The organism is Nonomuraea sp. B19D2, assembly GCF_040137845.1.
Classification (GTDB): domain Bacteria; phylum Actinomycetota; class Actinomycetes; order Streptosporangiales; family Streptosporangiaceae; genus Nonomuraea.
Map to the genome: position 1 here is coordinate 166,475 of NZ_JBEFAK010000005.1, position 113,707 is coordinate 280,181.

The following is a 113,707-nucleotide window of genomic DNA, read 5'->3' on the forward strand; positions in this document are numbered from 1 at the left end:
CTCCACTTGGGGGACGTGCCTCTAGGCATATCTTCCCCGAACCGGGCGACATTTCGCGCCGATCGCCCAGCGATCTTGACGTCTTGACTAGATAGTCAAACTATCCAATACTGGATGCCGTACGCACAAGGAGGTTCGGAATGTCCCCCCAGTCTCTGAGCACGGCAGGTGTGCTCCTCATCACAGTCCCGGGTGTGGCCTTCGGCGGCGTCACGCTGCTGAAGTTCCTGATGCGGAACGTCCCGGGCTACCTGGACAACCCCGTCCGGCGGGGCCTGTGGCGCGCCGGGCACGCCCATGCGGGCGTGCTGGTGCTGTTCTCGCTGGTGGCGATGCTCTACGTGGACCAGGCGAGCCTGCCGGAGGGCGTGAAGGCTCTGACGCGGGCGTTGATCGTGGCCGCGCCGATTCTCATGCCGCTGGGTTTCTTCCTGTCGGTGGTGCGGCCGAGTGACACGAAGCCGAGCAGGCTGATCTGGTTGACGGTGGCGGGTGGGGTGTGCCTGGCGGTGGGCACGCTGACGCTGGGTGTGGGCCTGTTGTGACGGCCCGCCCCGGGACGGCGGTCAGTCGCCGCCGGTGAGGGCGGCGACGAGGTCGGCGGCGGTGCGGCAGCGGTCGAAGAGTTCGCCGACATGGGCCTTGGTGCCGCGCAGGGGTTCGAGTGTCGGCACTCGTTGCAGGGATTCCCGGCCGGGGATGTCGAAGATGACGGAGTCCCAGGATGCGGCGGCGACGGATTCGCTGTATTGGCTCAGGCAGCGGCCGCGGAAGTAGGCGCGGGTGTCGGTGGGCGGGCTTTCGACGGCGCGCTGGACTTCTTCCTCGGTGACGAGGCGTTGCATGCGTCCGCGGGCGACGAGGCGGTTGTAGAGGCCGCGGTCGGGCCGGATGTCGGAGTATTGCAGGTCGACGAGCTGGAGGCGGGGGTGGGACCAGTTGAGGCCGTCGCGGGAGCGGTAGCCCTCGAGGAGTTCGAGTTTGGCGACCCAGTCGAGTTCGCGGGAGAGCTGCATGGGGTCTTCGGCGAGGCGGGTGAGCACGGACTCCCAGCGGTCGAGGATGTCCTTGTTCATCTCCTCTTGGGCGGTGCCACGCTCTTCGACGTATTTGCGGGCTTGCTCGAGGTATTCCATCTGGAGCTGGACGGCGGTGAGCTTGCGGCCGTCGCGCATGGAGATCTCGTAGCGGCAGGTGGGGTCGTGTGAGACGGCCCTGAGGGCTTGTACGGGGTTGTCGACGGCGAGGTCGCGGGTGAGGAAGCCCTCTTCGATCATGGCGAGGACGAGGGCGGTGGAGCCCAGTTTCAGGTATGTCGATATTTCCGACATGTTGGCGTCGCCGATGATCACGTGGAGTCGCCGGTACTTCTCGGGGTCGGCGTGCGGCTCGTCGCGGGTGTTGATGATGGGCCGCTTCAGCGTGGTCTCGAGACCGACTTCGACCTCGAAGAAGTCGGCGCGCTGGCTGATCTGGAAGCCCTCGCCGCGCGAGTCCTGACCGATGCCGACCTTGCCGGCGCCGACGACGACCTGCCGGGAGACGAAGAAGGGGGTGAGGTGCCTGACGATGTCGGCGAACGGGGTGGCGCGCCGCATGAGGTAGTTCTCGTGGCAGCCGTAGGAGGCGCCCTTGGCGTCGGTGTTGTTCTTGTAGAGCTGGATGGGCGCGTTGGAGGGGATGGCGGAGGCGCGCGTGGCGGCGTCGTACATGACTCGTTCGCCCGCCTTGTCCCAGATGACGGCTGCCCGGGGGTTGGTGCACTCGGGCGAGCTGTACTCGGGGTGGGCGTGGTCGACGTAGAGCCTGGCGCCGTTGGTGAGGATGACGTTGGCGAGGCCGAGGTCCTCGTCGGTGAGCTGGCTGGGGTCGGCGACCTCTCTGGCCAGGTCGAAGCCGCGCGCGTCGCGCAGTGGGTTCTCCTCTTCGAAGTCCCACCGTGCCCTGCGCGCGCGAGCTGCTGAGGCGGCCAGGTAGGCGTTCACTACCTGGGAGGAGGTCACCATCGCGTTGGCGCCTGGCTGGCCGGGTACGGAGATGCCGTACTCGGTCTCGATGCCCATCACCCGACGCACCGTCATGCAACACCCTCTGTTCGTCCGGATCTGCCTATCCGCCGTTTATATGCCCGAGCCTATGCCCTTCACAGTGCCCCAGGGTCACAGAGTTATGGCACCGACGCCTTTTCCACCTGTACGGCGGGAGCTGATGGGGTTTGTGGGCGTCTGCGGGGCTTGAGTAGCCGCTGGATGGGCCGTTCGGCAAAGGAGTACACGAGATACGACACCAGCACGGCCGCCAGCACGGTCACGGTGGCGGTGGCCCAGGGGGGCAGGTGGCCGGTGAGCAGGGGGATGAGGGCCACCGCGAGCACGCTATGGAGGAGGTAAAGCGGGTATGTGGTGCCGCCGAGCGCGGTGAGCGTTCTGGATGGTTTGAGCCTGAGCAGTCCGAGCGCGACGAGCGACATCAGGATGAAGATCAACGTGATGGTGATGACGACGCTGACGTCGGTGACGGGCATGTTCTTGAACCCGGCGCCGTCGATGCGCCGGTGGACGCGGCCGAGCGCGGAGTCGATCGACAGGGCGTACCCGGCGGCGACGTAGATCCAGGGAAGCACGGCGCTGCCGTGCTTGTGTATGAGATACAGGGCCATGCCGGCGGCGAAGTAGGGCGCGTAGTCCGGCATGACGATCTCGCGGACGACCTCGTTGTCGAAGAGCTGGGCCTGCGCCAGCAGCTTGACGGCGAGCGCGGCGGCCAGCCAGATGCCCGTGAACGCGAGCACGCGCCCGTACGTGACCCCGACGATCACGAGGATGGCCATCAGCAGGTAGAACCGGAGCTCTGCCCAGAGCGACCAGTAGACACCGCTGGCGTCGGTGACCTTGAACAACCGCTGGAACATGGTGGCGTTCAGCAGGTATTCGCCTGGTGAAAGTTTTGGGTCGAGCGCCTTGGCGCCGGTGAGCCCGTACAGGGCCGCGACGGCGCCGAGGCTGAGCCAGTACGCGGGGTAGAGGCGGACGAGCCGGGACCGGGCGAACCCGCCGAGCCCGCGCCCCCAGACGGTCATGAGGATGACGAATCCGCTGATGATGAAGAACAACTCGACGCCGAGGATGCCCAGCCCCGCGATGGGCGCCAGCGCCGGGAACAACTCGGCGGGCCGGTCTCCCCAGACGGATGCGTACGCAACCAGGTAGTGGAAGGCGACGACGGCCAGGGCGGCGAGGAAGCGCAGGAGGTCGAGCTCGGCCAACCGGCCGTCCCCCCGAGCATGCTTGGGCCGGTTGGGTGCGTGCACGCCCTTTTGACGTCACATCCATCGCTTTGGTTCCATAAGTCTCTCTGTTCCCACCAGTGACATGCCCGCCTGCACGATCACGCAGGCGGGCTCGCGGGGTGTGGCCCTGGAATCGGCTGTGGCCGCCGGTCGCGCCCGATGAGCCGTTGCGTCTGCCACAGTGCGCATCCGCGGTGATGCGCACTCAGAGACCGCGTGGCGTCCGCGGAGAACGCCCCGCGTCCGAGGACTCAGGGGCGGTCGCGAGCGGCCGCGATGGCGGCCTGGCCCAGACTGATGCCGCCGTCGCCGGGTGGCACCCGGACGTGCCTGAGCACGCGGAAGCCGGCCGCGCGCAGCAGTGTCACCGTGCGTTCGAGCAGCAGCGCGTTCTGGAAGACCCCGCCCGACAGCGCCACGGCCGACAGTCCCGTGGCCTGCCTGAGCGTGTCGCAGGCGCGGGCGACCGCGCCGGCCAGGCCGTTGTGGAAGCGGCCGGCGATCACGCGCGTGTCCGCCCCGGCCGCCAGGTCGGCGGCGGCGGCGCGGACGAGGTCGGCGCCTTCCACGACGAGCAGGTCGCCGCTGCGGACGGCGGCCTCGTACGTGCCGCGCTCGGCCGGTTCGGCGTGCTGTTCGAGCTCGACCGCCGGCTGCCCCTCATACGTGATCTTGTCCCGGACCCCGAGCAGCGCGTAGAGGGCGTCGAAGAGGCGGCCCGCGCTGGAGGTCAGCGGGGAGCCGGGGGCGGGCCGGAGCGCCTCGGCCCAGGGGTTGCGGCGGGCGACGGCCAGAGCGGGGTGCTCGTCGCCGAGGTAGGCGGCGGTCATGCGCCAGGGCTGCCGGGCGGCGGCGGTCCCGCCCGGCATGGGCACCTGGGCGAGGTGGCCGAGGCGTTCGAAGGTGGCGAGGTCGGCGCGGAGGAACTCGCCGCCCCACAGGGTGCCGTCGGGGCCGTGGCCGGGCCCGTCGAGGACGACTCCCAGCACGGGCCCGAGCTCGCCGTTGTCGGCCAGGCAGGAGGCGATGTGGGCGTGGTGGTGCTGGACGGCGACGCGTTCGACGCCGGGGATCGCCATGGCGTGCCTGGTCGACAGGTAGCCGGGGTGCAGGTCGTGCGCCACGATCTCGGGCCGGGCGCCGAACAGCCGGCAGAAGTGCTCGATGCCCTCGGCGAACGACCTGAGCGTCTCGCGGTTCTCCAGGTCGCCGAGGTGCTGGGAGACGAACGCGCGCCGGCCTTCGGCCAGGCAGAAGGTGCTGTCCAGGTCGGCGCCGCAGGCGAGGACGGGCCGGGGCGCGGGCCGGCGGAGGGCGAGCGGCTCTGGCGCGTACCCGCGGGCGCGGCGCAGCACGGTCACCTCGCCCGCCATGGGCCGTACGAGCGAGTCGTCGGCGCGTACGTGGATCGGGCGATCGTGGATGAGGAAGGCGTCGGCGATGCCGCTGAGGCGGGTGAGCGCGTCGGCGTCCTTGTGGGCGGCGGGCTCGTCGGAGACGTTCCCGCCGGCGAGGACCAGGGGCTCGGCGAGCTGAGCGAGCAGGAGGTGGTGGAGGGCCGTGCCGGGCAGCATGAGGCCGAGGCTGCGCTGCCCGGGCGCGGCGGAGGTGGCGACAGGGGCGGCGACGGGGGCGCCGGGCAGGCGGGGCAGCAGTACGACGGGGCGGGCGCGGCTGGTGAGCAGCTCGGCGGCGATCTCGCACAGCCGCCGCGCCTGTGCCAGGTCGGCGACCATGATCGGGAATGGCTTCTCCTCGCGGTGCTTGCGGCTCCGGAGCGCGGCGGTGGCCGGCTCGTCGGCGGCGGGCACGGCGAGGTGGAAGCCGCCGGGGCCCTTGACGGCGACGACGCGCCCGGCGCGCAGCAGGGTGACGGCCCCGGCGATGGGGTCGCCGCACAGCTCGGCGCCGCGGGCGTCGTGCAGCCGCAGCCGGGGCCCGCAGGCGGGGCAGCAGATGGGCTCGGCCTGGAAGCGGCGGTTGCCGGGGTCGTGGTATTCGGCGGCGCAGTCCTGGCACATGCCGAAGCCGGCCATGGTGGTCAGCGTCCGGTCGTACGGCACGCCGCGCACGATCGTGAAGCGGGGGCCGCAGCCGGCGCAGCCGATGAACGGGTGGCCGTGGCGGCGGTCGGCGGGGTCGGCCAGCTCGCGCAGGCAGTCGTCGCAGGTGGCGGTGTCGGCGGAGACGAGGGCGCGGAGCGGGCCTGAGGGGTCGCCGGCGGCGATGGTGAAGCCGCTGCGGCCGGCCGGCTCGCCGCTGACGACGGTGACGTGCTGGATTTCGGACAGTGCCGGCGCGTCGCGTTCGAGGGCGGTGAGGAACTCCTCGACGCCGGCGAGGGCTCCTTCGACTTCGATGTGCACCCCGTTGACGTCGTTGCGCACGCGCCCGGCCAGGCCCAGGCGGCGGGCCAGCGAGCAGACGAAGGGGCGGAAGCCTACGCCGTGGACGATGCCTTCCACGCGCACGTCTACTCGTTTGAGCGTGGTCACGTGCCCAGTGTGCGCCTCATCGGGGTGGCGTGCATGCGTATCCGGCGTGCCACCGCGACTTCCGCGCGTGGATGTGCTTCCCCTCTGGGCCGGGGACCGGGAACCCGTCCCGCCTGGGGTACCGGGACATGCGGACGGGAGGGCCGCCGTGGGCCCTCCCGTCCGTGGTGTTACAGGTACTGGCCGGTGTTGGCGACGGTGTCGATGGACCGGCCGGCTTCGGTGCCCTGCTTGCCGGAGACGAGCGTACGGATGTAGACGATCCGCTCACCCTTCTTGCCGGAGATGCGGGCCCAGTCGTCGGGGTTGGTGGTGTTGGGCAGGTCCTCGTTCTCGGAGAACTCGTCCACGCAGGCCGTGAGCAGGTGCTGCACCCGCAGGCCCTTCTGGCCGGTTTCGAGGAACTGCTTGATGGCCATCTTCTTGCCCCGGTCGACGATGTTCTGGATCATCGCGCCGGAGTTGAAGTCCTTGAAGTAGAGGACTTCCTTGTCGCCGTTGGCGTAGGTCACCTCGAGGAAGCGGTTTTCCTCGCTCTCGGTGTACATCCGCTCGACGACGCTCTGGATCATGCCCTGGATGGTGCCCTCGCGGGAGCCGGAGTGCTCCGTCAGGTCGTCCGGGTGCAGCGGCAGGTCGGCGATGAGGTACTTGGAGAAGATGTCCTTGGCCGCCTCGGCGTCCGGCCGCTCGATCTTGATCTTGACGTCCAGGCGGCCGGGCCGCAGGATCGCCGGGTCGATCATGTCTTCGCGGTTGGAGGCGCCGATGACGATGACGTTCTCCAGGCCCTCGACGCCGTCGATCTCCGACAGCAGCTGAGGGACGATGGTGTTCTCCACGTCGGAGGACACGCCGGAGCCTCGGGTGCGGAAGATCGAGTCCATCTCGTCGAAGAACACGATCACCGGGGTGCCCTCGGAGGCCTTCTCCCGGGCCCGCTGGAAGACCAGGCGGATGTGCCGCTCGGTCTCGCCGACGTACTTGTTGAGCAGCTCGGGGCCCTTGATGTTGAGGAAGAAGCTCTTGCCTGACTGGCCGGTCTTCTCCGCGACCTGCTTGGCCAGGGAGTTGGCGACGGCCTTGGCGATGAGCGTCTTGCCGCAACCGGGCGGGCCGTACAGCAGCACGCCCTTGGGAGGCCGGAGCTTGTGCTCGCGGAACAGGTCGGCGTGCAGGTAGGGCAGCTCGATGGCGTCCCTGATCTGCTCGATCTGCCTGCCGAGGCCGCCGATCTCCTCGTAGGAGATGTCGGGGACCTCCTCCAGCACGAGCTCTTCGACTTCGGACTTGGGTATGCGCTCGTAGACGTAGCCGGATCGGGGCTCGAGCAGGAGCGAGTCGCCGGCCCTGATGGGCTGGCCGACCAGCGACTCGGCCAGTCGCACGACGCGCTCTTCGTCGGCGTGCGAGATGACCAGGGCCCGCTTGCCCTCGTCGAGCAGTTCTTTGAGCATCACGATCTCGCCGACCTCTTCGTAGCCGAGCGCTTCGACCACGTTGAGTGCCTCGTTGAGCATGACCTCCTGGCCACGCCGCAGCGAGTCGATGTCGACGGCAGGGCTGACGTTCACGCGGAGCTTGCGGCCGCCGGTGAACACCTCGATGGTGCCGTCTTCTCTGGCCTCGAGGAAGGTGCCGAAGCCGGATGGCGGCTGCGCCAGCCGGTCGACCTCCTCCTTGAGAGCTATGATTTGGTCCCTGGCCTCCCTGAGTGTGGCCGCCAGGCGCTCGTTCTGGCCGGTCACGGCCGCGAGATGCGCCTGTGCCTCATGGAGACGCTCTTCGAGGACCCTGGCCTGACGGGGTGACTCGGCCAGCTTCCGCCTCAGCGCGGTGATCTCCTCCTGGAGGAAGGAGACCTGTGTTGAAAGATCAGCGACCTCCCGTTCGCGCTGCGCGGCTCGAGCCTCAGCATCATCGCGAGCTGCCACGCCCCGTCACCTCCTTCCCAGTCGAGGGCGACTACTAAGGACCTTACCTATCTCGGGCCCCTCCGTAACCTGGCCGGGCAGTGTTCGTAGAGTGACATTCAGTATTCGGTGAATATTCCTCAATCGTGCGTTTAATACTCCCAGCACATGAACAGGGCAATCTGTTCCCGTGTCACGCACCAACGCACCCTCGTGGCCAAATTGTCATAGTTCTTCGGTGGTCCCCTTCGGTCGTCGGCGTCTCGGCGGGGGCGTCACTCCGTCCGCCATGCGGCGGGCGGTGACGAGGAACCCCGTGTGGCCGATCATCCGATGATCAGGTCTCACCGCGAGTCCTTCGACGTGCCAGTCGCGAACCAGGGTCTCCCACGCATGCGGCTCGGTGAAACACCCGTGATCGCGAATCGTCTCGACCGTTTTGGACATCTGCGTGGTCGTGGCGACGTAACAGCAGATCACGCCGCCGGGCGTGAGCGCCTTGGCGGCGGCGTCGACGCACTCCCACGGGGCCAGCATGTCGAGGATCACCCGGTCGACGTCGATCTCGTCGATGGAGGCGACCAGGTCGCCGACGACCAGGCGCCAGTTGGCCTCCATGGGGTCGCCGTAGAACTTCTCGACGTTCTTGCGCGCCACGTCCGCGAACTCCTGGCGCCGCTCGTACGAGGTGACGTGCCCGTCGGGGCCGACGGCGCGCAGCAGGAAGCACGTCAGCGCGCCGGAGCCGACCCCCGCCTCGATCACCCGCGCGCCCGGGAAGATGTCGGCCATGCCGACGATCATCGAGGCGTCCTTGGGGTAGATGACGGCCGCGCCGCGCGGCATGGCAAGCGTGTAGTCCTGCAGCAGGTGGCGGAAGGCGAGGTACTGGGTGCCTCCCGAGGAGCGCACGACGGAGCCTTCAGGCTGCCCGATCAGGTCGCTGTGCGGGATGGCGCCCTTGTGGGTGTGGAAGACGCCGTCCTCTTTGAGCGTGATCGTGTGGCGCTTGTTCTTGGGGTCGGTGAGCTGCACCTGATCCCCCGCCCGGAAAGGCCCATGCCTGCGGAAACCCATGGCCGCAAGGTTATAGGGCTTTCGGGCGGCTCCGGACGCACGGTATCTATGGGGGATGCTCCCGCGTGATGTGATCTCGACCGGTCCCCTGATTCTGCGGCCTCCCGTGGAGGAGGACGCCGAGGCGATCGTCAAGACGTGCAACGACCCGGTGACGGCCTGGTTCTTCCCGGTGTTGCCGTCGCCGTACTCGTTGCAGGACGCGCACGGCTACTTCTCGATGGCGGCGGCGAAGTGGGAGGGCGGCGGGGCCGAGTTCGTGATCACGGAGAACGGCCAGTACGTCGGCTCGGTCGGGCTCCGGCCGCCGGATCACTGGGGCGTGGCCGCGATCGGCTACATGGTGGCGCCGTGGGCGCGCGGCAAGAACGTGGCGGCGACGGCCGCCAGGGCGGTCACCGACTGGGCGTTCGACCACGGGGTGCGCAGGGTCGAGCTGCAGGCCGCGGTGGAGAACGTGGCGAGCCTGCGGGTGGCGTACAAGGCGGGCTTCCGTGAGGAGGGCCGCCGCCGGGACGCCAAGCGGCTGCGGGACGGGCGGTACGTCGACATGGTCACCTTCGCCCGTCTCGAGGGGGACGCGGCGCCGGCGGCGGAGCCGTACCTGCCGTTCTTCGAGGGCGGGGAGCTGTGCGACGGCGTGGTGCGGCTGGTGCCGATGGCCGTGGAGGACGCGGCCGACTACCACCGGATGCTGGCCGATCCGAGCGTGGCGCAGTACCACCTGGGGCCGCCGCACACGCTGGAGGACGACGAGCGCCGCTGCCGGTACACCGGCTACTGGTGGGTGTCGGGGCAGCGGATCGAGCTGGCGATCAGGGACGCCGTCTCCGGGGCGTTCGCGGGACACCTGCAGCTGATGGAGGTCGTGCAGTCGCTGGGGCAGGCCATGGTGGGGTACTCCCTGGTGCCCGAGTACCGGGGGAAGGGGTTCATGACGCGGGCGGTCAGCATGCTGGTGGACTGGGCGTTCGCGAACACCGGCCTGCACCGCATCGTGGCCGGCACCGAGGCGGGGAACGCGGCCTCGCACAGGGTGCTGGAGCGGGCCGGGTTCAGCAGGGAGGGCGTGCATCGGGGCCTGTTCGTCGGGGCGGACGGGACGCGGGTGGACGACGTGGCGTGGTCGCGCCTGCGGCCGTCGTGACGGCCGCGTGGGGATTCGGTGGCCGCGGCGGAACCTGGGGCGGTTCTGGGTAAAAAATCCAGATTTCCGGTTGAGGGCTAGTCAAGGGGCGCGTCGGGGGCGATAGTCAGGGCACCCGCCCCTTGAGATCGCGCGATCGGGCCGCGCGATCCTCCGCCCCCTCCCCGGAGGGATCACCGCGATGCCATACAACCATGTCAATGTCGCCATGCGTGAACTCATCGCCTCGTGCTCCTGTCTGGAGGCCGCCGACCTGGTCGATCGGCTGGCGAGAGCCGCCGCCGCCGTCACGGGCACGGCCTACGCGGGGTTCGTGCGCGTGGACGCGCTGCGGCTGGAGGCGGAGCCGATCCACATGCACGGGCCCGCAGGCGATCCGCTGGGCGTGCGCCGGTGGCTGGCCGAGTCGGGGGTGCTGAAGGAGCTCGCGAAGTCGCCGGCGGCCATGCGGCTGGCGCACGACGTGACGGTGGGCGAGCCGGGTTTCCTCGCCGCTCCTGTGCCGCTGGCGACGCGCGACCACACGTTGGTGTGGGTCGCCGGGCGGGCGTTCGGAGACGGGGACGAGCACCTGCTGAGCCGCTTCGCCACGGCCGCGGGGCGGGCGCTGGAGGCCGCCAGCGGGCTGGAGGCCGCGGTACGGCTGTTGCGCGGCGTGCGGGCCTTCCGGACGGGCTGACCGGGCGGTAGCCGGTAGCGTGGCGGCCCGTGAGGGTTCTCATCGTGGGCGGCAGCGGGTTCCTCGGCGGCGAGCTCGTACGGCTGTGCGTGGAGGCCGGCCATGAGGTGGGCGCCACGTACGTGACCGCCAGGCCCGGGGAGCGTCCCGGGGTGGAGTGGCTGCCGATGGACGTGCGCTCGCGCGAGGCCGTGGAGGCCACCGTGGCGGCGTTCCGGCCGGAGGCGGCGATCAACGCGGCGTACCGGAAGGCGGACTGGACGAGCACGGCGGACGGCGCCGCGCACGTCGCCCTGGCCCTGTCGCGGACCGGCGGGCGACTGGTGCACGTCTCGAGCGACGCCGTGTTCTCGGGGGCCGCCCCGCGCTATGACGAGGCGTGCGTGCCTGACCCGGTCTCCCCGTACGGGGCCGCCAAGGCGGCGGCCGAGACGGCGGTGCGGGCGGTCCTGCGGGGCGCGGCGATCGTCAGGACGTCGCTGATCGTCGGAAACGGCGGATCGACGCACGAGTCGCTGGCGCGCTCGCTGGCGGCAGGGCACGGTCAGGGTGTGCTGTTCACCGACGACGTGAAGTGTCCCGTTCACGTCGGCGACCTCGCCGCGGCGCTCGTGGAGACGGCCGTCCGCGGGCTCTCAGGGGTGCTGCACGCCGCGGGGAGCGATGCCCTGAACCGGTACGAGCTGGGGGTGCTCATCGCCCGGCGGGACGGCCTGGACGCGGCGCGGCTGCGGCCCGGCCGCCGGTCCGACGCCGGGCTGACCGGCCCGTTCGAGGTCCGGCTGGACTGCACGGCCACCCGGCGGCGGCTGCGGACCCGGCTGCGTGGCGCTCGCGAGTTCCTGGCGGGATGAGGTCGCGCCGGGCTGCGTGGGGCCGCATGACCGCACAGGCAGGCATGAGAAACGCCCGCGTCCCTGGCTCGGGGACGCGGGCGTTCGCCGGGAGCGCTACCCCCGGTGTGGCTCGAAGCGGAGCGTGCGGGACACGCCGACCCGGACCGTCGTCCCTGGGGCGATGGTGACCGGCTCGTTCGGCGGGATGTCGTAGAAGTTGGGGTCACCCGGCGGCTGGATCTGGGTGCCGTTGACCGAGCCCAGGTCGACCAGGTTGACGTCCCAGCCGTCCAGCGCCACCCGCAGGTGGCGGCGTGAGACCGACCCGTCGGGGCTCGTCACCTTGGCGGGCCTGGCGCTGCCGCCGGCCACCTCGGGCGCCCGCTCGGGGTCGCGGCCCAGCAGGTAGTCGCTCTCCAGCGGCAGCGCGGTGCCGTCGTCGAGGATGAGCACGCCGAGCGACGGGCGCGGCCCCTTGTAGGGGACGAGGGTGCGCTGGACCAGCGCGATGCCGCAGACGGCGCAGTAGGGCGAGCGGGGGTCGTTGAAGTGGTCGTTCTTGCAGTCGACGCCGTAGACCAGGGGCCGGTCGCCGTGGTCCTGCTGCTCCTGCGGCGGCGTGGCGGGGGCGTCGAAGTGGTCGGGCGTGCCGAGCACGGGCGGCGCGGCCTGGTCGAAGTGGTCGGGCGGGCCCATGGGCTGGGACACCTGCTGGTCGGGGACGCCGTTGAGTGGCGGCGGCTCGTCGTACGAGGGGAACTGCTGCCCCTCCGGCAGCGGCGGGGGCTGCTCCTGCGGCGGCGGGAAGAAGGGCGACGGCTGCTCCTGCGGCGTCCCGAACGGAGGCTGGTCCTGCGGCGTGCCGAACGGCGGCTGATCCTGCTGCGTGCCGAACGACGGCTGATCCACGGGCGCGGGCTGCGGGCCCGACGGCGTCCCCTGCACGACCGGCGGCTGGTCGGCCAGCGGGTAGGGCGGCCGCTCCACCGGCGCGGGCGGCTGGACCAGGTCGGCCTCGATGTGGATGGCGGTGGCGGGCAGCTCGCTGGTCAGCGACCTGGACGGGGCGGGCGCCGAGGGCTGGTCGGTGAAGTCGCCGACGAGGCCGCCACCGTGCACCACGCCGCCTTCCAGGCGGACCGCGGGATGCGGGCTGCCGGCGCCGGGCAGGCTCAGCTCCACCCGCTCGACCGGACCGGGGATGAGCCGGTCGGCCCAGGTCAGCGAGTCGCTGCCGGCCAGCCGCGTCTCGCCGCCGGAGGTGGCGATCGTGGCCGCGGCCGAGCCGCTGACCAGGACGGCCACTCCCTCGCCCACGGGGCCCGCGACCGCGCACGTCGCCGGGTCGCCCGCCATGTTGGCCGCCAGCACCTGCGCGGCGCGGCGGGCCAGCGCCCTGCCGTCGCCGCCGGACGCGGCCGTCTCGCGCAGCGCGTCGAGCAGGTCGTCGGCGGTGGACTCGCCGGCGTCGCACACCAGCAGCAACCCGCCCACGAAGGCGACCAGCCCGTCCCCAGGAAGCGGACGCACCACTCCGAAGCCTTGGTCGGTCATGCGTCCTCCCTCATGACGACCGCGCTGCGCTCATCGGTGCCCTCGCTGCGCTCGGTCACTCAGATCTCCTCCCCGGAAGCCGGCGATGTTACGGCACCCGCACTGCCGTGCTTGGCCACCAGCCATACGCATACCCAGACGAAGAGGCCGGGTCGCGGCCCCCTCGTCTCGATTCGGTGAACCGGGTGGGCCGCAACAAACCCCTCAACTGTGCAAGTTTGGCCAAACAGAACACTATCGGCCAGTCGTCGCATCGCAGAAATCGCCGGAGTCCGCTCCGGGCCACCCGAAACTGCTGGACACGACCCTAGCCCGGGGTCGCCGCTTAAACGAGTGGGACAAATCAGACGCCGGTGAACACCCGGTTCACATCCGCCGTCGAGAGAACGCCGTAGATCTCCCCGCCGCCCTCCACCAGCAGGTACTCGCTCCCCGGGGCCTCGCGCATGGCGTCGATGAGCGGCTCGCCGGCCAGGTCGGCCTTGAGCACCATGGTGGGGTCCAGGGACTTGGCGACGGAGCCGACGTTCACCCAGGGGCGGCGGTGCTCCGGAGTGGCCTGCACGGCGGCCTCATGGACGATGGCGAGGGGCTGGCCCTCGTGGTCGACCACGACGATGGCGCCCGCCCCGCGCTCGGTGGCCTGGCGCAGCGCCTCGGACAGCGGCGTCTCGGCCGTCACCGGGATCGCCCTGCGGGCCAGGGCACGCGCGTTGACCTGCGGGATCCTGGCCCGGATCTTGGCCACGCGCAACGACTGGGAGGCGCCGAGCCAGATGAAGGCGGCCAGCACGAACGGCCAGAGCAGCCCGGTGAGAGCGACCTCCTGGCCGGTTCCCAGCGTCGTGGCGATCGAGTACACGACGAGCAGCACGGCCAGCGCCCGCCCGCCCCAGGCCGCCACGATGGTGCCGGAAACGGGGCTCCTGGTGAGCTTCCACACCCCTGCGCGCAGCATCCTGCCACCGTCCAGCGGCAGCCCTGGCAGCAGGTTGAACACGCCGACGATGAGGTTGGACACCCACAGCTGCCACACCAGCACCTCGAGGATGCCGCCGCCGTTGACCACGTAGACGTCGGCGGCCCCGCCGAGCCCGGCCAGGCCGAGCGAGAGCGCGGGCCCGGCGGCGGCGACCAGGAACTCCTTGCCCGGCGTCGGCGGCTCCTGCTCGATCTCCGAGACACCGCCGAGCAGGTAGAGGGTGATCCTGCGCACCGGCAGGCCGTACCACTTGGCGAGCACGCTGTGGGCCAGCTCGTGCAGCAGCACCGACACGTACAGGAGCACCGCGAACACCAGCGCCACCGCGTACGCGGCCGTGCTGTCGAGCTCGGGCAGCCTCTCTTGGAACAGCGGGCCGAACGACCAGGCGATGAACACCGCGACGATGAACCACGACCACGAGACGTACACCGGAATGCCGAACGGCTTCCCCATCCGAAGACCGGAGAACTCCTGCCGCGGGCTCTGCTCGCTCACCGCACTCCTTGAACGTCCATTACGTGCTGTTGCTGCCTTGATGCTACGCGCCCGATCGAGCGATCATCGTTTCGCGGGAGCCATTCTGTCGTGGTCTTGACCTAGAGTGCGGTGCATGACGTTGACCGAACCGGTGATCATCGGAGCTCTCTCCCCGTCCCGGGCGGGCGACTTCATGACATGTCCGCTGCTCTACCGCTTCCGGGTGATCGATCAGCTGCCCGAGAAGCCGTCGCAGGCGGCGGTGCGGGGCACGGTGGTGCACGCGGTCCTGGAGCGCCTCTACGACCTTCCGGCGCCGCGGCGTTCGGTCCAGGCGGCGCTGGAGCTGTTAGAGCCACAGTGGCAGCGGCTGCTGGCCGAGGACCCGCAGTACGCGCAGATGTTCGCCGACGAGGCCGAGCAGGCGGAGTGGCTGGCGCAGGCGCGCGGCATGCTGGAGCGCTACTTCACGCTGGAGGACCCGTCGCGGCTCGAGCCCGCCGAGCGCGAGCTCTACGTGGAGGCGGTCCTCGACGGCGGGCTGATGCTGCGGGGCTACGTCGACCGGCTCGACGTGGCGCCGACCGGCGAGGTCCGGGTGGTCGACTACAAGACGGGCAGCGCGCCGGGGCCCGACTTCGAGGCCAAGGCGCTGTTCCAGATGAAGTTCTACGCGCTGGTGCTGTGGCGGCTGCGCGGCCGGGTGCCCCGGCTGCTGCAGCTGGTTTATTTGGGCGGCCAGGGCGAGGTGCTGCGCTACGCGCCGGACGAGGCCGACCTGCTGGCCACCGAGCGCAAGGTGATGGCGTTGTGGGCGGCGATCGAGCGGTCGCTGGAGTCGGGCGAGTGGCGGGCGCGCCGGAGCCGGCTGTGCGACTGGTGCGACCACCAGGCGCTGTGCCCGGAGTTCGGCGGCACCCCGCCCCCGGTCCCCGACCGCCAGCCCGGCGACACGGTGCGCGGCCACCGCCGCTCGGCCACCGACGAACTCTGACCCGCCCCCGGTGGGCTGCGTGCGGGCGGGCGCGTGTGCCGGAACGGGCGACGGCCGGCGGAGGACCGTATGGGTGGTAATCCTCCCGAGGGAGGAGGTTACGGGCTTTCACCTGGCCCTACAGTGAAGCGGTGCGCATAGACCGGACCACGTTCCACGACACGGTGCTCGCCGGGGTGGTGGCCGCGGCGTCGGTGGCGCTGTTCGTGCTCTACAGCCCCGAGCGGCTGCTGTCGCAGGGCCTGCCGGCCGACGGCGTGCAGGCGCCCGGCCCGCTCGGCGGGCTGCTGCTGGTGCTGGCGTGCGTTCCCGTGGCGGTGCGCAGGCGGTGGCCGCTGGCGGCCATGTGCGCGGGGCTGGTCCCGGAGACGTTGCTGACCGTGCTCGGGTACGGGACCGGCGTGTCAGGGCTGGCCAGCCTGGTGCTGCTCTACTCGGTGGCGTCCTACCGCGGGCTGGCGGTCGCGCTGGGCGGGCTGGTGATCTCGCTGGTGACGTACGCGCTCGGCGCTGCGGCGGGCCCGATCAGGGCGGCGAGCTGGAGCGAGCACGTCGTGGTGGCCATGGTGCTGGTGGCGGTGTGGGGGGCGGGCCGGAGCCTGCGGTTGCGCCGGGCGTACCTGGACGAGCTCAAGGACCGGGCGGAACGGCTGGAGCGGGCGCACGCCGCCGACACGAGGGCCGCCAGGGCCGAGGAGCGCTCCCGGATCGCCCGCGAGCTGCACGACGTGGTCGCCCACCACGTCAGCGTGATGACCGTGCAGGCCGCCGCGGCGCGCCGGGTGCTGGCCTCCGATCCCGACCTGGCGCGCGAGGCGCTGTCGGCGATCGAGCACACGGGCCGGATGGCGATGACCGAGATGCGCAACATCGTCGGCGTGCTGCGTACCGACGCCCGGGCCGAGCTGGGCCCGCAGCCCGGCATGCAGGACCTGCCGGCGCTGATCGAGCAGATGCGCGAGGCCGGGCTGCCCACGCAGCTGCTGGTGGAGGGCGAGGCGCGGGCGCTGCCCGCCGGCGTGGACCTAGCCGCCTACCGGCTGGTCCAGGAGGGGCTGACGAACAGCCTGCGGCACGCGGGGCCGGGGGCGAAGGCCGTGGTGACCGTCCACCACGACCTCGATGAGCTGGACGTACGGGTGGAGGACGACGGGCGGGGCGCCGCCGGGCTGTCCTCGCGGCCAGGGCACGGTTTGGTGGGAATTCGCGAACGGGTCGCGCTCTATGGTGGAATCCTGAGCATCGGTCCGCTACCGGGGGGCGGTTTCGAAGTGCGGGCGAGGTTCCCGTTTAAGGACGGTCAATGACGATCAGAGTGCTGCTGGTGGACGACCAGCCGCTGCTGCGCACGGGATTCCGCCTGATTCTGGAGGCCGAGCCCGACATCACGGTGGTGGGCCAGGCCGGCGACGGCAAGGACGCGATGGAGCAGACGCGCGCGCTGCTGCCGGACGTGGTCCTGATGGACATCCGCATGCCGGGGGTCGACGGCATCGAGGCGACCCGCAGAATCGTGCGGGAGGCGGCGCCCACGGCGCATGTGCCCAAGGTGCTGGTGCTGACGACCTTCGACCTGGACGAGTACATCGTGGAGGCGCTGCGCTCGGGCGCGTCCGGGTTCCTGCTGAAGGACGTGCCGCCCGACGAGCTGGTGCAGGCGATCCGGGTGGTGGCGGCCGGAGACGCGATCGTCGCGCCGAGCGTGACGCGGCGGCTGCTCGACAGGTTCGCCACGCGGCTCCCGTCGGCGTACGAGCAGCCCGCCCCCGCGCGGCTCGACCGGCTGACCGAGCGGGAGCTGGAGGTGCTGCGGCTGATCGCCAAGGGCATGTCCAACGCGGAGATCGCGGCCAAGCTCGTGGTGAGTGAGACGACGGTCAAGACGCACGTGGGCAATGTGCTGACCAAGCTGGGGCTGCGGGATCGCGTACAGGCTGTGGTGCTGGCCTACGAGACCGGGCTGATCACCCCGGGCACCTACTCCTGACCAAGAGCGCGGTCCTTGCTCTCCCGGGCCGCCCACGCGCAAAGACCGACACCCCGTGCGGCACGAGGGCCGCACGGGGTGTCGCCAGCGTGGTGCCGAGCCCGGGCAGCTGCGGGCCGGGGCGGGGTCAGGAGGCCTTGGCGGTGGTTTCCTGGACGTTCTCCGGGAAGTGGCAGGCGACGCGGTGCCCGCTGGCCAGCTCCTCCAACGGCGGCTCAACCTTCTTGCAGATCTCCTGCGCCTTCCAGCACCGCGTGTGGAAGCGGCACGCCGGTGGCGGGTTGAGCGGGCTGGGCACATCGCCCGTCAACCGGATGCGCTCGCGTCCCTTGCGCGCCCTCGGGTCGGGCACGGGCACGGCCGACATCAGGGCGTTCGTGTACGGGTGCATCGGCGAGCCGTAAAGCTGCTTACGGTCGGCGATCTCCACGATCTTGCCCAGGTACATGACGGCCACCCGGTCGCTGATGTGCCGCACCACCGACAGGTCGTGGGCGATGACGACGTAGGTGAGGTCCAGCTCGTTCTGCAGGTCCTCGAGCAGGTTGACGACCTGGGCCTGGATGGAGACGTCGAGCGCGGAGACCGGCTCGTCGGCGATGATCAGCTTGGGCTTGAGCGCGAGCGTGCGGGCGATGCCGATGCGCTGCCGCTGGCCGCCGGAGAACTCGTGCGGGTAGCGGTTGTAGTGCTCGGGGTTGAGCCCGACCAGGGCGAGGATGTCCTGGACGGCCCGCTTGATGCCGTGCTCGGTCTGCACGCCCTGGATGCGGAACGGCGCGCCGACGATGGTGCCGACCGTGTGGCGGGGGTTGAGCGACGAGTACGGGTCCTGGAAGATCATCTGCATGTCGCGGCGGAGCGGCCTGAGCTTGCCCTGCCCCATGTGCGTGATGTCCTGACCCTCGAAGATCACCTTGCCGGCGGTGGGCTCGAGCAGGCGGGTGACCAGGCGGCCGGTGGTGGACTTGCCGCAGCCGGACTCCCCCACCAGGCCGAGCGTCTCGCCCTTGAACACGTCGAAGCTGATCCCGTCGACGGCCTTGACGGCGCCGATCTGCCGCTTGAGCAGGCCCTTGGTGACGGGGAAGTGCTTCTCCATGCCCTGTACGGAAAGCAGCGGCTCGCCGCTCGCGGGGCTCTTGTCAGGCTCGGTCACTGAGTCTCCAGCAGTGGCTTGATCTCGTTCTCCCACAGCTCCCGCCGCTCCGTCCTGTCCATGTGGCAGCGCACCAGGTGGCCGCCCGCGGTCTGGAGCAGGTCGGGCACCTCGGTCTTCGCCTTGCCCCCGGTGCGCTCCGCGTACGGGCAGCGGGGTGAGAAGGCGCAGCCCGGCGGCACGTTGATCAGCGACGGCGGGGAGCCCTTGATCGGCAGCAGCCGCTCGGTGGGCTCCCGGTCGAGCCGGGGCATCGATCCCAGTAGACCCCACGTGTAGGGGTGCTCGGGACGGTAGAAGATGTCATCGGCGCTGCCGTACTCGACGCACTTGCCCCCGTACATGACCAGGATGTCGTCGGACAGCTCGGCCACCACGCCCAGGTCGTGGGTGATGATGATCAGCGCGGAGTTGAACTCGCGCTGCAGCTCGACCATGAGGTCGAGGATCTGGGCCTGCACGGTCACGTCGAGCGCGGTGGTCGGCTCGTCGGCGATGAGCAGCTCGGGGTCGCACGACAGAGCCATGGCGATCATGGCGCGCTGGCGCATGCCGCCGGAGAACTCGTGCGGGTAGGAGTCGACGCGCCGCTGCGGCTCGGGGATGCCGACCCGGCCGAGCATGTCGATGGCGTGCTTCTTGGCCACGGCCTTGGTGACCTTGTGGTGGATGCGGTACGCCTCGATGATCTGGTCGCCGACCGTGTAGAAGGGGTGCATCGACGACAGCGGGTCCTGGAAGATCATCGCCATCTTCTTGCCACGCAGCCCGCGCACGTGCTCCTGGGAGGCGCCGACGAGCTCCTCGCCATCGAGCCAGATCTCGCCGGAGATGTTGGCGCCCTTGCCCTTGTGCAGGCCGAGGATGCCCAGGCTGGTGACCGACTTGCCGGAGCCGGACTCGCCGACGATGCCGAGCGTCTTGCCCCGTTCGAGGTCGAACGTCAGCCCGTCGACGGACTTGACAAGGCCGTCGTCGGTCGGAAAGTGGATCTTGAGGTCCTTGACCTCGAGGAAACTGCTCATGCCAGCCTCACCCTCGGGTCCACGACCGCGTAGAGCAGGTCGACGATCAGGTTGGCCACGATGATGAAGGCCGCCGCGACCAGGGTGACACCCATCACCTGGGGCAGGTCGTTGCGTTCGATGGCGTCCCTGGCGTACTTGCCGATGCCGGGCAACGAGAAGGTGCTCTCGGTCAGCACCGCGCCGCCGAGCAGCAGGCCCAGGTCCAGGCCGAACATGGTCAGCACCGGGGTGAGCGTGGCTCTCAGCCCGTGTTTGAGCACCACGGCCCGCTCGGGCAGGCCCTTGGCTCTGGCCGTGCGGATGTAGTCCTCGGACATGGTCTCGAGCATGCCCGCCCTGGTGAGCCGGGCATAACCGGCGGCGTACAGGAAGGCGAGCGTGATCCAGGGCAGCATCAGGTTGTTGGCCCAGGTGAGCGGGTCCTCGGTGAACGGGACCCAGTCGGCGACGTCGCCTACGAGGCCGAGCTGGTCTCGGAAGATCGCCAGCGACACGATGCCGGTGAAGAAGATCGGCAGCGAGACGCCGGCCAGGGCGATGCCCATGGAGAAGCGGTCGAAGAAGCTGCCGCGCCGCAGCGCGGACACCACGCCGGTGGCCACGCCGAAGACCACCCACACCACTGCCGCGCCGAGCGCCAGCGACAGCGTGATCGGTATGCGGTCGAGCAGGTCGGGCAGGACCGGGTTCTGGGTGACGTACGAGTAGCCGAAGCAGGGCGCCGGGCACACCTCGACCCCAGGGCCGTAGTTGCGCTCCACGCCGACGAAGATGCCCTTCACGAACCGCCCGTACTGGACGATGAGCGGATCGTAGAACCCCAGCCGGATCGCCGTGTCGTGGATGACCTGGTCGTTGGCGGCCTTGCCGACGTATCGGGAGGCGAGGTCGTCAGCGGACATCCCAGCGAGCCGAGGCACGAGGAAGAAGATGGCGAACGTCGCGATGCTCACCACGAAGAGCAACATGACGGCCGCTATCAACCGTCTGAGAATGTATGTGAACACTGATCTCGGCCATGGCGGCCGGGCCTCGTGAGCCCGGCCGCCGGAGCCTTCACCTGCTTTCGACGTACGTGTCCGGCGGGGTCGCCTGACCTGTTACTGGGTGCCCAGCGTGAGGTACTCGTACATGCCCCAGTTCTGGCTGACGAAGACGTTCTTCAGCGTCGGCGGCCGGTAGAACAGCCCGTGCGCCCAGACGTAGGGCAGGATGAACGCCGAGTCCATGACCTGCTTGTCGACCTCGGCCCAGATGGCGTTGCGCTTGGTGGCGTCGGTCTCCGCGGCCGCCTGGTCGATGAGCGCGTCGATCTTCGGGTCCTTCACGCTCAGGTTGGTGTTGCCCGCCTCGCGGATGACGCGGCTGTCGACGATCTGCTGGAAGAAGCCGAAGCCCTCGGGGTAGTCGGCGCCCCAGCCGTAGACCATGAGGCCGAGGCCGTTCTTCTTGGCGAAGTCGGGCTTGCCGGCGTACAGCTTGAAGTAGTCGCCCTGCGGGTAGCCCTTGATCTCCAGCTTGATGCCGACGCGGTCGAGCGACTGCTGCAGCGACTCGGCGGTCAGCTTCTCGGCGGCGCGCTCGTTGCGGTAGGAGATGGTGGTGCTGAAGCCGTTGGGCTGGCCGCAGGCCGCCAGCTCCTCCTTGGCCTTCGCGACGTTGCCGGTCGGGCTGGCCTCGACGCCGTACGGGTCGATCTTCTGGTAGCCGGTCATCTTCGCCGGCATGAGGCTGAGCGCGATGTCGCCGCCGGCGTCGGGGCCGCCGTAGGCGCCCTGGATCGCGGAGCGGTCGGCCGCGTACATGACCGCCTTGCGGCAGTGGATGTTGTCGAACGGCTTGACGTCACTGTTGATGTTGGTGAACCAGGTCCGGTCGATCGGGGCCGAGTCGGCGTACTGCTTGACCTTGGGGTCGGTCAGCACCGTCTTGCGGGCGTTGGCCGCGACACCGGTGCTGTTGATCTTGATGTCGATCTTGCCGGACAGCAGACGCTGGTCGAGGTCGTCCTCGTTCTGGCCGAGCAGCACCTCGATGGAGTCGTTGAGCTGCTTGCGGTTGGGATCGGTGGCCGCGTCCCAGTTGGGGTTCTTCACGAGCTCGATGCGCTTGGTGAGCTCGTGCGACTTGAACATGTAGGGACCGGTCGAGACCGGGTGCTCCTTGTACTTCGAGCCGGTGTCCTTCGCAGCGGGCACGGGGGCCGTCTGCGGGAGCATGGCGAAGTAGTCGAAACCGCCGTAAGCCTTCTTCAGGTGGAAGACGACGGTGTGGTCGTCAGGCGTCTCGACGGCCTTGAAGTCGTCGAGCTTGTCCTTCATCTTGTACGGGCCGGTGTAGCCCTGCAGGTCGAGCCAGTCGTTGAAGTAGGTCGGGCCGCTGGGCAGGATGTCCTTGTCCAGCGAGCGGGCCACGGCGTACTTGACGTCCTTCGAGGTGACGGGGGTGCCGTCCTCGAACTTGATGCCCTTGCGCAGCTTGTACGTCCACGTCTTGCCGCCGTCGCTGGGCTTGCCGAGGTCCTCGGCCAGGTCGCCGACGAGCTGCAGGCCCTCCTCGCCCGGCACCGGCTTGAACATGGTCAGCGCGCGCGTGTAGAAGCGCGAGAAGTTCCAGGCGTAGCCGTAGTACTGGTCGCCCGGGTCCACCGAGTCGAAGTCGCCCGGCATGCCCATGTGGAGGGTGCCGCCGGTCTTGTCCGACGGGTTGATGATCTGCGTGACGCCCGCGTTGTACTGGCTGGCGGGCTTGTCGTCACTTCCGCTGCCGCCGGTGCTCTTGCCGCCGCCGCCGCCACACGCGGACACGACCACGGCGAGAGCGGCGGTCATCGCCACTGCCGACGCCTTGGATCTTGTCTTCATCGACCTGACACACCCCTTGTATCTAGGAGTTGAGAACTTTGCGGAAAATCACGAGGTCTATCGGGCCTTCGGGTCGAAGGCATCCCTGAGGCCGTCACCGAGCAGGTTGAACGCCAGCACGGTGACGAAGATCGCGAGACCAGGGAAGATCATGAAGTTGGGCGCCACCTGGTAGTTGTGGACGGCATCCGACAGCATGCCGCCCCAGGTGGGGGTCGGCGGCCGCACGCCCACGCCGAGGAAGGACAGCGCCGCCTCGAACAGGATGTTCGAGGGGATCAGCAGCGTCGAGTAGACCAGGATCGGCGCCAGGAGGTTGGGCAGGATCTCCTTGAACAGGATGGTGTGGCTGCGCGCCCCCAGGCTCCTGGAGGCGTCGACGAACTCCCGTTCGCGCAGCGACAGCGTCTGGCCGCGGATGATCCGCCCGATATAGGGCCAGTTGAAGAAGCCGATGATGAACACCAGCAGGCTGATCCTCAGCGTGTCGCCTGACAGGCCGAACGCCTTGTCGGGGATGACGCCGGCCAGCGCCAGCGCGAACACCAGCAGCGGGAAGGCCAGGAAGATGTCCATGAGCCGGCTGATGACGGTGTCGATCCAGCCGCCGAAGAAGCCGGCGATCATCCCGAGCACCGTGCCGAGCACGACGCACAGCAGGGTCGCGAAGAACGCGATCAGCAGCGAGATGCGGGCTCCGTACAGGATGCGGCTGAACAGGTCGCGCCCCGTGTCCGGCTCCACGCCGAACAGGAAGTCCCCGCTGATGCCGCCGAAGGAGCCCAGCGGAGCTCCGATGGAGGGATCGAGCTTCTCCCGGTGCCACTCAGCCGGCGGGTGCCCGAACCACGACACCAGCAGCGGGGCGAAGATCGCGACGAGGATGAGCAGCAGGATGACGATGCCGCCGATCATCGCGATGCGGTCGCGCCTGAGGCGCATCCAGGCGATCTGCCCCAGGGAACGGCCTCGGATGACTGAAGACTCCGCCCCCTCAAGAACGGTCTCCGGTCCGGCTTCGACGGCCGAGCCCGGAACATCGAGCGGTGCGGTCATGCCAGTAAGCCCCCTGGATTCCAGACGACATCGTCCGTGTCGGCGCGATCCCGGTCAGGGTAGTGCGCCCATTCGAGTGTGAACCGCGTGTCGCGGCCCCAGGAGGCAGAATCTATGGCCTGAGCTGGTGTGACTAGTCCCTCAGTGCTCTATGTGGCTCAACTGTGATTGACCAGAAACTCATTCGTATCGATCTTGAGAAGAATGTCTACGAGCCGTCCCGTTTACGTCTCGGAACTGTGACACAGCCGGTTTCGCCGTGCATTCAGCTGATGCCGCGGCGTTTGAGCAGTTCTTCGATATCGGAGAAGTCGTCAGCGCTCTTCGGCTTTTGCGTGGCGGCCACAGCGGGCTGCTGTGGTTTCGTGGGCGTTTTGTTCGCTGAAGGCTGAATTTCGGGGGCTTCGCCGGACTTCTTCTTTCGTACGGTCGAGAGCTTTCTGCCGCGGATCACGCCCGACACGACGAACAGCACCACGGACAGCCCCGTCACGGCGACGCCCGCCCAGACCAGCGGATTGAGCACCAGCCCGGTGACGAAACCGACGGCGGTCGCGCCGATGGTCCACAAGGCCTGCAGCGCGCCCGTCAGGTAGGCCGCCACCGGCAGCAACGCCCATGCCGCCATCCGCATGCCGGCGGCCGCTCCTCTGCGCCTGAAGGCCAGGAAACTGAGCACCAGGCCCACCGCGGTCACTCCAGCGCACAGCGGCAACCACGCGATCTGTTCGAACATCACGCCGCCCCTCGTATCGACTACATCTCCATCCTGGCACGCGAAACGCCGCCCGCCCCTCCTCCGCGAGGACCACTTGTCCCCTAGGGGTTGTTGATCACCAACCGGCCCGTGGCGGCGCTCCCGCGGCTCGCGCCATCCGCTCCCGGCGCCTGGCGGGACGGCACCGTAGTGCTCGGAGCGCACGTGGAAGGGCGGGACAGCGCCGTAGCCGGAACGCACGTGAAAGGGCGCGTGGCGCTCCGCAGGGCCGTAGCGGGCGGGGGCGAGGCTCAGACCGTGATGAGGGCGCGCAGCTCGGCGACGCCGAGCAGCTCCAGCGACGGGACCACCAGGCGGCCGGGCGCGGGGTCGATGGCCAGCAGGCTCGGGACCGCCACCACCGCGCAGCCCGCCGCAGTGGCGGCCGCGACGCCGTTGGGCGAGTCCTCCAGCACCACGCAACGCACCGGCTCAACCCCCAGCAGCCGCGCGGCCGTCAGGTACGGCTCCGGGTCCGGCTTGGTGCGTTCGACGTCGTCGGCCGTGACCACCACGTCGAACCGGTCGCGCCCCACGCCTTTGAGCACCGCGTCCGCGATCTCCTTCAGCGACGAGGTGACCAGCCCCACCGGCACGTTCTCGGCCCGCAGCGCGTCGAGCAGCTCAGCGGCCCCGGGCATGACATGGACGCCCGCCGACAGCCGCCGCACCATCCCGCCGGTCATCCACTCCCGCACGGACTCGGCGGGCACGTCGGAGCCCGACACGGCCAGCATGTAGTCGACCGTGCGCTCCATCGACCCGCCCACCAGGTGGGCCTGGTGGGCGGGTGTCCACTGGGCGCCGAGCCTGGCCATCACGTCGGTCTCGATCTCCAGCCAGACACGCTCGCTGTCGACCAGCAACCCGTCCATGTCGAAGAAGACCGCTTCCAAACCTGCCCCCGATCGATAGTGCGTGCCCGCCATCGTGCCGCCCGCCGGTGAACGGCGGGCGGCACCACGCGGATCAGACGTTGAAGTATTTCGCCTCGGGGTGGTGGGCGACCAGCGCCGACGTGGCCTGCTCGGGATGGAGCTGGAACTCCTCCGACAGGGTCACCCCGATGCGCTCGGGGTCGAGCAGCTCGAACAGCTGCTTCTGGTCCTCCAGGTTGGGGCAGGCGGGGTAGCCGAACGAGTAGCGGCAGCCCTGGATGTTGACCTTGAGCATGTCGTCGAGCGACTCCTCGCCGCCGATCCCCCACTCCGAGCGCACCCTGGCGTGCCAGTATTCGGCCAGCGCCTCGGTGAGCTGCACCGACAGGCCGTGCAGCTCGAGGTAGTCGCGGTAGGCGTCCTTGGCGAACAGCTCGGCCGTGGCCTCGGAGATCTTCGAGCCCATGGTGGCCACCTGGAAGCCGATCACGTCGACCTCGCCGGAGTCCTTGGCGCGGAAGAAGTCGGACAGGCACAGGTGTCGGTCGCGGCGCTGGCGCGGGAACGTGAAGCGGGTGCGCTCGCCGCCGTTCTCGTCGAGGATGATCAGCGAGTCTCCCTCGGAGACGCACGGGAAGTGGCCGTAGACGACGGCCGCCTCCAGCAGTCCCTCGGTCTGGATGCGCTCGAGCCACATGCGCAGCCGGGGCCGCCCTTCGGTCTCGACCAGCTCCTCGTAGTCAGGCCCGCTGCCGCCTCTGGTGGGCTTGAGGCCCCACTGGCCGAGGAACAGGGCCCGCTCGTCGAGGAAGGCGGCGTACTCGGCCAGCGAGATGCCCTTGACCACGCGGTCGCCGTAGAAGGGCGCCGTGGGGACGGGGTTGTCGGCGGCCACGTCGGAGCGGGCGGGCAGCTCCTCGACGGGGGTGCGCTGCAGCACCGCGCCGGTCTTGACGCGCCGCTCGCGCAGCGGCGGCAGCGTCGCGCCCTGCTCGCCGCGCTTGACGGCCATGAACGCGTCCATCAGCCGCAGCCCCTCGAACGCGTCGCGCGCGTACCGCACCTCGCCCTCGAACAGCTCGGCCAGGTCCTGCTCGACGTAGGCGCGGGTGAGCGCGGCGCCGCCGAGCAGCACGGGGTATCGCTCTGACAGGCCCCTGGAGTTCATCTCCTCCAGGTTCTCCTTCATGATGACCGTCGACTTCACCAGCAGGCCCGACATGCCGATGACGTCGGCCTTCTGGTCGTCGGCGGCCTCCAGGATGGCCGAGACCGGCTGCTTGATGCCGAGGTTGACCACCTGGTAGCCGTTGTTGGACAGGATGATGTCGACGAGGTTCTTGCCGATGTCGTGCACGTCGCCCTTGACGGTGGCCAGCACGATGCGGCCCTTCGTCTCGCCCTCGACGCGGTCCATGTGGGGCTCGAGGTGGGCGACGGCGGCCTTCATCACCTCGGCCGACTGCAGCACGAACGGCAGCTGCATCTGCCCCGACCCGAACAGCTCGCCCACGGTCTTCATGCCGTCGAGCAGCACCTCGTTGATGATCTCAAGGGCCGGGCGCTGCTCAAGACCGGTGTCGAGGTCGGCCTCCAGGCCCTTGCGCTCGCCGTCGATGATGCGCCGCTTGAGCCGCTCCCACAGCGGCAGCGCGGCCAGCTCCTCGGCCTTGCCCGCGCGCATGACGGCCGCGTCGACGCCCTCGAACAGCTCCATGAACCGCTGCAGCGGGTCGTAGCCCTCGCGCCGCCGGTCGTAGACCATGTCGAGCGCGACCTGGCGCTGCTCGTCGGGGATGCGGGCCATCGGCAGGATCTTGGAGGCGTGCACGATGGCGGAGTCGAGCCCGGCGTTGACGCACTCGTTGAGGAAGACCGAGTTGAGCACCATGCGGGCGGCCGGGTTGAGGCCGAAGCTGATGTTGGACAGGCCCAGCGTGGTCTGCACGCCCGGGTAGCGGCGCTTGAGCTCGCGGATGGCCTCGATGGTCTCCAGGCCGTCGCGCCGGGTCTCCTCCTGGCCGGTGGCGATGGGGAAGGTCAGGCAGTCGACGATGATGTCCTCGACCCGCATGCCCCAGTTGGCGGTCAGGTCTTCGATCAGCCGCGTGGCCACGCGTACCTTCCACTCGGCGGTGCGGGCCTGGCCCTCCTCGTCGATGGTCAGCGCGACGACGGCCGAGCCGTGCTCGCGCACGAGGCGCATGATCTTCTGGAAGCGGGAGTCGGGGCCGTCGCCGTCCTCGTAGTTGACGGAGTTGACCGCGGCGCGGCCGCCGAGCATCTCGAGCCCGGCCTGCAGCACCGCGGGCTCGGTCGAGTCGAGCATGATCGGCAGCGTGGACGCCGTGGCGAACCGGAACGCCAGCTCCTTCATGTCGGCCACGCCGTCGCGGCCGACGTAGTCGACGCACAGGTCGAGCAGGTGGGCGCCGTCGCGGGCCTGCTCGCGGGCCGTCTCGACGCAGTCGTCCCAGCGGCCCTCCAGCATGGCCTCGCGGAAGGCCTTGGAGCCGTTGGTGTTGCAGCGCTCGCCGATGGCCAGGTAGGAGGTGTCCTGCCGGAACGGCACCGTCTGGTAGAGCGAGGACGCGCCCGGCTCGGGGTGCGGCCGGCGCGCCACGACCTCCTTGCCGCGGACCCGCTCGACCACCTGGCGCAGGTGCTCGGGCGTGGTGCCGCAGCAGCCGCCGACCAGCGACAGGCCGTAGTCGCGGGTGAACGTGCCGTGCGCGTCGGCCAGCTCCTGCGCGCTCAGCGGATAGTACGCGCCGTCGGCCGTCAGCACCGGCAGGCCGGCGTTGGGCATGCAGGAGAGCTTGAGCCGCGAGTGGCGGGCGAGGTAGCGCAGGTGCTCGCTCATCTCGGCGGGGCCGGTCGCGCAGTTGAGGCCCACGATGTCGACGCCGAGCGGCTCGATCGCGGTCAGCGCGGCGCCGATCTCGGAGCCGAGGAGCATCGCGCCGTTGGTCTCGATGGTCACCTGCGCGATGATCGGGATGTCGCGCCCGGAGTCTTCGATGGCCCGCTTGGCGCCGACGACGGCGGCCTTGACCTGGAGGAGGTCCTGGCAGGTCTCGATGATCAACGCGTCGGCGCCGCCCGCGATCAGGCCCGCCGCGTTGTCGCGGTAGGCGTCGCGCAGGTTCGCGTACGGCAGGTGGCCGAGGGTGGGGAGCTTGGTGCCGGGGCCCATCGAGCCGAGGACGAAGCGCGGCTGGTCGGGCGTGGACCAGTGGTCGGCGGCCTCGCGGGCGATCCTGGCGCCCGCCTCGGAGTATTCGAAGACGCGGTCGGAGATGTCGTACTCGCCGAGCGCGGCGAGGTTGGCGCCGAACGTGTTGGTCTCGACGCAGTCGACGCCGACGGCGAAGTAGGCGTCGTGGACGCCGCGCACGATGTCGGGCCTGGTGACGTTGAGCACCTCGTTGCAGCCCTCGTGACCGTGGAAGTCGTCGAGCGTCGGGTCCTGGGCCTGGAGCATCGTGCCCATCGCCCCGTCGGCCACGATGACGCGCTGGGACAACACTTCTCGGAAGGACGAGGAGATGCTCATGGCGTAGAGCTTATCGGGTGCGCCTCGAGCGCCACTCGCACGCGGCTCGGGGACCCCGGGCGGCGTCGCGCGTGGCCGCCGGCGCTATCGTACTCACCATCAATTGACATCGTGTCCAATTGGGGGCTCCATGGCCTACCGCACCGTCCTCGTCGGCACCGACGGCTCGGCCTCCTCCTTCCGCGCCGTCTCCGCGGCGGCGTCCCTGGCCGCGGCGACCGGCGCCACCCTCGTGCTGGCCTGCGCGTACCTGCCCATGCGAGAGAGCGAGCGCGCCGTGGCCGCCGAACGGCTGGGCGAGCTGGCGTACAAGGTGAGCGGCTCCACGCCCGCCGACGACGCCCTGCGCGCGGCGCGCGGGCACGCCGCGGCGGCGGGCGCCGCCGACATCGTGCTAGCGGCCGAGCAGGGCGACGCCGTGGACGTGCTCGTCTCGCTGGCCGCCAGGCACCGCGCCGACCTGCTCGTGGTGGGCAACCGCGGGCTCAACAGCCTGGCGGGGCGGCTGCTCGGGTCCGTGCCGTCCGCCGTCTCCCACCGCGCCTCGTGCGACGTGCTGATCGTCCACACCACGGACGGCGGCCGCTGACCGCGCCCCCGGGCTTCCCCTCCCCCTGTTGAGGCTCCCCTCCCTCTTTTGTTGAGGCTCCCCTCCCTCTTTTGAGGCGCCCGCGCCCGCGCACGCGCGCGAGGAGGCGCACGGGGTACTCACCCCGCGACGCGGACGCGGGCCGGCCGGCGGGTGTGCCGGGGCCTTCGCCGGGGGACGAAGGCGGCACGGCGAATGCGCGGTTCGCGCGTGCGCCGGCAAGACGAGGCCCGGGTTCACAGGGAGATCGGTGACGCTGACTCCCCCCGACCGCATAGGCTAAGCGGGACGGTGAAGAGAGGAGGCGACACGTGATAGAGCTCGAAGGGCTCCCCGAGCTCGTTGACCCGGTGCTCATAGCCGCGTTCGAGGGGTGGAACGACGCGGGCGAGGCTTCCAGCGGTGTGATCGCCCATCTCGAGTCGGCCTGGAAGGCCGAGCCGCTGATCGCCCTCGACCCCGACGACTACTACGACTTCCAGGTGACCCGGCCCGTGGTGGAGACGGGCGATGGGCTGACGCGGTCCATCGTGTGGCCGACGACGCGGCTGCTGCGCGCCCGCCCGCCGGGGCTGGAGCGCGACGTCGTGCTGCTGCGCGGCATCGAGCCCAACATGCGCTGGCGCTCGTTCTGCGCCGACATCATCGAGATCTGCCGCGAGCTGGGCGTGGAGCTGGCCGTGATGCTGGGCGCGCTGCTCAACGACTCACCGCACACCCGGCCCGTGCCCATCCTCGGGGGTGCGACGGACGCGGCGCTCGCCCGCTCGACGAACCTCGAGCTGAGCCGCTACGAGGGCCCGACGGGGATCGTCGGGGTGCTGCAGCACGCGTTCGGCGAGGCGGGGCTCGACGCCATCTCGCTGTGGGCGTCGGTGCCGCACTACGTCGCCCAGCCGCCCAACCCGAAGGCGACGCTCGCGCTGCTGCGCCGCCTGGAGGACGTGCTGGAGATCCCGATGCCCCTGGGCGACCTCGACGAGGAGGCCCGGGCGTGGGAGCGCGGCGTCGACGAGCTGGCCTCCCAGGACAGCGAGGTGGCCGACTACGTCAAGGAGCTGGAGGAGCGCAAGGACGCCGCCGAGCTGCCCGAGGCCAGCGGCGACGCGATCGCGGCCGAGTTCGAGCGTTACCTGCGGCGCAGGGACCGGGACACTGACAGCTAACCCTCAGAAATAGAAACCGCCATTTTTTCGGGATTTCGAGTAATAATCAGGGCCTACAAGATGCGTCCCAAGTTGGGACTCCTGATTCCGACGAGAAGTCCTGAAAACCTCGGCTTCGCGCCGTGATGCCTGCTCAACCGACCGCGCACGTTAGGCACGCCATGGCGACTTCCCATGTAGACCCGTACCAAAGAAGTCAGGACACCCGGCGCCGCGTTCTCGAGATGGCCGTCTCCCTCCGGGATGACCGGCCCGGCGGTTCCGTGGACTACTTCCTCGCACTGTTGCAGGACCGACTCCCGCTCTGGCTGAGCATTCTCCACGATCTTTCCCACCGCATCGGGAAAGGGTGTGTTGCGGACAATCTTCTCCCCATTGCGCGAGCAGGTATCGAGTACTACATCGACGTACAGAGCGCGGCACTGCCCGCCTTCACCTCGCCCACCGTGACGGTCCGCTTCCGCGAGGCCATCCGGGACACGGGCCTCGGGCCGAGCACCGAGGCGGCCCCGCTGGCCGCGTACCTGGCGGCCGAGAAGGAGCTCGGCCGGGTGGGCCCGGACGTGGACCCGGAGGCGAGCGCGCGACTGCTCATCGCGGGCTGCTTCCACCGGGCCTACATCGAGATGTTCATCGGCGGCGACGCGGGCCCGTCGCTCGACGCCAGCGCCGAGGAGATCGTGCGCGAGCTGCGACTGGAGCCCGTCCCCGCCTGACACCCTGCCCGCGACCCCCGTCGCGAGCCGTCGTTTCCCGAGCACACGCCTGGCTGCGCGCTTGCCAAAGGATTGAACACACGTTTAGCCTCCTAAACATGTGTTCAGCGCATTCGGACCTGACCGCGCAGGCCAAGATCCGCGACGCGGCCATCGCCCACTTCGCCCGCGACGGCTTCCAGAAGACGAACCTGCGGGCCGTCGCCGCCACGGCGGGGGTGAGCGCCGGCCTGGTCATCCACCACTTCGGCAGCAAGGAGAAGCTCCGGAGCGTCTGCGACGACCACGTGCTGGGCGTGCTGGTCCGGCGCTCGCACGAGGCCGGGACGGCCGACCTGCTGCGCGAGTTCATGTCGAACCCGGAGGAGTACCACCTCCACGTGCGGTACATGGTCCGCGCGATCGAGGAGGACACGCCGGCCGCCGGCAGGTTGGTCGACACGCTGGTGGCCGAGTCGGAGTCGATCCTGCGCGCCGGCATGGCGGAGGGCTCCATCCGCCCGTACTCGGACGTGCGGGCGCTGGCCGTGCTCACCGTGCTGACCAGCCTGGCCACGCTGACCATGGCGCCGCCGCTGACCCGCGCGCTCGGGTTCGACGGCTTCGGCCCCGAGGTGCTGCGGCGGCTGGCGCTGCCGACGCTGGAGCTCTACACCCACGGCCTGTACGCGGACGACGCTCCGCTGAAGGCGGCCAGGGCCGCCTTGGAGGCCTCACAAGAGAAAAGGGATGAATGACGATGGCAGTCGCGATTCCGACCCTCACGCCGCTGCAGGAGACCCTGTGGCTGACGCTGTGCGGCAGGGCCCTCGACAACCGCCTGCCCCACCCCATTCTGGGCGACGAGATGGCCGACGAGATCGTGCGGGCGGTCGACTACGACTACGAGAAGCTCCACATCCCCTCGGCCAGCGCCATCTTCATCGCGCACCGGGCCAAGAAGCTGGACGAGATCGCCCAGCGGTTCATCGCCCGCCACCCCGACGCGATCGGCCTCGACCTCGGGGCCGGCCTGGACAGCCGGGCGCTTCGCATCACCCCGCCGCCCACCGCCGACTGGCACGACGTCGACTTCCCCGAGGTCATCACCGCGCGGCAGCGGCTGCTGCCGGAGCGCGCCAGGCCCCACGACATCGGCGCCGACGTCCTCGACCCCGCGTGGCTGGAGGCCCTGCCCACCGACCGGCCCGCGGTGATCGTCGCCGACGGGCTGATCGCGTTCCTCTCAGAAGAAGAAATGAGCTCCCTGGTGGACCGCCTCATCGGCCACTTCCCCAGCGGAGAGATCGCCTTCAACGGCTACAGCAAGTTCGCCGTCTGGGCCCAGAAGCACGCCGCCGTCGGCAAGAACGTCGTGAACGTCGCCAAGTTCCCCGGCCTCGACGACCCCAGGGAGCCCGAACGCTGGAACCCCAGGCTGAAGCTCGTCAAGGAGATCCTGATGACGCGGGAGCCGGAGGTCGCCGAGTTCCCGACGGCCCTGCGCCTGCTGACCCGCCTGTCCGCGCCCAGCGCGGCCTTGTCGCGGAAAGGGAACGTGATTCTCCACTATCGCTTCTAGGGATAGACTGATCGTCAGTATCACTGATGATTTGTGGAGCTGACCATGATTCTGATCACCGGCGGGCTGGGCTTCATCGGCACGCACACCACCCGGGCCCTGCTCGACCTCGGCGAGTCCTGCCTGCTCGTCCAGCGCAGGCCAGCCGTGGTGCCCGAGACGTTCGCCGGCGAGCCCGTCGTCGTCGAGCAGGCCGACCTCACCGACGAGTCGTCGCTCCTGGAGCTCGGCAAGCGCCACGAGATCACCGGCATCGTGCACCTCGCCGGCTCGGTCCCGTGGCCGCCGGGCGCGTACCAGCCGCTGGAGGGCGCGGAGCAGGCCGTGCGCAGCCTGCTGAACGTGTTCCGCGCCGCGCGCGAGTGGCAGGTGGCGCGGGTCGGCGTGGCCAGCACGATCGGCGTGTACGGCGGCGTGCCCGGCGAGGGCGCGCTCAAGGAGGACGTGCCACTGCCGATGACGGCCGGCCATCCGATCCCGGCGTTCAAGAAGATCGGCGAGCTGCTCGGCGACCACCTCGCGGGAGCCATGGGCCTCGACGTGGTCAATTACCGCATCGCCGCCATCTGGGGCCCGCTCGGCCACACCCGGTCGCCGTTCTTCGCCGCGCCCCAGCTCGTGCACGCCGCCGCCCGGGGCGCCGAGCCCGACCTGTCCACACTGCGCGCCGGCGCGCACCTGGGCGACGGCATCGACATGTGTTACGTGAAGGACTGCGGCCGCGCGATCGCGCTGCTCCAGCTCGCCGACCGGCTGGCGCATCGCACGTACAACGTGGCCTCCGGGAGGCTGACGACCAACGGCGAGGTCGTCGCGGCGATCAGGAAGCTGGTCCCCGATGCCCGCGCCGACCTCCCCGAGGGCCGCGACCCCGCGGTGCCCGGCTGCTGGCTCGACACCACCCGGCTGCGCGAGGACACGGGGTACGAGCCCGCGTACGACACCGAGCGGGCGGTCGCCGACTACCTCACCTGGCTGCGCGCGGGTAACGAGCGCTGAGCCAGGCAGTCGCGCGCTGTACAGGACGCACTGCTCGGTGACCTGCCCGGCCAGCAGCACCGTGCGTACGTCCCGCTGTCTCAGCAGGTACTCCAGCGACGTCCCGTAGAACGCGCTGTGGCGCACCTTGCATGTCCATGACGACCATGGCGGTCCGCGGCATGCTCAGACCTGGAGCTGCTCGAGCTGCTCGGCGGTGGCCAGCTCGGCCGCGAACCACTCGATGGTGCGGCGCAGCCCCTCGTCCGCGGGCACCTGCGCCTGCCAGCCGAGCCGATCGGCCGCCAGCGCGGTGTCGGGGCGGCGGACCCGGGGATCGTCGGCCGGGCGGTCGATGAACTCGATCTCCGACGACGACCCGGCCAGGTCCCGGATCCTCGCGGCCAGCTCGAGCATGGTCAGCTCGGCCGGGTTGCCGATGTTGACGGGCCCGGCGAAGTCGCTGCGGGCCATGGCCAGGATCCCGGAGACGGTGTCCTCGACGTAGCAGATGGAGCGCGTCTGCGAGCCGTCGCCGGTGATCGTGATGGACTCGCCTCGCAACGACTGCCTGATGAACGTCGGGATCGCCCGGCCGTCGAACGGGCGCATGCGCGGCCCGTAGGTGTTGAAGATGCGCACGATCCCGGTGTCGGTGCCGCGGGAGTGCCGGTAGGCGGTGGTCAAGGACTCGGCGAAGCGCTTGGCCTCGTCGTAGACGCTGCGCGGGCCGACCGGGTTGACGTTGCCCCAGTACGTCTCGCGCTGCGGATGCTCGAGCGGATCGCCGTACACCTCGCTGGTGGAGGCCAGGATGAACCTGGCACCCTTCTCCCTGGCCAGCCCGAGCGCGTGCAGCGTGCCGACGCTGCCGACCCGCAGGGTCTCGATCGGGTAGCGCAGGTAGTCGGCCGGCGAGGCGGCCGAGGCGAAGTGCAGGACGAGATCCAGCCGGTCCGGCACGTGCACGTACCCGGTCAGGTCGCACTCGATGATCCGGAACTCGGGCCGGTCGATCAGGTGCTCGACGTTGCGCGGGCCGCCGGTGAGGAAGCTGTCCATGCAGATGACCTCCGCACCCTCCTCCAGCAGCCGCTCGCACAGGTAGGAGCCGAGGAACCCGGCGCCCCCGGTGACCAGAGCCCTCATGACGTGACCTCCAAGACAGCGTCGACGACTTCGGAAACCTCGATCTTCAGCAGGCCGGGGTCGGGCCGTTGCCCGTGCGGATCCCCGTTCCTGCCCGCCCACAGCGCCACATGGCGCCAGCCGGGCGGCGGCCCCCACAGAGCGGGTGACACCGGCCCGAACAGCACCACCGACGGCACGCAGAACGCCGTCGCCAGGTGCGCGACGCCGGTGTCCCCGCAGACCACCAGCCGCGCCCTGCTCACCAGGTCGATCAGGTCGGCCAGCCCGGTGCGCCCGGCCAGCATCCGCTCCGGCGGCAGCCCCGCCAGCTCGGCGACCTTCCTGGCCAGCGGCACCTCCTTGGCGTTCCCCGTGACGACCACGTCTTCGAGTGCCACCGCCACCTCGGCGAACCGCTCGGGCGGCCAGCGCCGCGCGGGATAGGCGGCGCCCGGATGCACGATCGCGGGCCCCGTACGGTCGGAGATGCCGAGCGTCAGGTCCGCGGGGTCGGCGGGGATGCCGTGCCACTCCAGCAGCCCGCACCAGCGCCGCACCTCGTGCACGCCCTCCGGATACGGCGGCCCCGTGCCGAAGCTGATCAACCGGCCCGGGTCCGTGCGCCGCAGCGCCTCGATGCTCTGCGGCCCCTTGCCGTGCAGGTTCACCGCGATGTCGGGCCGCTCGAACGGCACGGGTCCCGGGCCCGACACATCGACCTGGTCGTCCACGGCGGCGGTCAGCGGCAGCAGGGCCGCCAGCGCCCGCGGCGCGGCCAGCGTGATCCGGTGCCGGGGAAAGGCCTGGCGCAGCGCCCGCAGCGCGGGCACGGCCGTGAGCAGGTCGCCCAGGCCGAGCCCGCGCAGCGCGAGGAGTTCTAGGGCCATGACGTCTCCGTGGACGGGCAGACGACGAGCTCTCTCACCTCGCATCCGGCCGGCTGCCGCAGCGCGAAGACCACGGTCTGGGCGACGTCGGCCGGATCGTTCAGCCCGGCCTCCGGGCCCGGTTTGTACTGTTCCGGCCGGCCGTCGAAGAAGGCCGTGCGCATGCCACCCGGGACGAGCAGCGTCACGCCGACCTCGCCGCGCAACTCGACGGCGAGGGCCCTGGTGAAGCCGACGACGCCGAACTTCGACGCCGAGTAAGCCGAGGCGTCGCTGAGCGGCCGCAGCCCGAGCGTGGACGCGCAGGTGACGATCTTGCCGCGGGTGTGCTTGAGGTACGGCAGCGCCGCCCGCACGACCGAGGCCGTGCCGAGCAGGTTCACCCGGATGACCCGCTCCCAGTCGTCGGCGGCCACGTCCTCCAGCCGCCCGCAGGCGTCGATGCCCGCGGCCGTCACCACGCCGTCCAGCCCGCCGGCCCGCTCGGCCAGCTCGCGTACCGCCCGCTCGGCCTCCCCTCTGTCGGCCAGGTCGGCTGTGACGTGCTCGAAGTGCTGGCCGGGCGGGCGCTTGTCGACGACCAGCGCCCGCCAGCCCTCCTTCTCCACGGCTTCGGCGGTGGCCAGGCCCAGCCCGGAGGCTCCCCCGGTGATCAATATGTTCATTGGATCTCCCTGATCAGATTCGTTGTCGAACGTCCCGGCAGCGTGCTCAGCACGACGATCTCCGCGCCGAGCGCGGCCAGGACCTTGGACTCGGGCAGCACTTCCCCCTCGTAGTCGCCGCCCTTCACCCACACGTCGGGACGTAGCAGTTCGATGGCGCGCGCCGGGGTGTCCTCGTCGAACACCAGCACCGCGTCCACGCAGCCCAGCGCCCGCAGCACCTCGACCCGGTCGCGCACGTCCACGATCGGCCTGGACGGGCCCTTCAGCCTGCGCACCGACGTGTCGGAGTTGACGCAGACGACGAGCGCGTCGCCGAGCGCCCTGGCCCGCCGCAGCAGGCTCACGTGCCCGGCGTGCAGCAGGTCGAAGCAGCCGCCGGTGGCGATCAGGCGGCCGCCGTACGCGCGGGTGAGCCTGGCCACCTCCACCGCCGTGCGCGGCCGGTCGCCGAGCCGCTGCTCCTGGACCTTCACGCCGGCGGACCCGCCGCGCTCCACGAAGCGCGACGCCTCGCCGACGCCGATGATGACCGCCTCCTGGATGCCGCTGCCGTCGCGCAGCGCGAGCGCGGCGGCGGAGGCGAGCCGGTCGCCGGCGCCGCACGCGTCCCGGTTGCCGGCCAGGACCGGCGGCGGGACCTGGGTGAGCGGGCCGCCCTTGACGGCCAGCGCGGCCCCGCGCTCGCCGGTCGTGACGGCCACCGCCCCGGCCTGCAGCTCCCGCACCAGGCAGCGGGCCGCCTGGTCGGGGCCGTGGTAGCCGGACCGGCACAGCACCTTGGCCTCCGCCTCGCTCGGCGTGAGCAGCGCACACCCGGGCATGGGCTGCGCGCCTTTGGGGTGCGGGTCCCACACCACCGGCACGCCGGTGTCGCGCAGCAGCTCGCGGGCCATCCTGGCCACGCCCCTGCCGTAGTCGGAGACCAGCACCGCGCCCGCCTGCCTGACGGCCCGCACGGCCTCCTCCGTGGGGGCGTACCTGGCCGTGCCGTCGCCGGAGTCCAGGCGGAGGAGGGTCTGGCCGCGTGCCCTGACCCTGGTCTTGCGCACGGTGCCGCCGCGCAGCGGCAGGCGTACCAGGTCGACCTCCTCCGACAGCAGGCCGCACAGGCGGCGGCCGTCGGGGTCGTCGCCGATCGCGGTGATCAGCACGACGTCCGCGCCGTCGCGGGCGGCCAGCAGCGCCGCCAGCCCGGCACCGCCGGGACGGGCCTGCTCGGTGGAGACGTCCACCACCGGGACCGGCGCCTCCGGGCATAGCCGCTCGGCGTCGCCCTCGACGTCCACGTCCAGCAGCGTGTCCCCGATGACGACGAGCGGGCCCGTGGTGGGCGCCGTCACAGTGCCTCCTCGACCGCGTCGCACAGCAGGTGGATCAGGGCGAGGTGCACCTCCTGCACCGTCGCCGTCTCCTCCCCCGGCACGGCGACCGCCTCGTCGCACAGGTCGGCCAGCGGGTTCGGCGCGAGCCCGGTCATGGCCCAGGCGAGGATGCCGCTCTCCTGCGCCGCCCTGGCCGCGGCCAGCACGTTCGGGCTGGTGCCGCTGGTGGACAGGCACAGCAGCACGTCGCCGGGCCTGCCGTGGGCGCGCACCTGGCGGGCGTAGACCTGCTCGGCGCCGAAGTCGTTGGCGATGGCCGTCAGCGACGAGCCGTCGGCGTGCAGCGGGATCGCCGCGTACGGCTGCCTGTCCTCCCTGAACCTGCCGACCAGCTCGGCCGTCAGGTGCTGCGCCTCGGCGGCGGAGCCGCCGTTGCCGCAGGCCAGCAGCCTGCCCCCGGCGGACAGCACGCCGGCCAGTTTCCCGCCCCAGGCCCGGACGGTGACCGCCTGGTCATCGACCTTCTCCAGGGTCGTCCAGAGCTTTTCCAGATGTGCGTCCACGATCAACCCCCCAGAGCGGCCAGGCGGCATACCTTGCCGTCGATCACTTGCGTGTACACGGCCTCGGTCAGTTCGGCCACGCGCGGCCAGCCGTACCTCTCGCGGGCCCTGCGCGCCCCGGCCGCGCCGAGCGCCAGCCGCTTGTCCGGGTCGCCGAGCAGGTCGCGCAGCGCCCTGGCCAGGGCACGCGGGCGGCGCGGCGGCACCAGCACGCCGCAGCCGGCGACCGTGTCCAGGTGCCCGCCGACCGCCGAGGCCACGACCGGCACGCCGCACGCCATCGCCTCCACCGGCACCATGCCGAACGGCTCGTACCACGGCACCGTCACCACGACGTCGGCCGAGCGCATCAGCGCCGGGACGTGCTCGCGCGGCACGCTGCCGATCACGTGCACCCTGCGTTCGAGCCCGTACGCCTGCGCCAGCTCGCGCAGCCTGACCGCCTCGTCGTCGTCCTGGCTGCCGCCCGCGATCACCAGTTCGGCGCCGGAGACCTGGCGCAGCGCCCTGATCACGGTGTCCACGCCCTTGCGCGGCACCATCCTGCCGATGCAGAGGATCAGCCTGCCCGCGCTGCGCGGCGCCACCGGCCCCTCGGGGCAGAACGCCCGCAGGTCCACCCCGCACGGCACGACCGTGATGCGCTGCTCGGGGATGCCCATCGCGCGCAGCTCGTTCACCTCGTCGCCGCAGGTGGCCAGGACGGCGTCGGCGTGCTTGCCGATCTCGCACTCGGTGGGGATCCGGTGCTCGGGGCTGGTGTCCGCGTCGCCCTGCCAGCGCCGCTTGACCGTGCCGAGGGCGTGGAACGTCTGCACCACCGGCACCCCTTCTGCGGCCTGCAGCGCGGCCTGCCCGCTCATCCAGAAGTGCGCGTGCGCGACGTCCGGCGGGCTCGCGGCCCACCGGTCGGCCAGGCGCTCGGTGAACTCCGTCATGTACGGGGGCAGCTCGTCTTTGGGGATAGGGGCCGGGGGGCCTGCCGGGACGTACTCGACCGTGACGCCGGGCGCCATGGTCACCGACTCGGGCTGCCGCTCGGATGAGCGCCGGGTGTGGACGACGATCGTGTGCCCGCGGCCGGCCAGCGCGAGCGCCAGCGCGGCGACGTGGACGTTCTGGCCGCCCGCGTCGACCCCGCCGATCGCCGCCAGCGGATCCGCGTGCTCCGAGATGAGATCGACCTTCACTGAACCAGCTCCCTCACTGCCTTGACCACCTGCTCACTTGTCACGTGGGACAGGCACGGGTGTCCGGGTACCGGGCAGATGCGCGCCCTGCTTCCGCGGCAGGGCGCCTCTTGGTCGCCGAGCAGCACCGCGGGCACCCCGTACGGGGCCCACCGCACTGCGGGAACGACGGGGGCGAACAGGCTCACGACCGGTGTCCCGACCGCCGCGGCCAGGTGCGCGGGGCCGGTGTTGCCCGCCACGAGCACGCCGGCACGCTCGATCACGGCGGCCAGTTGGGCGAAAGTGGTCACGCCGCCGAGGTCGGCCGCGAGGTCGCCGGCCACGTAGGCGGTGAGGTCACGTTCTGTGCCGGTCACGACGACCCGGTGCCCGTCCTCGACCAGCTCCCGCACGGTCTGCCGATGCCGGTCGGCCGGCCAGGTCCGCGCGGGGGCCGATGTCCCGGGGTGCACCACGACATACGCGCCTTTGCCGGCATCGGCGCCGACGCTGAGCAGGTGCCCTATTTCTCGGCCTATATCCGGCAATGGCCGCCGAACAGCGAGTTTGCCGTCATCACCCTTCGGCAGTTCGAAGCCCGCCGCCCTGGCGACCGCCAGCATCCGCTCTGCCTCCGGCACGTCGACGCTCTCGTCCACGACGTGCCGGACGTCCAGGAGCGAGCCGGGGTAGTCGTTGCTGATGGCGGTGATCCTGCGGACGCCCGCCAGCCGGAGCAGGAGCGCCAGCGGGAGCGCCGACTGGTGGAACGAGGTGAGGATCACCGCCTCGTCCACGTCTGTGAGCTTGGCGAGCAGGTCGGCGACCTGTCCTTTGCTGACGGGCGGCGGGGTGTGGTCGATCCACGGGGCCCGCCACTCGATGACCTGGTCCACGCCGGGCAGCAGTTCGGCGGCCTGCCTGCCGTTCGGCCCTGCCAGGAAGACGAGCTCGCGGGCCAGCGTGCGCACGGCCCTGACGGCCGGTCCGGCCAGCAGCACGTCGCCCACGTCGTCCAGCCGCGCCACCAGCACCCGGCCCCGGTCCTGGGCGTCCCGGCGCCGCTCCGGCTGGGCGGACGCCGTCGTGGCGGGCTCGCGCACGGCTTCGGCAGGCCCGCGCGTGGCGGCGCCCACCGTCCTGCACCGCCTCGGACCGCACAGCGTTCCCGGCATGCGACCGCTCATCGCCGCGCCCTCCATTCCCCCCGCAGCCGGTGCGCGCAGGCGACCGGCGGGATCACGACGCTGGTGACGACCATCCGCCACATCTCCCATGGGGTACGCGGCCCCGGCGCGATGCGCCGCCACGCGAACTCGGCGGTCATCGCGGCCCACGCGGCAACCGCCACCGCGGCCGGCACCCGTACCCCCGCCGCGCCGGAGCGCTCGCGGGTGCGGAGGGCGGCGGCCGCGGCCAGGGTCATTGCGGCGAGACCGGCGGCCGTGGTGGCCGTGTGGACGCGCAGGCGGCCGCGCCCGCCGCCGACGGCGGTGCGCCAGCCGGGCCCGTGCAGGCGGCGCATGAGCGCGTCGTCGGCGTTGCCCCGCTGGAAGCGCACGCTCGCCCAGAAGCCGTCCGCGCGCACCGGATGCGTCGTCACCCTGGAGCCCCTGACGAGCCGGTGCCCCGCCCGCGACACGCGCAGCGCCAGGTCGGCGTCCTCCCGGTACGCCCGGGGGAAGCGCTCGTCGAACCCCCCGACCGACTCCAGCACCGCCCGCCGGTAGGCCATGTCCGCGGTCGCCCACAGCGCGCCGGCGAGCCCGGCGGTGTTCCGCTCGGCGTCGGTTGGCCGCCGGTCGGCCGGCCGCGGCACCTCGATGCGCCCCTGGCTGCCGGCCACGTCGTCGGGCAGGTCGACCAGGTCCTTCCAGACCGCCTCGGCCCATCCGGGCGACGGGACCACGTCGTCGTCCAGGAACACGACCCACGACGTCTGCGCGGCCCGCCACCCGGCGTTGCGCGCCGCCGCGGGCCCGCGCCCGCCGGACCGGACGATCTGTACGGGTCCTTGGTGATCGGGCAGGGACAGGTCGGCGGCAGGCGTGTCGTCGACCACGATCACCGGCATGCCGGAGCCGAGGCCCGCCAGCGTGTCGCGCAGCGTGGGCCGTCCGACGGTGGGGATCACCACGGTGATCACGCCGCGAACACCTCCCCGCGCCGCACCAGGTACGGCCCCAGGGCGAGCACGTCCACCGGCGCGGACCCGAAGCACTCCAGCGCGTCACGGGGATCGTCGACCATGGGCCGCCCGGCGGTGTTGAGGCTCGTGTTGACCACCACGGGCAGCCCCGTGCGCGCCTCGAACTCGCTCAGCACCCGCGCCATCAGCGGCTGGGCGCCGGGCGAGACGGTCTGGATGCGCGCGGTCCCGTCCACGTGCACCACCGCCGGGATGCGCGGCGCCCAGTCCGGGTGCACGTCGTGGACGAACAGCATGTACGGCGAGGGCACCGGCCCACGCCCGAAGATCTCGGCGGCCCGCGACTCCAGCACCATCGGCGCGACGGGCCTGAACTGCTCGCGCCCCTTGACGTCGTTCAGCCGCTCGGTGTTGTGCGCGTGCCCGGGATGGGCAAGCAGCGACCGCTGCCCGAGCGCCCGCGGCCCGTACTCCGACCGTCCCTGGAACCAGGCCACGATCTTGTCGGCGGCCAGTTCGGCGGCCACCGCGGCGGCCAGGTCGGCGGGGCGGGTGTGCGGCACGCGGGCCACGTCCAGCCAGGCGCCCAGTTCCTCGTCGGTGAAGCCGCGCCCGAGCGCCGCGCCCGGCATCGGCCCGGCCGGCTCGCCGTGGACCTGCGCGAGATGGAGCGCTCCACCCAGCGCGGTGCCCGAGTCGCCGGCCGCCGGTTGCACCCACACCTCGTCGAACGGCCCCTCGTCCAGGAGCCGCGTGTTGGCCACGCAGTTCAGCGCCACGCCGCCGGCCAGCGCGAGCCGCCGCTCGCCGGTGCGCTCGTGCAGCCAGCGCACCAGCTCCAGCAGCACCTCCTCCAGCCGGACCTGCACGCTGGCGGCCAGGTCGGCATGGTCGGAGGTCCAGGTCGCGCCCTTGCGCAGCGCCTTGGCGTAGCCGTTCCAGTCGACCGGGTGCACGCGGAACCCGCCGTCCCCGGTCGTGTAGATCACCTCGCGCAGCGCCTCCAGGTGCCGCGGGCGGCCGTACGAGGCCATCGCCATGACCTTGTACTCGTCGCTGGAGCGCAGGAAGCCCAGGTGCTCGGTGACGTCCTCGTACATCAGGCCGAGCGAGTGCGGCAGCTCCTGGGTGGCCAGCACCTCCAGCTCGCCGCCCCGGTAGCGGCCCGCCAGGTGCGAGACGTTCTCGCCCCGCCCGTCGCACACCAGCACCGCGCAGTCCCGCCACGGCGAGGCCAGCCCCGCCGACGCGGCGTGCGCCACGTGGTGCGGCACGTACGTGACCTGGCCGGGGTCCAGCCCGGGCAGCGCCGTGGCCAGGAACGCCGGGGCGCGCACGGCGTACTTCGTGCGCAGGTCCTCCCAGGCGCCCTCCGGCCGCTGCACGACCAGCGTCGGGTCGTAGGAGTAGGCGACGGCGTCGATGTCCTCTGGGGAGAGCCCGGCCTCGCGCAGGCACCAGGCGGCGGCCAGCTCGGGCAGCTCCCACGCGGAGAACGCCAGCGGCCGCTTGCCGTGTTTGCGGCGGCTGAAGCGTTCCTCCTCCGCCGCGGCCACGATCCTCCCGTCGGCCACCAGGGCGGCGGCCGGGTCATGGAAGATCGCGTTGATGCCGAGAAACCTCATCTTTCCTCCCCCAGAAGATGTCGAGAACCGCTACCGAGAGAAGCGACGCCCAAACATTCCCCAGGCCCAGGAGGTGCGAAAACAGGCGTAACCGCCTGGGATTCGTCACTCTGAGTAGTTGTTTGCCGGGGCAGGCCCCGGGTAGCTGGCGGACACGCGACGGAGGTGAAAGGTGTTCGAAAAGCGACGTCCCGGCGCCGTGCTCTTCGACCGGGACGGAACCTTGATCAGGGACGTGCCGTACAACGGCGACCCGGACCTCGTCGAGCCCATGCCGGGCGCGATGGAGGCGGTGGCCAGGCTCAGACGCGCCGACGTGCCGGTGGCCGTGGTCACCAACCAGTCGGGCGTGGCCAAGGGCCTGCTGTCGGCGGACCAGATGGACCAGGTGAACGCCAAGGTGGAGGAGCTGCTCGGCCCGTTCGACGCGTGGGCGATCTGCGTGCACGACGACGCCGACGGCTGCACCTGCCGCAAACCCGCGCCCGGGCTGGTGATCAGGGCCGCTGCCATCCTGGACGTCAGCCCCCGCGACTGCGTGGTCGTGGGCGACATCGGCAGGGACATGGAGGCGGCCAGGGCCGCCGGAGCCAGGGGCATCCTGGTGCCGACCCAGCAGACGCGGCGCGAGGAGATCGATCAGGCCGCCGAGGTCGCGGACGACCTGACCGACGTCGTGGACCGCGTGCTGAGCGACGCGGAGGGCCCCGTGCCGGCCGCCTCGGCCCCGTGGGCCCGGGCTCTGGGCTGGAGCCGCTGGTGAGGATCCTCATCTGGCACGTACACGGCTCGTGGACCAGCGCCTTCATCAGGGGCGGACACGAATATGTCCTTCCGCTCGTCCCCGGCCGTGGTCCCGACGGCCGCGGACGAGCCCAGACGTTCGACTGGCCCGGCACCGCCCGCGAGGTGCCCTTCGACCGGCTCCGCCACGAGCCCATAGACGTGGCCGTCTACCAGCGTCCGCACGAGCCCGATCTGGCCCGCCAATGGCTCGGCCGCGATGTGCCCGGTGTGTACGTGGAGCACAACACCCCGGCGGGCGACGTGCCGCGCACCCGGCACCCGTTGGCCGATCAGAACGACATCACGCTGGTGCACGTCACCCACTTCAACGAGCTGTACTGGGACAACGGCCGGGCGCGCACCCGCGTCGTCGAGCACGGCGTCCCCGACCCCGGCCACCTGTACACGGGCGAGCTGCCCAGGGCGGGCGTGGTGGTCAACGAGCCGGTACGCCGCACCAGGGTCGCCGGGACCGATCTGCTGCCGCGCTTCGCCGAGCGGGTGCCGCTGGACGTGTTCGGGATGAAGGTGGACGGGCTGCCGTACGGCACCCATGAGGACCTGCCGCAGCACGTCATGCACGCCGAGCTGGCCCGGCGCCGGGTCTACCTGCACCCCTACCGGTGGACCTCGCTGGGGCTCGCCCTCATCGAGGCCATGACCCTGGGCCTGCCGGTGGTCGCGCTGGCCGCGACCGAGGCGATCGAGGCCGTGCCGCAGGAGGCCGGCGTGCTGTCCACGAAGGTGAACGTGCTGGCCGACGCGCTGCACGCGTTCGTGGCGGACCCGGAGCGCGCCGCGCAGGCGGGCAAGGCCGCGCGGGCGGCGGCGCTGGCCCGCTACGGGCTCGGCAGGTTCCTGTCGGACTGGGATCGGCTCCTGGCCGAGGTATGAGAGCTGATCGGGCGGGTAGGCGCCAAGGTCATGATGATGCTCGACTGGACTCGCAGGGCCGCCTGCCTCGACTTGGACCCGGAATTGTTCTTCCCGATCTCCGTGGAAGGGCCGAGCCAGTCCCAGGTCGAGCAGGCCAAACATGTGTGCGCCGGCTGCCCCGTACGCGAGCCGTGCCTGGAGTACGCGCTGGCCACCAGGCAGGCGTACGGCGTGTGGGGCGGCACCGACCCCGCCCAGCGCAGAGAGCTGAGCCTGACGCCGGCGCACCACAGGTGACTCAGGTCGGCAGGGCCTCGGCGAGGAAGCGTTCGCGCTCGGCCGCCTCGAGGCGGTCGCTGAACAGCACGCCGTCGAGATGGTCGATCTCGTGCTGCAGCACCCGGGCCAGCACCCCCAGGGCGCGCACCGTCACGGGCTTGCCGAACATGTCGCGGCCACGTGCCGTGACCGAGTAGGAACGCTCCAGTGGCCACCACACCCCCGGCGCCGACAGGCACGCCTCGTCGGCGGTGACCCGCCGCTCCGACAGCTCCAGTCGGGGATTGACCAGATGGCCGGACTTGCCGTCGTACGAGTAGACCACCACCCGTACCGGCTCCCCGATCTGCGGCGCCGCCAGGCCCGCCCGGCCCGCGCCCGCGCGCATGGTGGCGGTCAGCGATTTCACCAGCAGCCGCAGCTCGCGGTCGAAGTCATGGACCGGTGCCGCGACCGAGCGGAGCACCGGATCATCGAACATGCGAATAGGCCGGACCGTCACCCGCAACTCCCCGATAGGCGGCGTCGTCACGGTGAACGTTTCCCGCGACCGCCCCTCGCCAATCCCCAAGCCTCTGCCATGTAGCACAGCGGTAACAGAAGAGACCCGTGGGCGAAACCACCCCGAAGCAGTATCGGAGGGTGATCTCACTTGCGTCACACGTGCCTGTGATGCCTGGCCGGGTGCTCGGGGCCCGGCCAGGCATCACCGACTACCTGGAGGTGCCGGCATGAGTGTGCTTGCCCTTGAGGGCGGCTCTTCCCCGGAGACGGCGCCCGATGCCCTGGCGGGCTTCACGGTCGGAGTGACCGCGACGAGGCGCCGCGAGGAGTTCGGCGCGCTGCTTGAGCGGCGCGGCGCTCGCGTGGTCAGCGCCCCCGCGATCCGGCTGGTCCCCCTGGCCGAGGACGCCGACCTGCTCGCCGCGACCCGGGAGAGCCTGGCAGGGCCGCTCGATGACGTGGTGGTCACCACCGGCGTCGGGTTCCGCGGCTGGATGGCCGCCGCGGAGGGCTGGGGGCTGTCGGCCGACCTGGGCGAGCACCTGGCCCAATCGCGGCTGCTGACCCGCGGCCCCAAGGCCAGGGGGGCGGTGCGCGCCGCCGGGCTGAACGACCACTGGACGCCCGCCACGGAGTCGTGCGAGGAGGTCAAGCAGTACCTCCTCGCCCAGGACCTGCGCGGGCGGCGCATCGCGGTGCAGCAGCACGGGGAGCCGCTCAGCGACTTCGTGACCGACCTGCGCCAGGCGGGGGCCGAAGTGATCGAGATCCCGGTCTACCGGTGGCTGCCGTACCGCGACATCTCGCCGCTGCGCCGCCTGATCAGCCAGACCATCTCCGGCTCGGTGGACGCGGTCGCCTTCACCAGCGCGCCCGCCGTCCACGCCATGCTGGGGGCGGCTCGCGCCGAGGGGCTGGAGGAGACGCTGCTGGCGGCGTTCAGCGGGAAGGTCGTGGCTGCCTGCGTGGGGCCTGTCACGGCGGAGCCGCTGACCTCGCGCGGCGTGCCGACCCTGCAGCCGGAGCGCTCGCGCCTCGGCGCGCTGGCCCGCGCGCTGGCCCGGCACCTGCCCGAACACGGCGTCACCCGGCTCGTGGCCGGCGACCACCGGCTGGAGATCCGCGGTCACGCCGTGGTGGTGAACGGGGAGCTGCGCCCGCTGCCCCCGGCCCCGATGGCGGTGCTCAAGCGCCTGGCGGACAAGCCGGGCTACGTGGTGTCCCGCGCCGAGCTGCGTACCGTGCTGCCGGGCAGCGTCGCCCGCGAGTCGGCCGAGCACGCGGTGGAGATGGCGATCACGCGGCTGCGGCGCGCGCTCGGGCCGAGCGGGATCGTGGAGACGGTGGTCAAGCGCGGCTACCGCCTCGCCTGCCTGTACGAGGCGGGCCTGTGACCGAGCGGAGCGAGGGAACCAATAAGCACAGCACCTTGGTCACAGGACCGACGAAGGAGGGCCTGTGACCGAGCGGAGCGAGGGAACCAATAAGCACAGCACCTTGGTCACAGGACCGACGAAGGAGGGCCTGTGACTCACCGCTCGCCCGCCGGATCTGTCCGGCCCGCACTCGTCCTGGCCGCGCACGGCACGCGCAGCGCGGCCGGGGAGCAGACCCTGTCGGCCCTGGCGGAGACGGTCCGCAGAGCCCGTCCCGGGCAGCGCGTCGAGCTGAGCTACCTCGAGATCAGCTCGCCCCTGCTGTCCGACGTGCTGCCTGCGGTCCCCGGCCCGGTGGTCGTGGTGCCGCTGCTGCTCGCGGGCGGCTACCACGCCCACATCGACCTGCCCGAAGTCATCGCCGCGTGCCGTCCCGACGCCGTGGTGGCCCACTGGCTGGGGCCGCACCGGCTGCTGACGTCGGCGCTGGCCCGCAAGCTGGCCAGGGCCGGCCTGCGCGCCACGGACGCCGTGATCCTGGGCGCCGCCGGCTCCTCCGACCCGTCCGCCCTGGCCGACGTCCGCGCCGCCGCCCACCAGCTCGCCGTACGCCTTGCGCGCCCGGTCACGGCGGCCTTCGCCTCGGCCGGGTCGCCGTCGCTCGAGGAGGCCATGGAACGGCTCGGCTCCACGCCGGCCGCCCGCGTGGCCATCGCCTCGTACGTCCTCGCGCCCGGCTTCTTCCACGACCGGCTGGGGGCGGCGGGGGCCGGGCTGGCGAGCGACCCGCTGGGCGCGGACCCGGACGTGGCGGCGCTGATCTGGCACCGCTACGACGAGGCCCTCGCCGGCCGCCGGGCTCGCAGGGACGCGCCCGGCCTGCACCAGGCGTCCCTCTAGTCGCCGCTGCCCTCGGGCGCGTCGCGCCGCGCTCCACCGCACGCCTTCCCGCCGACCCGGCGCCGGCGAGGTGCGGGGTGGGGGCCAGCGCGTCCCTTTCCGGCGCGCCACCCCCAAAGCACCGTCAGAGCGCGACCCCACGCAGGACGACCGTCACAGCGCGACGCCCAGGAGGGCGTCCGCGAGGTCGCGGACCAGCCGGGGGGCGTCGGGGTCGGGGCCGCCGGCGGTGAGGGCCTCGGCCGCCCAGGCGTCCACGGCGGCCAGGGCGCCCGGCGAGTCGAGGTCGTCGGCCAGCCGGGCACGCACCGTTGCCAGCAGGTCGTCGGCGCGCGGCCCCGAGGACAGCGTGACCGCCGAGCGCCACGTCGCCAGCCGGCGCTCGGCGTCGGCGATCAGCGACGGGACGTACTCCCAGTCCGCGCGGTAGTGGTGGGCCAGCAGCACGAGCCGGACCGCCATCGGGTCGTGCGCCAGCCGGAGCTTGGACACGAACACCAGGTTGCCCTTGGACTTGGACATCTTGTCGCCGTCGAGCGCCACCATGCCCGCGTGCGTGTAGAACTTGGCGAACGGCCATTCGCCCGTGAGCGCGTGGCCCTCGGAGGCGCCGCACTCGTGGTGCGGGAAGATCAGGTCGGAGCCGCCGCCCGCCACGTCGAAGCCGGAGCCCAGGCTGTCGACGGCGATCGCGGTGCACTCGATGTGCCAGCCGGGGCGGCCCCTGCCCAGGCGGGATTCCCAGACCGGCTCGCCGGGCCGCTCGGCCCGCCACAGCAGCCAGTCGAGCGGGTGCCGCTTGCCCGCCCTGCCGGGGTCGCCTCCGCGCTCGGCGAACAGGACCGTCATCTCGGTCTCGTCGTAGCCGGACACCTGGCCGAACTTGGGCGCGTCGGACACGCTGAAGTAGACGTCGCCGTCGAGGACGTACGTGACGCCCTTGGCCGACAGCTTGGCGATCAGGTCGGCGACCCGGCCGACGACCTCGGTGACGCCGACGTACTCGCGGGGCGGCAGGATCCGCAGCGCCTCCATGTCGCCGCGGAACAGCTCGATCTCCCGCTCGGCGAGGTCGCGCCAGTCGATGCCGGTCTGCGCGGCCCGCTCCAGCAGCGGGTCGTCCACGTCGGTGGCGTTCTGCGTGTAGTGGACCTCGTGACCGGCGTCGCGCCACATCCGCCCGACGAGATCGAAGGCGTGGTAGGTGTTGGCGTGGCCGAGGTGGGTGGCGTCGTAGGGGGTGATGCCGCAGACGTAGATCCTGGCGGTCGGCCCCGGATCGGTCTGCCTCACCTGCCTGGCCGACGTGTCGTAGAGACTCAGCGGAATGCTCTCACCTGGGAGCTTTGGAACGTTCTGGGCAGCCCACGATCTCATGTGTTTGAGCCTATCCGTCCCGATCAGCGGTCAGGTCGGCGAAGTCGTACGTCACCGCGTCCGGCGCGAGTGTGACCTCCATCACCGACAGGGAGGCGAAGATCCGGCCGTCGGGCAGCTCGTGCCGGACGATGAGCGCGGCCGGGTCGGCGGACGGCTCCGCCTTGATCAGCTCGCCCCACGGCTCGCTCTCGAACCTGGGCAGGTACGCGGCCACCCGCTCGTCCGCCGCGTCGAGCCCCGTGTTCACGACCATGCTGGTGCCCTCGGGCAAGCCGGTGACGGTCAGCCGGTCGCCGTCCCAGCTGAACAGGCGGACGTGCGCCAGTTCGGCGAGCACCAGGTGGAACGGGTCGTAGCGGGTGAGGTCGCCGCCGGGCGCCTGTCCGGTGTACGCGGCCCGCAGCGCCAGGTCTCCCCGGGAGATCCTGGTCGTCTCCTCGGCCTGCTTGCCGCACCCGTTGAGCAGTGCGGCGGCGCGGCGAGCCGAGGGGTTGACGGCCAGCCACGTGCCGCCGGCCTTGAGGTCGCGCCCGCCGATCACGCCCGGATATTCCGCCCAGTGCTCCCCCGGTCCCTCCCATGGGCGATCGGTGTACTCGTCCCGCACGCCCATGAGGGTCAGCGGCCGCCCGGTTCTCACGATCAGCGTGCACATGGCGCAAAGGGTAATAAACGGGCAATGATCGCTTAGATCGGGGGCCAGGGGATGGCGGGCCATCCTTCCGACGGGTACGGGTGGACACCCGTGTCGAGCAGCCGGCGGACCCGCTGCCAGGTGGCCTCCACCTCCTCCAGCGTCAGGAGTTCGCGCAGCCTGCGCCCGAGCGAGCCCGACTCGATGTCGCGTTCGAGCTTGGCCAGCACGGCCACCGCCTCACGCGCGAGTGGCTTGCCGCGCCATTGCCAGAGCACGGTGCGGAGTTTGTCCTCGACGGAGAAGCAGACCCCGTGATCGACCCCGTAGACGTGCCCCGTGGGCAGGGGCAGCAGGTGCCCGCCCTTGCGGTCGGCGTTGTTGACCACCGCGTCGAACACCGCCATCCGGCGCACCAGCGGGTTGCGGCTCTTGACCAGCCGCGTGAGGTCGATCTCCCGCTCGGTGTCGATCCAGAGCTGGACCATGCCGGGACCGAAGGGGCCCTCGCGGTAGACCGTGGGCGGCACGATGTTCCAGCCGGTGGCCTGCGACACCTCGAACGCGGCCACCTCACGGGCGGCGAGGGTGCCGTCGGGGAAGTCCCACAGCGGGCGCTCACCGCGTACCGGCTTGTAGACGCACGCGGCCGAGCGGGAGCCCAGCTTGACCGAGCAGTACAGCGTCATGTTGGTGGCCTCGACGAGCCGTCCTGCCACCTCCAGGCGGCCGTCGCGGAGCAGCGCGAGAGCCTCATCGTCTTTTATGGACGGCTGTTGTCGGGACGGCTTGATGGCCGGTTCGCTCTCAGGAGCGGTCATGAAGCCGCCTCACCCCCGCGGTATCCGTTGAGACGCACGCAGACGTGCCCGGTGGCGTCGAGTGGCTGTCCGCACAGAGGGCACGGCGGTCGGCCCGCCGCGACGATCTTGAGTGCCCGCTGGGTGAAGGCGCGAGCGGTGCCCGGGCTGATGCGCACGCGCAGCACCGCCGGGTCGGGGCCGTCGACGTCGTCCTCGTCGACGACCTCCTGCGCCTCTATCACCACCTGGGACTTCTCCGAGTCCCAGGCCAGCGCCATCGTGCCCACGCGGAAGTCCTCCGCGACCGGGGTCTCGAGAGGCGCGTCGTCGGTCAGGTCGGCGGGGGCCAGCGCGGGGACGTGCGCGGTGCCTCCGCTGAGCCGCAGCACCTCGTCGAGCAGCTCGTCCAGCCTGCCCGCGAGTGCGGCGACCTGCAGTTTCTCCAGCGCCACCGTGGTCAGTCTGCCCTCGGCCCTGGCCTGCAGAAAAAAGGCCCGCGCGCCCGGCTGCCCCAAGGCACCGGCGACGAACCTCTCTGGTGGGTCGTAGTCGAAGACCGGCATACGCTGACCTTACGTGGTTCCGGGTCCGCCACCGACGGCGGCATCGCTCCCGGTGATGTTTTCTCCCCCGTCTTTCTCCTCCGAATCCTCGGGAAGCCTCAATTCCCCCATATCGTTAAGCCTGAGAACAAAGGGGCGCAGGGGGGCATAGCGAACGACGGTGAGGGCCGCCGGATCAGCTGTTATCCGCTGAAAGTGATCGAGATGGAGCCCCAGAGCGTCCGCGACGATCGCCTTGATCACGTCGCCGTGGCTGCAAACCAGGTAGACAGCCTTCTCCCCGAGGCGTTGATTCCACTCCCTGATCGCCGAGACGGCCCGATGTTGCATTCCGGCCAGCGACTCCCCTTCCGGAAATGTCGCCGCGCTGGGGTGCGCCTGCACCACCTGCCACAACGGCTCCTTGGCGAGTTCCTTCAGCGGGCGCCCGGTCCAGCCGCCGTACCCGCACTCGATGAACCGGTCGTCGGTCTGCACGTCCAGCTCGCGCCCCTCGGCCACGGCCTGGGCCGTTTCCTGGCAGCGTTCGAGCGGGCTGGAGACGATGGCGTCGAGCCTGACGCCCGCGACGCGGGCGGCCAGCGCCGCCGCCTGCGCCCGGCCGGCCTCGCTCAGATGCACTCCCGGGGTTCGCCCGGCCAGCACCGGGCCGGTGAGGTCCGTCAGCCCGTGCCGGGCCAGAAGCAGCGTGGTCATCCGGTAAGTGTGGCAGGCGGCTATCACAACGTTTCATCCAGCTGGACGGCCAATGACCGAGACGGGCTGCCGCCCCCTCGCTGACCACGAACGACAGCGGAGCGGAAGCCCGCTGAGCAGGTTTCTTGTTGGTACCCTGGCGGGATCATGGAGCAGCGCTATGTCGGCCACAGCGGGCTGTCGGTGTCCCGGCTGGGGCTCGGCACGATGACCTGGGGGCGTGACACCGACGCGGATGAGGCGACCGCCCAGCTCCGCACGTTCCTGGAGGCCGGGGGCAACCTCGTCGACACGGCCGACGTCTACACCGGCGGCGACGCCGAGCGGCTGCTGGGGCGGATGCTGCGCGACTCCGTGCCGCGCTCGGAGCTGGTCATCTCCACCAAGGCCGTGGTGACGCCGTCGGGCCGCCGGCCGCGCGACGCCTCCAGGCGCCACCTGATCGCCGCGGTCGACGAGTCGCTCAACCGACTCGGGCTCGACTACGTCGACCTGTGGCAGCTGCACACGTACGACGCCGAGGTTCCCCTGGATGAGACCCTGGCCGCGCTCGACGCGATCGTCTCCTCCGGCCGCGCCGTCTACGCCGGCGTGTGCGACTACACCGGCTGGCAGCTGGCCGCGGCCGCGGTCACCCAGCGGACCGTCCCCGGCCGCATCCCGATCACCTCCGCGCAGGTCGAATACTCGCTGCTGGCCCGCGAGCCCGAGCGCGAGCTGCTGCCCGCCGCCGCCCACCTGGGCGTGGGCGTGCTGGCCTGGTCGCCACTGGGCCGCGGGGTGCTCACCGGGAAGTACCGCACCGGCGTCCCCGCGGACTCCCGGGCCGCGACCCCGCACTTCGCCGACTTCGTCCGGCCTTACCTGGACGAGCGCAGCCGCCGGGTCGTCGAGTCGGTCATGACCGCCGCCGACGGGCTCGGCGTGTCGCCGCTGGCGGTCGCCCTGTCCTGGGTACGCGACCAGCCGGGGGTAGCCTCGGCCATCGTCGGGGCCCGTACACACGCGCAGCTCACGGGGGCCTTGCCGGCCGAGGACGTGGTGCTGCCCATAGAGATCCGCGAGGCCCTCGATGACGTGTCGTCACTCGACTGACCGCTCGCCCCTGGAACGAGAGGCTCTCTCGCGTATCACTAGTCGATACCGAATCGCAACTTTACCCGGCAAACGCCTGCGTCCCATGTGCGATGTCCATAAAGATTTCCCCTGGAAGCGACGCAGGAGGGGATGGATGGGGAGCAGGACCGCGATCTCGGCTGGAGTCCTCGCGGTGGCGCTGGCGGCCGTCCCAGTGGCGGCGCCTGCCGCGTCAGCCGCGCCTCAGGACTGCACGCGCGACGGGGGCCTGCTCTCCGGGGTGACCAACACGCTGTGCGACGTGGTGAACGGGATCACCAACACGGTCGACACCCTGTCGGGGGGGACGACCGACAAGGTCACGGACGGCGTCGACAAGACCACCGGCGAGGTGCTCGGCCGCGTCGGGGAAGCGGTGCCGACCACCAAGTCCTCACCGAGCACCAGGTCCTCGCACACTCCCTCGCCCTCCCCCACGGGGCTCGACAGCGCGCTGGACGGCATGTGCCTGCCGGTGCTGGCGTGCCAGGACCAGGGGACGGTGGAGCGGCTCTCGCCCACGCCCTCGCCTTCCACCGGCCGTACGTCGCGGCCCCGGGAGTGGGGCGTGGAGTCCCTGCCCACGGCGCCGCCCACACCGCCGGACCAGCGGCCGGAGCTCATGGACACGGGGCGACCGGTCTCCGAGGAGAAGACGGTGGACACGGACGAGCCCCGGGTGGATCTGCTGTGGCCCAATCCGTTCGCTCATGAGCTGACCGTGCCGATGCAGGACCAGCGGGTGGTGCGGCCCAGCCCGCCTGCCTCGGACGTGCTGGGGACGGTGCTGACGATCGCGCTGCTGGCCTCGGCGGTGCTGGCCACGCGGATCGTCCAGCAACGGCGGCACCGCACGGAGCCGACGGAATCGATCCCCTTCGAACCGGGCCGCGCCAGCAACGGCCGCCACCGCGTGGCCTGAACCCGGGCGCCGCGTCACCCAGCTGAGCGCCGTGGGCGTTGCGCCGGGCACCGCCGCGCCACGTCCCACGGACGCGGCGCGCCGAGGGAGACCTGGGTGCGGGCGCCCCGGGGGGCCGCCGTCAGGTGCCGACGGCGTGGACGCCGCCGTCCACGTGGACGATTTCGCCGGTCGTGGCCGGGAACCAGTCGGACAGGAGGGCCAGGCAGGCCTTGGCCGTCGGGGTCGTGTCCGCCAGGTCCCAGCCCAGCGGGGCCTTCTCCGGCCAGCTGTCCTCGAACTCCTTGAAGCCCGGGATCGACTTGGCCGCCATCGTGCGCAGCGGGCCGGCCGCCACCAGGTTGACGCGGATGTTGTGCTTGGCCAGGTCACGGGCGAGGTAGCGGTTGCACGACTCCAGCCCCGCCTTGGCCACGCCCATCCAGTCGTAGACCGGCCACGCCTTGGAGGCGTCGAAGTCGAGGCCGACGACCGCCCCGCCCTCCTTCATCAGGGGCAGGCAGGCCACCGCCAGCGACTTGAACGAGTAGGTGGACACATGCAGGGCTGTGGCGACGTCCTCCCACGTGGTGTTGAGGAAGTTGCCGCCGAGCGCCGTCTGCGGGGCGAAGCCGATCGAGTGGACCACCCCGTCGAGGCCGTCCACGTGCTCGCCCACCCGCGCCGCGAGCGTGTCGAGGTGCTCGGTGTTCTGGACGTCGAGCTCCAGCACCGGCGCCGGGCTGGGCAGGCGCTTGGCGATGCGCTCCACCAGGCTCAGGCGGCCGAACCCGGTGAGCACCACCGTGGCGCCCTCCTGCTGGGCCAGCTTGGCCACCGCGAACGCGATCGAGGAGTCGGTGAGCACGCCGGTCACGAGGATCCGCTTGCCTTCGAGAATGCCCATGTCAGTGCCCCATTCCGAGTCCGCCGTCGACCGGGATCACGGCCCCGGTGATGTAAGAGGCGTCGTCGCCGGCCAGGAAGCGTACGACGCGTGCCACCTCCGCGGGCGCCGCCTGCCGCCCGAGGGGGATCTGGGAGACGATCGCCTCGTGGTCGAGGTCGGCCGTCATGTCGGTCTTGACGAAGCCGGGCGAGACCACGTTCACCGTGATGTTGCGCGAGCCGTACTCGCGGGCCAGGGAGCGGGCGAAGCCGACCAGCCCGGCCTTGGAGGCGGCGTAGTTGGCCTGTCCGGCCTGGCCGGACAGGCCGACCACGGAGGAGATGAGGATGATCCGGCCGCGCTTGAGCTTCATCATCGGGCGGATGGCCCGCTTGGCGACGCGGTACGCGCCGGTCAGGTTGGCGTCGATGACATTGGTGAAGGCGTCCTCCTTCATCATCGCCAGCAGCGTGTCTTGGGTGATGCCCGCGTTGGAGACCAGGACCTCGACCGGGCCCTGCTCCGCCTCGACCTTGTCGAACGCGGCCTCGACGTCAGCCATGCTGGTGACGTCGCAGCGCACGCCGAACAGGCCCTCCGGCGGCTCCCCTGATCGGTAGGTGACCGCGACGGCGTCGCCGGCCGCGGCGAGTTCACGGGCGATCGCGAGGCCTATGCCGCGATTGCCCCCGGTGACGAGTACAGAGCGTGCCATGGCATCTGACGGTATCTCCTACCGGCGGGTATCCGGTTGTCCGGGTCAGACAAGATCACAGGGATAGGATCGTGGACATGCGCCAGATCGATCCCGACTTCCTGGAGCTGCCACTGCGGCAGCTCGCGGACGCCGCCATGCAACGCGCTCGTGGCCTCGGCGCCGAGCACGCCGACTTCCGGTTGGAACGCGTCAGAGCCGAGTCGCTCAGCCTCTATGACGCCCGGCTCGAAGGCGCCATGGACGCCGACGACCTGGGCTACGCCGTGCGCGTCGTCAAGGGGGGCACGTGGGGGTTCGCCGCGGGCATCCATCTGACGCCGGAGGCGGCCGCGGCGGTCGCCGAGCAGGCGGTGCGGGTGGCCGAGGTGAGCGCCCCGATCAACAGGGAGCCCATCGAGCTGGCGCCCGAGCCGGTGCACGCCGAGGCGGTGTGGGTGTCGTCGTACGACGTCGACCCGTTCGACGTGGCATCGGCCGACAAGGTGAGCCTGCTGGCCGACTGGTCGGCCGGGCTGATGAAGGGCGCCGACCACGTGTCGGCGCGGCTGCTGCAGGTCAAGGAGCAGAAGTTCTACGCCGACACGGCCGGCACGGTGACCACGCAGCAGCGGGTGCGGGTGCATCCCAAGCTCAACGCGATGAAGGCGCACGAGAGCGGCTTCGACGACATGTCGACCCTCGCACCGCCGGTCGGGCGCGGCTACGAATACCTGACGGGCACGGGCTGGGACTGGCAGGGCGAGCTGGCCAGGCTGCCCGAGCTGCTGGCGGAGAAGATCGCGGCGCCCTCGGTCGAGGCGGGCGACTACGACCTGGTCGTCGACCCGTCCAACCTGTGGCTGACGATCCACGAGTCGATCGGCCACGCCACCGAGCTGGACCGGGCGCTGGGCTACGAGGCGGCGTACGCGGGCACCAGCTTCGCCACGTTCGACCAGCTCGGCGAGCTGGTGTACGGCTCGCCGCTGATGAACGTGACCGGCGACAGGACGGTCACGCACGGCCTGTCCACGATCGGCTACGACGACGAGGGCGTGCAGGGGCAGAGCTTCGACATCATCAGGGACGGCATCCTGGTCGGCTACCAGCTCGACCGCCGGATGGCGCTGATGAAGGGGCTCGGACGCTCCAACGGGTGCGCGTTCGCCGACTCGCCCGGCCACATGCCGATCCAGCGCATGGCCAACGTGTCGCTGGCGCCGGCGCCGGGCGGCCCTTCGACCGACGAGCTGATCGCGGGCGTGGAGCGGGGCATCTACATCGTCGGCGACAAGAGCTGGTCGATCGACATGCAGCGCTACAACTTCCAGTTCACCGGGCAGCGGGCGTACAAGATCTCCCACGGGAAGCTGGCCGGGCAGGTCAGGGACTTCGCCTACCAGGCGACCACGACGGACTTCTGGTGGTCGATGGAGGCCGTCGGCGGGCCTGAGACATACGTGCTCGGCGGCGCGTTCAACTGCGGCAAGGGCCAGCCGGGCCAGGTCGCGCCGGTCAGCCACGGCTGCCCCTCGGCGCTGTTCAGGGGCGTGCGGATCCTCAACACCGTTCAGGAGGGCGGGAAGTGACGCCTCAGGAGATGGTCGAGAAGGCCCTGGAGCTCTCGGCGAACGACGACTGCGTGGTGCTCGTGGACGAGGGCTCCACGGCCAACCTGCGCTTCGCGGGCAACACGCTCACCACGAACGGCGTGGCCCGCTCCTCGCGGGTGACCGTGATCTCGATCGCCGGCGAGAGCGTCGGGGCCGTGTCGCGGTCGGTCGTACGCGATGAGCAGCTCGCGGACGTGGTGGCGGCGGCCGACGCGGCCGCGCGGGACGCCCAGCCCGCCGAGGACGCCCGCCCGCTCGTCGAGGGCGTGCCGGAGTCGCCGCACTGGGGCTCCTCTGTCGAGCCGACCGACATCGGGGTGTTCGAGGCGTTCGCGCCGGCGCTCGGCGACGCGTTCGCGGCGGCTGAGGCGGGCGGCAGGAAGCTGTACGGGTTCGCGGAGCACTCGCTGACCTCGACGTTCCTCGGCACCTCCACGGGCCTGCGGCTGCGCCACGACCAGCCGACCGGTCGGCTGGAGCTCAACGCCAAGTCCGCCGACCTGAAGCGCTCGGCGTGGACGGGCGTGTCCACGCAGGACTTCACCGACGTCGACGTCGCGGCGCTCGGCTCCTCGCTGGCGCAGCGGCTGGAGTGGGCCAAGACCCGGGTGGACATGCCGGCGGGGCGCTACGAGACGCTGCTGCCGCCCAGCGCGGTGGCCGACCTGATGATCTACCTGTTCTGGTCGGCCGGGGCGAGGGACGCGCTCGACGGGCGTTCGGTGTTCTCCAAGCCCGGCGGGGGCACCCGTGTGGGCGAACGGCTGGGCACGCTTCCGGTCACGCTGTCCAGCGATCCGGGGGCGGCGGGCATCGCGTGCTCGCCGTTCGTGACGGCGCACGCCTCCAGCAGGGAGAGCTCGGTGTTCGACAACGGGCTGCCGCTGGGGCCGACCGACTGGATCAAGGACGGCACGCTGGAGTCGCTGCTGCAGACCCGCTACTCGGCGGAGCTGAGCGGGCTGGCGGTCACGCCGGGGATCGGCAACCTGATCATGTCGGCGCCCGGCGGCGGCGGGTCGCTTGAGGACATGATCGCCTCGACGCAGCACGGGCTGCTCGTCACCTGTCTGTGGTACATCCGCGAGGTCGACCCCCAGACGCTGCTGGTGACCGGGCTGACCCGCGACGGGGTCTACCTGGTGGAGCACGGTGAGGTCGTGGGCGAGGTCAACAACTTCCGCTTCAACGAGAGCCCGGTGGACCTGCTCGGGCGGCTCACCGAGGTGGGGGCGGCCGAGCGCACGCTGCCGCGGGAGTGGAACGACTACTTCCAGCGCACCGTCATGCCGCCGGTCCGGGTGCCTGACTTCAACATGTCCACGGTCAGCCAGGCCAGCTGACCTGGGGAGCAGTCTGGAGGCCGGCGCCGGGACCCGTCACGAGGACCACGTCGCCGGCCTCACCGGGTCGGTGGGAACCGTGCGCACGCTGTACCCGCGCCGGTCGAGGATGCGGCCGAACGTGGCGTGGCTGGCGGTGCTGAGCCTCTTCTACGCCTTCGACCTGCCGCTCGGGCCGGGCGCCGCGATCCATGGGCGCTGAGGCCGGGCATCCGGGCCCGGCGCGCCCGCCCCATCGAGGCCGAGCCCGTCCAGCGCGGCGAGGCGCCGAGGACGTCGCCCGCCCGGCCGACGTCCTCCGAAGCCGTCCCGCAAGCCCTCAGCGGCCCTCAGGAGGCCGCTCAGGCGTCTTCGAGGCGGAAGCCCACCTTCATGCCGACCTGGAAGTGCGCGACCTCCCCCGCGTCGAGATAGCCGCGGATCTCCGTCACCTCGAACCAGTCGAGGTGGCGCAGCGTCTGCGAGGCTCGCTTGATGCCGTTGCGGATGGCCTGGTCGACGCTCTCCTTGGACGTGCCCACGATCTCGGTGACCCGGTACGTACGATCCGTCATCTCCACATCCTCCTTACTCGAAGGCCATGATCGCATGACCCCTTCCCCGTGCCGGGGCGCTTTCGCACCCTCCTCCCACTGGGTCTACCTTGGAAGACATGAAGGGATGGCGTAGGAGACCAGTCGTTCACCAGGTCACGGACGCCGAACCGTCCCTGACGGCCGACATCCGCAAGCGCGAGATCGGCTACCTCATCAAGATGGGCATCCGGACGATCTGCCTGATCCTGGCCGTCGTGCTGCCGGTGCCGTGGCCGTACCGGCTGCTCTTCATCGCCGGCGCCGTCTTTTTGCCATACATAGCCGTAATCGGGGCCAATGAGAGGGGGAAGGGTGCCCCTCCGCCTACCTTTCAGTCGCCCGAAGCTAACCAAACCGAGATACCGCTGCATCGACGCGAGATCGGGTCGTGACTAAGTCTTGACGCATCCCATGGGTTGTAGGTGTACGCTTTAGCCATAGCGCTCCGGTCCCCCGTCGGAGTGCTGGTGCCGGCGTTCCGGGCCCCCGTCGGAACGCCGATGACGCGACGCCGGGTGGTTTGCCCCCGTAACCACCCGGCGTCGCCTTTTCTCCAGACTATTGATCAGCGCGACGACCGCCGGACCGGTCGGTAGGGCCGCTTTCCCGAAATCGTTTTCGCCCCCACCCGCCCCGTTATTCACAGGAAATCTTCAGGTGGGAGCGATCTTGACTTCAAGAGTTCGTTCGAGTCTCAGCTGTCTGTCAGCGTCTCGGCCGTGGCCTGTCCCCAGTTCTTCGCCAATGTGATCAGTTTCGCCACGGCGTCGTCGGGGGCGGTGCCGGCGCCCTGAGCCAGGCCGAGCAGGTACGCCGTCAGGGGCGCGGCCGGCCTGGCGACGCCGTGGGCGACCTCCTTGGTCAGGCCGAGAATCAGGTCGCGGTCCACACGAGCCGGGTCGATGCCCAGCTCCTTGCAGACCAGGACGGTCCATTCGTTGAGCACGTTCATGCGAGCCTCCTCCAGGTCGTCCATTGTGTCGCAGTCGAACCACGGCCTCCCGGGCAGCGCCAGCCGGACGGCGGCCAGCGGGCCGAGCAGCCCCTTGAGCGAGCGTCCCGGGTAGGCGGCCAGGGCCGCCTTGAGCGGGGCCGCCGGCCACGCCCCGGCCAGCCACTGCTCGCGCCCGCCGTCGTCCACCATCACGACCCCGCGGGGCGCCTGAGCGCCCGCCGCGGGCGTCCGTGCCGCGGCGTCCAGCAGGGCCGTCACGTGGGCGGCCGTCATGAACGGGAGGTCGCCCGCGAGGAGCACCACCCAGGGCGCGGTGACCTCGTCCAGCCCGGCGGCCAGGGCGGGAACGGGGCCGCTCCTGGGCGGGTCCTCCCTGGCGAACAGCACGCCGGGGATCGGGCGTTCCGGGCCGACCACGACGGTCTTCCCCGCGCCGGACACGGCCGCCACCACATGCTCGACCAGGGACCTGCCGCCCACCGTGAGGCCGGGCTTGTCGGCCCCGCCCAGCCGGCGCGCCTCTCCCCCGGCCAGGATCACCGCGTCGAAGGGCACCGGTCCGGGCACCGAGGCCGCCACGTCACTACCCGCCGATGGCGGACATCGGCCGGGACGGCTGGAGGAAGGACGGGTCGTCGATGCCGTGCCCGGCGCGCTTGCGCGCGACGGCGGCGATCCACCGCGCGGCCAGCTCCTCGTCGGAGGCCCCGTCACGCATGGCCGTCTTCAGGTCGGACTCCTCCGTGGCGAACAGGCAGTTGCGCACCTGCCCGTCGGCCGTGAGGCGGACCCGGTCGCACGACCCGCAGAACGGCCGCGTCACCGACCCGATCACCCCGACCCGGGCAGGCCCCCCGTCCACGAGGAACCGCTCGGCCGGCGCGCTGCCGCGCTCCTCCCGGTCGTCGGCCGTGAGATCGAACGCGGCCGACAGCCGCTCGAGGATCTCGTCGGCGGTGACCATGCCCTCGCGGGTCCAGCCGTGCTGGGCGTCGAGGGGCATCTGCTCGATGAAGCGCAGCTCGTACCCCTGCTCCAGGCACCACCGCAGCAGCGGCACCGCCTCGTGGTCGTTGAGGCCGCGCATGAGGACCGAGTTCACCTTGACGGGGCGCAGACCGGCGTCGGAGGCGGCGGCCAGCCCGGCGATCACGTCGGCGTACCTGTCGCGGTGGGCGAGCCGCTTGAACGTGCCGGGGTCGAGCGTGTCGAGCGAGACGTTGACCCGGTCCAGCCCGGCGGCGGCCAGCGGCCCCGCGAGCCGGGCCAGCCCGATGCCGTTGGTGGTCAGCGAGACCTGCGGCCTGGGGCTCAGCGCGGTGGTGCGGGCGACGATGTCGACCAGCTCGCGCCGGATGAGGGGCTCGCCACCGGTGTAGCGCACCTCGGTGATGCCCAGGCGTTCGACGCCTATCGTCACGAGGCGGACGATCTCGTCGGCGGTCAGGAGCTGCGCGTTGGGGAGCCAGTCGAGGCCCTCCGGCGGCATGCAGTACGTGCAGCGCAGGTTGCACTTGTCCGTGAGGGACACCCGCAGATCCGTCGCCACCCGTCCGAACGAGTCTCGCAACACGGGGCGTCACCTCCTGTTCGTTCGCCAGAGGGCCAGACTACGACGCCCGTTGGGCAGCCCTCAAAATCACCCTTCCTCGGACGAGTAACACATCGACCCATAGATCGATTCCACACCGGACAGCCCCGGCACGCGGCGGCGCGGGCACCGGGTGCCGCCTACCGCGCGGCCTCGTGCCAGGTCTCCCGGGCGTGCACCAGCTCGGCCAGGTGCCGCCTCGACCACTCGCAGCCCGCGTTCATCGGCTCGATGAGGCTGCGGCCGAGCTCGGTCAGCTCGTACTCGACGCGCGGCGGGATCTCGTCGTACGCGGTGCGGGTGAGCAGGCCGTCGCGCTCCATGGCGCGCAGGGACTCGGTGAGCACCTTCGGGGTGATGCCGCGCAGCGTCGCCTGGAGCTCGGTGAAGCGCCGGGGGGCCAGCTCCAGGCAGCGGATGATCTTCGCGGTCCACTTGTCGCCGATGCGGATCGGTGCGACTACCGGCGGGCATCCGGCGAACATGTCCGGATCGAGTGGCTCAGCCATGCGGACATCGTATGAGGCGCACACCCCGCTGCCTGCGGTGGAGGTGACTATCGTTGCAGAAAGCGACATCTCACCATTTACCGTCTGCGCGTGGCCGGGGAGTCCGGCACGTGGAGGGAGTGTGGTGAGAGTGAGCAAGATCGTGGTTTTCGGCGCCGGCGGGCGGGCCGGGCGGCGGGTGGTCGCGGAGGCGGCCGGGCGGGGGCACGAGGTGACGGCCGTGGTGCGGGATCCCGCGAAATATCCGGCACTCGTGGAGTCGCCGGGCGCGAGGGTGCGCGTGGTCGCCGGGGACGTCACCGACCTCGGCGGCGTGGCGGAGGCGGCCGCGGGGCACGATGCGGCCGTCCAGGCGGCGGCCCGGATGGACATGCCGTCGGAGGAGTTCTACACGGCCGCGGCCCGGGCTCTGACCGGCGGGCTGGCTCGGGCCGGGGTGTCCCGGCTGGTGGCGCTCGGGATCGGGAGCCTGCTGGAGGTCTCGCCCGGGGTCCGGCTCGTGGACACGCCGGACTTCCCGGCCGACGCCCGGGCGTTCTCGCTGGGGCACGCGGCGGAGCTGGAGGTGTTCGAGGGGGCGGAGCTCGACTGGGTGGTGCTGGCGCCGCCGCCCGTGTTCCTCGACGAGTCGGCGTCCAGGACCGGGCGCTACCGGATCGGCGGCGGGCAGGTGCCTGCCCTGGAGCCGCCGCTGTCGTTCGCCGACCTGGCGGTGGCGGTGGTGGACGAGGTGGAGCGGCCCGCACACCACCGTGTCCAGGTCGCCGTCTCGTACTAGACCTCGTACCAGACCTCGTACTGGACAGGGCCTTCGCATGGGAAACGCCCGGCCGGAGAGCGGCCGGGCGTTTCCCGATGTGGTCAGTGGCGGTGGCCGACGACCCGCACCCAGTCCTTGCCCTCCGCGGGGGAGAGCCAGCGGGAGCCGTTGAAGATCGCGCGGAACGTACCGGACGTCTCGGCGGGCACCCTGGTCGAGAAGTAGCCGCTGCCGCTGGTCCTGACCGTGTCCACGTACTCCCAGCGGCCGCTGCCGTCGGGCCGGAAGAGGATCACGATCCGCTTCCAGCCCAGGCGGTGCCAGCGCTCCTCGTCCTTGCAGTAGTCGGCGTGGTGCACCGAGACGAGGCCGCTGATGTAGTCCTCGTCACACTGCACGGAGAGCTTGCCCTCGAGGTTGATGGGCCGGCCACGCCATGCGGGCTCGGGGTTCGCGTCGAACTGCAGGCTGGTGTAGCCCGCGGCATCCGGGTCCAGGCCCGGGTCCGCGAGAGCCGGCGAGGCGGCGGTGGCCACCATCGTCGCGCCCAGGGCGGCAGCCGCCAGGCCGGCGGCTAGGCGTCGCATCTTCAAATCGAATTTCCTTCCCCGTCTGGAACGCGCCCCCCGAGTCGGGGCACGTCAACGCCAATGACGCGTAAGGGTAAGGAAAAGTTGCGATAAAGAAGATCACAATCCCGCAACGACGGTTTAAGGCCACACCAACGGCCATATTTCGGCTATTGCGTAATTTGTAGGGACTTAGAGAAGTCTGATGCGTAGTGTCCCGTTCCGGAGTAGCGGACGCGCCAGAGGCCGTCCGTGCTGTCCGTGACCGCCGTCTCGAAGGCCCCGGAGGCGTCCGTCGTCGTCTGTCCCGCCTTCTCCCAGCCGGAGGACTCGTCCGGGCGCCACAGGATCTCCAGCGGCTGTTTGGCGAACGGACCGTACCCGGTGTAGCCGCGCGGATCCACCCGCCTCAGCGAGCCGCTCAGGCGTACCGCCTCGGAGCGCCCGGCCTTCTCCGCCGTCACCGACGTGAGCTTGGTGGCGCGCTTGAGCTGGAACGACGCGTATTCGGTGACCGTCGCGCCGTGCGCCCCCCTGGCGGTGGCGGTGATCGTCCAGGTGCCGGTCGGGTAGTAGCGGTTCAGCCTCTTGTCGGGCAGGAAGCGCCAGGTCTCCCAGCCGCCGGTCGGTGCCGCCGGGAGAGCGCCCGTAGCGGGCAGCGCCACCTGCGGGGGCAGCGCCCGTGACGGGGCGAGCCGCACCGCCCCCACGGGCTGGTCATTCTCCTCGGGAGTGAGCACGGCGGACGGGGTCGCGCTCGGGGTGGGCGCCGGGGATGGCGCCGGCGGCTGGTCGGGCAGCTTGTCGGCCAGTACGGGTCCGGGCGGGGCGCCGGGCTCGACCTTCACGGTGACGCCGTCCTTGCCCTTCGCCCCCATGGCGACCACGTCGATCACCAGGCGGATGGAGTCGTACGCCCCCACCACGGGCTCCTCGGGACGTACCGTGATGGCGCGGATGGCGAGCTCGGTCTCGGGCGGGGACGCGGGCATGGTGATCGGCCCCGCCGCGAGCGAGACGAGAAGAAGGCTTCTGATCATGATCGAGACGGTAGGAACCACCCGGTAATGACCAGGACCTCAACACACGCCACGAATGGCAAAACCAGGGTCAGTCGGCACCCCCCGCTGGACGCGGACCGCCATAGAGACCCTCGATGATGTCCGCGTACTTGGCGTGGATGACCCGCCTCTTGAGCTTCAGGCTCGGGGTGAGCTCCTCCGTCTCGGCCGTCCACTCGACGCCCAGCAGGGCCCACTTCTTCACCTGCTGCACCCTGGCCAGCTTCGCGTTGGCGGCCTCGACCGCGGCCTCCACCTCCTTGAGCACCTCCGGGTGCCCGGCCAGCTCCGCGAGCGAGGCGAAGGCGATGCCGCGCGCCTGTGCCCAGCCCGGCGCCACCTCCCCGTCCAGCGTCAGCACGGCCACCGGGTGCGGCCGGTTGTCGCCGTACGCGAGGGCCTGGCCGATGAGCATGTGCTCCTTGAGATGGTTCTCGATCTCGGCCGGGGAGATGTTCTCGCCGCCAGAGGTGATGATCAGCTCCTTCTTGCGGTCGATCACCCGGTAGAAGCCGTCCTCGTCGACCGTGCCGATGTCGCCGGTGTACAGCCAGCCGTCGGCGTCGAGCAGGCCGGCGGAGGCCTCTCGGCGGTTGAGGTAGCCGCGGGTGTTGAGTGGGCTGCGGGTGAGGATCTCGCCGTCCTCGGCGATGCGGATCTCGACGCCCGGCTCGGCCCTGCCGACCGTGCCGAGGCGGTAGCAGGAGGGGCCGTTGCCGGTGAACGCGCCGGTCGTCTCCGTCATGCCGTACACGTCGATGACCTTGAGCCCGAGCCCGGCGAAGAAGTGCTGCACCTCGGCGGGCAGCGGCGCGGCGCCGGTGGCGGTCCACTCGGCGCGGTCGAACCCGATCATGCCGCGGATGATCGACAGCAGTGAGGCGTCGGCCCGGTCGTAGGCGGCCTGGATCTCGGGGGTGATCGTGCGGCCGTACTGGCCCGCCGCCACGTACGCGGCGCCCGCCCGCATGGCCTGGCGTACGGCGGCCTGCTGCTCCTCGGGCTGGGTGGCGAGCACGGCGAGCAGGCGGGCCATCATCTTCTCCCACACCCGCGGCACCCCGAAGAACATCATCGGCCTGACCTGCCCCAGCGTCGTGCCCAGGTTGGCCAGGTCGGTGCAGAAGTGCACGTGGGAGACCTTGACCAGGGGCAGGTAGAGGCTGAGGATCCGCTCGGCGATGTGCGCGTACGTGAGGTAGGAGACCTGCGTGCCCAGGTCGGGCAGCTCGGCCATGCGGGAGGTGGCGGCGACCTCGTAGAAGACGTTCGCGTGCGTGAGGGGCACGCCCTTGGGCATGCCGGTCGTGCCGGAGGTGTAGAGGACGGTGAGCACGTCGCCGGAGGTGACCGCGCGCCAGCGGGTGTCGACCTCGCGCGGGTCCACGGCCAGCCGGGCGCGGCCCAGCTCCAGGAAGTCCTGCCACGCCATGAACCGATCGCCGGCGGGCGCCCCCTCAAGCATGATGATCTTGCGGAGGCCGTCGAGGCGGTCCAGCACCGGCTCCCAGCGGGCCAGTTCGGCGGGACCGCCCAGCACCGCGTACCTGGCGCCCACGTCCCCCGCCACGAACGCGATCTGCTCGGGCGCGAACGTCGAGTAGACGGTGCACCCCACGCCGCCCGCGTGCACCGCGCCCAGGTCGGCGAGCACGTGCTCGCTCCGGTTGACCATCATCAGCGCCACCGACTCGCCGGGCCGCAGCCCCAGTGCGGCGAAGCCCGCGGCGATCTCCAGGACCCTCTGGCGTGCCTGCGCGTAGGTCAGCGTGGTCCAGCCGTCGCCTTCCGGGTCGGAGTACGCGGGCGCGTCCGGGTGCTGCTCGGCGGCGTGCCTGAGCTGCCCGCAGACGGTACGGCCGGCGATCTCCCCCTCGATCTCGGCCCGGACTTCGAGGACTTCGGCCATGGCACCCGCCTCCAGTCAGCGTTCACTTGCGTGAGTGGCCTGCATCGCACCACACCCTCCGAAGAGCGGCAAGAGCTCAAGGAAAAACACTTACGTCCATCACGTAAAGTAATCGTGCCAAATTCGTACAGGGGGGACGAATGCGGGACAAAACGTTCTTTGGGCATCCACGTGCCCTGGCCACGCTGTTCGGCACCGAAATGTGGGAGCGGTTCAGCTGGTACGGACTGCGGGCGATCCTCGCCACGTTCATGGCGGCCTCACCCGCCCAGCAGGGCCTCGGCCTGCCCGACGAGACGGCGCAGGCGGTCGTGGGCGTCTATGGAGCGCTCATCTACCTGGTCGCGCTGCCCGGCGGCTGGATCGCGGACCGGATCCTGGGGGCGCGCAGGTCGGTGCTCCTGGGCGGGTCGCTCATCCTGCTCGGGCACGTCAGCATGGCCGTACCCGTGACCTCGCCGCTCTTCATCTGGCTCGGCCTGCTGTTGATCGTCAGCGGCACCGGCCTGCTCAAGCCGAACATGTCCGCCATGGTCGGCAGGCTCTACCCGGAGGGTGACGACGGGCGCAGGGACGCCGGATTCTCGCTGTTCTACCTCAGCATCAACATCGGCGCCTTCGTCGCGCCCATCGTGGTCGGCTGGCTCGCCGGCGGCGACCGGTGGCACCTGGCGTTCAGCGCCGCCGCCGTCGGGATGGCGCTCGGCCTGATCCAGTACGTCCGGGGCGGCCGCGACCTGCAGGGGATCGGCGAGCCGCCGGCCGGCGTGGAACACGGCCGGCTCGGCCGCCTGGTGGCCCTCGGCGTGGCGGTGCCGGCGATCGCCCTGGCCGCCTGGGCGGCGACCGGCACGCTCACGATCGACCGGCTCACCGTGGCGATCACCGTGGTCATCGTGCTCGTGACCGTGGGGTACTTCGCCTACATCATGCTCGGCAGCCATGACCTCACCGAGGACGAACGGATCCGGATGAAGGCGTACATCTGGCTGTTCGCGGCCGCGTCCATCTTCTGGATGATCTACGACCTGGCGCCGAGCAAGCTGCTGTTCTTCGCCAGGGACCACACCGATCTGTCACTGTTCGGCATCGCGATCACACCGGCCACCACGCAGGCGTTCAACCCGCTGTTCATCATGATCTTCGTGCCGGTGTTCGCGGCGCTGTGGGTCAAGCTCGGGACGCGGGTGAGCACCCCGCAGAAGTTCGCGTTCGCGCTGGTCATGGTGGGGCTGAGCTTCGTGGTCATGGCGGTCGCGGCCGCCCTGGCGGGCGACGGGCGGGTGTCGGTGTGGTGGCTGGTGCTCGTCTACCTCATCCAGGTGTTCGGGGAGCTGTCGCTGAGCCCGGTCGGGTTGTCGGTGACGACGAAGCTGGCGCCTGAGGCGTTCAAGAGCCAGATGCTCGGCGTCTGGTTCATCGCGTTCTCGGTGGGCGACGCGATCGGCGGGCAGACCGGGCGGCTCGGTCGCGTGCTGTCCGATCCGGCGTACTACATGGTGCTGGCGTCGATGGCGGTCGTGGCGGGGCTGGCGCTGTTCATGTTCACGCGGCAGCTGCGGGTGATGATGGCCGAGCACCACGAACCGGCCATGCGATAGACATTTCCAGTGTGACTGAGCTTCTCGACCTCGTCGGCATCTTCGTCTTCGCCCTGACGGGGGCGCTCATGGGGGTGCGCAAGCGGCTCGACGTGGTCGGAATGGGGGTGCTGGCGGAGATCACCGCCCTGGGCGGCGGCGTCGTACGCGACCTGATCCTCAACGTCCGGCCCGCCGCCTTCCAGAGCCTCGGGTACGTGCTGGTGCCGCTGGTGGCGACCGTGATCGTCTTCTTCTGGCACCCGCACGTGGCCCGGGTGATGCCGGTCATCCTGGTGCTGGACGCGGCGGGGCTTGGCCTGTTCAGCGCCGTGGGGACGCAGAAGGCCCTGGAGTACGGCCTCAGCCCGCTGCACGCCGCCCTGCTCGGGGTCATGACGGGCGTGGGCGGCGGAATGCTGCGCGACGTGCTGGCCGGCGAGATCCCGACCCTGCTCTACGACCGGCAGCTCTACGCGGTGCCCGCCATGCTGGGCTCGGGGGCGATGGCCGCGCTCTTCTCGCACGGGCTGCACGGGTGGCCCGCCACGCTGGGGGCGGCGGTGCTGGCGTTCGGGCTGCGGATCGCGGCCATGCGCCGTAAGTGGCGCGCCCCGCTGGCCAGGGGCACCGGCGAGTGACCCGCGCGGTCCACTCCCCTCACACCATCGCGATGAGCGCCTCCGACGGGCGCGGAATGCCGGTGGGACCGTGGTCGCGGGCGGCGCGGATGCGGGTGACCACGTCGGTCAGGACCAGGGGCGGCTGGGTGAAGGGCAGGCGGAGGTAGTTCTCCAGGGTGCCCTCGAGGCCGAACCAGGGTCCGGGCGCGAGGCGTACCCCGTGGTGGGCCGCCGCCTCCGCGAGCGGGGTGGCGCCGAGGCCGTCCAGGCGCACCCACAGGGTGCCGCCGCCGCGCGGCACCGTGAACGTCCACTCCGGCAGGTGCTCGCGCAGCCCCGACACCAGCGCGTCGCGTGCGGCGCGCAGCGTGCGGCGGCGCTCTGCCAGCGTCTCCTCCAGCCGGTCGAACAGCCGCGCCACCACGAGCTGCTCCAGCACCGGGCTGGCGATGTCCACGGCGGCGCGGGACATGGCCAGCCGCCGCACCAGCGCGGCCGTGGTGCGCACCCAGCCGATGCGCAGCCCGCCCCACCACAGCTTGGAGGCCGAGCCGACGCTGATCACGCGGCTGTCGGTGTCGAACGCCGCTATGGGCGACGTTCGCGGCACCTCGTCCAGCGCCAGCTCCGACCACGTCTCGTCCACCAGCAGCACCGTGTCGGCGCGCCGGGCAGCGCCGACGATGGCGGCGCGGGTGGCGTCGTCCATGAGGGCGCCCGTCGGGTTCTGGAAGTCGGGCATGAGGTACGCCAGCCGCACCCCCGACTGGCGCATGGCCCCGGCCACCAGGTCGGCCTGCCAGCCCTCGTGCGAGATGCCCACGGTGACGATCCTCGCGCCGCGCTGCCGGGCCGCGTCGATGGCGTGCGGATACGTCGGCGACTCCACCAGCACCGGGTCGCCCGCGCCGATGAGCAGGCCGAGCACGAGCTGGACGGCGTGCTGGGCGCCGGTCGTGACGAGGATCTGCTCCGGCCTGGTGGCCAGCCCCCTGGCGGTGTAGCGGGCGGCGATGCGCTCCCTGAGCACCGGCAGGCCCATGGGATCGTAGCCGTTGCCCATGCCGTACCTCGGCAGGTCCTCCACCGCCTCCAGCACCGCCTGCCGCAGGGCGGTCGGCGCGGGCGGGGCGGCGCACTGGATCTGGGCGAGGCCGTCGACGTCGGTGCCGAGCCACGGGTTGTCCGCCGTGGTCGCCGGGTCGGGCAGGGCGGTCCAGCTGCCTGAGCCCTGGCGGCTCTCCAGGTAGCCGCGCTCGCGCAGCAGGTCGTACGCCGAGGTCACGGTGGTGCGGCTGACCTTGAGCGTCTCGGCGAGGTGGCGTTCCGCGGGCATGCGTACGCGTACCGGGATCTGGCCGTCCATGATGCGGGCGCGCACGCCGTCGGCGAGCGCGCGGTAGTACGGGCGCGCCGCCGGATCGATCTCGACGAGCCGCGCCACCTGAGTCGCCGACAAGTGCCTCATGAAGGCCACTTTTCGTGATTGGCCCTGTTTTGGCAAATCGGATGGATGCCACTCTGGGGCCATTATGAGCGAAGCGACCATCCCCAGGACCAGTTCCCTTCCCGCCCGTCTCGTCAGGTTGTACGCCGGGCTCGCGCTGTACGGCACCGGCATCGGCCTCCAGGTGGAGTCCGGGCTGGGCAACGACCCGTGGGACGTGTTCCACCAGGGCCTGGCCGTCAGGATGGGCCTGTCCATCGGGACCGTCATCATCGGGATCGGCGCGCTGGTGATGCTGCTGTGGATCCCGCTGAAGCAGAAGCCCGGGCTCGGGACCGTCAGCAACGTCCTCTTCCTGGGCCTGTTCGCGGACGCCGCGATCTTCCTGCTGCCCACCCCGTCGCACCTGGCCGTCCAGTCCCTGTACGTGGTGCTCGGCGTGGTCGCCATCGCCCTGGCCACCGTGCTCTACATCGGCGCCGGGATGGGACCGGGTCCGCGCGACGGCATCATGACCGGGCTGGTGCGCCTCGGCCTGTCGGTACGGCTCGCGCGGTTCCTCATCGAGATCACCGTGCTGGCCGCCGGGTGGCTGCTCGGCGGCACCGTGGGCGTGGGGACCCTGGTGTTCGCGCTGGCCATCGGCCCGCTGACCCAGCTGTTCACCCGCTGGTTCCCCTTGACGTGATCCCGTGACCGGGCCGGGTATGACGCGACATGATCGAACCCGGTCACGGGACCACCCCAAGCGCGAGTAACGTCAAGGCATGCGGATCGAGGATTACGCCCTGATCGGAGACATGCAGTCCGCGGCGCTGGTCGGCAGAGACGGATCCATCGACTGGCTCTGCCTGCCCAGGTTCGACTCGCCGTCGTGCTTCGCCGCGCTGCTCGGCAGCGAGCGCAACGGGCACTGGTGGCTCGGGCCCACGGGCCGGCGGCCGGCCACGCGGCGCCGTTACCGCCCCGACACGCTCATCCTGGAGAGCGAGTGGGACACCCCGACGGGCACGGTCCGCGTGATCGACTTCATGCCGCCGCGCGACCGGAACCCCGACGTCGTGCGCATCGTCGAGGGCGTCTCCGGGAGCGTGGAGGTCTCCACGCAGCTCAGGGTGCGCTTCGACTACGGCAGGATCGTGCCGTGGGTGCGCCGCAGCGACGGCCACCTGCAGGCCATCGGCGGGCCCGACTCGGCGTGGCTGCACTCCCCCGTGCCGCTGAAGGGCGGCGACTACGCGCACCGGGCCACGTTCACGGTGAAGGAGGGCGAGCGGCTGCCGTTCGTCTTCACGTGGCACCCGTCGCACGAGCCGATGCCGCGGGAGATCGACGCCGAGACCCAGCTCCGCGAGAGCGAGGCCATGTGGGCCGAGTGGGTGTCCCGATGCACCTACGAGGGGCCGTACCGGGAGGCCGTGGTCCGGTCGCTGATCACCCTGAAGGGCCTGACCTACTCCCCGACCGGCGGCATCGTCGCCGCGCCCACCACGTCCCTGCCCGAGGACCTGGGCGGGGTGCGTAACTGGGACTACCGGTTCTGCTGGCTGCGGGACGCGACCATGACGCTCGACGCGCTGATCAGCTCCGGCTACCTGGAGGAGGCCGCGGACTGGCGTTCGTGGCTGCTGCGGGCCATCGCCGGGCGGCCCCAGGACCTGCAGATCATGTACGGGGTCGCGGGCGAGCGCCGCCTGCCGGAGCTGCGCCTGGACTGGCTCGACGGCTACGCGGACTCCCGCCCCGTGCGGATCGGGAACGAGGCGGTCAAGCAGCTCCAGCTCGACGTGTACGGCGAGGTGATGAACTGCCTCTACGTCGCGCGCACCCGCGGCCTGTCCGCCGACGACCGGGCGTGGACCATTCAGCGGCAGCTCCTCGACTACGTGGCCGACCACTGGGACGAGCCGGACGAGGGGCTGTGGGAGGTGCGGGGGCCGCGCCGGCATTTCGTGCACTCGAAGGTGATGTGCTGGGCGGCGATGGACCGGGCGGTCAAATACGTCGAGCGGTTCGGGCGGACCGGGCCGGTGGCGGAATGGCGGACGTTGCGGGACGCCATTCACGCCGAGATCTGCGCCAAGGGGTTCGACGCGCGGCGCAACACCTTCACCCAGTCGTACGGGTCGTCGGAGCTGGACGCGGCGCTGCTGATGATGCCCGTCGTCGGTTTCCTGCCGGCCGACGATCCGCGGATGGTGGGGACCGTCGCGGCCATCGAGAAGGAGCTCATGTCGGACGGGTTCGTGCTGCGCTACCCGCTGGCGGCCGACAACGACGTGGACGGCCTGCCGGGCGGGGAGGGCGCCTTCCTGGCGTGCAGTTTCTGGCTGGTGGAGGTGATGGCGATGCAGGGGCGCAAGGAGGAGGCCAAGGACCTGTTCGAGCGGCTGCTGGCGCTGCGCAATGACGTGGGGCTGCTGGCCGAGGAGTACGACCCGCGCTACGGACGGCTGGTCGGCAATTTCCCGCAGGCCTTCAGCCACGTGCCGCTGATCCACGCCGCCCGCGCGCTGTCGTAGACCCCCCGGCTACGGGCCGGTGAGGCGGCGCTCGCCGGCCGTGGTGATCACGAACACCTGCCAGTTGTAGTACGCGTAGTAGTTCCGCGGGTCCCGCTTGATCTGGCGGGCATGCAGCAGGATCGCGTTCACGTACGCCTGGGAGTGGTTGTAGGCGTACAGCGCCCGCCGGTAGTCCCGCGGCGCGCCGGAGGCACGCAGGTAGTTGGCGGCGGCCATGACGGCGTCGCGCGGGTCCTGCACGTCGCCGCCCATGCCGTACGCCTTCCAGGTCCCGGGCATGAACTGCATCGGGCCCTGGGCGCCGGTGTGGCTGTCCGACTTCACCCGGCCGAACTTGGTCTCCGCGAACATCACCGCCGCCAGCACCTCCCACTCCACCCCGAACCGGCGCTCGGCCTTCTTGAAGTGGCCGAGCAGCTCGGCCGCCGGCGGTGGAGCCTGGACCTTGAACGTGGCCGACGGCTTGACCGGGTGGGCCAGGGAGAGCAGCCCGCGGATGGCGGCCGTGTTGTCCTTGGCCTCGGCGGCCAGCGGGGCCGGGAGGCGGGCGAAGGCCTGCGCGGCGAGTTTGGGGTGGCGGGCGGCGTAGCGGTAGATGCGCTGCTGGTGGAGGGCCAGGAGCTCGACGTTCTGCGGCGGCTTGCCAGTCTTGGGCCAGGCGTCGATGGCGGCGTCGAGCGCGGCACTGGTCCGCTTCAGCGCGGCGGCCAGCCCGGCGGCGTCCTGGGGGATCGGCTCTCCGGGGGCGGGGAGCGTCTCGCTCGCGGCCTGGACGGTCGGTGTGGGCGAGGCCGTCGGCCGGCCTGTCGCGGAGTGCGCCACCGACAGCGGGGCCGGGTCGCCGCAGGCCGCCGTGCCGAGGAGGGCCGTGAGCGCCGCTGCGGCCACGGCGCGGGTCGTACGGGCGGGGCGGGCGTGGTTGTCCTGGCGTTCCTCCATGGTCGGCCAACCTACCCGGTTCTGCCGCCGGTCCTCATGTCATACACGCGTAACTCCGGCAGCTGTGGTCGCCGCAGAGGGACCGCGGGGTCCGGAGGCGGGCCTGCCCGCGCGCAGGGCCCGGGGCGAGGCGCCCAGCTCGCGCCGGCACGCCTTGTTGAACGCCTGCAGGTCCGGGATCCCCACCGCCGCCGCTATCGCGGGGATCGCGAGGGTCGACTCGCGCAGCAGGTGCAGCGCGCGCGACATCCGCCTGCGGCGGATGTAGGCCACCACGGTGTTTCCCGTCTGGGCCCGGAACAGCCGGGTGAGGTGGTTGTGCGACACGCCGGCCGCGCGGGCGATGCCGGGGACGGTCAGCGGCGCGGCGAGGTCCGCGTCGATGTGCTCCATGGCGGCCGCCACGACGGCGTGCGCGCTGCCGGCCACGGGCAGGTTCGCCACCCGCCACAGCACCGTCCACACCTCCGCCGACGCCCGCGCCCTGGTGTCGGGGACGGCCGCGATGGCCTGCCGCAGCGAGGCGGCGATGAGCGGCGCCTGGTCCCCCGCGTCCCGCATGACGGCGACGACCCGCCGCTCGTCCACGCCGGGCAGCCTGAAGTGCGCGTACAGGTGCTCGGACCGGCCCCGGTAGTGGTAGTGCACCTCCGCGCCGGGCGGGATCAGGCTCACGTGACCGGGCTTGATCGCGTGCACGGTGCCTTCGAGCACCAGTTCGGCGGCGTACCCGTACAGGTGGAGCTGCCAGAGGTCGGGCAGCCGGAACACGTCGTGCGGACTGACCACACCGTGCACGCCCACCCCCGCCCCCGCCACCGCGGGCGGCGCGGAGAGCGCGATCTCCACCTGCCGCACAGCGCCTTGTCTACACCAGCCGGGGAAAATGGACCAGTAGTTGATGATTACAACCCACGACGCGGCTGATGTCCGGTTCTAGTTTCGAGGCATGCGAACCACCTTGCTGACCTCCGTACAGGTCGCCGGATTCGTGGCCGCCGGCTACCTGCGGCTCGACGGGGTCGTGCCGGACGAGCTCAACGATCAGGCGATCGACGTGCTGGAGGCGGGCATCCCGCACTCGCCCTACGGAACTCCTGCCGCCCGGGCCTTCCCCGACGGGTCCTTCGCCCGGCGGCTGATCGAGCTGCCGGCCGTCGCGGGCGCCCTGCGCTCGCTCGTCGGCCCAGAGCCGACCGTCGACCACCACGCCGTGCATGTGCGGGAGCCGCGCGAGGGCCACGCGCAGCCGCTGCACGCCGACGCCATCATCGACACCCGCATGGACGCGTTCGACGTGCAGCTCATGTACTACCCGCGCGAGGTGACCGCGGACATGGGCGGCACCCTGGTGGTGCCGGGCAGCCATCTGCGCCGGACCAACGAGAGCGACACCGGCCGCTACCAGAACCTGCGCGGCCAGACCCGGCTGACCTGCCCGGCCGGGACCGTGATGCTGCTCCACCACGGCATCTGGCACGGCGGGCGGCGCAACGACAGCTCCGTCCGGCGCTACATGTTCAAGATCCGCTTCAACCCGACCGTGCCGCAGGTGCGGCTCTGGGACACCTCCGACCTGGACGATCCCGCCGTGGTGGCCGAGCTGGGACGGTTTTTCCCCTGGTACGAGCAGGCGACCGGGCGGCTGGAGGTGCACAACCGGGTGCGGTTGTGGCGGGCCATGACCAACGATCCCTCGTTCGACGTCGAATTTTGGACCACTCGTGTGAACAACCGCCCCGGGAGGGTCGCATGAAGCAGCAGGTGCTCGTTCTCTACCTGGCCACCTCCGCGCTCGACGCTCCCGTGGTGGGCTGGTCGCGGTACGACGGCACCGGGCGTACCGACCCGACGGCGGGCGACGGGGACGAGCCGCCGTACGAGACGGGGGTGGACGCGCTGCGGGACGGCTGGCGGCTGTTCCAGGCGTCCCAGCTCATCCCGCCGTATCCCGGGCACGAGTACGACACGTCGTTCCTGAAGCACGAGTTCTTCTTCGAGAAGCTGTCGTGAGGCGCGTCATCGGACCGTCACCTCCTGGCGTAGGCGCAGGTCCCTGGACGACGACCCGACGTGGACCGTACGGCGGCCGCCCGCGAGCACCCATCGGCCGTCCGACCAGTACTGCAGCGCGCGCCGTGACCCGGACCCCGGCGGGCCCGTCGGCCAGGCGCACCTCGGGGATGCCGAGGCGGGGCACCCCGGGCAGGTAGCCGGCCTGGCCCTTGGCTGCCGGGTCCTTGGCGCCGTGCAGCAGCGAGACCTTCTCCGCCAGCGTCAGCTGCCCGAGCAGGGCGTCGACGTCGGCCCGGCGAGCGGTCCGCGGTGCGGGTGCGGCGGCGACGACCACGGCGGCTCCGAGGAGCCGGGCCGCGTCGTGGCGGGTCAGCGGCTGAGTGGGCGCCATGTCATCCATGGCAGCAAATCCCCGGTCTGGCGGAGACGGACCGGCAGGCAGTGGCGGTTTACGTTGCGGCAAAAACTTGCGCCCGCAAGGTGATATGTGATGTTGTCCGCTCCTGATCCCCTTATCGAGTCCGGGAGGCTTGAGCGTGCCGTTCAATGTGGATCTGACCAGCGGAAACGTGGAGAAGGAGGATCGCTCTGCCGAGAGGGGGCATTTCGGCGGGTCGATACTCGGGCTGCGGCTGATGGCCGAGCGCACACCCGCCGGCCTCGATCCGTACGACCCGCGAGCCCTGTTGTACGTGGCGGCCGGGACGCTGGGCGGGACGGCGGCTCCCGGGCTGGCCAAGGCGGTGTTCCTGGCCAAGTCCCCGCTGACCGGGCTGGCCGGGGAGACGCACGCGCTCGGGCCGTTCGCGGCGGGGCTGCGCGGGGCGGGCGCCAAGGCGCTGGCCGTCGCCGGCCGTGCCGAGCGGCTGTCCTACCTGCTCGTCCAGGGCGGCGAGGTGTCCTTGCACGATGCCGCCGAGCTGCGGGGGCTGGGCACGGCCGCGACGACCGACGCGCTGCGGGCCGTGCACGGCCGGGCGGCGCACGTCGCGGCGATCGGACCGGCCGGGGAGAACCTCGTCAGGTACGCGAGCGTGGTCACCGACTACGCCTACGCCGCCGGGCGGTACGGGATCGGCGCCGTCTTCGGGGCCAAGAACCTCAAGGCCATCGTGTGCGCAGGCGACGCGCCCGTGGAGGTGGCCGATCCCGAGGCGGTGGCCCGGCTGGCCGCCTACTACCGGGACGCGCTGACCACCAACCCGCTCGCGGCGCTCCAGGCGGGGCTGCCGGGGTTCGCCGGATGGGTCGGGGAGCCGCCCGCCCCCGGGTACGCCTCGGTGCGGAACTTCTCGGTGTCCGGCGCGTCCGGGCTGCGGGTCCCCGAGGCGCGGGACTACGACGGGCGGGCGGTGGCGACCACCGGCGCCTGCCCCGGCTGCCCGAACGACTGCCTCAAGGTGTACGCGCCCCCGGGCACCGCGGAGCGGAGGTCCGGCGGGCTCGGGCAGGAGGCGTTCCTGTCGCTCGGGTGGAACCTCGGGATCGACGACCTCGACGCCGTGCTCGGCGCGAACGCCCTCTGCAACGACCTCGGCCTCGACCCGGTCTCCCTCGGCGGGACGCTGGCGTTCGCCATGGAGTGCGCCGAGCGCGGCCTGCTGCCCGGCGGACCGGCGTTCGGCGACGCGGCGGCGCTGCCCGGGCTCATCAGGGACGTCGCGGCGCGCACCGGCGCCCTGGGTGACCTGCTCGCCGAGGGCGCGGCGCGGGCGGCGGCCGAGCTCGGCCCCGGGGCCGCCCCGTACGCGATGACCGTCAAGGGCGCCGAGCTGCCCTGCTTCGACCCCCGCATCCAGCCCGGCATCGGTCTCGGGTACGCCATCGCGCCGGGCGGGCCGCGCTACGACGCGCTGGAGCACGACCTCGACTTCGACCCCGTCGCCGGGCTGGCCTACAGCTTCGGCGAGGCCGGGCGGATCGGGGTCGAGCCCGCTCCGGTCGCCGAGCTCGACGCCGAGCGGGGGCGGCGCACCGCCCGGCTGCTGCGGCTGTGGAGCGGGCTCGACGCGCTGAACCTGTGCGTCTTCGCCTCCTCCCCCACCCGCCCGCTGACCATCGATCACCTGACCGCCCTGGTCACCGCCGTCCATGGAACGGAGTTCACCCTGGACGACCTGCTGGCGGCCGGTCAGGCACGGCTCGACGCGATGCGCGCGTATGCGGCCCGCGAGGGCGGCGGCCCAGATGAGTTGCCCGCCCGCATGCACGACGAGCCCGTCACGGAGGGGCCCCACCGGGGCGCCGTGCTGGACCGCGCCTCGTTCGGGCGTGCCCGCGACGCCTTCTGCGAGGAGCTCGGCTGGGACTGAGCTTGATCTCCCCCTTGTCCGGTTTGTGGGGACGGGTTATGGTCTGGTCAATCGTTTGACCGAAGGGAGTCCATCGGGGATGGCTGTCACGATCGACCTGAGCGGGCGGACGGCGCTCGTCACGGGCGGCGCCGGCGGTCTCGGTTCGGCGTGCGCCCGCGCTTCGCGCCCATCGCCGCCGCGGCCGACCTGACCATCCCGGCCGAGGTGAGAGCGTGCGGACAGGATCGTCGGCATGAAGAGCTCCCGGGTCACGCTGACCGATGTCGCCGCCGTCGCGAAGGTCGACCGGGCCGTCGTCTCCCGCGTCATCAACAAGGACCCCACCCTCAACATCCGGCCGGAGACGCGGGAACGGGTGCTGGCGGCGATCGAGGAGCTCGGCTACCGGCCCAACGCGGCCGCGCGGAGCCTGCGCACGGCCCGGGCGCACATGTTCGGGCTGTTCATCCCCGACTTCGCCAACCCCGTCTACGCGGAGATCATCAAGGGCGCGGAGGCGGAGGCGGCCGCCGAGGGGTACGTGCTGGTCACCGGCAGCGCGTCGAGCGCCGCGCTGGGCGACTACATGGACCGGATCGGGCAGGGCCGCATCGACGGCCTGCTGCTGGCCGGCACCGGGGGCGAGTCGGGGCTCATCAGCCAGCTCGACCGGGCCGCCATTCCGTGGATCATGCTCAACAACCGCAGCAGGAGCGTCAAGCGGTACGTCATCCTCGACGACGCGCGGGCCGCCGCGCTGGCGGTCGAGCACCTCGTACGCCTCGGCCACCGCCGCATCGCCCACCTCGCGGGCCCGTCCCGCGCCGACACGGCCACGCGCAGGTCGGCGGGGTACTCGGCGGCGATGCGCGAGGCGGGCCTGCCGGAGGGGCCGATCGTGGCGGCCGACTACACGCCGGCGGGCGGGGCGGCGGCGATGGCCCGGCTGCTGGCCGCTCCTGAGCGGCCGACGGCGGTGTTCGTGGCCAACGTGGCCTCGGCGATCGGGGCGATGGAGGGCGTGCGCTCGGCCGGGCTGGAGATCCCCCGGGACGTCTCCATCGTCGCCGTGCACGACCTCGAGCTGGCCAGCTACCTCCACCCGGCGCTCACGACGGTGCGCATGCCGCTGGGCGAGCTGGGCCGCCGCGGCGTGACCCTGCTGGCCAGTCTGAAGCCGGACGACACGGTGGCCGAGGTGCTGGCCGGGCCGATCCAGCTGATCCAGCGCGAGTCCACCGCTCCCCCGCCGTGAGATCCGTCCGAGAGGGTTTGGGACGCCCGATTTCACCCCATTGACAGCCCCGCAAACGGGACCCTAGGTTGTGCGAAACGTTTCGATCCAGGGAATCGGCAGTGGGATGTCTTCGATACGTGACGTGGCCGAGCGGGCGGGGGTCGCGGTCAGCACCGTGTCCGCCGCGCTCAACGGCACCCGGCCGGTGTCGGCGGCCACGCGGCGGCGCATCGAGCAGGCCGCGGCCGACCTCGGATACCGCCCGAGCCTGCTGGCCCGCGGCCTGCAGAGCAAGCGCACCCACATCCTCGCCCTGCTCTACCCCGCCCCGCGCAGCGGCTTCGGGCTGACCGAGATGCAGTTCGCCACCGGCGCCGCCGAGGCAGCCCGGGAGCTGGGCTACCACCTGCTGCTCTCCCCCGAGTACGCCGACCCGGTCGAGGAGCTGCGCCACCTCACCGGCCTCGGGCTGGTGGACGGCGTGCTGCTGATGGAGGTCGGGCTGGACGACGAGCGCACGGACTTCCTCATGGAGGCGGGGGTCCCGTTCAGCATGATCGGGCGGACCCGCGACCCGGGCTCGATCGACCACGCCGACATCGACTTCGCGGCCACCGCCAGGCAGGCCGTGGCGCACGTGGCCGGGCTCGGGCACCGCAAGCTGGCCTTCTTCAACCTCTCCGCCGACGCGTACGCGGCACAGTACGGTCCCGCGATCCGCGCCGGGGCGGAGTTCGCCGAGGCCGCCCGCGCGGCCGGGATCGGCTACGTGGACGACTTCCGGCCAGGCTCGGCCGAGGAGGGCAGGCAGGCGTTCGAACAGCTGGTCGCGGCGCATCCGGACGTGACGGCGCTGGCGGTGATGGACGACCACGCGACGGCCGGCGTGATCGCGGCCGTGGCGGCGCGCGGCTGGCGCATCCCCGAGGACCTGACGTTGCTGCTGGTGCTGTCGTCGGCGGGGGTCGCCGAGATGTTCCACCCCCGGCTCACCACCCTGGAGCCGCCGAGCGCCGAGCTGGGCGGGCTCGGCGCGCGCATGCTCATCGACCGGCTGGCGGACGACGGGCCGCCCCGGCACCGGCTGCTGCCCTGCCGCCTGGTGATCGGCGACAGCTCCGGACCGGCGCGAGGGAGCGCCGTCGCCTGGAGGAGCGGCGGGAGCGCAGCGACCAGAGCGGGGGAAGGCGACGGCATCGAGGGCGACCGAGCCAGCCTCACGGAGTGAGGCCATGAACCGCGAAGGAGTCAGATCGTGACACTCGGCATGCACACGCTCACCGCCGGGCGCGGCCTGCTGTTCGGCGGCGACTACAACCCCGAGCAGTGGCCGGAGCACGTGTGGGCAGAAGACGTCGAGTTAATGAGCGCCGCCGGGGTCAACCTCGTCACGGTCGGCGTCTTCAGCTGGGCGCGGCTCGAGCCCGAGCCGGGGAAGCGGGACTTCGCCTGGCTGGACCGGGTGCTCGACCTGCTCGGCGCGGCCGGGATCGCGGTGGACCTGGCCACGCCCACCGCCTCTCCGCCTCCGTGGCTGGGGCACCGCTGGCCGGAGACGCTGCCGGTGGACGAGTCGGGGCATCGCCTCTGGTACGGCTCCCGCAACCAGTTCTGCCCGTCGTCGCCCGTCTACCGGGAGCGCGCGCTGGCCCTGGTCGAGGACCTGGCCGAGCGGTACGCGGGCCACCCGGCCCTCGCCCTGTGGCACGTGGGCAACGAGTACGGCCAGGTCTGCCACTGCGACGAGTCCGCCAAGGCGTTCCGCGCCTGGCTGAAGGAGCGCTACGGCGACCTGGACGCGCTCAACGAGGCATGGGGCACCACGTTCTGGAGCCAGCACTACAGCGACTGGGCCGAGATCGTCACCCCACGCCGCGCCCCCTACATCGTCAACCCGTCGCAGCAGCTGGACTTCTGGCGCTTCTGCTCCGACGCCCTGCTCGCCCACTTCCGCGCGGAGCGCGACGTCCTGCGCGAGCGGACCCCGGACATCCCGATCACCACCAACTTCATGGGCCTCTTCAAACCGGTCGACTACTGGTCGTGGGCTCAGGAGGAGGACATCGTCTCCAACGACCACTACCCCGACCCGGCCGACCCGCTCGTGCCCGCCCGTACCGCGCTCACCCATGACCTCATGCGCGGACTCGCGAAGGGCAGGCCGTGGCTGCTGATGGAGCAGTCCGCGAGCGCGGTCAACTGGCGCCCGCACAATCCGCCCAAGCCGCCCGGCCGGCTCAGGCTGGAGTCGCTGCAGGCGGTCGCCCGGGGCGCGGACGGGCTGTGCTACTTCCAGTGGCGGGCCTCCCGGTTCGGCGCCGAGCGCTTCCATTCCGCGATGGTCCCGCACGAGGGCCCGGACACCCGCCTGCACGCCGAGGTCCGCGCGCACGGCCGCGAGCTGCGCGAGCTGAGCGAGGTGGCCGGAGAGCCGGTGCCGGCGCGGGTGGCGATGGTGTTCGACTGGCCGAGCTGGTGGGCGCTGGAGGAGCGCGGCCGGCCGAGCGACCGGCTCAACGCGACCGACCAGCTCTTCTGCTACTACCTGCCGTTCTGGGAACGCGGGGTGAGCGTGGACCTGGTGCCACCGTCCGCCGAGCTCGGCGGCTACGCCCTGGTCGTGGTCCCGAATCTCTTCCTGATCGGCGACGCGGACGCCGCGTCCTTGACCGCCTACGTCCGCGGCGGCGGGGTCCTGGTCGTAGGCCCGTTCTCGGGGATCGTGGACCCGCGGGCGCACGTGCGTACCGGACGGTTTCCCGCGCCACTGCGCGAGGTGCTCGGCGCGTCCGGCGAGGAGTGGCGGCCAATAGACGAACACGTGGACGGCCCCGTGCGCTGCCGGTGGGCCGACGGGGCGGAGTTCGCCGCGCACACCTGGACCGAGCTGATCAACCCGGAGGGCGCGGAAACGGTGGCCAGGTTCGCCGAGGGCGGCCCCGCGGTGCTGCGGCACCGCGCAGGGGAGGGCGTCGCCTGGTACGTCGCCACGATGCCCGAGCCCGACGCGCTCGGTGAGCTGGCCGAACGCGTGCTGGCCGACGCGGGCGTGCGCGGGGTGCTGCCGGAGCTGCCGCGCGGTGTCGAGGCGGTACGCCGCGGCGACGTCCTGTTCCTGCTCAACCACGGCACGGAGACGGTGCGGGTGCCGCTCCCCCACGCGGCGCGGGACCTGCTGACCGGATCCGCCGTGGACAGTCACATCACGCTGGCATCGCAGGCCGTGGCGGCCCTCGTGCAAGGAGCGGCATGAAGTTCAAGGACGGCTACTGGCGGCTGCGTCCCGGGGACCAGGGCTGCGACCACCTGGACACCCAGTACATGCTCGGGCCCGGGCGGCACGGGTTCGACAGCGTCTGCGATTCTCTGTGTTTACCTGAGTATTTCTGGCAAATCGGGCGGGCGTGGCCGTGGCGGGCCGTCTGCGTACGCTCCCAGGGGGAGTACGGGGGTGGCCGCGACGCGGTGGAAGCCGGTCCGGTGTTGAGGATCACGTGCAAGCCCTGTGCGTCCCGCTGGTGGGCGGGTCGTCTGGGGTGCTTGGCCCGCCGGACGCTGTCCACTCCCGGTAGAGGAGGGGGCGGGCACCGCGCGCCGGTCGGGCACACGGCTGGAGGTCGTCAACGTGTTCTTCGGGGTGCGGGTGGGTCGTTTCGGGGTGGGCCGGTTCTTGGCGCGGTCTCGCGCCTGGGGGCGGGGGTGCAGGTCAGTTCGGGTACGGCGGGCGCGGCGGGCGGCTCGGGTCGCCTTACGAGGGCGGCGGGCGCGGGCCACGTTGCCCTCCACCACCTGCCGGATGGTGCGGGCGCCGGTGGTGCGGTCGGTGCGGGTGGCGTTCTGGCCAAGCAGGCCGCGGGCAAGAATGCGTTCGGCTGCGGCCCAGTCCCGATCACACGACAGGCCGCAGGTCGGGCACCAGGCCCACGCCCAGCCCTGCTCGGTGCGCCGGTCGGGAGCCGGGCAATGCTGGAGGATGGAGGTGCCCTGGCCGCAGCGGGGGCAATAGCGGGAGGTGCCGCGGGCCGGGACGGTGACCACGGCGACGGCGTGCTTGGCCGCCAGATGTCGGATCGCCTCGGCGATCTGCCCGCGCACCTGCCCCGACAGCCGCGCGTTCGCCCGTCCCCGCCGCCCGCGCGCTTCCAAAGTGGCCAGGTCCTCCAGATAGATGACCGTCGCCCCGGCGGCGAGGGCCTGGTCGAGTGCCCAGCGGGCCGCCGACCAGGCCAGCGCCTTGTTCAAGCGCCGGATGCGGGCGCACACCCGCTCATGCTCCACCCCGATGACCTCACACGCCGCGGCCAGTTCGGCGACGCGGGCATCGGCGGGCGTGATACCGGCCAGCAGCCGTTCCAAATGCTGGTGCTTGGCGGCCAGGTGCTCGCGCTCGTCCCGCAGCCGGTGCAGCTTGGCCGAGATGCCGCTCGCGTCGTAGACCAGAGGCCACCCATCCGAGACGACCCGGCCCTCGCCTGTCAGATGTCCGATGGCGCCGGTGAGCAGGGTGTTCAGCCCCCAGTCGAAGCCGCACCCGATCCGGTGGCCGGTAGCGGGCACGAAACCGATCGGAGTCTGGAACGGCAGATCGACCCGCACCCGCCTCTCGAGCACCCGAAGGGTGGGGGAGCACAGTTTCGCCTCCGGCGGGACGGTCGGTGGGAGAGCGACTGGCAGCACATGCCAGGCCCAGTCCTTGGCGGAGACAGGGGACGCAGTCAGGGGCAGCTTCACCCGCAGCCGGGCGCCGCGCTCACCGCTGCGCTCCAGGGTGGCCAGTTGCCGGTCGGCCGCGGCCAGCACGATCTGCGCCGCACACGCCGGAGGCTCCTCCAGGTGCATGAGATCCGCTGGCAGCGCGCCGTCGTGGGTGTCGCGGTAGGCGCGGATCTGCCGCGTGCGGTTGCGGATCTCCGCCGCGCTCACCCCGTCCGGCAGCACCGCCCGCAACGCCGCCCATTCGGCCTCGGTCCGTCTATGCGGGCCGCACGGCCAGGTCGCCACGATCGCCGCCACCAGATCACGGCGGTGCAGCGCCAGCCGCAACAGGCGGGCGGCCTGCTCCTGGGCGCAGCGCGCCACCCGATCACACACATGCACGCCCGGCGCCGGGGCCACGCCCCAGCCCAGCCTCCGTAGCGCCATCCAGCCCTTTGCCGGCAACGCCCGCCCATCCAGCCCCACCCCGCACGCCAGCGCATCCAGATCCGCCGCGCTCCACCGGGCATCCAGTAGGCGGGCGGTCAGGTCCTGGGCCAGGCCGGTCAGCCAGGCCACCCGCTGCACCAACAGCGGCTGCGGGACGACCTGACCGGTCTGCTCCACGATCGCGCCATGAGCGGTGCAGGTCGCCGTCGCGGTGAGCCTGCTCATGCATGCACCGGCCCCAGTTGCGGGGCGCGCCCAAGCCGACGCGCCGTTGCCGGGGACCGAGCGCCGTGGCCACGCCTGGCCACGCTCGACGACCGGCACGCCCACACCCCCGCTCCGGCTTTCACTGTCGGTGACCGTTACACTACCAGCGATTGACCCTGATCGGTAGAACATATGAACGATATGATGCGCGCCGCCGCCCCCCTGCCTCGCCTGGGCAGAACCAGCCACTGCCCGTTGCGTCGTGCGCGTGAAGGCTCGGCGGCGTCACGGGACAACCCGGTCAGCGGACGCCTCGCCAACGCATACGGGTCCGAGAAGAACGATCCCGCCCAGGGAGTGACCTTCGCCGCCAATCCCAAGAGCGCTACTACGAGAACAGGGCAGGCGCTTAGGTTTCCATAGCGAACATGAAGAACAGTTCATACCCTGCGGCTCTTCGGAGAACCGCAGGCGACCGAGACCACGACTGCGACAGAGACCGCCGCGGGCGACGACATCGAGATCACCTGTAGGGACCTGTAAAAAGGACCTGTTATATAAGGAGCACCATGCCCACCTTCCCCGAGAACTTCCTGTGGGGCACCGCCACCGCCGCCTACCAGGTGGAGGGCGCCTGGAACGAGGACGGCCGCGGCCCGTCGATCTGGGACACCTTCTCCCACACACCGGGACTGGTGGCGGGCGGCGACACCGGCGACGTGGCCTGCGACCACTACCACCGGCTGGAGGAGGACCTGGACATCCTGGCCGCCCTGGGCGTGGGCGCGTACCGGTTCTCCGTCTCCTGGCCGCGCGTCCGCCCGAACGGCAGGGCCAACCGGCCGGGGCTGGACTTCTACGAGCGGCTGGTGGACGGGCTGCTCGCCCGCGGGATCGCCCCCGTCGCCACCCTCTACCACTGGGACCTGCCGCAGGAGCTGGAGGACGCGGGCGGCTGGCCCAACCGCGACACCGCCTACCGCTTCGCCGAGTACGCGGCCCTCATGGGCGAGACGATCGGCGACCGCGTCCGCACCTGGATCACCCTGAACGAGCCGTGGTGCTCGGCCTACCTCGGCTACGCCTCCGGCGTGCACGCCCCCGGCCGGACCGAGCCCGCCGCCGCGCTGGCCGCCGTGCACCACCTGAACCTCGGTCACGGCCTGGCCGTCCAGGCCCTGCGCGCGGTCGCCGCCCCGACCGCCCAGATGTCGGTCACGCTCAACCTGCACCATGTGCGCGGCGTGTCCGAGCAGGACGCCGACGCGGTGCGGCGCGTGGACGCGGTGGCCAACCGGGCCTTCCTTGGCCCCATGCTCGAGGGCGCCTACCCGCGCGACCTCATCGCCGACACCGCGTCGGTGACCGACTGGTCGTTCGTGCGCGACGGCGACGCGGCCACCGCGGGCCAGCCGCTGGACGTGCTGGGGGTCAACTACTACAACCCCACGCTGGTACGCCAGTGGGACGGCTCCTCCGACCGGGCGACCGCCGACGGGCACCAGGACGGGGCCGCGTCACCGTGGATCGCGTGCGAGGACGTCGAGTTCGTCCAGCAGCCGGGGCCGTACACCGAGATGGGCTGGAACATCGACGAGACCGGCCTGACCGAGCTGCTCCTGCGGCTGCACCGCGACTACCCCGCCATGCCCACCATGATCACCGAGAACGGCGCCGCGTTCGCCGACGTCGTGACGCCCGACGGGCGGGTCCACGACGAGCGGCGCGTCGACTACCTGCGCCGGCACCTGACCGCCGTGGCCGAGGCGATCTCGGCCGGGGTGGACGTGCGCGGCTACTTCCTCTGGTCGCTCATGGACAACTTCGAGTGGGCGCACGGGTACGCCAAGCGGTTCGGCATCATCCGCGTGGAGCCGGACACGCTCGAGCGCACCTGGAAGGACAGCGCCCACTGGTACCGCGACGTGGTCGCCTCCGGCAAGCTGCCCGGCTAGGGTTTACGGCCCACGCCCCCTACGAAGGTGTGGTACGTGATGCCCGGCGTGGCGCGGTCGTCCCGGCCCGGGCGCCACTCGGGCAGCGGCACCAGGCCGGGCTCCAGCAGTTCGAGGCCGTCGAAGTAGGAGAGGATCTCCTTGCGGGTGCGCCACCGGCCGGTGCCGAGGTGCTCGTTGAAGATCCTCTCCGCCTCGTACGCCTGCTCCGACACCTCGGGGTGGGCGTCGCCGGGATTGTGGAAGTGTGAGATCGCCACGTGGCTGCCCGCGGCGAGCGGCGCCACGAGCCTGGCCAGGATGCCGGCCGGATCCTCGTCGTCGGCCAGGTGGTGCAGGATCCCGAACATCAGCAGCCCGACCGGCTTGTCGAAGTCGATCAGGGAGCGCGTCTTCCGGTCGTCGAGGATCTTCTCCGGCTCGCGGGCGTCGGCCTCGACGATCGTGGTGGACGCGTCCACGGCTAACAGGGCACGGCCGTGCACGAGCACGATCGGGTCGTGGTCCACGTAGACGACCCTCGACTGCGGGGCGACCGCCTGGGCGATCTCGTGCACGTTGCCCTGCGTCGGCAGGCCGGAGCCGATGTCCAGGAACTGGCGGATGCCCGCCTCCGCCGTCAGGTGGTGGACCGTGCGCCGCAGGAACTCCCGGTTGGCCCTGGCCGCCTCGGGCGCGTCGGGCGCGATCTTCAGCGCGGCCGCGGCCACCTGGCGGTCGATCTCGTAGTTGTCCTTGCCGCCGAGCATGTAGTCGTAGACGCGGGAGACACTGGGCTTGGTCGTGTCGATCCCGCGAGGCGCGCGCTCCTGCTCGCTCTGGGGCACTGTCGGCTCCTCGGTCAGGTGAATAGGCCCATGATCCTCATTCGGCATCCCCGATTTACACGGACATTTCATCATGCGGGATACGCGCTGTGCGCCTACCAGCGATCAACGTGCAGCACCTCGTCGAGCGGTTGCCGCCGCGCGGGCTTGAACGTCTCGCCGAGGTAGTGGGCGGTCGGGATGAGCACGCCCTGGCGGACGTCATCCGGGATGCCGAGCAGCTCGGCGATCTCGCTCTCGTACGCCAGGTGCAGCGTCGTCCACGCCGTGCCGAGCCCGCGAGCCCGGGCGGCGAGCATGTAGCTCCAGGCGGCGGGCAGCAACGACCCCCACAGACCGGCCTGACTGCCTTCCGGCAGCCCGCCGCCCGGCAGCGTGATGCAGCCGATCACCAGCACCGGCACGTCGCCCATGTGCTCGCCCAGGTAGGCGGAGCTCTCCGAGACCCGCTGCTGCTGCGCCGCCCTGACCTCGTCGTCCTGGAACAGCGATGCGGCGGAGGCGCCGGACTCGTAGTAGGTCCGCAGCGAGCGGCCGTAGTAGTCGCCGATCGCCCCGCGCAGCTCGGGGTCGGTGACCACGAGCCAGTGCCAGCCCTGCCGGTTGCCGCCGGTGGGCGCCTGGAGGGCGACCGCCAGGCACTCGCGCACCAGGTCCATGGAGACGGGGCGGGTGAGGTCGAGGCGCTTGCGCACGCTGCGGGTGGTGGTGAGCAGCTCGTCCGGGCTCAGTTCGTTGATCGCCATAGGGCCATGAGATCAGGCGGATGCGCGGATCACCAGCTCCGTGGGCAGTATCACCGGGTCCACGTGCTCCGCGCCGTCGATGAGCGTCAGCAGCAGGCGTACCGTCGCCTGCGCCACCTCCGCCAGCGGCTGGCGGATCGTGGTCAGCGGCGGGTGCGTCGAGAGGGCCACCGACGAGTCGTCGAAGCCGCCCACCGCCACGTCCTCCGGCACCCTGCGCCCCGCGGCGCGCAGGGCGGCCAGGGCGCCGGCGGCCATCAGGTCCGAGGCCACGAAGACGGCGTCGATGTCCGGCGTGCGGGCCAGCAGCTCCGACATCGCGCGCTCGCCGCTGGCCTGCGTCCAGTCCCCGTGCGCGATCAGCTTCTTGGTCGCCTTGCGGCCCAGCACGTCGGCGAAGCCCTCGAGGCGCTGGATGCCGCCGGGCGTGTCCATCGGTCCGGTGATCATGGCGATGCGCCTGCGGCCCTGGCCGACGAAGTACTCGGTCATCTGGCGGCCGCCCAGGCGCTCGTCGGCGGCGGCGTACGGGATGACGCTCTCGCGGCCGATGACCGCGCCGCAGGAGACCGCGGGCGGTCCCGACTGCAGGGCGTCGATGAACGGGTCGCCGGCGTGCGTCGACATCAGCAGCACTCCGTCGGCGTGTCCGCCGCGGACGTAACGGACCACGCGCTCGCGGTCGCCCTCGTCGCCCGCCAGCATCATCACCAGCGACATGTCCCGCTCGGCCAGCATCCTGATGGCGACCCGGATGGTCGTGCTGTAGTTGGGGTCCTCGAACAGCTTCTCGTGCGGCTCCGACAGCACCATCACGACCGAGCCCGTGCGCTGGGTGACGAGGCTGCGGGCGGCCCGGTTGACCACGTAGCCGGTCTCGGAGATGGCCCGCTCGATGGCCACGCGCGCCGCTGGGCTGACGTACTTGTCGCCGTTGAGGAGCCGGGACACCGTGCCGCGGGACACGCCCGCGGCGGCGGCGACGTCGTGGATCGTGGGGCGCTTCATTTCACAGCTCCGGAGGAAAGATCGGTCTTCCAGTATCGCTGCATGGTGAGGAAGAGCGCGATCAAGGGAACGAGCGACAGGAACGCTCCGGTGAGGATCAGGTTGTAGAGGGCGGGCTGGTTGGCCCCGGACTGCAGCAGCGTGAAGAGGCCGACCGTGAGGGGGAACTTGCCGTCGTCGCCGAGCATGATGAACGGCAGCAGGAAGTTGTTCCAGATGGCCACGAACTGGAACAGGAAGATCGTCACCATGCCGGGCACCATCAGCGGCACCGCCACCCGGTACATCAGCCGCCACTCGCTCGCCCCGTCGATCCGCCCCGCCTCCAGCAGCGAGTCGGGGATGGCCGCGGTGGCGTAGATGCGGGCCAGATAGATGCTGTACGGGTGCAGGATCTGCGGCAGCAGGACGGCCCAGTAGGTGTCGGCCAGCCCGACCTTGGTGAAGAGCAGGTACTGCGGGATCGCCAGCACCACGGCCGGCACGAGGATGCCGCCGATGAGCAGGTTGAAGATCAGGTTGCGGCCGGGGAAGCGGAACTTCGCCAGCGCGTACCCCGAGATCGCCGAGACCGCGGTCGACAGCAGCGCGCCGCCGCCCGCGTAGATCAGCGTGTTGGCCGCCCACAACCAGAACACCCCGTCCCGGTAGGCGAACAGCTGGGTCACGTTGTCGAGGAAGCCGGTGCCGAAGGCGAGCGTCGAGGTGCTGAACAGCTCACCCGGCGACTTGGTCGCCGCGATGAACACCCAGAGCACCGGGAACAGGCAGTAGATCGCGCCGAGCAGGAGCAGCCCGGTCGGCGCCACTCCCCACGGCGTGCGCGCGACCGGCCTGCGGTGTGCGGTGGCCATCAACCCTCCCCGAAGGCGCGGTTGCGGACCACGCGCAGGAACCCGAACGACAGGACGAGCGAGATCGCCGCGATGACGATCGAGGTGGCGGCGGCCGAGTACAGGTCGCCGGTGACGAACGCGTCGCGGTAGACCTTCATGAGCGGGCTCCACGTGGAGCTGATCGTGTTGCTCAGCGGCCGCAGCGTGGTGGGCTCGGTGAACACCTGGACCGTCGCGATGATCGAGAACACGGTGGTGAGGATGATCGCCGGGGTCAGGATCGGGATCTTCACGCGTACCGCGATCTGGAGTTCGGAGGCGCCGTCCAGCCGCGCGGCCTCGTACAGGTCGCGCGGGATGGCTCTGAGCGTCGTGTAGAGCACGAGCATGTTGAAGCCGACGCCGCCCCACACCGCCACGTTCGCCATGGAGTACGTGACGGTGCTCGCCCCGAGGAAGTCGATGTCCAGGACGTCCCTGATGGGGCTGAGCGAGGGCAGGTAGAGGAAGCCCCACAGCAGCGTGGCGGCCACGCCCGGCACCGCGTACGGCAGGAAGATCGCGATTCGCGAGAACCTGGCCAGCCGCACCCGCGCCGAGTCCAGCAGCAGTGCGAACAGCAGCGCCAGCCCGAGCATCACGACCAGCACCAGCACGCCGTAGCCGAGCACACGCAGCCACCCGTTCCACAGCTCCGGGTCGGACAGGGCGGCGGAGAAGTTGTCGAAGCCGACGAAGACCTCTTTCCGCGCGCCCCTGCCCAGCCCGAGCCCGGACACCTTGGTCCGCCGCATCGCCAGCCAGACCGTGTATCCGATGGGCACGGCCAGGAAGACCGTGAACAGCACGATCGCGGGGGTCAGGAACAGGTACGGCCACGCCCCCCTCTCGGACTGCTTCATGAGGCGATCTGGAAGCCGGACTTACGCATGTCGGCGACCGTGGCGTCCTGCATGGCCTGCACCGCGTCGGAGAACGACGTCTTGTTCTGCACGGCCTTGTCGAAGTTGTCCTTGAAGGCGTTGTACGTCACGCCGATGTTCGGACCGAAGGTGAAGCCGCGCGCGACGGCGGAGACGGCGGCGGCCTGCTGCCAGAAGTCGGGCTGGTTGGCGAAGTAGTCGGGCGCCTGGCCGAGCGACGACTGGGCCTTGGTGGCGGCCGGGTAGATCGCGGCCTCCTTGACCAGCAGATCCAGGGCCGCGGGGTCGGTGTTGAGCCAGGTGGCGAACTGCACGGCGGCGGCCTTGTTGGGTGTCTTGGCGGACACGGCCGTGGACGAGCCACCCCAGAAGCCGCTGAAGCTCTCGCCCGCGTTCCACTGCGGGAGCGGGGCGACGGCCCACTTGCCCTTGGCCTTGGGCGCGTTGGTCGCCAGCACGCCCGGCGCCCAGACCGCCGACGGCCAGGTCAGCAGCTTGCCGTCGTTGAGCGCCTTGTTCCACTCCGGGGTGAAGAACGGCATGTCGTCGATGACGCCCTCCTTGACCAGGCCGCCCCAGTAGTCGGCGACCTTCCTGGTGGGCTCGTCGGCGACGTTGACCTTCCACGACTCGCCGCTGATCGACCACCACTGCGCCCCGGCCTGCTGCGCCAGGCCCGTGAACGCTCCCGGATCCTTGCTGGAGAACGTGCCGAGGTAGGCCTTCTGGTCCTTCTTGCGCAGGGCGCGCGCGGCGTCGGCGTACTCCTGCCAGGTCTTGGGGACCGCCAGGCCGTGCTTGTCGAACAGGTCCTTGCGGTAGAAGAGCATCATCGGGCCGCTGTCCTGCGGGATCCCGTACACGCCCTCCGTGCCCAGCGTGACCAGGCTCCACAGGCCCTGGGAGAACTCGCCCTTGACCGAGGCGGTCTCGGCCTTGAGGTCGGCCACCGCGTCGGCGGCGACGAACGAGGGGAGGTGCTGGTACTCGGCCTGCACCAGGTCCGGCGGGTTGCCCGCCTTGGCCGCGGTGAGGAACTTGGCCGAGGCGTCGTCACCGCCCGCCTGCTTGCTGACCGTGACCTGGATGTCCGGGTGCGCCTGGTTCCAGACCGCGGCGATCTTGTCCATGTTGGGGGCCCAGGTCCAGTACGTCAGCTTGACCGGTCCTTTCGCGGCGGCCGTGGGGCTCTGCGCCGCCTCGGTGCTGTTGGCGGGTTCGCCGGACCCGCAGCTCGCGAGGGTGGCCGTCAGGACGACGGCCAGGGCAGCTCCAAGGCGGTTGGCGCGCATGCGTACCTCCAGAAGGTTCTGTGAACGTGCACAGACTGAAACACCTGCGAAACGCCCGTCAAGGGGCGTTATGTTCTCGTTAACCAGCACCTATCGGGCGAGGTCAGGGGCGGCTTCCGGTGGATGCCGGGTGCACGCTACTGTGCACGTTCACAGAGCTTCTTCAAGGGGGATGGATGTACCCGGAGCGTCCTGCCGGTATCGCCTTTGGCGGCGACTACAACCCGGAGCAGTGGCCACGCGAGGTCCTCGAGGAGGACGTGGCCCTGATGCGTGAGGCCGGGGTGAACCTGGTCAGCCTGGGCATGTTCTCCTGGGCGCTGATGGAGCCCGCGGAGGGGCGCTACGAGTTCGGCTGGCTGGACGAGATCGTGGACCGGCTGCACGCGGCCGGGGTCGCGGTGGACCTGGCCACGCCGACCGCGGCCCCGCCCGCGTGGTTCATCCGGAGACATCCCGACGCGCTGCCGGTGACCAGGGAGGGGACGCGGATCGGGTTCGGCGGCAGGCAGAGCGCCTGCTCCAGCGCCCCGGCCTTCCGCGAGGCGACCGCGCGGCTGGTGCGGGCGCTGGGCGAGCACTACCGCGGGCATCCGGCCGTGGTCATGTGGCACGTGCACAACGAGTACGGGGCGCCGCTCGGCGAGTGCTACTGCGAACACAGCGTGGCGGCCTGGCGCGAATGGCTCCGCACCCGATATCGCGATATTTCAGCATTGAACGACGCCTGGGGCGCCACGTTCTGGGGCCAGACCTACACCGACTGGGCGGAGATCGACGCGCCCCGCTTCAACCACACCGTCGTCAACCCGGCCCAGCGCCTCGACTACGCCCGCTTCAGCGACGGCCAGCACCGCGAGCACTACGCGCTCCAGCGCGACATCCTGCGCGAGCTCACCCCCGGCATCCCCGTGACCACGAACTTCGCGGGCACCGTGAACTGCAAGTCCGCCGACCTGTGGCAGTGGGCCCGCGAGCTGGACGTGATCGCCAACGACCACTACCTGAAGGCCGAGCGGCCGGACAACCACATCGACCTGGCCATGTCCGCCGATCTCGCCCGCTCGGTGGCGGGCGGCGCGCCGTGGATGCTCATGGAGCACTCGGCGGGCGCGGTGAACTGGCAGCCGCGCAACATCGCCAAACGGCCCGGCGAGATGCGCCGCAACAGCCTCGCGCACGTGGCCCGCGGCTCCGACAGCGTGCTGTTCTTCCAGTTCAGGGCCTCGCGCTTCGGGGCCGAGAAGTTCCACTCGGGGATGGTGCCGCACGCGGGGACCGGCTCCGAGCAGTGGCGCGAGGTGGTCCGGTTGGGCGCCGACCTGCGCAAGCTCGCCGATCTCCAGGGGAGCCGGGTGCGGGCCGAGGTCGCGGTGGTCTGGGACTGGGAGTCGTACTGGGCGCTGGAGCTGGACTGGCGGCCCTCGGTCGATCTGACGTTCAGGGAACGGGTGGACGCCTTTTATGAGGCGCTGTGGCGGGAGCACGTGACGGTGGACTTCGTCCACCCTTCCGCCGATATTTCGGGATATCGGGTGGTGGTGGCGCCCAGCTCGTACCTGCTGACCGAGGCGTCCGCCAAGAACCTCCACCGGTACGTGGAGGCGGGCGGCACGCTGCTCGTGTCGTACTTCTCCGGCATCGTGGACGAGTACGACACCATCCACCCGGGCGCCCACCCCGGCGCGCTGCGCGAGCTGCTGGGCCTGTCGATCGAGGAGTTCCATCCGCTGCGCGAGCACGAGACGGTGGCGCTGACCGGCGGCGACGGCGGTGGCACGGCCCGCGTCTGGTCCGAGCGGGTCCGCCCGGCCGGCGCGGTCGCCGTACGCGACTTCGCCACGGGACCCGACGCGGGGCACCCCGCCTTCACCCGCCACGACCTCGGCGCGGGCACCGCCTGGTACCTCGCCACCGCCCCGGTGGAGGGGTCGGGCACCAGCCTGCGCGAGCTGCTCGGGCAGGTGCTCGACCACGCGAACGTGTCCCGGCCCCGCGGCCTGCCCAACACCCTCGAGCTGGTACGCCGGGGCGATCACGTCTTCCTGATCAACCACGGCGACGAGCCCGTGACGGTCGAGGGGGTGAGCGGGACGAGCGTGTTCGACGGCGTACGACACGAGGGGCCGGTCACCGTCGCGCCCGGCGCGGTCACGGTCATCGCGGCAGAGCCTCGGTGAAAAACGAGCGGCCGGGGCGATGCCCCGGCCGCTCAAGATTTCCGCCCGTGCTCAGCAGGAGTGATGGTTGGCCCGCCGGACCGCGCACGCCGGGCGGTGCCCAGCGGACCGCGCGACCGTCGGCTTCTCGCGGTTGACCTTCGTGCTGATCTTGGTCTCCGCCGTCCTGGGCTTCGCCGACACGGTCGACGGCTTCGACGTGGAGGTCTTCGTCAGCACGACCGTCTGGGCCGGCGCGGCGGGCTTGACCGCCGCGACAGGCACGGCCGGCTTGACCAGCACGACAGGCTTCGCCGGCGCAACAGGCTTGGCCGGGACGGCAGGCTTGGCCGGCGTGCCCGCCGACTTGACTTCGCCCGAAGTGACCGACGGCACGCAGTGCTCGTCGGAGACGACCGGCTTGACCGGCGCGACCGGCTCCGCCGGAATGGCCGGCTTGACCGGCGCGATCGGCTTGGCCGGGACGATCGGCTTGACCGGGGCGATCGGCTTGACCGGGGCGATCGGCTTGACCGCCACGACCGGCTTGGCCGGGATCGCGGACTTGGCCGGTTCCATGTCGATTGCCGGCGCTGCGGGCTCGACCGCGACGCTGCTCGTCTGGGTGGCGAGCTCGTCGTCCACGGCGGGCGAGTCGACGGGCGCGCACATGTCGCACGCGCCGCACGCGCCGGCCGTGCTGGAGAGGTCACATCCGGCAGCGGATGCGGGCTCCAGGGCCGGGTCCGGGGCCGACTGGACCGACGGGGAGGCGCACAGGACTTCGGAGCTGCACGCGCTTCCCGTCGGGTAACCGGCGTCCGTGTCGTACATGCCGTAGCCGGTGTAGGCGCCGGACGTCTGCCCGAAGACTTCGCCACACCCCTCCACCTTCATGAGCGCGAACCCGTTCAGCAGCAGGGAGTCGCGGCTCGGGCAGGGGCTGACCTGAGCCCAGGTACGGTCGCCGGAGGAACGAGCGCCGCTGATCGTCTGCTGCTGCACGAACCCGAGCCCGTACACCTGGGTGAAGGCGATCGCCTCCGGGGGTGGCTCGGTGGGCGCGGCAGCGGCGGGCGTCGCCAGTGCCACGGACATGAGCATGAACGGCAGAGCGGTAGCGGCTACCGCCGAGTGCCGTGAGCGCAATATTTGCATAGGCACACGAGTAGCGCCCGAGATCACCCCGGGGGAGGACGACACCCCTTCCCAGACGCCAACCGGAATGGATCTTGTCCTTTCCTTGGTGTCCGGCCCGGTTCGCCGGGCGCTGCCTTGACAGAATTTCCTGACCGAAATTTACGACTAATGAGGAAATCTGATCAGCCGCTCAGTATGATCGCTGTCAGCCACCTCAGCGGCACAGTGCGTACCCGAAGGAGCCGCCCATGGCCGACCGCCGGCAGAAGCGTGCGCCCCGGGAAGTCGACACCTCCAGACCCAGCACCTCCCGCGTCTACGGCTTCATGCTCGGCGGCAAGGACAACTACGAGGCGGACCGCCGGCTGGCGCTGCGCGTGCTTGAGATCATGCCCGACGCCCCGGAGGCGGCGCTGGCGAACAGGGAGTTCCGCACCCGGGTGGTCCGGTTCCTGGCGGCGGAGGCGGGCGTCAGGCAGTTCCTGGACATCGGCGTGGGCCTGCCCGCACAGGACAACGTGCACGAGGTCGCCCGGTCCGCCGCCCCCGGCTCCCGGGTCGTCTACGTCGACCACGACCCGATCGTGCTGGTCCACGGCCGCGCGCTGCTGGCCGTGGACGACCGCACCGCGATCGTCGAGGGCGACGCCAGGGACCCGGACGCGATCATCGACGATCCGGAGACCAGGCGCCTCATCGACCTCGGCGAGCCCGTCGGGCTGCTGATGCTCGGCGTCCTGCACCACCTGGCCGACCACGAGGACCCGGCCGGGATGGTGGCCCGCCTGATGGCACGCCTGCCAGCCGGCAGTCACCTGGCCGTCTCCCACTTCCACAATCCCGCGGATCATCCTGAGGCGTCCGGCCAGGCGTACGCGGCCGAGAAGCTCTTCCACGAGAGCCTCGGGACGGGCCGGTGGCGCACGCGTGCGGAGATCCTCGCGTGTTTCGACGGCCTGGAGCTGCTGGAGCCGGGCCTGGTGCCGCTGCCGGAATGGCGGCCGGACTCCGGCGACCGCGCCAAGCCCGGCCTCGCCCATCACACCGTGCTCGGCGGCGTCGCCCGCAAGACGTGACGGCAGGCGACCGGGGAAGTCAGACCGCGCCCGAGTACACCCAGCGCCCCTCGAAACGCACGAAACGGCTGTTCTCCTCCAGCTCGCCGGGGCGCCCGCGGTCGACGTAGTGGGCGCGGAAGCGGACCGTGCCCTCGGTGTGCACGACGCTGCCGCCGGTCGTCTCCAGCACCTCCAGGCGTACCCACCGCACCTTCCTGTCGAGGTCGACAGAGGCGGGCCGCGCGGCGGGGTGCCAGGTCCGCAGCAGGTAGGCCGCGTCGCCCACCCCGAACGCGCTGAACCTCGACCGCATGAGCTGCTCGGCGGTGGCGGCGGCCGCCGCGCCCCGGTGGAGCCTGCCGCAGCAGTCCTGGTAGGAGGCGGGCAGGCCGCACGGACATGTACGAGGCATGCGCCCTATTGTGCCGCGAGCCGGCCGGTGAGCCGCGCGGTGAGGTCGGTCAGCGTCGGGCCGAGCGGGGCGTCCAGGGTGAGGCAGGCGTCGGCGTCGCCACCGGTCGGGCCCTGATTGACGATGGCGATCGGGATGCCGAGCGCGGCGGCCTTGGTGACGAACCGCAGCCCCGACTTGACCGTCAAAGACGACCCCAGCACCAGCAGCGTCCGCGCCCCCGCCACCACGGCGAAGCATTCGTCCACGCGGGGGCGGGGGACGTTCTCGCCGAAGAAGACCACGTCGGGTTTGAGCAGCCCGCCGCACGCCGCGCAGTCGACCAGCTTGAACCCGGCGACCTGCGCGTCGGTGAGCACGGCGTCGCCGTCGGGGTTGATCCGGCCGCTGGCGTCCCAGCCGGGGTTGGCCGCGCGCAGCCGCCGCTCCAGCTCGGCGCGGGGCGTGCGCTCCCGGCACGACAGGCAGACGACCCGGTCGAGCCCGCCGTGCAGCTCGATCACCCGCCGGGCCCCGGCCGCCTGGTGCAGGCCGTCGACGTTCTGGGTGACGATGCCGGCGATCAGCCCACGCCGCTCCAGCTCGGCCACGGCCCGGTGGCCGGCGTTGGGCCGGGCCTGGCCGATCTGCCGCCAGCCGACGTGGCTGCGCGCCCAGTATCGCTGCCGGGCCTGCGCGCTGCCGACGAAGCGCTGGTACGTCATCGGCTCCGCGCGCCGGGCCCGGCCGGTCGGCCCCCGGTAGTCGGGGATGCCGGACTCGGTGGACAGGCCTGCCCCGCTGAGCACGGCCACGCCTCCCCCTGAGACCAGCTCGGCCAGTCGTGTCACTGTCACAGGTTCCATGGTGCCCGATCTAGGAACCTGCCCGTTCCCCGGCCCAGCCGTGCCCGCGCGGCCCGCTACAGCTGGCCGCCCGTCCGCTCCTCGGCCTCGGCGATCCGTTCCGCGCTCCACAGCCGCCGCATCTCGGGGCAGCTCTCCAGCAGCTCGTCGAGCCGGCCGCGCCCGGCGACCCGACCGCGGTCCAGGACGACGATCTGGTCGGCGCGCTCCAGCGCGGCCTGCCGGTGGGAGACGACGAGCAGGGTGCCGTGACCGGCGATCCTGTCCCACAGGAGCCGCTCGGTCTCGACGTCGAGCGCGGACGACAGGTCGTCCACGACGAGCAGGTCCGGGTCGCGTACCAGCGCGCGGGCCGCGGTGGCCCGCTGCACCTGGCCGCCGGACAGCCGCACGCCGCGCGGCCCGACCACCGTGTCGAGCCCGTCGGGCATCGCGGCCAGGTCCGGCTCGAACGCCGCACGTTCCAGCGCCCGCCCGATGTCGCCGTCGGTCGCGGGCCGGCCGAGCAGCAGGTTCTCCCGCAGGGTCTCGGAGAACAGCCTCGGGACCTGGCTCGCGTACGCCGCCCGGCTCGGGACGAGGAACGTGCCCGGATCGCCGATGGGCGTGCCGTTCCACGAGATCGTGCCCTCGTCCAGCGGGATCAGGCCGAGCAGGGCGCGTACCAGAGTGGTCTTGCCCGACCCGACCGCGCCGGTGACGACCGTGAACGAGCCGCGCTCGACACGCAGGTCGATTCCCCGCACTCCGCGCGCGCTCAGCCCGCGCACTTCCAGAACCCGCAGCGGGTCCTCGTGCCGCGGCACACGGGAGACGGCCGGCGGGTCGCCGCGCAGCCAGACGTCCGCGCCCCGGGACAGGTCGCCGGAGCTCTCGTGCGGCGCCATGAGCCGGGTGAGCCGCTCCGTGGCGACCGCGGCCTGGGGCAAGCGGTAGAGAACCGTGCCGATCGTCCGGGGCAGCGCCGTCAGCCAGCCGATGTAGCTGGTGAACAGCGCGAGATCGCCCACCGTGAACTCGCCGCCGCGCATCGCGGGCGCGGCCAGCAGCAGCACGAGCCCGATGCTGAGCTCCACGGTGGTGCCCGTGGCGGCGTCCAGCAGGTCGGTGGCCAGGCGGTCCTTGACGGCGGCGGCGCGCCGCCGCCGGTTGTGCTCGCGCAGCCGCTCCAGCGCGGCCGCCTCCGCTCCGGCGGTCTTGATCGCGAGCACGCCGCCGAAGATCTCGCCCACGTACGCCGTGACGGCCGCGCCGAGCGTCCTGGCCCGCAGGTGCAGCCGCGCGATGGCCTGCCGCATGACCCGGCTCAGCACGCCGATCGCGACCATCGGCAGGACCAGCACCAGCGTGATCACGGGATCGACATAGGCCATGATCGCCAGCGCGGCGGCGGCGAAGAGCGTCGTGCCGGCCAGGCTGACGCTCTCGTCGGTGAAGTCGACCGCGTCGGCCACGTCGTCCCGCAGCCGGGCGAGCGACTCGCCGGACGAATGCGGCAGCCGCGCCGCGGCCGGGCCGCGCGAGGTGAGGAGGGAGCGCAGCACGTTGGCCCGCAGGAGGGTGGCCGCGGCGGCCCACCAGTAGACGCCGTACGTCCACGCGATGACGATCATCAGCCCCCGTGCGACCTCCACGCCCACGAACGCCGCGCACAACCACAGCGCCCAGCCGAGGTCGCCGTGGAGCCCGTCGAAGATCCGTTGCAGGACGAGCCCGCCCGCGAGCGGGATGACGTGGACCGGCAGCCACAGCAGGGCGCCGACGAGGTAACGGCGGAAGTCGAACGTGGCCAGCCGGGTGGCCACCAGCATCACCGGCTTCACCGGCTCACCCCCGCCAGGTCGAGCAGGTGCCCGAACCTGCTGCCCGGGTCGGCGGCGAGGTCGGCGCGGCGGCCGTACTCGATGACCTTGCCTCGGTCGAGTACGGCGATCTTGTCCACGCGCGAGAGCGAGGACAGGCGGTGCGCGATGATCATGCCGGTCCTGCCCCGGAGCAGGCGGTCGATGCTCCCCTCGATGCGGCGTTCGGTGGCCGGGTCGAGCCTGCTGGACGCCTCGTCCAGCACGACGAGCCCGGGGTCGGCCAGGAACGCGCGGGCGAACGCGATGAGCTGCGCCTCGCCCGCCGACACGCTCGTCAAGCGGGTGTCGAGCCCGTCGGGCAGCGTGGCCAGCCAGTCGCCGAGCCCGACGCCGTGGAGCACCTCGCGCAGCACGTCGTCTCCCGGCGATGGCCGGAAGAGCGTCAGGTTGTCCCGCAGGCTCGCGGCGAAGAGCTGCACGTCCTGGGTGACCGCGCAGATCCGCCGCCTGAGTGACGCGGGGTCCGCCTCGCGCAGGTCCAGCCCGCCGGCCCGCACGACGCCCTCGGCCGGGTCGTACAGGCGCAGCACCAGGCGGGCGAGGGTGGTCTTGCCGCTCCCCGTGCGCCCCACCACTCCGAGCGTCTCGCCGGGGGCCAGCGTGAGGGTGACGCCGGACAGCACCTGCTCGTCGTCGTCCGGATAGGCGAAGCCGACGCCGTCCAGGCTCAGGCCGAGCGGGCCTCTCTCCGGCAGCGGGCGGGTGCCCCCGGGCAGCGTGCGCCGCTCGGCCAGCAGGCCGCCGATGCGGGCGAAGCCGGCCAGCGCCGCCTGGTACTGCCTGATCTGGTCGATGAGCCGCTCGAACGGCGTCCGTACCATCAGCGTGTACTGGAAGATCAGCACGGCGGTGCCGATCGTGAGCGTGCCCGACTTCAGGGTCCAGGCGGCGAGGCCGAGCATGATCGCGGTGCCTGCCGCGAACGCCACCGACGTGCCGGCCAGCAGCGTGGTCCCGACGCGCGCGTCCTTGACCTCGGCGCGGAAGAGGGCGGCGCTGACCTGGTGGAAGCGGCGCACGGTGTGCTCGCCGGCGCCGTTGGCCCTGATGTCCTCGGCGCCGGCCAGCCGCTCCTCGAGCATGCCGAACAGCCTGGCGCTCGCCGCTCGCGACCGGGCCGCGGCGGGCACGGCCAGCCGCTGCGCGCGGGCCATCCCGAACCCGATGAGCAGGCAGTACGCCAGCAGCGCGCAGCCGATGCGCCAGTCGACGCCGAACACGACGACCAGCACCCCGGCCAGGAGCAGCACGCTGGCCACGACGTCCATGAGGAACGCGACGACGAAGTCGGCCACGGCCACCACGTCGCCGTCCACGCGCTCGATCATCTCGCCGGGCGTGTGCCGGCCGTGGAAGGCCATGTCCAGGCCGAGCGCGTGCTGCGCGAGGCGCTCGCGCAGGCGGTTGGTGCCGTCCCAGGCGAGGCGGCTGGCCAGCCACGCGGTGACCATCCTGGCGGCCTGGCCCGCGACGGCGAGCGCGAGGTAGCCGAGGGCGATCAGGGTCAGGTGTCTGGTGCTCGCTCCGGCGATGGCGTCGTCGACGAAGCGGCGGGTGATCTGGGGCGCCGCCAGCGGCAGGGCGGTCGCGGCGGCGATGGCCGCGACGAGCGCGGCGGCGGGGCGGTGTCCCGGGCGCAGCAGGCGCAGGACGGAGGTGCTATGCGGTGGAATCCCCTGGTCGAACGGTCTCAAGAAGCGTCATGCCCTTTGGGTAGGAGGTGTCTTTGCGCTGGGTGGACATGAGCGCTGACCGCATGGCGGGGCCTCCTTCATCGATGGGCTGCTGCAGGGAGTACACCAGCGCGTCGCGGGCCGGGGCAAACGATTTTCGGGCTCCGGCGGGCGGCCCGGTCTGCGTCATGGGGTCCGCGGGCGCGCAGTCGGGAGCGGCCCCCGGGCCGGCGACGGAGCACGCGGCGAGCCGGCCGGCCGGCAGCCCCGGGAGCCGCCGCAGCCATTCCCTGATCATGGCCGTGACCTCGTACGCCCGCATGGTGTCCGGCGCGTCGAACTCGATCCACCTGGCCAGGTCGTTCCGGGCGTCCGGCGGGAAGCGCACGCTCTGCCCGGCCCACGCCGAGCGGATCGCCATCCGGTACGGCCGCAGCCCGGCGAGCCGGACCCCGCCCGCGCCCTCCGCCAGCAGCTCCACGGACTCTCCGACGACGCCCGCGTCCATGCCCGGCGCGCCGAGCACCAGCTCGCACGTCACCGGCACGCCGGGCGGGATTCCGGCCAGCAGCCGCCGCAGGTCGACGGTCATGCCATTCAGCCCGGTCACGGCGGCCAGGAAGTCGATCCGCGTCACGATGATCGTCAGGCCGCGGCAGCGGGCCAGCGCGTCCCGGGAGAACGCGGCCGCCCCTGCCGCGTCCAGCCGGCCGGCCCACGGCCCGCTCGCGGGAGGGGGGCACGCCCCGGTCACCCAGCGCACACGCTTCCCCGGCTGGGTGTCCGGGGCGTCGCACAAGCGCGCCTGCTCGGCGGGCGCGGCATCCGGGCAATGCCGCGGGCGCACCCGCTCGGCCGGCGCGGTGTCGTGGCAATGCCGCGGGCGCACGCGCTCGATCGGCGCGGCGTCGTACCACAGGGGGCGGATGACCCGATCCGGCGACCAGGCCAGCAGCTCGGCCCCGGCCAGCTCGGGCACGCGCCGCAGCGCCGCGCCCTGCTCGGCCACCAACCGCCCGCACAACGTCACCCGTGCCGCCCCCAAGGCGCCCACCAGCGCGAACGCCGCGGGAAGCTGCCGGAGGCCGTCCACCACGACGTGCGCCCGCCGCCCCCTGGCCGCGTCCATGGCCAGCTCGAGCTCGGGACGGAACAGCTCACACCGCCCGGCCGCCCTGAGCACGTCCCTGCTGCTCTGCATGCTCCCCTCGGCCAGCTCCAGGTCGTCGATGCCGAGCCGGACGGCGGGGTCGACGGCCAGCCGCAGCGCCGTGCCCACCGCTCTGAGATGTGCGTCGTCGAACGCCTTGCGCTCCAGGACGGCCGCCGCCGTCAGCTCGAGCAGCGCGGCGAGCGGCCCGCCGTCGAGCCGCTGCGCGGCGGCCGTGAGACGGGACGGGTCGGCGAGGCGTTCGACGATCCGTTCGTTGAGGTCGAGCACCTCGGCCCCGGAAGGTGGAACGACCTCGGTGGTGAAGTCGGTGAGCGGCGGTACGACGATCAGCTCCATCAGCGGCACTCCCCCGGCACGGATAATGGAATTAACGCGCAGCACGCTCTGACTTCAAATGCTTACAAGATCTTTTTTGCTTGTCAATGAAATTGAGATGAGAAATAAAAAGAACGCCAATTCCGAAATCAACGGCCAACGCCAGCAAATCCCGCCATAACAGACAGGATGGCATGCCGTCTGCGTTCATCCCGCTATCGTCCCTGTACAGAGCCCATGCAGCCGTCCCCTCACGATTCCTCCCGGCCACTCCCGAAAACGGTCGTTACGCTTTTCCCCGGCGGGGGATGAAGGACTCGTGACGGAAGGCGGGGGACGCGAAGGGCCCTATCTCTCCACGCCCGTTTTCGCCGCCGGGCTGGTCGTCATCACCGCGACGGTGGCCGCCCTGGACATCCTCTCGGGCACGGCGGTGCGGCTGTTCCCGCTGCTGATCTTCCTGCCCGCGATCATCGCCGGGCTGGGCACGGTGCGACAGACGGCCGTCGCGTCGGTGTGGGTGGTTCTGGTGGCGGCCGGGATCACCACCTACCTGGGCGGCGAACTGGACGACAACCTGCTGGCGGGCGGATTCACCGCCATCTTCGGGGCGCTGGCCGTGCTCGGCTGCCGCTACCGCGTGCGGCGCGAGGAGGAGGTGCGCCGGCTGCGTTCGGCGGCCTCCGTCCTGCAGCGGCTGATCGTGCGCCCGCTGCCGCTGGGCACCGCCGACGTGGTCGTCGACGGCCTCTACCAGCCGGTGCAGGAGGAGCCGATGGTGGGCGGCGACATGTACGAGGTGGCCGTCTCCCCGCAAGGCACCCGGGTGCTCATCGCCGACGTGCAGGGCAAGGGGCTGCCCGCGATCGGGACCGCGCTGGCGGTGCTGGGGTCGTTCAGGGAGGCCGCCTACCGCGAGGAGACCCTGAACGGCGTCGTCGAGGCGCTGGAGAACTCCGTGGTCCGGCAGAACACGTTCGCCGCCACCACCGGGGAGCCGGAGCGCCTGGTCACCGCCCTGCTGCTCGACATCGGCACGGGGCTGGAGGTCGAAGCGGTGGACTGCGGGCACATCGCTCCCTACATGATCCACGGCGGCGTCGCGCGGCAGGTGAGCCTCGGGGAGCCGTCCGTGCCGCTCGGCGTGGCCGCGCTGACCACGGAGCCGCGGACCAGCACGCGGTTCGTGTTCCCGCCGGGCGCGACGCTGGTGCTGTGCACCGACGGCGTCACCGAGGCCCGCGACCCCGCGGGCGACTTCTACCCGCTGGCCGAGCGCCTGCGCGCGTGGGCGCCCGACCCGCCCGGCAGGCTCGCCCAGGCACTCGGCGCCGACGTGCGGGCCTTCACCGGGACGGACCCGCGCGACGACATCGCGATCGTCACCTTGCGCAGGCGGCAGGTGCAGGACGACGGGCCGCGGGACACCCGTACAACATCATGAACCGGCCTCTGCGACGGCGCGTACCTACACACATCGGACATGTTCCATGGAGGTGTCGTGGAGCTCAGCCTCTTGCGGGCACAGGCGCACAGCCCGTCGTACTTCTCACTGATGCGCGCCTCGTCGGGAGAGCGCGCACCGGTCGACTTCTGCATTCCGTGCAACCCATACTTTCCAACTCCGGACATATTTGAGCATCTCGGGAGGAACCTGGAGACGATCCTCAAGTTCTATCCGAGCGACGCGGGCACGATCACCGAGGAGCTCTGCGCCACGCTCGGGCTCCACCCCAAGACGGTCGCCATGGGCAACGGGTCGACCGAGCTGATCACCTGGATCGACCACCTGCTGGTGCGCGAGAGCCTGGCGGTGCCCATCCCCACCTTCGGCCGCTGGACCGACCAGCCACTGGAGACGGGCAAGCGGGTGGACATGTACCCGTTGCTGGAGAGCCGCAACTTCGCGCTGGACGTGAGCGACTACGTCTCGTTCATCCGGATGCGCGGCTCCCGGGTGGCGGTGATCTGCAACCCCAACAACCCCGACGGCGGCTACCTGCCCAAGCACGAGGTCCTGCGCCTGCTCGACGAGCTGATCGACCTGGACCTGGTGATCGTGGACGAGTCGTTCGGCGACTTCGTGGACGCCGAGCCGTACCCGGGGCTGGCGGCGGAGGCGGCGGTCCGGCCGAACGTGATCGTGCTGCGCAGCCTGGGCAAGAACTTCGGCCTGCACGGCATCCGCTTCGGCTACCTGGTCGCGAACCCGGCGCTGGCCGCCCGCGTGCGCGACGCCCTGCCCAAGTGGAACCTGAACTCGTTCGCCGAGGTCGTGGTGTTCATGATGCGGCAGTTCATGCCCGAGTACCAGGACAGCCTCAAGCGGGTCGGCCACGACAGGCGGGCCATGTTCCAGCAGCTCAGCACCATGCCGGGGCTGTCGGTGTTCGCCTCGCAGGGCAACTTCCTGCTGATCAAGCTGCCGCCCGGGTACGACGGGGTGCCGCTGCGCGACCACCTGCTCACCGAGCACGGCGTCTACGTCCGCGAGTGCGGCAACAAACTGGGCACGACGAGCCAGTTCATCCGCCTGGTCGTGCGGCCGCAGGACGACGTGCGGCGCCTGCTCATCGGCATGACGCAGTTCCTGTACTCGGGCAGTCTCCACGAGATCCCCGTGATCGGACTGCACCATCGGCACGTCAACCCTCTGTCGGCCTGAACCTTCACCGTATGCCGTACGGTACGATGTACGGAACCACAGAAATGTCCGGGACGGGTTGTAGGCTGTCCCGGCTTTCCCCCGTACGGCATGAAAATTCAGACGAGGAAGGGTTCCGTGGCCGTCTCCAGCCGCCAGGCCAGCACCATTCAGCACCGCGATCACACCGCCGCCGACAGCCACGACCTCATCCAGGTCCGCGGCGCCAGGGAGAACAATCTCAAGGGCGTCTCCCTCGACCTCCCCAAGCGCCGCCTCACCGTGTTCACCGGAGTGTCCGGCTCCGGCAAGTCCTCGCTCGTCTTCGACACGATCGCCGCGGAGTCGCGCCGGCTGATCGACGAGACCTACACGGCGTTCATCCAGTCGTTCATGCCGAGCCTGGCCCGTCCCGACGTCGACGCGCTGCACAACCTCAGCGCGGCGATCATCGTGGACCAGGAGCGGATGGGCGCCAACCCCCGCTCCACCGTGGGCACCGCCACCGACGCCCACACCATGCTGCGGATCATGTTCAGCCGGATCGGCGAGCCCTACGCCGGCCCCGCCTACGCCTTCAGCTTCAACCGGGCCGAGGGCATGTGCCCGCAGTGCGAGGGGCTGGGCAAGGCGTCAGAGATCGACGTGGACGCGCTGGTCGACAGAGAGCTGTCGCTGAACGAAGGGGCGATCAAGGTCCCGGGGTTCCCCGTGGACAGCTGGCAGTGGCAGGTCATGGCCGGCTCCGGCCTGTACGACCCCGCCGTCAAGCTGAAGGACTTCACCCCCGAGCAGTGGGCGGACTTCCTCCACAAGCCGCCCGTCAAGCTCAAGTACGGCACCAACAACTTCACCTACGAGGGGCTGGCAGGCAAGGTCAGGCGGACCTACCTCGGCAAGGACCTGGAGTCGATGCAGCCGGCGGCGCGGGCGTTCGCCGAGCGGGCGATCAAACTGACCGTCTGCCCCTCCTGCGGCGGCTCCCGCCTCAACGAGGCTGCCCGCTCGGCCAGGATCGAGGGGCTCAACATCGCCGAGTGCGCGGCCATGCAGATCAACGACCTGACCGGCTTCGTCCGCGGCATCGGCAACCCGGCGGTCGGCCCGGTGCTGGAGGGGCTGCTGTCGACGCTGGACTCGCTGGTGGAGATCGGTCTCGGATACCTGAGCCTGGACCGGGAGTCCGGCACGCTGTCGGGCGGCGAGGCGCAGCGGGTGAAGATGGTGCGGCATCTCAACTCCAGCCTCACCGACGTCACCTACGTCTTCGACGAGCCGACGGCCGGGCTGCACCCGCACGACATCCAGCGGATGAACAACCTGCTGCTCCAGCTCCGCGACAAGGGCAACACGGTGCTCGTGGTCGAGCACAAGCCGGAGCTGATCGAGATCGCCGACCACGTGGTCGATCTGGGCCCCGGCGCGGGCACGGCCGGGGGACGGATCTGCTTCGCGGGCGACCTGGACGGGCTGCGTGCCTCTGACACGCTGACCGGCCGCTACCTCGGCCACCGGGTCCACCTGCGGGAGAAGTTCCGGGAGCCGTCCGGGCACCTGTCGATCGAGGGCGCCACGCTGCACAACCTGCGCGACGTGCGCGTGGACATCCCGCTCGGCGTGCTCACCGTGGTCACCGGCGTGGCCGGCTCGGGCAAGAGCTCGCTGATCCACGGGTACGTCGCGGGCCGCGAGGGCGTGGTCGTGGCCGACCAGTCGCCGATCCGCGGCTCGCGCAGGAGCAACCCGGCCACCTACACCGGGCTGCTCGACCCGGTCCGCGCGGCGTTCGCCAAGGCCAACGGGGTCAAGCCGGGCCTGTTCAGCGCCAATTCCGAGGGCGCCTGCCCGGCGTGCAAGGGCATCGGCCTGATCTACACGGATCTGGCGATGATGGCCGGGGTGGCCTCGGTGTGCGAGCAGTGCGAGGGCAAGCGGTTCACGCCGGAGGTGCTGACGTACCAGCTGCGCGGCAAGGACATCAGCGAGGTGCTCGCCATGCCGGTGGCCGAGGCCCGCGAGTTCTTCACCGAACGGCAGGCCCGCACGATCCTCGACCGCCTGGTCGCGGTCGGCCTCGGCTACCTGGGCCTGGGCCAGCCGCTCACCACGCTGTCGGGCGGTGAGCGGCAGCGGCTCAAGCTCGCCATCCACATGGCCAAGAACGGCACCACGTACGTGCTGGACGAGCCCACCACGGGCCTGCACCTGGCGGACGTGGACCAGCTCCTGGCGCTGCTCGACCGCCTGGTGGACGACGGCAACACGGTCATCGTGATCGAGCACCACCAGGCCGTGATGGCCCACGCCGACTGGATCATCGATCTCGGCCCTGGAGCCGGTCACGACGGCGGCCAGGTGGTCTTCTCCGGCACCCCCGGCGAGCTGGTCGCCGACGGCACCTCACTCACGGCGATCCACCTGCGCGACTACGTGAACCGGCCCTGATCCCGGCTGTCCGGTCTCGTGCGCGCGCCGGACCGCGCGCGAGACCGCAGCCGTCAGACGGCGAGGCGCGCCAGGACGCGGGCGAACTCCGGCGGGGGCGTCACCACGAGCCGGGTCTGGCCCTGCCGCGCGACGATGTCGGCCTTGATGTGCGTCAGCCGCCCCTCGTGCCACCAGTACACCTGCGAGCTGAGCCCGCCCGTGCGCACCGCGTGGATCCGCAGCCGCTCGATGGCGCGTACCACGCCGATCCCGTCCACCGGGTGCACGAGCAGCGTGTACGGGTCGGGCAGCACCACGAGCACCCCGTCGGCGGGAACGGGAAGGTAGTCGCCCAGCCACCGCAGATGAGTGGCGGCCGACGGGGTCATGGCGGTCAGCCGGGTCACCGGCGTGCCCGACAGCTCGATGGACTCGACCTCCAGCCGCTCCTCGCGGCGGACGTTCGCGACGGCCAGCTCGAGCGCCCGCGCGGTGGGCACCGGCCAGCACCCGGCCTGCTCGGGCCGCACGGCGCGCGAGCCCACGAACAGCAGCTCCACCAGGTCGGCGCTGAGGTGGCGGCCCACCACGCGGGTCAGGTCGGCCACCTCGTCCACGGCCTCGACGCGGGTCCGGATCAGCGGCCCGGCCTGCTCCAGGTCGCAGACGTCCAGCCGCTCCCCCGCGGTCGCCACGGCGTGCGAGAGGTGCTCGGAGACCAGCATGGGCCAGTCCTCCCTGGCCCTGCGCCCCGCCTCGCGGCGCAGCCCCGTGAGCCTGACGACCAGCTCCATGTCGCCCCTGAGCGTCACGGAGCCGCCGTCACGGGCGAACTCGAAGGAGTATCCGAGGGATTCGGCGACGAGCGCGAGCAGCGAGTCGAGATCGACGTCCTCGACCGGCCGGCGTGAGGGCTCTCGGTGTCGCCTGAAAAAGCTCACGCGCCATGTCCCTTTCTGTCGGATTCGTCCCTTCTACCTTGCCTGCTCCCCATCACCGACAATGGCAGCTAGGGAGCACGATTCGGTATCGATAACCCCAAGTCTCCCCAGCCACACGCTCATCTGCGGTGACCCGTGCCCCACCGGCAGTCCGGCCAAAACCGGAACCCCGAGCCCGCCGAGCCGGTCTTCGAGCACCGCGTACGGGTCGCCGCAATCCACCCACGAGCCCAGCGCGATCCCGCGCACCCCGTCGAGCGCTCCCGACTGCAGGAGCTGGGTGAGCATGCGGTCGATCCGGTACGGCTCCTCCCCGATGTCCTCCAGGAACGCGAGCTTCCCCGCGAACGACGGCTGCCACCGCGTGCCGCACATCGAGGCGAGCAGCGACAGGTTGCCGCCGGCGAGCACGCCCTCGGCCCGCCCCTGGACCAGCACCCGCTCGCCCTGGACCGGCTCCTGCGCGCCGGACAGCGCCGCCTGCAGGCTCTGCCAGCTGCGCGGCTCGGGCCCCTGCTCGCCGGCCAGGATGTCGCAGGCCGGCATCGGCCCGTGCAGCGTGGCCACGCCCAGCTCGGCGGCGAACGCGTTGTGCAGCGCCGTGATGTCGCTCGACCCGATGAGGATCTTGGGCCCCGCCGCCCGCATGGCGTTCCAGTCGAGCAGGTCCAGGAGCCTGGCGGCGCCGTACCCGCCCCTGCAGCAGAACACCGCGGAGACGGCCGGGTCGCACCAGGCGGCCTGCAGGTCGGCGGCCCTGGCGGCGTCGTCGCCCGCCAGGTAGTCGAGCCGCTGGCGGTCGAGCGCGTGCGCGCCGGTCACGACCTTCAGCCCGAGGCCCTCCAGGCGCTCGACGCCGCGCCTGAGCAGCACCGCGTTGGGCGGGCCCGACGGCGAGACGACCGCGACGGTGTCACCGGGTCGCATCGATCAACTCCTCGATTGGCTCGTTCGGGGGGAAACGATTGGCTCATCCACGTGGAAAACGGTGTCACACTTGTCGTCCAGTATGCGACTTCCGCCCCACATACTCGTTGTCAACGGCATCAAGGTCCGCCGGCCGGTCTTCCTGGTCGGAGCGCCGCACTCCGGCACGGACCTGCTCGCCCGCGCCCTGAAACGATCTCCTGGCTTCCACGTGACGATGGGCCGCGCGAGCGTGGCGCACGTGGTGTACGCCTTCGCCCGCAAGCCGTCCATCGGCCAGACCTCCGGCGCCGTGCGCGTCATGCGTGACGCGCTCGCCGAGTCGTGGCAGGTGCTGCCCGGATCCTGCGGCTGGTGCGCCGAGTCGTGCAGGGATGCGGGCGGCGTCACGGGGACCGGCCCCTGCGTGTCCACGAACGAGATCACCAGGTTCGGCGACGGCAGCCCCGACCTGATCTACAGCGCTCCCGTGCTGCTCCAGGCCTTTCCCGACGCCCGGTTCGTCCAGCTCATCCGCGACGGCAGGGACGTGGTGGCCGGCATGCTCGGCGATCCCGCGTGCCTGGCCTGGTTCAAGCCGGCGATGTTGTCGGAGGAGACCGAGTTCCCCAACGCGTTCCTCGGCGTCAACAAGGACGAGCACCTGGACCGGTGGAAGGGCATGCCGGCGGCGGGCAAGAGCGCGCTGCGCTGGCGCAGCGCCGTGCGCCTGAGCGCTGAGCTGCGCAGGACGCTGCCCGAGGAGCAGCTCCTGACGCTGCGCTACGAGGACCTGGTGCAGAAGCCGGCGCAGTCGGTGGCCACGCTGGCGGAGTTCCTGGAGACGCGGGTGTCCAAGGTGGTCCTGTACGACACCGGCGTCCCCAAGGTCGGCGCCTGGCGCACCAAGCTCAGGCCGGCCGACCTGGAGCTGGTGGAGAAGGTGGCCAGGGAGGAGCTCAAGCGGCTGGGCTACCAGAAGAAGTGAACTGGGTGCGGTAGAGCTCGGCATAGAGGCCGCCGCGGGCCAGCAGCTCCTCGTGGCGTCCGCGCTCGGCGATGCGGCCCTCGTGGATCACGAGGATCTCGTCGGCCTCCCTGATCGTGGAGAGCCGGTGCGCGATCACCAGCGAGGTGCGGCCCTCCAGCGCGGTCTTCAGCGCCACCTGCACGGCCGCCTCCGACTCCGAGTCGAGGTGGGCGGTGGCCTCGTCGAGCACGACCACGCGGGGCGCCTTGAGCAGCAGCCTGGCCAGCGCGAGGCGCTGCTTCTCGCCCCCGGACAGGCGGTAACCGCGGTCGCCGACGACCGTCTCGAGCTGGTCGGGCAGGCTCTCGACGAGGTCACCTATCTGCGCGGCCCTGAGAGCCTCCCAGACCTCCTCATCTGTGGCCCCAGGTCTGGCGTACCGGAGGTTGGCTCCGATCGTGTCATGGAAGAGATGAGCGTCCTGCATGACCACTCCGACGGTGTCGCGCAGGGAGTCGAGGGTGGCCTCGCGCACGTCGAGCCCGTTGATCCGGACCGCGCCCTCGTTGACGTCGTACAGGCGGGACACCAGTGACGTGATGGTGGTCTTGCCCGCGCCCGAGTGCCCGACCAGGGCGACGAGCCGGCCGGGCGCGGCCGTGAACGAGATGCCCTTGAGCACGGGGTACGACGGGCCGGTGTCCTGCCTGGCCACCGACTCCAGAGAGGCCAGCGAGACCTCCTCGGCGGCCGGGTAGCGGAAGCGCACGTCGTCGAACTCGATGGTCACGGGCCCGCCGGGAATCGGGGTGGCGCCGGGCTTCTCCGCCACCATGGGCTTGAGGTCGAGGATCTCGAAGACCCGGTCGAAGCTCACGAGGGCGGTCATCACGTCGACGTGCACGTTGGACAGGGACGTGAGCGGGCCGTACAGGCGCATCAGGAGGGCGGCCAGCGCCACCAGCGTGCCCAGCTCGAAGACGCCGGAGACCGACAGCACGCCGCCGATGCCGTACACCAGGGCCGTGGCCAGCGCGGCGACGAGCCCGAGCGCGACCCTGAACACGGTGCCGTACATGCCGACCGTCACGCCCACGTTGCGCACCCTGGCGGCCCTGCGGCCGAACACCTCGGCGTCGTCCTCCGGACGGCCGTAGAGCTTGGCGACCATGGCGCCGGCCACGTTGAACCGCTCGGTGGTCACCGAGCTCATCTCGGCGTCGAGCTGCATCTGCTCGCGGGTCAGCGCCGACATGCGCCGCCCGACGAACTTGGCCGGCACGATGAAGATCGGCAGCAGCACCAGCGCGACCAGCGTCACCTGCCACGACAGCGCGAACATCGCGCCCAGCACGAGGACCAGGCTGACCACGTTGGAGACCACGGACGACAGGGTGCTCGTCAGCGCCCGCTGCGCGCCGATCACGTCGGTGTTGAGCCTGCTGACCAGCGCGCCGGTCTGGGCTCTCATGAAGAACGCGACCGGCATGCGCTGCACGTGGTCGAACACCTCGGTGCGCAGGTCGTAGATCAGGCCCTCGCCGATGCGTGCCGAGAACCACCGCTGCACCAGCGTCAGCCCGGCGTCCACCAGCGCCAGCGCGGCGATCGTCACGGCCAGCCAGACCACGACGCCCGGCCGCCCGGCCAGGATGCCGTCGTCGATGATCGCCTTCATCAGCAGCGGGTTGGCGATCACGATCACCGCGCCGGCCACGACGAGCAGCAGGAACGCGACGATATGCGTGCGGTACGGCCCGGCGTAGCGCGCGATGCGCCGGACCGTGCCGGGTCGCAGCCGCTGCTTGGTCACCGAGCCGTCGCGCCGCAGCGACGCCATCACGTGGGGGCCGAAGCCCCCTCCCATCATCGTCATACGGGGGATCCCCTCCTCCCCCGGAGTCAGCGCCGCGATCGCGGCTGGCGATTCCCCCGTCCGCTCACCGCGAAACTGCCCGGTGCCGCGCCCTCCATCCCTGGCGCGTCCAATGGGCCGGACGCCACGACGGCGGCCCGCGACTGTCCAGCGCCGCGCCCCCGCCGGACGACGGCGAGTCCGGGACACCGCCGAGCGGGTCAGCCGAAGAGGGCCTTGATGCGGGCCGCCTGTTCAAGGCCCTCGGCGATGCTCTGCTCCTCCAGGGTGCGACCGCGCGCCCCCTGGAGGAGTCGCTTCGTCGCAACCGCCGCATCCCGGTTCACGGACAGCAGCTGCGCGATCTTGTCTCGTACTGCTTGATCCAGGTCGCCCCCGACGACCACTTGCTCGGCGAGGCCGATGCGCATGGCCTCGTCCGCGTGCACGGTCCTGGCGGTCAGGCAGATGTCGATCGCCTTGGCCAGTCCCACCAGCTCGACCAGGGGCTTCGTCCCCGTCAGGTCGGGCACCAGGCCCAGTGCGGGCTCCTTCATGCAGAAAGAAACATCATCGGCCACGAGCCGCAGATCACAGGCGAGCGCGAGCTGGAACCCCGCACCGATCGCGTGCCCCTGCACTGCGGCGATGGAAACGATCTCCGGGCGGCGCAGCCACAGGAAACCCGCCTGTGCCTGCCGGATGCGCTGCTCGAAGGTTGCGTCGTCGCTCTTGGCCGCCGAACCGAACGAGCCCTGTCCGGGCACCCCCTCAGATGTGAACATTCGCAGGTCGATCCCTGCCGAGAAGGACGGTCCCTCACCTTTCACGACGACTACGCGCACCTGCTCGGGCAGGCTCTCGCCGATCCGAGCCAGCGCCGACCATGTCGCGAACGTCTGCGCGTTCCGCTTTTCCGGCCGGTCCAGCGTGATCGTCGCTATCTCACCGTCCACCTCGAAGCGGACTCCGCTCTCCGCCGCAACGGAGACCTCATCCGCATACCCCCCGCGCTGTCGCGCCTGCGCTTCCGCCATCGCCCGCTCCCTTCAGTCCTGGTCGCGCAAGGAGTGCGCGCCCAGAATGCTGACCGTCGCGCCCGAGCCTACAGAACATCGTTCTGGCCCGGGCGCGACGGATGGCTGACTTGGGACGGGCGGCTGCGGTCGCACGTTCCGAG

Annotated in this window: 101 protein-coding genes and 1 pseudogene; 42 read left to right on the forward strand and 60 right to left on the reverse strand. The window is 71.3% G+C overall.

The window, feature by feature from the left end; translation table 11 throughout:
• Positions 1–140 precede the first annotated feature (140 nt).
• Positions 141–545 carry a hypothetical protein gene (locus ABN273_RS12045; RefSeq protein ID WP_349448796.1) on the forward strand — a complete coding sequence of 135 codons (405 nt, stop codon included), beginning with the start codon at positions 141–143 and terminating at the stop codon, positions 543–545.
• A gap of 21 nt (positions 546–566) precedes the next feature.
• On the opposite strand, the gene dop is transcribed toward ABN273_RS12045, so the two are convergent.
• The 5 genes from dop to ABN273_RS12070 all read right to left on the reverse strand — a co-directional run bounded on the left by dop (position 567) and on the right by ABN273_RS12070 (position 8,774).
• On the reverse strand, positions 567–2,081 hold the full coding sequence (gene dop, locus ABN273_RS12050; protein ID WP_349448797.1) for a depupylase/deamidase Dop: 1,515 nt from the start codon (positions 2,079–2,081) through the stop codon (positions 567–569).
• A gap of 86 nt (positions 2,082–2,167) precedes the next feature.
• Entirely contained in the window at positions 2,168–3,265 is a 1,098-nt protein-coding gene (locus ABN273_RS12055) for an acyltransferase family protein (protein WP_349448798.1), read from the reverse strand.
• Between the two features lie 275 nt (positions 3,266–3,540).
• Positions 3,541–5,784 (reverse strand): carbamoyltransferase HypF, encoded by a 2,244-nt coding sequence (gene hypF, locus ABN273_RS12060; protein WP_349448799.1) that lies wholly within the window; start codon positions 5,782–5,784, stop codon positions 3,541–3,543.
• A 170-nt stretch (positions 5,785–5,954) separates the two neighbouring features.
• On the reverse strand, positions 5,955–7,718 hold the full coding sequence (gene arc, locus ABN273_RS12065; RefSeq protein ID WP_349448800.1) for a proteasome ATPase: 1,764 nt from the start codon (positions 7,716–7,718) through the stop codon (positions 5,955–5,957).
• Between the two features lie 204 nt (positions 7,719–7,922).
• Positions 7,923–8,774, reverse strand: coding sequence for a tRNA (adenine-N1)-methyltransferase (locus ABN273_RS12070; RefSeq protein ID WP_349448801.1), 852 nt, complete (start codon positions 8,772–8,774; stop codon positions 7,923–7,925).
• Positions 8,775–8,829: 55 nt separating this feature from the next.
• Between ABN273_RS12070 and ABN273_RS12075 the strand changes: the two genes are divergently transcribed.
• The 3 genes from ABN273_RS12075 (at position 8,830) to ABN273_RS12085 (ending at position 11,454) form a co-directional block, all read left to right on the forward strand.
• On the forward strand, positions 8,830–9,921 hold the full coding sequence (locus ABN273_RS12075) for a GNAT family N-acetyltransferase (protein WP_349448802.1): 1,092 nt from the start codon (positions 8,830–8,832) through the stop codon (positions 9,919–9,921).
• 208 nt (positions 9,922–10,129) lie between these two features.
• Positions 10,130–10,600: a hypothetical protein gene (locus ABN273_RS12080; RefSeq protein ID WP_349448803.1), complete on the forward strand. Its 471-nt coding sequence runs from the start codon at positions 10,130–10,132 to the stop codon at positions 10,598–10,600.
• Between the two features lie 29 nt (positions 10,601–10,629).
• Positions 10,630–11,454 carry an SDR family oxidoreductase gene (locus ABN273_RS12085; RefSeq protein WP_349448804.1) on the forward strand — a complete coding sequence of 275 codons (825 nt, stop codon included), beginning with the start codon at positions 10,630–10,632 and terminating at the stop codon, positions 11,452–11,454.
• Positions 11,455–11,550: 96 nt separating this feature from the next.
• Here ABN273_RS12085 and ABN273_RS12090 read toward each other — a convergent pair whose 3' ends face one another.
• A complete protein-coding gene (locus tag ABN273_RS12090) occupies positions 11,551–12,990 on the reverse strand; it encodes an FHA domain-containing protein (protein ID WP_349448805.1) in 1,440 nt (479 codons plus the stop codon).
• Positions 12,991–13,333: 343 nt separating this feature from the next.
• On the reverse strand, positions 13,334–14,470 hold the full coding sequence (locus ABN273_RS12095) for a site-2 protease family protein (RefSeq protein WP_349448806.1): 1,137 nt from the start codon (positions 14,468–14,470) through the stop codon (positions 13,334–13,336).
• Positions 14,471–14,585: 115 nt separating this feature from the next.
• Between ABN273_RS12095 and ABN273_RS12100 the strand changes: the two genes are divergently transcribed.
• The 3 genes from ABN273_RS12100 (at position 14,586) to ABN273_RS12110 (ending at position 17,433) form a co-directional block, all read left to right on the forward strand.
• Positions 14,586–15,446: a RecB family exonuclease gene (locus tag ABN273_RS12100; RefSeq protein WP_349448807.1), complete on the forward strand. Its 861-nt coding sequence runs from the start codon at positions 14,586–14,588 to the stop codon at positions 15,444–15,446.
• A gap of 131 nt (positions 15,447–15,577) precedes the next feature.
• Positions 15,578–16,753, forward strand: a complete 1,176-nt coding sequence (locus tag ABN273_RS12105; protein WP_349448808.1) for a sensor histidine kinase — start codon at positions 15,578–15,580, stop codon at positions 16,751–16,753.
• On the forward strand, positions 16,750–17,433 hold the full coding sequence (locus ABN273_RS12110; RefSeq protein ID WP_344995576.1) for a response regulator: 684 nt from the start codon (positions 16,750–16,752) through the stop codon (positions 17,431–17,433). Before ABN273_RS12105 ends, ABN273_RS12110 begins: the two co-directional genes overlap by 4 nt.
• Before the next feature lie 127 nt (positions 17,434–17,560).
• Here the strand turns inward: ABN273_RS12110 and ABN273_RS12115 are convergent, their stop codons facing one another.
• The 8 genes from ABN273_RS12115 to metH all read right to left on the reverse strand — a co-directional run bounded on the left by ABN273_RS12115 (position 17,561) and on the right by metH (position 28,731).
• Entirely contained in the window at positions 17,561–18,535 is a 975-nt protein-coding gene (locus tag ABN273_RS12115) for an ABC transporter ATP-binding protein (RefSeq protein WP_349449007.1), read from the reverse strand.
• A 53-nt stretch (positions 18,536–18,588) separates the two neighbouring features.
• Entirely contained in the window at positions 18,589–19,617 is a 1,029-nt protein-coding gene (locus tag ABN273_RS12120; protein WP_349448809.1) for an ABC transporter ATP-binding protein, read from the reverse strand.
• Positions 19,614–20,627, reverse strand: coding sequence for an ABC transporter permease (locus ABN273_RS12125; protein WP_349448811.1), 1,014 nt, complete (start codon positions 20,625–20,627; stop codon positions 19,614–19,616). Before ABN273_RS12125 ends, ABN273_RS12120 begins: the two co-directional genes overlap by 4 nt.
• 93 nt (positions 20,628–20,720) lie before the next feature.
• Entirely contained in the window at positions 20,721–22,484 is a 1,764-nt protein-coding gene (locus ABN273_RS12130) for an ABC transporter substrate-binding protein (protein WP_349448812.1), read from the reverse strand.
• A gap of 57 nt (positions 22,485–22,541) precedes the next feature.
• Positions 22,542–23,540 carry an ABC transporter permease gene (locus tag ABN273_RS12135; protein WP_349448813.1) on the reverse strand — a complete coding sequence of 333 codons (999 nt, stop codon included), beginning with the start codon at positions 23,538–23,540 and terminating at the stop codon, positions 22,542–22,544.
• A gap of 265 nt (positions 23,541–23,805) precedes the next feature.
• Positions 23,806–24,276, reverse strand: a complete 471-nt coding sequence (locus tag ABN273_RS12140; protein ID WP_349448814.1) for a cellulose synthase — start codon at positions 24,274–24,276, stop codon at positions 23,806–23,808.
• Between the two features lie 272 nt (positions 24,277–24,548).
• A complete protein-coding gene (locus tag ABN273_RS12145) occupies positions 24,549–25,193 on the reverse strand; it encodes an HAD family hydrolase (protein WP_349448815.1) in 645 nt (214 codons plus the stop codon).
• A 73-nt stretch (positions 25,194–25,266) separates the two neighbouring features.
• Positions 25,267–28,731, reverse strand: coding sequence for a methionine synthase (gene metH, locus ABN273_RS12150; protein ID WP_349448816.1), 3,465 nt, complete (start codon positions 28,729–28,731; stop codon positions 25,267–25,269).
• Between the two features lie 130 nt (positions 28,732–28,861).
• Between metH and ABN273_RS12155 the strand changes: the two genes are divergently transcribed.
• The 6 genes from ABN273_RS12155 (at position 28,862) to ABN273_RS12180 (ending at position 33,762) form a co-directional block, all read left to right on the forward strand.
• Positions 28,862–29,320 (forward strand): universal stress protein, encoded by a 459-nt coding sequence (locus ABN273_RS12155; RefSeq protein ID WP_349448817.1) that lies wholly within the window; start codon positions 28,862–28,864, stop codon positions 29,318–29,320.
• 311 nt (positions 29,321–29,631) lie between these two features.
• Positions 29,632–30,486 (forward strand): PAC2 family protein, encoded by an 855-nt coding sequence (locus ABN273_RS12160; RefSeq protein ID WP_349448818.1) that lies wholly within the window; start codon positions 29,632–29,634, stop codon positions 30,484–30,486.
• Between the two features lie 224 nt (positions 30,487–30,710).
• Positions 30,711–31,202, forward strand: a complete 492-nt coding sequence (locus tag ABN273_RS12165; RefSeq protein WP_349448819.1) for a hypothetical protein — start codon at positions 30,711–30,713, stop codon at positions 31,200–31,202.
• A gap of 98 nt (positions 31,203–31,300) precedes the next feature.
• Positions 31,301–31,939, forward strand: coding sequence for a TetR/AcrR family transcriptional regulator (locus ABN273_RS12170; RefSeq protein WP_349448821.1), 639 nt, complete (start codon positions 31,301–31,303; stop codon positions 31,937–31,939).
• Between the two features lie 2 nt (positions 31,940–31,941).
• Positions 31,942–32,763, forward strand: a complete 822-nt coding sequence (locus ABN273_RS12175) for a class I SAM-dependent methyltransferase (protein ID WP_349448822.1) — start codon at positions 31,942–31,944, stop codon at positions 32,761–32,763.
• A gap of 45 nt (positions 32,764–32,808) precedes the next feature.
• The gene (locus tag ABN273_RS12180) at positions 32,809–33,762 is read left to right on the forward strand and encodes an NAD-dependent epimerase/dehydratase family protein (RefSeq protein ID WP_349448823.1); all 954 of its coding nucleotides are present in this window, start codon (positions 32,809–32,811) and stop codon (positions 33,760–33,762) included.
• A gap of 21 nt (positions 33,763–33,783) precedes the next feature.
• Here the strand turns inward: ABN273_RS12180 and ABN273_RS12185 are convergent.
• From ABN273_RS12185 to ABN273_RS12230, 10 genes and pseudogenes are all read right to left on the reverse strand, one after another.
• Positions 33,784–33,888, reverse strand: a pseudogene (locus ABN273_RS12185) (isochorismatase family protein); the annotation flags it as partial.
• Positions 33,889–33,927: 39 nt separating this feature from the next.
• Entirely contained in the window at positions 33,928–34,890 is a 963-nt protein-coding gene (locus tag ABN273_RS12190) for a UDP-glucuronic acid decarboxylase family protein (protein ID WP_349448824.1), read from the reverse strand.
• Complete coding sequence (locus ABN273_RS12195; protein WP_349448825.1) at positions 34,887–35,759, reverse strand: glycosyltransferase family 9 protein; 873 nt, start codon at positions 35,757–35,759, stop codon at positions 34,887–34,889. Before ABN273_RS12195 ends, ABN273_RS12190 begins: the two co-directional genes overlap by 4 nt.
• Entirely contained in the window at positions 35,750–36,424 is a 675-nt protein-coding gene (locus ABN273_RS12200) for an SDR family oxidoreductase (protein WP_349448826.1), read from the reverse strand. The genes ABN273_RS12195 and ABN273_RS12200 overlap by 10 nt, the downstream gene beginning before the upstream one ends.
• Entirely contained in the window at positions 36,421–37,767 is a 1,347-nt protein-coding gene (locus tag ABN273_RS12205; protein ID WP_349448828.1) for a PfkB family carbohydrate kinase, read from the reverse strand. Before ABN273_RS12205 ends, ABN273_RS12200 begins: the two co-directional genes overlap by 4 nt.
• A complete protein-coding gene (locus ABN273_RS12210; RefSeq protein WP_349448829.1) occupies positions 37,764–38,312 on the reverse strand; it encodes a D-sedoheptulose-7-phosphate isomerase in 549 nt (182 codons plus the stop codon). The genes ABN273_RS12205 and ABN273_RS12210 overlap by 4 nt, the downstream gene beginning before the upstream one ends.
• Positions 38,313–38,314: 2 nt before the next feature.
• Positions 38,315–39,502: a glycosyltransferase gene (locus ABN273_RS12215; protein WP_349448830.1), complete on the reverse strand. Its 1,188-nt coding sequence runs from the start codon at positions 39,500–39,502 to the stop codon at positions 38,315–38,317.
• Positions 39,499–40,671 (reverse strand): glycosyltransferase family 9 protein, encoded by a 1,173-nt coding sequence (locus ABN273_RS12220; RefSeq protein WP_349448831.1) that lies wholly within the window; start codon positions 40,669–40,671, stop codon positions 39,499–39,501. The genes ABN273_RS12215 and ABN273_RS12220 overlap by 4 nt, the downstream gene beginning before the upstream one ends.
• Positions 40,668–41,630: a glycosyltransferase family 2 protein gene (locus ABN273_RS12225; protein WP_349448832.1), complete on the reverse strand. Its 963-nt coding sequence runs from the start codon at positions 41,628–41,630 to the stop codon at positions 40,668–40,670. The genes ABN273_RS12220 and ABN273_RS12225 overlap by 4 nt, the downstream gene beginning before the upstream one ends.
• The gene (locus ABN273_RS12230) at positions 41,627–43,258 is read right to left on the reverse strand and encodes a carbamoyltransferase family protein (RefSeq protein WP_349448833.1); all 1,632 of its coding nucleotides are present in this window, start codon (positions 43,256–43,258) and stop codon (positions 41,627–41,629) included. Before ABN273_RS12230 ends, ABN273_RS12225 begins: the two co-directional genes overlap by 4 nt.
• Before the next feature lie 172 nt (positions 43,259–43,430).
• Between ABN273_RS12230 and ABN273_RS12235 the strand changes: the two genes are divergently transcribed.
• The 3 genes from ABN273_RS12235 to ABN273_RS12245 are packed head-to-tail and all read left to right on the forward strand — an operon-like array spanning position 43,431 to position 45,217.
• A complete protein-coding gene (locus ABN273_RS12235; protein WP_349448834.1) occupies positions 43,431–44,021 on the forward strand; it encodes a D-glycero-alpha-D-manno-heptose-1,7-bisphosphate 7-phosphatase in 591 nt (196 codons plus the stop codon).
• A complete protein-coding gene (locus tag ABN273_RS12240) occupies positions 44,018–44,938 on the forward strand; it encodes a glycosyltransferase (protein WP_349448835.1) in 921 nt (306 codons plus the stop codon). The genes ABN273_RS12235 and ABN273_RS12240 overlap by 4 nt, the downstream gene beginning before the upstream one ends.
• A gap of 30 nt (positions 44,939–44,968) precedes the next feature.
• Complete coding sequence (locus tag ABN273_RS12245; protein WP_349448836.1) at positions 44,969–45,217, forward strand: WhiB family transcriptional regulator; 249 nt, start codon at positions 44,969–44,971, stop codon at positions 45,215–45,217.
• 1 nt (position 45,218) lies between these two features.
• Here ABN273_RS12245 and ABN273_RS12250 read toward each other — a convergent pair whose 3' ends face one another.
• Positions 45,219–45,731, reverse strand: coding sequence for a peptide deformylase (locus ABN273_RS12250; RefSeq protein WP_349448837.1), 513 nt, complete (start codon positions 45,729–45,731; stop codon positions 45,219–45,221).
• Positions 45,732–45,930: 199 nt separating this feature from the next.
• Between ABN273_RS12250 and ABN273_RS12255 the strand changes: the two genes are divergently transcribed.
• On the forward strand, positions 45,931–47,097 hold the full coding sequence (locus tag ABN273_RS12255) for a uroporphyrinogen-III synthase (RefSeq protein WP_349448838.1): 1,167 nt from the start codon (positions 45,931–45,933) through the stop codon (positions 47,095–47,097).
• A gap of 132 nt (positions 47,098–47,229) precedes the next feature.
• Positions 47,230–47,979 carry a sirohydrochlorin chelatase gene (locus tag ABN273_RS12260; RefSeq protein WP_349448839.1) on the forward strand — a complete coding sequence of 250 codons (750 nt, stop codon included), beginning with the start codon at positions 47,230–47,232 and terminating at the stop codon, positions 47,977–47,979.
• Between the two features lie 153 nt (positions 47,980–48,132).
• Here the strand turns inward: ABN273_RS12260 and mshC are convergent, their stop codons facing one another.
• The 5 genes from mshC to ABN273_RS12285 are packed head-to-tail and all read right to left on the reverse strand — an operon-like array spanning position 48,133 to position 52,055.
• A complete protein-coding gene (gene mshC / locus ABN273_RS12265) occupies positions 48,133–49,356 on the reverse strand; it encodes a cysteine--1-D-myo-inosityl 2-amino-2-deoxy-alpha-D-glucopyranoside ligase (protein WP_349448840.1) in 1,224 nt (407 codons plus the stop codon).
• Positions 49,357–49,366: 10 nt separating this feature from the next.
• The gene (locus tag ABN273_RS12270) at positions 49,367–50,014 is read right to left on the reverse strand and encodes an NRDE family protein (RefSeq protein ID WP_349448842.1); all 648 of its coding nucleotides are present in this window, start codon (positions 50,012–50,014) and stop codon (positions 49,367–49,369) included.
• 32 nt (positions 50,015–50,046) lie between these two features.
• Complete coding sequence (locus ABN273_RS12275; protein ID WP_349448843.1) at positions 50,047–50,814, reverse strand: SCO1664 family protein; 768 nt, start codon at positions 50,812–50,814, stop codon at positions 50,047–50,049.
• Positions 50,811–51,359, reverse strand: coding sequence for a DUF3090 domain-containing protein (locus ABN273_RS12280; RefSeq protein ID WP_349448844.1), 549 nt, complete (start codon positions 51,357–51,359; stop codon positions 50,811–50,813). Before ABN273_RS12280 ends, ABN273_RS12275 begins: the two co-directional genes overlap by 4 nt.
• A gap of 9 nt (positions 51,360–51,368) precedes the next feature.
• The gene (locus ABN273_RS12285) at positions 51,369–52,055 is read right to left on the reverse strand and encodes an MSMEG_4193 family putative phosphomutase (protein ID WP_349448845.1); all 687 of its coding nucleotides are present in this window, start codon (positions 52,053–52,055) and stop codon (positions 51,369–51,371) included.
• A gap of 147 nt (positions 52,056–52,202) precedes the next feature.
• Between ABN273_RS12285 and ABN273_RS12290 the strand changes: the two genes are divergently transcribed.
• Together ABN273_RS12290 and ABN273_RS12295 are read left to right on the forward strand one after the other, a co-directional pair.
• On the forward strand, positions 52,203–53,150 hold the full coding sequence (locus ABN273_RS12290) for an aldo/keto reductase (protein WP_349448846.1): 948 nt from the start codon (positions 52,203–52,205) through the stop codon (positions 53,148–53,150).
• A gap of 136 nt (positions 53,151–53,286) precedes the next feature.
• A complete protein-coding gene (locus ABN273_RS12295) occupies positions 53,287–54,093 on the forward strand; it encodes a hypothetical protein (protein WP_349448847.1) in 807 nt (268 codons plus the stop codon).
• Positions 54,094–54,214: 121 nt separating this feature from the next.
• Here the strand turns inward: ABN273_RS12295 and fabI are convergent, their stop codons facing one another.
• Both fabI and fabG read right to left on the reverse strand, forming a co-directional pair.
• Entirely contained in the window at positions 54,215–54,979 is a 765-nt protein-coding gene (gene fabI, locus ABN273_RS12300; RefSeq protein ID WP_349448848.1) for an enoyl-ACP reductase FabI, read from the reverse strand.
• A 1-nt stretch (position 54,980) separates the two neighbouring features.
• The gene (gene fabG / locus ABN273_RS12305; protein WP_349448849.1) at positions 54,981–55,676 is read right to left on the reverse strand and encodes a 3-oxoacyl-ACP reductase FabG; all 696 of its coding nucleotides are present in this window, start codon (positions 55,674–55,676) and stop codon (positions 54,981–54,983) included.
• 77 nt (positions 55,677–55,753) lie between these two features.
• On the opposite strand from fabG, the gene ABN273_RS12310 reads away from it, so the two are divergent.
• The 3 genes from ABN273_RS12310 to ABN273_RS12320 all read left to right on the forward strand — a co-directional run bounded on the left by ABN273_RS12310 (position 55,754) and on the right by ABN273_RS12320 (position 58,816).
• Positions 55,754–57,247 (forward strand): TldD/PmbA family protein, encoded by a 1,494-nt coding sequence (locus tag ABN273_RS12310; RefSeq protein ID WP_349448850.1) that lies wholly within the window; start codon positions 55,754–55,756, stop codon positions 57,245–57,247.
• Positions 57,244–58,614, forward strand: coding sequence for a metallopeptidase TldD-related protein (locus ABN273_RS12315; protein WP_349448852.1), 1,371 nt, complete (start codon positions 57,244–57,246; stop codon positions 58,612–58,614). Before ABN273_RS12310 ends, ABN273_RS12315 begins: the two co-directional genes overlap by 4 nt.
• A gap of 79 nt (positions 58,615–58,693) precedes the next feature.
• On the forward strand, positions 58,694–58,816 hold the full coding sequence (locus tag ABN273_RS12320; protein WP_349448853.1) for a hypothetical protein: 123 nt from the start codon (positions 58,694–58,696) through the stop codon (positions 58,814–58,816).
• A 139-nt stretch (positions 58,817–58,955) separates the two neighbouring features.
• On the opposite strand, the gene ABN273_RS12325 is transcribed toward ABN273_RS12320, so the two are convergent.
• Complete coding sequence (locus ABN273_RS12325; RefSeq protein ID WP_349448854.1) at positions 58,956–59,168, reverse strand: dodecin; 213 nt, start codon at positions 59,166–59,168, stop codon at positions 58,956–58,958.
• A gap of 98 nt (positions 59,169–59,266) precedes the next feature.
• On the opposite strand from ABN273_RS12325, the gene ABN273_RS12330 reads away from it, so the two are divergent.
• Positions 59,267–59,581 carry a DUF3099 domain-containing protein gene (locus ABN273_RS12330; RefSeq protein ID WP_349448855.1) on the forward strand — a complete coding sequence of 105 codons (315 nt, stop codon included), beginning with the start codon at positions 59,267–59,269 and terminating at the stop codon, positions 59,579–59,581.
• Positions 59,582–59,883: 302 nt separating this feature from the next.
• On the opposite strand, the gene ABN273_RS12335 is transcribed toward ABN273_RS12330, so the two are convergent.
• The 3 genes from ABN273_RS12335 to ABN273_RS12345 form a co-directional block, all read right to left on the reverse strand.
• On the reverse strand, positions 59,884–60,723 hold the full coding sequence (locus ABN273_RS12335; protein ID WP_349448856.1) for an NTP transferase domain-containing protein: 840 nt from the start codon (positions 60,721–60,723) through the stop codon (positions 59,884–59,886).
• 4 nt (positions 60,724–60,727) lie between these two features.
• Positions 60,728–61,717: a GTP 3',8-cyclase MoaA gene (moaA, locus tag ABN273_RS12340; protein WP_349448857.1), complete on the reverse strand. Its 990-nt coding sequence runs from the start codon at positions 61,715–61,717 to the stop codon at positions 60,728–60,730.
• A gap of 158 nt (positions 61,718–61,875) precedes the next feature.
• On the reverse strand, positions 61,876–62,244 hold the full coding sequence (locus ABN273_RS12345) for a winged helix-turn-helix transcriptional regulator (RefSeq protein ID WP_349448858.1): 369 nt from the start codon (positions 62,242–62,244) through the stop codon (positions 61,876–61,878).
• Positions 62,245–62,374: 130 nt separating this feature from the next.
• Between ABN273_RS12345 and ABN273_RS12350 the strand changes: the two genes are divergently transcribed.
• Positions 62,375–63,022: an NAD(P)-dependent oxidoreductase gene (locus ABN273_RS12350; RefSeq protein WP_349448859.1), complete on the forward strand. Its 648-nt coding sequence runs from the start codon at positions 62,375–62,377 to the stop codon at positions 63,020–63,022.
• Between the two features lie 83 nt (positions 63,023–63,105).
• Here the strand turns inward: ABN273_RS12350 and ABN273_RS12355 are convergent, their stop codons facing one another.
• The 3 genes from ABN273_RS12355 to ABN273_RS12365 all read right to left on the reverse strand — a co-directional run bounded on the left by ABN273_RS12355 (position 63,106) and on the right by ABN273_RS12365 (position 66,543).
• Positions 63,106–63,591, reverse strand: a complete 486-nt coding sequence (locus ABN273_RS12355; RefSeq protein ID WP_349448860.1) for a hypothetical protein — start codon at positions 63,589–63,591, stop codon at positions 63,106–63,108.
• 152 nt (positions 63,592–63,743) lie between these two features.
• Positions 63,744–64,613, reverse strand: coding sequence for a hypothetical protein (locus ABN273_RS12360; protein ID WP_349448861.1), 870 nt, complete (start codon positions 64,611–64,613; stop codon positions 63,744–63,746).
• A 70-nt stretch (positions 64,614–64,683) separates the two neighbouring features.
• Positions 64,684–66,543, reverse strand: a complete 1,860-nt coding sequence (locus tag ABN273_RS12365; RefSeq protein WP_349448862.1) for an AMP-dependent synthetase/ligase — start codon at positions 66,541–66,543, stop codon at positions 64,684–64,686.
• Positions 66,544–66,683: 140 nt separating this feature from the next.
• Between ABN273_RS12365 and ABN273_RS12370 the strand changes: the two genes are divergently transcribed.
• Positions 66,684–68,144: a peptide MFS transporter gene (locus tag ABN273_RS12370; RefSeq protein WP_349448863.1), complete on the forward strand. Its 1,461-nt coding sequence runs from the start codon at positions 66,684–66,686 to the stop codon at positions 68,142–68,144.
• Positions 68,145–68,155: 11 nt separating this feature from the next.
• Complete coding sequence (locus ABN273_RS12375) at positions 68,156–68,764, forward strand: trimeric intracellular cation channel family protein (protein ID WP_349448864.1); 609 nt, start codon at positions 68,156–68,158, stop codon at positions 68,762–68,764.
• A gap of 19 nt (positions 68,765–68,783) precedes the next feature.
• Here ABN273_RS12375 and yczR read toward each other — a convergent pair whose 3' ends face one another.
• Positions 68,784–70,214: a MocR-like transcription factor YczR gene (gene yczR, locus ABN273_RS12380; protein WP_349448865.1), complete on the reverse strand. Its 1,431-nt coding sequence runs from the start codon at positions 70,212–70,214 to the stop codon at positions 68,784–68,786.
• A 64-nt stretch (positions 70,215–70,278) separates the two neighbouring features.
• On the opposite strand from yczR, the gene yczE reads away from it, so the two are divergent.
• Together yczE and ABN273_RS12390 are read left to right on the forward strand one after the other, a co-directional pair.
• Positions 70,279–70,881, forward strand: a complete 603-nt coding sequence (gene yczE / locus ABN273_RS12385; RefSeq protein WP_349448866.1) for a membrane protein YczE — start codon at positions 70,279–70,281, stop codon at positions 70,879–70,881.
• Between the two features lie 79 nt (positions 70,882–70,960).
• Positions 70,961–72,715 carry a glycoside hydrolase family 15 protein gene (locus tag ABN273_RS12390; RefSeq protein ID WP_349448867.1) on the forward strand — a complete coding sequence of 585 codons (1,755 nt, stop codon included), beginning with the start codon at positions 70,961–70,963 and terminating at the stop codon, positions 72,713–72,715.
• Positions 72,716–72,724: 9 nt separating this feature from the next.
• Here ABN273_RS12390 and ABN273_RS12395 read toward each other — a convergent pair whose 3' ends face one another.
• A complete protein-coding gene (locus tag ABN273_RS12395) occupies positions 72,725–73,657 on the reverse strand; it encodes a lytic transglycosylase domain-containing protein (protein WP_349448868.1) in 933 nt (310 codons plus the stop codon).
• A 39-nt stretch (positions 73,658–73,696) separates the two neighbouring features.
• A complete protein-coding gene (locus tag ABN273_RS12400; RefSeq protein ID WP_349448869.1) occupies positions 73,697–74,515 on the reverse strand; it encodes a helix-turn-helix transcriptional regulator in 819 nt (272 codons plus the stop codon).
• A gap of 91 nt (positions 74,516–74,606) precedes the next feature.
• Here ABN273_RS12400 and ABN273_RS12405 point away from each other — a divergent pair, with 91 nt between their 5' ends.
• The 6 genes from ABN273_RS12405 (at position 74,607) to ABN273_RS12430 (ending at position 82,457) form a co-directional block, all read left to right on the forward strand.
• Positions 74,607–75,413, forward strand: coding sequence for a phytanoyl-CoA dioxygenase family protein (locus ABN273_RS12405; RefSeq protein ID WP_349448870.1), 807 nt, complete (start codon positions 74,607–74,609; stop codon positions 75,411–75,413).
• A complete protein-coding gene (locus tag ABN273_RS12410; protein WP_349448871.1) occupies positions 75,410–75,670 on the forward strand; it encodes a hypothetical protein in 261 nt (86 codons plus the stop codon). Before ABN273_RS12405 ends, ABN273_RS12410 begins: the two co-directional genes overlap by 4 nt.
• 539 nt (positions 75,671–76,209) lie before the next feature.
• Positions 76,210–77,985 carry an aldehyde ferredoxin oxidoreductase C-terminal domain-containing protein gene (locus ABN273_RS12415; protein WP_349448872.1) on the forward strand — a complete coding sequence of 592 codons (1,776 nt, stop codon included), beginning with the start codon at positions 76,210–76,212 and terminating at the stop codon, positions 77,983–77,985.
• Between the two features lie 235 nt (positions 77,986–78,220).
• The gene (locus ABN273_RS12420; protein ID WP_349448873.1) at positions 78,221–79,222 is read left to right on the forward strand and encodes a LacI family DNA-binding transcriptional regulator; all 1,002 of its coding nucleotides are present in this window, start codon (positions 78,221–78,223) and stop codon (positions 79,220–79,222) included.
• 106 nt (positions 79,223–79,328) lie between these two features.
• Positions 79,329–80,432, forward strand: coding sequence for a LacI family DNA-binding transcriptional regulator (locus tag ABN273_RS12425; RefSeq protein WP_349448874.1), 1,104 nt, complete (start codon positions 79,329–79,331; stop codon positions 80,430–80,432).
• 27 nt (positions 80,433–80,459) lie between these two features.
• The gene (locus tag ABN273_RS12430; protein ID WP_349448875.1) at positions 80,460–82,457 is read left to right on the forward strand and encodes a beta-galactosidase; all 1,998 of its coding nucleotides are present in this window, start codon (positions 80,460–80,462) and stop codon (positions 82,455–82,457) included.
• Between the two features lie 119 nt (positions 82,458–82,576).
• Here the strand turns inward: ABN273_RS12430 and ABN273_RS12435 are convergent, their stop codons facing one another.
• Entirely contained in the window at positions 82,577–84,574 is a 1,998-nt protein-coding gene (locus tag ABN273_RS12435) for a zinc ribbon domain-containing protein (RefSeq protein ID WP_349448876.1), read from the reverse strand.
• Between the two features lie 551 nt (positions 84,575–85,125).
• Between ABN273_RS12435 and ABN273_RS12440 the strand changes: the two genes are divergently transcribed.
• Entirely contained in the window at positions 85,126–86,511 is a 1,386-nt protein-coding gene (locus ABN273_RS12440) for a GH1 family beta-glucosidase (RefSeq protein WP_349448877.1), read from the forward strand.
• Here the strand turns inward: ABN273_RS12440 and ABN273_RS12445 are convergent.
• The 6 genes from ABN273_RS12445 to ABN273_RS12470 all read right to left on the reverse strand — a co-directional run bounded on the left by ABN273_RS12445 (position 86,508) and on the right by ABN273_RS12470 (position 92,143).
• Positions 86,508–87,338, reverse strand: a complete 831-nt coding sequence (locus tag ABN273_RS12445) for an SAM-dependent methyltransferase (protein WP_349448878.1) — start codon at positions 87,336–87,338, stop codon at positions 86,508–86,510. The genes ABN273_RS12440 and ABN273_RS12445 overlap by 4 nt on opposite strands.
• Positions 87,339–87,433: 95 nt before the next feature.
• Entirely contained in the window at positions 87,434–88,084 is a 651-nt protein-coding gene (locus ABN273_RS12450; RefSeq protein ID WP_349448879.1) for a nitroreductase family protein, read from the reverse strand.
• Positions 88,085–88,096: 12 nt separating this feature from the next.
• Positions 88,097–89,092, reverse strand: coding sequence for a LacI family DNA-binding transcriptional regulator (locus tag ABN273_RS12455; protein ID WP_349448880.1), 996 nt, complete (start codon positions 89,090–89,092; stop codon positions 88,097–88,099).
• Positions 89,089–89,946: a carbohydrate ABC transporter permease gene (locus tag ABN273_RS12460; protein WP_349448881.1), complete on the reverse strand. Its 858-nt coding sequence runs from the start codon at positions 89,944–89,946 to the stop codon at positions 89,089–89,091. The genes ABN273_RS12455 and ABN273_RS12460 overlap by 4 nt, the downstream gene beginning before the upstream one ends.
• Positions 89,946–90,830 carry a carbohydrate ABC transporter permease gene (locus tag ABN273_RS12465; RefSeq protein ID WP_349448882.1) on the reverse strand — a complete coding sequence of 295 codons (885 nt, stop codon included), beginning with the start codon at positions 90,828–90,830 and terminating at the stop codon, positions 89,946–89,948. The genes ABN273_RS12460 and ABN273_RS12465 overlap by 1 nt, the downstream gene beginning before the upstream one ends.
• Positions 90,827–92,143 carry an ABC transporter substrate-binding protein gene (locus ABN273_RS12470; protein ID WP_349448883.1) on the reverse strand — a complete coding sequence of 439 codons (1,317 nt, stop codon included), beginning with the start codon at positions 92,141–92,143 and terminating at the stop codon, positions 90,827–90,829. The genes ABN273_RS12465 and ABN273_RS12470 overlap by 4 nt, the downstream gene beginning before the upstream one ends.
• A 176-nt stretch (positions 92,144–92,319) precedes the next feature.
• On the opposite strand from ABN273_RS12470, the gene ABN273_RS12475 reads away from it, so the two are divergent.
• Complete coding sequence (locus tag ABN273_RS12475; protein WP_349448884.1) at positions 92,320–94,323, forward strand: beta-galactosidase; 2,004 nt, start codon at positions 92,320–92,322, stop codon at positions 94,321–94,323.
• 51 nt (positions 94,324–94,374) lie between these two features.
• Here the strand turns inward: ABN273_RS12475 and ABN273_RS12480 are convergent, their stop codons facing one another.
• Complete coding sequence (locus ABN273_RS12480) at positions 94,375–95,394, reverse strand: hypothetical protein (protein ID WP_349448885.1); 1,020 nt, start codon at positions 95,392–95,394, stop codon at positions 94,375–94,377.
• Between the two features lie 296 nt (positions 95,395–95,690).
• On the opposite strand from ABN273_RS12480, the gene ABN273_RS12485 reads away from it, so the two are divergent.
• Positions 95,691–96,518, forward strand: a complete 828-nt coding sequence (locus tag ABN273_RS12485) for an SAM-dependent methyltransferase (RefSeq protein WP_349448886.1) — start codon at positions 95,691–95,693, stop codon at positions 96,516–96,518.
• 19 nt (positions 96,519–96,537) lie between these two features.
• Here ABN273_RS12485 and ABN273_RS12490 read toward each other — a convergent pair whose 3' ends face one another.
• Genes ABN273_RS12490 through ABN273_RS12510 form a run of 5 tightly spaced genes read right to left on the reverse strand, consistent with a single transcriptional unit; the run spans position 96,538 to position 102,805 of the window.
• Positions 96,538–96,912 carry a YchJ family protein gene (locus ABN273_RS12490; RefSeq protein ID WP_349448887.1) on the reverse strand — a complete coding sequence of 125 codons (375 nt, stop codon included), beginning with the start codon at positions 96,910–96,912 and terminating at the stop codon, positions 96,538–96,540.
• Between the two features lie 5 nt (positions 96,913–96,917).
• On the reverse strand, positions 96,918–97,757 hold the full coding sequence (locus ABN273_RS12495) for an NAD-dependent protein deacetylase (RefSeq protein ID WP_349448888.1): 840 nt from the start codon (positions 97,755–97,757) through the stop codon (positions 96,918–96,920).
• 56 nt (positions 97,758–97,813) lie between these two features.
• Complete coding sequence (locus ABN273_RS12500; RefSeq protein WP_349448889.1) at positions 97,814–99,580, reverse strand: ABC transporter ATP-binding protein; 1,767 nt, start codon at positions 99,578–99,580, stop codon at positions 97,814–97,816.
• Positions 99,577–101,316: an ABC transporter ATP-binding protein gene (locus ABN273_RS12505; RefSeq protein ID WP_349448890.1), complete on the reverse strand. Its 1,740-nt coding sequence runs from the start codon at positions 101,314–101,316 to the stop codon at positions 99,577–99,579. Before ABN273_RS12505 ends, ABN273_RS12500 begins: the two co-directional genes overlap by 4 nt.
• Positions 101,282–102,805, reverse strand: a complete 1,524-nt coding sequence (locus tag ABN273_RS12510) for a hypothetical protein (RefSeq protein WP_349448891.1) — start codon at positions 102,803–102,805, stop codon at positions 101,282–101,284. Before ABN273_RS12510 ends, ABN273_RS12505 begins: the two co-directional genes overlap by 35 nt.
• Positions 102,806–103,103: 298 nt before the next feature.
• On the opposite strand from ABN273_RS12510, the gene ABN273_RS12515 reads away from it, so the two are divergent.
• From ABN273_RS12515 to ABN273_RS12525, 3 genes are all read left to right on the forward strand, one after another.
• A complete protein-coding gene (locus ABN273_RS12515) occupies positions 103,104–104,228 on the forward strand; it encodes a PP2C family protein-serine/threonine phosphatase (protein WP_349448892.1) in 1,125 nt (374 codons plus the stop codon).
• A gap of 57 nt (positions 104,229–104,285) precedes the next feature.
• Positions 104,286–105,449, forward strand: coding sequence for a pyridoxal phosphate-dependent aminotransferase (locus ABN273_RS12520; RefSeq protein WP_349448893.1), 1,164 nt, complete (start codon positions 104,286–104,288; stop codon positions 105,447–105,449).
• 117 nt (positions 105,450–105,566) lie between these two features.
• Positions 105,567–107,873, forward strand: a complete 2,307-nt coding sequence (locus ABN273_RS12525) for an ATP-binding cassette domain-containing protein (protein WP_349448894.1) — start codon at positions 105,567–105,569, stop codon at positions 107,871–107,873.
• Positions 107,874–107,926: 53 nt separating this feature from the next.
• Here the strand turns inward: ABN273_RS12525 and ABN273_RS12530 are convergent, their stop codons facing one another.
• A complete protein-coding gene (locus ABN273_RS12530) occupies positions 107,927–108,796 on the reverse strand; it encodes a hypothetical protein (protein WP_349448895.1) in 870 nt (289 codons plus the stop codon).
• Positions 108,797–108,829: 33 nt separating this feature from the next.
• Positions 108,830–109,723, reverse strand: coding sequence for a S66 peptidase family protein (locus tag ABN273_RS12535; protein ID WP_349448896.1), 894 nt, complete (start codon positions 109,721–109,723; stop codon positions 108,830–108,832).
• A gap of 82 nt (positions 109,724–109,805) precedes the next feature.
• Here ABN273_RS12535 and ABN273_RS12540 point away from each other — a divergent pair, with 82 nt between their 5' ends.
• Positions 109,806–110,690: a sulfotransferase gene (locus tag ABN273_RS12540; protein ID WP_349448897.1), complete on the forward strand. Its 885-nt coding sequence runs from the start codon at positions 109,806–109,808 to the stop codon at positions 110,688–110,690.
• Here the strand turns inward: ABN273_RS12540 and ABN273_RS12545 are convergent.
• Positions 110,662–112,548 carry an ABC transporter ATP-binding protein gene (locus ABN273_RS12545; RefSeq protein ID WP_349448898.1) on the reverse strand — a complete coding sequence of 629 codons (1,887 nt, stop codon included), beginning with the start codon at positions 112,546–112,548 and terminating at the stop codon, positions 110,662–110,664. The two genes, ABN273_RS12540 and ABN273_RS12545, sit on opposite strands and share 29 nt — an antisense overlap.
• A 200-nt stretch (positions 112,549–112,748) precedes the next feature.
• Positions 112,749–113,564 (reverse strand): enoyl-CoA hydratase/isomerase family protein, encoded by an 816-nt coding sequence (locus ABN273_RS12550; RefSeq protein ID WP_349448899.1) that lies wholly within the window; start codon positions 113,562–113,564, stop codon positions 112,749–112,751.
• Between the last annotated feature and the right edge of the window lie 143 nt (positions 113,565–113,707).

Coding starts and splice junctions, on each gene's coding strand:
- ABN273_RS12045 (WP_349448796.1), top strand. CDS start 141: ATGTCCCCCCAGTCTCTGAGCACGGCAGGTGTGCTCCTCATCACAGTC.
- dop (WP_349448797.1), bottom strand. CDS start 2,081: ATGACGGTGCGTCGGGTGATGGGCATCGAGACCGAGTACGGCATCTCC.
- ABN273_RS12070 (WP_349448801.1), bottom strand. CDS start 8,774: ATGGGTTTCCGCAGGCATGGGCCTTTCCGGGCGGGGGATCAGGTGCAG.
- ABN273_RS12075 (WP_349448802.1), top strand. CDS start 8,830: ATGCTCCCGCGTGATGTGATCTCGACCGGTCCCCTGATTCTGCGGCCT.
- ABN273_RS12080 (WP_349448803.1), top strand. CDS start 10,130: ATGCGTGAACTCATCGCCTCGTGCTCCTGTCTGGAGGCCGCCGACCTG.
- ABN273_RS12090 (WP_349448805.1), bottom strand. CDS start 12,990: ATGACCGACCAAGGCTTCGGAGTGGTGCGTCCGCTTCCTGGGGACGGG.
- ABN273_RS12100 (WP_349448807.1), top strand. CDS start 14,586: ATGACGTTGACCGAACCGGTGATCATCGGAGCTCTCTCCCCGTCCCGG.
- ABN273_RS12110 (WP_344995576.1), top strand. CDS start 16,750: ATGACGATCAGAGTGCTGCTGGTGGACGACCAGCCGCTGCTGCGCACG.
- ABN273_RS12115 (WP_349449007.1), bottom strand. CDS start 18,535: ATGGAGAAGCACTTCCCCGTCACCAAGGGCCTGCTCAAGCGGCAGATC.
- ABN273_RS12120 (WP_349448809.1), bottom strand. CDS start 19,617: ATGAGCAGTTTCCTCGAGGTCAAGGACCTCAAGATCCACTTTCCGACC.
- ABN273_RS12130 (WP_349448812.1), bottom strand. CDS start 22,484: ATGAAGACAAGATCCAAGGCGTCGGCAGTGGCGATGACCGCCGCTCTC.
- ABN273_RS12135 (WP_349448813.1), bottom strand. CDS start 23,540: ATGACCGCACCGCTCGATGTTCCGGGCTCGGCCGTCGAAGCCGGACCG.
- ABN273_RS12140 (WP_349448814.1), bottom strand. CDS start 24,276: ATGTTCGAACAGATCGCGTGGTTGCCGCTGTGCGCTGGAGTGACCGCG.
- metH (WP_349448816.1), bottom strand. CDS start 28,731: ATGAGCATCTCCTCGTCCTTCCGAGAAGTGTTGTCCCAGCGCGTCATC.
- ABN273_RS12155 (WP_349448817.1), top strand. CDS start 28,862: ATGGCCTACCGCACCGTCCTCGTCGGCACCGACGGCTCGGCCTCCTCC.
- ABN273_RS12165 (WP_349448819.1), top strand. CDS start 30,711: ATGGCCGTCTCCCTCCGGGATGACCGGCCCGGCGGTTCCGTGGACTAC.
- ABN273_RS12170 (WP_349448821.1), top strand. CDS start 31,301: ATGTGTTCAGCGCATTCGGACCTGACCGCGCAGGCCAAGATCCGCGAC.
- ABN273_RS12175 (WP_349448822.1), top strand. CDS start 31,942: ATGGCAGTCGCGATTCCGACCCTCACGCCGCTGCAGGAGACCCTGTGG.
- ABN273_RS12180 (WP_349448823.1), top strand. CDS start 32,809: ATGATTCTGATCACCGGCGGGCTGGGCTTCATCGGCACGCACACCACC.
- ABN273_RS12190 (WP_349448824.1), bottom strand. CDS start 34,890: ATGAGGGCTCTGGTCACCGGGGGCGCCGGGTTCCTCGGCTCCTACCTG.
- ABN273_RS12195 (WP_349448825.1), bottom strand. CDS start 35,759: ATGGCCCTAGAACTCCTCGCGCTGCGCGGGCTCGGCCTGGGCGACCTG.
- ABN273_RS12200 (WP_349448826.1), bottom strand. CDS start 36,424: ATGAACATATTGATCACCGGGGGAGCCTCCGGGCTGGGCCTGGCCACC.
- ABN273_RS12220 (WP_349448831.1), bottom strand. CDS start 40,671: ATGAGCGGTCGCATGCCGGGAACGCTGTGCGGTCCGAGGCGGTGCAGG.
- ABN273_RS12230 (WP_349448833.1), bottom strand. CDS start 43,258: ATGAGGTTTCTCGGCATCAACGCGATCTTCCATGACCCGGCCGCCGCC.
- ABN273_RS12245 (WP_349448836.1), top strand. CDS start 44,969: ATGATGATGCTCGACTGGACTCGCAGGGCCGCCTGCCTCGACTTGGAC.
- ABN273_RS12255 (WP_349448838.1), top strand. CDS start 45,931: ATGAGTGTGCTTGCCCTTGAGGGCGGCTCTTCCCCGGAGACGGCGCCC.
- mshC (WP_349448840.1), bottom strand. CDS start 49,356: ATGAGATCGTGGGCTGCCCAGAACGTTCCAAAGCTCCCAGGTGAGAGC.
- ABN273_RS12270 (WP_349448842.1), bottom strand. CDS start 50,014: ATGTGCACGCTGATCGTGAGAACCGGGCGGCCGCTGACCCTCATGGGC.
- ABN273_RS12275 (WP_349448843.1), bottom strand. CDS start 50,814: ATGACCGCTCCTGAGAGCGAACCGGCCATCAAGCCGTCCCGACAACAG.
- ABN273_RS12280 (WP_349448844.1), bottom strand. CDS start 51,359: ATGCCGGTCTTCGACTACGACCCACCAGAGAGGTTCGTCGCCGGTGCC.
- ABN273_RS12285 (WP_349448845.1), bottom strand. CDS start 52,055: ATGACCACGCTGCTTCTGGCCCGGCACGGGCTGACGGACCTCACCGGC.
- ABN273_RS12290 (WP_349448846.1), top strand. CDS start 52,203: ATGGAGCAGCGCTATGTCGGCCACAGCGGGCTGTCGGTGTCCCGGCTG.
- ABN273_RS12295 (WP_349448847.1), top strand. CDS start 53,287: ATGGGGAGCAGGACCGCGATCTCGGCTGGAGTCCTCGCGGTGGCGCTG.
- fabI (WP_349448848.1), bottom strand. CDS start 54,979: ATGGGCATTCTCGAAGGCAAGCGGATCCTCGTGACCGGCGTGCTCACC.
- fabG (WP_349448849.1), bottom strand. CDS start 55,676: ATGGCACGCTCTGTACTCGTCACCGGGGGCAATCGCGGCATAGGCCTC.
- ABN273_RS12310 (WP_349448850.1), top strand. CDS start 55,754: ATGCGCCAGATCGATCCCGACTTCCTGGAGCTGCCACTGCGGCAGCTC.
- ABN273_RS12325 (WP_349448854.1), bottom strand. CDS start 59,168: ATGACGGATCGTACGTACCGGGTCACCGAGATCGTGGGCACGTCCAAG.
- ABN273_RS12330 (WP_349448855.1), top strand. CDS start 59,267: ATGAAGGGATGGCGTAGGAGACCAGTCGTTCACCAGGTCACGGACGCC.
- ABN273_RS12345 (WP_349448858.1), bottom strand. CDS start 62,244: ATGGCTGAGCCACTCGATCCGGACATGTTCGCCGGATGCCCGCCGGTA.
- ABN273_RS12355 (WP_349448860.1), bottom strand. CDS start 63,591: ATGCGACGCCTAGCCGCCGGCCTGGCGGCTGCCGCCCTGGGCGCGACG.
- ABN273_RS12360 (WP_349448861.1), bottom strand. CDS start 64,613: ATGATCAGAAGCCTTCTTCTCGTCTCGCTCGCGGCGGGGCCGATCACC.
- ABN273_RS12365 (WP_349448862.1), bottom strand. CDS start 66,543: ATGGCCGAAGTCCTCGAAGTCCGGGCCGAGATCGAGGGGGAGATCGCC.
- ABN273_RS12370 (WP_349448863.1), top strand. CDS start 66,684: ATGCGGGACAAAACGTTCTTTGGGCATCCACGTGCCCTGGCCACGCTG.
- yczR (WP_349448865.1), bottom strand. CDS start 70,214: ATGAGGCACTTGTCGGCGACTCAGGTGGCGCGGCTCGTCGAGATCGAT.
- yczE (WP_349448866.1), top strand. CDS start 70,279: ATGAGCGAAGCGACCATCCCCAGGACCAGTTCCCTTCCCGCCCGTCTC.
- ABN273_RS12390 (WP_349448867.1), top strand. CDS start 70,961: ATGCGGATCGAGGATTACGCCCTGATCGGAGACATGCAGTCCGCGGCG.
- ABN273_RS12395 (WP_349448868.1), bottom strand. CDS start 73,657: ATGGAGGAACGCCAGGACAACCACGCCCGCCCCGCCCGTACGACCCGC.
- ABN273_RS12405 (WP_349448870.1), top strand. CDS start 74,607: ATGCGAACCACCTTGCTGACCTCCGTACAGGTCGCCGGATTCGTGGCC.
- ABN273_RS12410 (WP_349448871.1), top strand. CDS start 75,410: ATGAAGCAGCAGGTGCTCGTTCTCTACCTGGCCACCTCCGCGCTCGAC.
- ABN273_RS12420 (WP_349448873.1), top strand. CDS start 78,221: ATGAAGAGCTCCCGGGTCACGCTGACCGATGTCGCCGCCGTCGCGAAG.
- ABN273_RS12425 (WP_349448874.1), top strand. CDS start 79,329: ATGTCTTCGATACGTGACGTGGCCGAGCGGGCGGGGGTCGCGGTCAGC.
- ABN273_RS12435 (WP_349448876.1), bottom strand. CDS start 84,574: ATGAGCAGGCTCACCGCGACGGCGACCTGCACCGCTCATGGCGCGATC.
- ABN273_RS12440 (WP_349448877.1), top strand. CDS start 85,126: ATGCCCACCTTCCCCGAGAACTTCCTGTGGGGCACCGCCACCGCCGCC.
- ABN273_RS12450 (WP_349448879.1), bottom strand. CDS start 88,084: ATGGCGATCAACGAACTGAGCCCGGACGAGCTGCTCACCACCACCCGC.
- ABN273_RS12455 (WP_349448880.1), bottom strand. CDS start 89,092: ATGAAGCGCCCCACGATCCACGACGTCGCCGCCGCCGCGGGCGTGTCC.
- ABN273_RS12460 (WP_349448881.1), bottom strand. CDS start 89,946: ATGGCCACCGCACACCGCAGGCCGGTCGCGCGCACGCCGTGGGGAGTG.
- ABN273_RS12465 (WP_349448882.1), bottom strand. CDS start 90,830: ATGAAGCAGTCCGAGAGGGGGGCGTGGCCGTACCTGTTCCTGACCCCC.
- ABN273_RS12470 (WP_349448883.1), bottom strand. CDS start 92,143: ATGCGCGCCAACCGCCTTGGAGCTGCCCTGGCCGTCGTCCTGACGGCC.
- ABN273_RS12475 (WP_349448884.1), top strand. CDS start 92,320: ATGTACCCGGAGCGTCCTGCCGGTATCGCCTTTGGCGGCGACTACAAC.
- ABN273_RS12485 (WP_349448886.1), top strand. CDS start 95,691: ATGGCCGACCGCCGGCAGAAGCGTGCGCCCCGGGAAGTCGACACCTCC.
- ABN273_RS12490 (WP_349448887.1), bottom strand. CDS start 96,912: ATGCCTCGTACATGTCCGTGCGGCCTGCCCGCCTCCTACCAGGACTGC.
- ABN273_RS12495 (WP_349448888.1), bottom strand. CDS start 97,757: ATGGAACCTGTGACAGTGACACGACTGGCCGAGCTGGTCTCAGGGGGA.
- ABN273_RS12510 (WP_349448891.1), bottom strand. CDS start 102,805: ATGGAGCTGATCGTCGTACCGCCGCTCACCGACTTCACCACCGAGGTC.
- ABN273_RS12535 (WP_349448896.1), bottom strand. CDS start 109,723: ATGCGACCCGGTGACACCGTCGCGGTCGTCTCGCCGTCGGGCCCGCCC.
- ABN273_RS12540 (WP_349448897.1), top strand. CDS start 109,806: ATGCGACTTCCGCCCCACATACTCGTTGTCAACGGCATCAAGGTCCGC.
- ABN273_RS12545 (WP_349448898.1), bottom strand. CDS start 112,548: ATGACGATGATGGGAGGGGGCTTCGGCCCCCACGTGATGGCGTCGCTG.
- ABN273_RS12550 (WP_349448899.1), bottom strand. CDS start 113,564: ATGGCGGAAGCGCAGGCGCGACAGCGCGGGGGGTATGCGGATGAGGTC.